The sequence below is a fragment of the Thalassospiraceae bacterium LMO-JJ14 genome, from assembly GCA_021555105.2.
Lineage (GTDB): Bacteria > Pseudomonadota > Alphaproteobacteria > Rhodospirillales > Casp-alpha2 > UBA4479.
Genome location: CP134604.1, coordinates 3,124,996 through 3,238,541 on the forward strand (window position 1 = coordinate 3,124,996; position 113,546 = coordinate 3,238,541).

Genomic DNA, 113,546 nt, shown 5'->3' on the forward strand with positions numbered 1-113,546 from the left:
ATGGACTTGTGGTTTGTACTTCCGAACGCACAATCGACGATCCGATCACCGAAGTTGCGGAGAGGATGAAAGCAGGCCTGTTTCGCGGCGCCGCCGAGGATGTACTGGGCCGTGCCCTGAGCGCCACGCAAGCCCTGAACGCCGATGCGGTGGTTCGGATATCCGGAGACAGCCCTTTCATGGACGCGCACTTAGTCGACGCCGTGGTTCGCCGTTTTCGCGATTGCACACCCGACATCGCCACCAATGTGCATCCGCGCACATATCCCTCGGGGATGAGTGTCGAGGTCATCGCCACGGCGGCGCTTGAAAAGCTCGATCTCGCCGTCAGCGATCCAGCCGACCGCGAACACGTGACGACACATCTGTATCGCCATGACGATGATTTCCGGATCGAGAACGTCGCGGCACCCGTATCGTTACGCGACGTCGATCTGGCCCTCGACACCGAAGAGGATTTCATCTTTCAATCGTGGCTCGCCGGCGAGGTTGCCGCCGATGCCGGGCTCGATACAATCGTAGAAGCCGCCAGACGATATGGCGCGCGTGAGAAAGTGACCGTGACATGAGCCGATCGGAAAGACTGGCATTGCTGGGCGGCAGCCCCGTGATCGACACCCCCTTCGCAGATTATCAGTCCATGGGCGCGGCGGAAGAGGGCGCCGTCAAACGTGTCGTGCAATCCGGCTGCCTGTCCGGTTTCTTCGGCAGTCCCGGACCAGAATTCGGCGGCGGACCGGAAGTGCGTGGTTTCGAGGACGACTGGTGCGCGCGTTTCGGCATCAAGCACACGATCAGCGTCAACTCCGCGACCAGCGGGCTTGTCGCGGCGATGGGCGCCGTCGGCGTATCACCCGGAGACGAGGTCATCGTGCCGCCATGGACCATGTCGGCCACCGTCGCAGCGCCGATCTTTTATGGCGGCATTCCGGTGTTCGCCGACATCGAGGACGAGACCTTCTGCATCGACCCGGACGAAGTCGCCAAACAGATTACGGACAAGACCAGGGCCATTGTCTGCGTCAATTTGTTCGGTCATCCGGCACACTTGGCCAAGCTGCGCACCCTCGCTGATGCCAACGGAATTTACCTGATCGAAGATAACGCCCAGTCGCCGTTGGGCTCTGAACACGGCAAGCCCGCCGGATGCATAGGCCACATCGGAATCTACAGCCTGAATTTTCACAAGCACATCCACACCGGTGAAGGCGGCATGTGCGTCACCGACGATGACGACCTGGCGACACGCCTCAAATTGATTCGCAATCACGGTGAAAACTGTACCGATATGCTTGGGGACGGACCGATTGCCAACATGGTCGGCTTGAACCTGCGCATGACGGAGATGAGCGCCGCCGTCGGACGCGTGCAGCTTGCCAACGCGGATGCCCACGTCGAGGCCCGCGAACGGATCGCCAAACGCCTGACCGACGGCCTGCAGGGACTTGAAGGATTGACGCCGCCCGTTACCCGCGATGGATGCCGGCATAATTTCTATGTCTGGATGATGAAGGTCGACGAGAATGCCCTGGGGCTGAGCCGGGCATTGTTCAGCGAGGCCTTAAGCGCCGAAGGCTTCCCCCACGCCACCGGTTATGTCGCGCCCCTGTACCGGTTGCCGATGTTCAGGGAGCGTATCGCCATAGGCCGTGACGGCTGGCCGTTCACGCTAACCGACCGTACTTATGACGATTTGCACTGTCCCGTCACCGAAGACATGCACAATCGCCGCGCCTTGCTGTTCGAACCCTGTGCCTATGATCTCAGCGACGCGGATGTCGACAAGATGATCGCCGCCGTCAGAAAAGTTCACGCCGGGCGCGACCAGCTAAATGCGCACATAGCCGCCGAGGTCAGCACATGACCCGCACCGTTGCCAGTATCGAAGCCCGCATGAATTCTTCCCGCCTGCCGGGCAAAATGATGATGATGCTTGGCGGCCAGCCTGTGCTGGCACATCTGGTCGGGCGCATGCGCCAGTGCCGACATCTGGACGACCTGATCATCGCCACGTCCGACAATCCTGCCGACGACGCAATAGCCGGCTGGGCAGCAGCCAACGGCGTCGACTGCTTCCGCGGCAGCGAAGATGACGTACTGGCCCGCGTTCTCGGCGCGCAAGAAAGCATGAAGGCGGATGTGGTGGTGGAACTGTGCGGTGATACGCCGTTTCTCGACCCGGCGATCGTCAACCTTGCCGTCAGTGCCTTTCATGCGGCAGGACCGGATCTGGTCACAACTGCGCGCGAGCGCATGCTTCCGGACGGACAGGATGTCGAGGTCTTTTCCATCGATACACTCCGTGATTTCGAAACTCGCTGTAAAGATGCCGCTGCACGGGAACATGTATCGGCGCCGTTCTACACCGAGCCGCAATGGCAAATCCACGATCTGCGTCCACCCGGCAAATGGAAGCGCCCGGAACTCAGGCTTGTTCTCGATACCGCCACCGATGCGCAATTTCTGGGCGCGCTGGCTTCTGCCGTGATGGTTCGCGCAGAACCGATGTTCGGGCTGGACGATATCCTGGCAACCTTCGATGCCTCGCCCGAGTTGCAGGCACTTCATAGTGAATGCCTTGAGGCCGTGGCGTGAGCGCGCTGAGGACCCTGCTCGTCGGCTTCGGCGGGATCGCGCGTGGTCTGGCAACGGATGCGCGCATGGCGGCTTACTTTCCCATCGCCACGCATGCACAGGCCTTGAAGGCCGATAGTAATTTCAACTGGGTCGGCGTCGTCGACCCGGACCCGAATGCACGGCATGCAGCGGAAGCGGACTGGCAAGTGCCGGGTTTCCAGACACTCGCCGAAGCGAGCATCCTTGCCCCGGACCTGCTGGTACTTGCGACACCGCCGGGCGGGCGGGCGGATGCCTTGACGATGCTGCCGTCCGTCAAGGCGGTGTTCGCGGAAAAGCCTCTCGGCAATGCGGATGGGGAGGCCCTGATCGCAGCCGCCGCAGCCCGCGGCATCCCGTTGCAGGTCAATTACTGGCGGCGCGGCGACGAAACCCTCGGTGCACTGGCGGCAGGTGAACTGGCGCATCGTATCGGGACACTGCAGGCCGGCACCGGAGTTTACGGCAATGGCCTTAATAACAACGGCTCGCATCTGATCGATATGATCCGGATGCTGATCGGCGACCCTGCATGGGTGCAGGCCATAAGCGACACGACCGAGCATACAGACGGACCGGTGACGGACGATATGCACATTGCATTCGCGCTCGGCTTTGCCGGCGGCGCGGTGATCAGCGTGCATGCGGTGGACTTCAAACATTACCGCGAAGTGGCGCTGGATCTCTGGGGCACGGCAGGCCGGCTTGTCCTGCAACAGGAAACCCTCGATATCCGGCATTTGCCACATGCGCCCAACCGGGGACTGGACGATGAGCACGAAATCGCCGCCGATCAGGGACAAGTCCTCGCCTGTACCGTTGGCGATGCCCTGCCCCGCCTGTACTGCAACCTGTACGATGCAACCACGACCGGTTGCGCCCTGTTGAGCCCGGGAACAAGCGCCCGGGCGACCGAGCGGATCATCGACCTGATCCGACGTTCTGCAGAACATGGCAACGTCCGGCTTGCAATTTCGGACAGCGCCTGAATATGCGGGTCATCTGCGCCATCGAAGATCCGGGGGCTGCCAACGGCATGGTTGGTCTAGCTGACGCGTTGTCGGCGAAAGGAGTTCAACTTGCAATCTATGCAACCGGCCCAGCAACAGCCTACGCCGCCAGTATCGGCCTAGCAGTTCAGGAACTGGATAAACTGAGCATGCCTTTTTCTGCCGATGCCGTACTCGCCGGCACGTCGGAAAATCCGGACAGCCCCGTCTTTTCACTGACACGGGCCGCAAAGGAAGCCGGTATTCCCACCTTCGGCTTCGTCGACGGCCCGGCGAATGCCGCGTATCGCTTTCGCGGCATTAGCTCCGATCCCCTTACTCATGTGCCGGATTTCCTGCTGGTCAGCGATGCTGCCGCCCATGATGCCTTTATATCCCTCGGCGTGACATCCGAGAACATCGATGTCGTCGGTCATGCCAGCATGGACAGGGTGCGCGCGCGGACCGCTGAACTGGACGCCGAAGGCCGAATGGCGGTACGCGCCCGGTTGTTCGCGGAGATTGATGCCGCACGCCCGCTGGTGGTGTTTCTGGCTGAAACCTCGGACGGCCTTGATCCCGCAGAATTCAGGCGCAATGACGCCTATACCCTTTTCGGTCGCGGCGACAGCGATGGCCGGACGGAAATCTGTCTGGAGGAGACCCTGGATGCGCTGATCTCTGTAGCGCCCGAGGCGGCTGTGGTCCTGCGCCTGCACCCCAAAAACGACAGCGCCATGTTCACGCCCTATACCGGCGAGATTTCCGCGCTCAGCAGCGGCGGTGATCCGCTGGAAGTCATTTATGCCGCTGATCTGGTCATCGGCATGACCTCGGTGCTGTTATTCGAAGCCGCCGTTATGGGCCGCCCGAGCATTGCCGTTACGCCACGCCAGAGTGAAGCCGCCTGGCTCAGCAGCATCGCTCTTGGCCTGACCAGCCACGTTTGCACCACCGAGGCGCTTCGAGATAGCATCAAAGAAAAGCTCCAGTCGGGACAGGCGGCGATGAAGAACCTCGACAATCTGGTCCCACCCGGTGCCGCAATGCGCATGGCGGATGCCATCTGCCGCCGCATCGAATGCTGAGAGGTAAACATGACGGCCCCCGCAACCCTGAGCACCGACCGCCTGACGCTTCGTCCTTTTGAGACGGCGAAACACCTTACACCGGCTTACGTGGCGTGGCTGAACGATGCCGAGGTCGTCCGCTACTCCGAACAGCGCCATCACACGCAAACTCTGGAAAGCTGCCGCTCGTTTGTCGAAAGTTTTACTGCTGGCCCCGGTCACCTTTGGGCCATTGAGCAGGCCTCGGACGGACAGCACATCGGCAACATTCACGCCGACATCGATACAGCCAACGCCCTTGCCGACGTTGCCATACTGATCGGCGCACGTTCGGTCTGGGGTCAGGGTTACGGGTTGGAAGCCTGGAACGCCGTGCTGAACTGGCTTTTCGACAAGGCGGCCGTCCGCAAAGTCGTCGCCGGGTGCATGCAATCGAATGCCCCCATGCTGCGGATCATGGAACAAAGCGGCATGGCCGCGGACGGTACGCGCAAAGCGCACTACCTTCTCGACGGCCAACCCGAGGATGTCATCTTCTACGCCCGATTTGCCCGCACCTAGCCCTCTATCAACCGCGGATATCCGCAGCTTTCATCGGAAAATCCGCCAGACGGGTCGTTTCTGCCCCCGCAACCCGGCAAGTTCTGCCCAAAGAGCCGCTTTTACCCACTGAAATTGTCTGTTGTCGATTAATTTATATTGTTATTTCAATGGCTTAGATTGACGCCTAAAAACTGGCCCGCCGTTTGCTTCTACTCCGTCAACGAAATTTCGTTCATGGAGAAGATAAATGACGAGTTTGGCGATCGAGCAGAAGCTTCAGGAACACGGTTACCAGAGCGGCGGCACCCAGCAAGCTGCCCCGAACCAGATTCATCTGGGCGGGTTTGCCGTCTCCTTCGAAGACCTTCTGCAACGTGTCGGCGCCCGCCTCGACAACGCTTTCAGCGCTGCCGACAAATCCGGCGGTATTGCTGCCTCCAACGAGAACGCCAATGTGAACAACGAGCCTCGCGAATATCCCGAAGCACGCGACAGCGCCGGCGATCATGGCCACCAGCGCAATAATGACGACGCATCGGATCATGGGCGTACGACTGCAGCGGATGCCCGTGATAACGGCGCGGACCGTGGCGCGGATGCGCCGCGCAGCGATCACGCCGCGGACAATGCTTCGAGCCGTGCCGACAACGCAGATCGTGATGCTCACGGTGCACACGAAGGCAAGGACACCGCTGATCAAGGTCCGTCCGATGACACGGCCAACGGTGACAACGCCACAGAAGCCGCCGCAAATGACAGCAATGACGGCAACGACAGTGACAAGCCCGCCGAAAAACCGGCTGAAGCCGCCAACACCGATGGCGGCGCCAATCAGAATGCCAGCCAACAGGGGCATAATGCATCCATGGCCAGCGCCGTATACGCAGCAGGTCTTGTTGGCAACAAGGGCGGCGAGACCGCCAATAGCGCCCAGAGTGACACCCTGACGCAAGCGCAGAAGGGTGCCGATGTCAGCGATAACCCCGTTGTTCAGGCGGCTGCCGCCAAGGCCGGCAAGAACGCTCAGGGCAATCACAGCAACGCCGAGCGGGGCCAGAAAGACCAGAACAAGGCTGCCAATGCCGGCGAGCAAAAAACTGCGGGCAACGAGCAGAAATCCACTGCGACGAACACACAGAATCAAGCTCAGCAGTTGTCGCGCGTGATCGGAAACGACACCCGCGCCAACATCAACGTCAATATAACCAATGAGCAAAACCAGCTGACCTCGAAGCCGGCCTTCACGATTGCCAACGGTTCGGTCCTGACGCAGGCCGCCGGTAACGGCAAGGGTAACGCATCGAATGCGCAGAACGCTCAGCAGCAGGGTCAGAACCAGGGCCAGTCCCAACAGGCGCAGCTTGCCGCCCAACAGCAGGCACAGACGGCTCAGCAGACAAATATGCAGAACGCGCAGCAAGGTGCACAGACAGGTGCGGGTAAGGCGGCAGCAACCGCCGCAACGTCGATCCAGACCGCTTCCGGCGGCGCCCAGCAAGCCGGCGGCAACGAAGCCATGAACAATCCCACGCAAGGCGCAAATGCCGCTCAGCAGACGCAGCAAACCCAACAGGCGCGCGAAGCCGCACCGCATCAGCAGGCACAGCATGCCCAGCGCGGCAACCTGCCGGGCAGCGCCGTCACTGAACAGATATCCGTCAAGATCACCAAGGCGCTTCAGACCGGAACCGACAAGATTTCGATTCAGCTCAAGCCAGCCGAACTGGGCCGCGTCGACGTGAAGATGGAAATGACCCACGACGGACGCGTCATGACCGTCGTCACGGCGGAAAAACAGGACACCCTGGACCTTTTGCGCCGGGATTCCTCGGAACTTCAGAAAGCCTTGGCTGACGCCGGGCTTAACAGTGGCGACATGGAATTCAACCTGAAAGGCCAAGAGCAGCAATCGGCCGAAGCCGAAGACAACGCCAAGAACAATCCGGCAAACATGGAAGCCGAAGCAGAGGCAGATGCCGATGCCGGCGACGGTGTCATGTCGGCCTGGGAAAGCGGCATCTTCGCCAACGGCCGGTTTGACCTGCGCGCCTAAGCGATACGGAAAGTATAAGGCCAGGAAAGCATAAGGAACGGGAACGATGTTAATCAGCAGCAGTACAAACACCTCGGTCGCGGAAGGATCTAAATCCGCGGATGCCGAAGCCAAGCTGGAAGAGGATCTTAACCGGTTCCTCAATCTTCTCGTCACGCAGTTGAAGAACCAGGATCCGCTGGACCCGATGGACAGTAACGAGTTCACCTCGCAGCTCGTACAGTTCGCCAGCGTCGAACAGCAGATTTTCGCGAACTCCAATCTGGAAACCCTGGTTGGACTGCAACAGAACAATCAGGTCGCTTCGATGGTCGACTTCATCGACAAAACCGTCGAAGTCGCAGGCACCAAATTCCCGCTGGAAAACGGCCAGGCGAAATTCACCTACACCATGCCGGCGGGCGCCAAATCGGCAAGCATTATCATCCGCGACGCCAACGGTCTTACCGTTTACGAGCAGGATGCCGACCTGGATCAGGGTCAGCATGCGTTCGACTGGGACGGCCGCGACCGCAACGGCGGCACCGCGGTCGACGGGTCCTATTCCGTACTTGTCACCGGCCTCGATCAGCAGAACGAACTTCTGGATATCAGCCACACTGTCTTCGGACGTGTCACCGGTATCGGCATCGATGGCAGCGAAACGACACTCTACATGGGCGATGTTGAAGTCCCGCAAACACAGGTGCTGTCCGTCAAGGAGCCACCGAAAGTTGAAGCAGCGAACTGATAACAGAACGAAATTCCCGCGGCCTTAGGGGCCGATGATCGAAGGAGAAGACAAATGTCACTTTTTGGCGCACTGACCTCAGGCGTTTCCGGCCTTACCGCGCAATCGAGCGCGATCGGGGCAATTTCGGATAACATCACCAACGTCAACACGATCGGCTACAAGGGCACCCAGGTCGACTTCCAGACACTGGTCACGGTGCAGACATCGGGGACCTTCTACTCCGCCGGTGGTGTGCAGTCGAAACCGCGCCAGGATACCGGCGTACAGGGCCTGTTGCAGTCTTCGACCTCGCAAACCGATATCGCGATTTCCGGAAACGGCTTCTTCGTCGTTAACGAATCCAATTCGCCGACACTGTCGAACGAGTTCCTGTTCACCCGTGCCGGTTCGTTCTATCAGGACGATCAGGGCTTCCTGCGCAACACCTCGGGCTACTACTTGCAGGCCTGGCCGACAACCGCCGCCGGTGTCGTCACCACCAACAACACGGCCCTGACGATCCCGAACCAGAACGTCATTTCGACCGACTTCCTGGCAACGGTGAACCTGAACCGGGTCGGTGGCACGGCGACGGCGACCTCGAACATCGGCATCGGCGCCAACCTACCGTCGACCGATACGCAAGGCACGACGCATAAAACCGACGTGCAGTTCTTCGACACGCTGGGCAACGCCAACACCACCAGCCTGACCTATGCCAAGGGCAACCGCGACAATCAGTGGGATGTCGCGATCACGCCTCCGTCAGGGGTCAACGTGGTCACGTTGTATTCCGACACCGCCGGCGCAACCGTTTACGAAAGCCGCGGCCAGCTTGAATTTACCGGCCTTCCCGCTAACGACGCGACAATGACCATCACCCAGAACGGCACGACGATCACGTACCAATTCGATACAACAGGTGCCGGCGTCGATACGGCGACTGTCAAACAGGTTGATATCTCCGCGGCGACAACGGTGGCTCAGGCAGTCGCCGCACTGGTCGCCAAGGTCAAGGAAGCGGACACCAACTTCGCTGATTACGGCGGCTTCACGAACAACCGCATTCAGGTCAACCCGGGTTCATCGACGGGGATCTATTTCACTGAAGACGGTTCCGGGGCGATCACGGTCGATCCAACCGGCCTGCTGACCTCGACCGGCGCGCGGGCGACTTTACAAGAGTCCAGCTATACGGTTAAGGAAACGGCGACTGCAAACCGGGATTATCACCAATTTACTTTTGGTGGTCTGCCCGCCGATGGCGATACCGTGACGATTAACGGCACCACCTACACATTCTCCACGGCAGAAGGCGCGGTCAGCGATAACGACACGACAATTCGCCGCGATAGCGTCGCTAACATGCTGGCCGATTTGGAGGCTTCGATCGAGGCTAACGACGCCAGTTTCGCATCCGGTGCATCTTCAGTCCGCACTCGCGTCAATGCCAGCCAAGCGGAACCCCCTAGCACGACCGCGGACACTCTGGTCCTCAGTACACTTTCGGCCGGGTCTTATGATGTTTTGTTCAGTGCAGCCTTTGCTAACATCCCAACCGAACCGGACGGCACCGCCACTTATGTTGCCAACACAGCGCACGCGGTCAACAAAAACCAAGCCATCCAGTTCAACTCCGACGGTCTGCCGACATCCTTCGCCATCGCCGAGATGGAAATCATCGGCTTCGCCAACGGCGCGGCGAACATGGATGACGATGCTTCGAACTCTTCGCGCATCACCCTCGATCTGGGCCGCGTCGGCGAAGCCAACGGGTTCACCCAGTTCGGCGCGGAATTCACCCCGGGCTTCATTACCCAGAACGGGTCGCAGTTCGGTACCCTTGCCGGCGTCACCATCGACGAAAGCGGCCTGATGACGGCGCTCTTCGATAACGGTGAAACCCGGCCGATCTTCAAAATCCCGATCGCCACGTTCGTCAACGTCAACGGCCTCAATGCGCGGACCGGTAACGTCTGGAACCAGACCCAGGCATCGGGCGACAACACGCTTCGCGAAGCCAACAACGGCACCGCCGGATCGGTAACACAGGCCGCCCTGGAATCCTCAACCGTCGATATCGGTGCGGAATTCACCAAGATGATCGTCGTACAGCGCGCCTATTCGGCAGCAACCAAGATCATCTCGACGGCTGACCAAATGCTCGAAGAACTGGTGCGTATCAAACGATAGCACCTGATTTAACACGCTGATCCCGGGACCACGGGAACCTGTTCCACAACCCACCGTCCCAACCCAAGGCCCCGCTAACGGACTGAAAATCCGCCAGCGGGGCCGTCCCATTCCGGGGCGGATTGATCGCCGCTGAAATCGGGGTCATGCTCGGTGCATGGCGGACGCAGAAAAAACCCTCGAACAGGCCGGCGCGGATTTTGCCTCCGGCAACTTCGCCGAAGCCGCGCGAAATTTCCGGGCCGTCATCCGAATGCACCCCGAAGTTGGCGAACTGTATATCAATCTGGGCGCCGCGCTCAGGGCCAGCGGCGACATCGCCAGCGCAGAAAAAGCCTACCGGGAAGCTATCTCCAAACTTCCGAAAAGCCCGCTGGCTTGGTTCAACCTCGCCAATCTCCTGCGTGAAATGAACCGTGGCCCCGAAGCCCTGGCCGCATACCGCAAAGCCGACAGCCTGCAGCCCGCAACGGCGGAAATCCTGAATAACCTCGGCGTTCAGCTTTATGACATGGGGGCAATTGAAGACGCGCTCAAACAATATGACGCGGCACTGGCAGTGCGGCCTGGTTATGGCGACGCCCTCACCAACCGGGGCAATGCCCTGCAGCGCCTCGGCCGCACCGACGAAGCTGAAACGGCGATCGAGCAGGCACTGACGCTGGCGCCGGCTAATCCCGTCTTTCTTCTCAACAAGTCATCCCTGCTGGCTGCCTGCGGCCGGCATGCGGACGCTATCGTCTGGGCCGACAAGGCCATTGCCGCCGATCCCGGCTACACCGAGGCGCGCCTGAAACGGGCCGGGCTCTTGATACAAACAGGCGAGTTGGAGGCAGGCTTCCGGGAATACGAAGCCCGCTTTCAAATTCCTAACTGGCACAGACTGCCGGCGATGATGCCGATGCCGGCGTGGCGGGGCGAGGATATAGCCGGAAAGTCCCTGTTGTTGTGGAACGAACAGGGCTTTGGCGATGCATTGATGTATGCCCGCTATATCCCGATATTGCTGGCCATGGGCGTGCGCGTCTCGGTGATGGTGGAAAGCGCGCTCAAGGAACTCTTTAAAGTAAGCTTCAACGATGTCGCGGTTTTTGACCTGAAAGCCCCCCCCGGCAAAGCCGACCTGCATGCCTCGCTGATGAGCCTGCCGCATCTGATGCGAACCACGATGCAGACCATCCCCGCCGATGTGCCTTATCTGGCACCCGCCGCGGAAGATGTCAGGATCTGGCACGACGACGTGATTGCGCTATGCAAAGGGAAACCTGCTGTGGGTCTGATCTGGGCCGGCAATCCCGGTCAATCTCACGATTACACCCGCTCCATGGCATCGGACAGGGTGCAGTCCCTGCTGGCACGTGAAGATATTTGCCTGTTCAACCTGCTGATCGGCCCACGCGGCGACGAAATCCGTGACGCACGACTGATCGATGTTCGTGACCGATTGGACGATTTTGCCGCCACGGCGGCCCTGATGCAGACACTTGATTTGGTGATCAGCGTCGACAGTGCGCCCGCACATCTGGCCGGCGCACTGGCCAAGCCCTTATGGATGGCGTTGTCGTACGATCCGGACATCCGGTATTTCCTGGGGACGGACGAAACCCCCTGGTATCCGTCCGCCACATTATACCGCCAGACAGCCCCCGGGGACTGGGATGGCGTGATGACGCGTATAAATGCCGATTTAAATGTCTTTGTTAGAACAAAAGCAAAGAGTTAACGCGTATTTACCTTAGGGTTTAGCTCTTTTTTAAGGCCCTTCTGCTTTTCTATACATCCCAAGATTCTCAGGGACAGAAACAACGAAGCAAGCATCGGAAAGCAGAACGCAATGACCGAATTAAAACATTATCGCGAGGGAAACCGGCCGTACCGCTCTGAAGCGCTGAGCCCGAGCGGCCTGCCGATGACGATGAGCGACCTGCCGCCGACGGACACCACCCGCTGGGTGCCGAGGCGTAAGGCGGATGTCGTCGCCGGCGTACGGTGCGGACTGATTACACTCGAAGAAGCCTGCAGGATGTATCAATTGTCGATCGACGAGTTCCGCTCCTGGGAGCGGCTGCTTGAACGGCATGGCGTCCGGGGTCTTCGCACCACCCGCATCAAGGCATACCGCGCCTGATCCGCAAAAATCACCTGTTTTCGGACCTGCGCCCGGATATTTAAACTTCCCGGGCAACGCCGGAGATAGGCAATTTTTGCCGGTCATTAACTTCTTATTCACTAAACCGCCCCTAGCATCCAATCAGGGTTAACGGTGGATCGCGCATTCGCGCAGAAATCCGCCAGGGATGAAGTGGGGACGCACGTGGATACCTTTGTTCAGGCTTTAAGAAATCTTGGGCCAATGCGCCTTGCCATCATGGGCGGCGTTATTCTCGGCCTGATCGGCTTTCTGGTTTTCTTCGCCACCAAGCTGTCGACGCCGAGCATGACGACCCTGTACGGTGAGCTTGGCCAAAGCGATGCCGCCGGCATCGTCAAAGAGCTTGAAACACGCAATATCCCCTTCGAAATAAAGCAGAACGGCACGCAAATCCTGGTCCCGCAGGACCGGGTCATGCAGTTGCGGCTGGAACTTGCCCAACAGGGCCTGCCGTCCGGCGGTTCGATCGGTTACGAGCTTTTCGATCACGCAGATTCCCTCGGTTCCACGAACTTCATGCAGAACGTTAACCTTGTGCGTGCCCTGGAAGGCGAATTGGCGCGGACCATCGGCTCCATTAGCACGGTCAAAAGCGCGCGCGTACACCTCGTCATGCCGAGACGTGAGCTTTTCAGCCGCGAAAAACAGGAACCCAGCGCTTCCGTCATCCTGCAGATGCGCGGTCCCATACGCCTGACCAACGAGCAGGTAGCCGCCGTGCAACACCTGGTTGCCTCGGCCGTCCCGCAGTTGACGCCCAACCGTATTTCCATGATCGACAACAAGGGCTCCTTGCTGGCATCCGGTTTTGAAGGCACCGATCCGATGACCGGCATTGCCGCCAAAGCCGATGAACGCCGTCACCGCATAGAGTCCGAAATGGCCCGCACCATCGAGGCCTTGCTCGAAAAAACCATTGGTTACGGCCGTGTCCGGGCCGAGGTCAGCGTCGCCATGAATTTCGACCGGATATCGACACAGACCGAGGAATACAACCCGGACGGTCAGGTCGTGCGTTCCACCAATGCGGTCGAGGAAAATCAGAATTCCAAGGATTCCGAGGGAGAGCCGCCGATCAGTGTCGGCACGAACCTGCCTGATGCCAATCTCGGAACCGGCGACACCGCCAGCCGCACGGAAAACCAGACCCGCACCGAAGAAACAACCAATTTCGAAATTTCGAAAACCGTCACCAATCACATCCGCGAGGGCGGGCAGATCGAAAAACTGTCCGTTGCCGTGCTTATCGACGAAAAGCAGGGCGTGAATGAAAACGGCGACAAGATCTCCGACAAGCGTTCCGAAGAAGAAATGAACCTCCTGTCGACGCTGGTACGTGGCGCAATCGGCTTTGATGAAGACCGTGGCGACAAGGTCGAGATCATTCAGATGAAGTTCGCCTCATTCGAAGCGCCGGAAGAGGAATTGGAACTGTTTTTCGGCATGGGTAAAAATGATATCCTGCGGGTCGTTGAGATTCTCGTCCTCAGCATCGTCGCGATCCTCGTGATCCTGCTGGTGGTCCGGCCGCTTCTGTCGCGTGCCTTCGAGGCTCTGCCGTCGGCTCAGGAAGCCGCCGAGCGTCTGCTCGCCGATCAGGGCCGCGCGCCGGCGCTGACCGGACCGGGCGGCGGTCGGGTTCCGGTGGAAAGCGAGGAAGACGAAGAACAGTTCGAGGAACTCATCGACATCGACCGGGTCGAAGGCCGCGTTAAGGCATCTTCGGTCAAGAAGGTCGGTGAGATTGTCGAGAAACACCCGGAAGAGGCCTTGTCGATCCTGCGCTCCTGGATGTATCAGGAAAGCTGAGGCGGAAACCGGGGGGAGAATTAGGAAATGGCGAAAGCAGTCGATTACAGGACGCTAACCGGACCGCAAAAAGCGGCGGCATTCATGCTTGCCGTCGGTCGCGAACATTCGTCACGCATCTTCGAGCGGATGGACGACGAGGAAATCCGCGAACTTTCGCATGCCATGTCGACACTGGGGTCGATCAACGCCAACGTCGTCGAGCGACTTTTCGTCGAGTTCGCCGATCAGCTCTCCACCGCCGGCGGCCTGGTCGGGTCTTACGATTCCACCGAACGCCTTCTGATGAGCTCGCTGCCCGAAGATCGGGTCAAGCAGATCATGGAGGAAATGCGGGGCCCGGCGGGCCGCACCATGTGGGACAAGCTCGGGAACGTGAACGAAGCCGTACTCGCCAACTACCTGAAAAACGAATACCCGCAGACTGTTGCCGTCGTGCTGTCCAAGATCAAAACAGACCACGCCGCACGGGTTCTTGCGCTTTTGCCGGAGAACTTCTCGATGGAAGTCATCATGCGAATGCTGCGCATGGAAGCCGTACAGAAGGAAATTCTCGATCACGTCGAGCGCACGCTCCGGACCGAGTTCATGACCAACCTGGCGCGCACCGCACGCCGTGACAGCCACGAATTGATGGCCGACATCTTCAACAACCTGGACCGCAACACTGAAAATCGCTTCATGACCGCTCTTGAAGAGCGCAACCGTGAATCGGCCGAGCGCATCAAGCAGCTCATGTTCACCTTCGACGATCTGGTACGCGTCGACGCCAGCGGCATCCAGCTTCTGCTGCGCCAGGTCGAGAAAGATCAGCTGGCGGTTGCCCTCAAGGGGTCCTCGGAAGAAGTCAAGGAACTGTTCTTCGCCAACATGTCGGAACGTGCCGGCAAGATGATGAAGGAAGACATGGACGCCATGGGCGCCGTACGACTGAAAGACGTCGACGAAGCACAGTCTGGTATCGTGCAGACAGCCAAAGCACTGTCCGATGCCGGAGAAATCGTCATTGCCGGTTCCGACGAGGAAAGCGAGCTGGTCTATTGATCACGCCGGTTTCCCAGTTACTTACCCGGTGTTATGACTTTCCAGCACATATGCGGACAGGCTTGCTATGAGCACGGTCACGAAATTCACTTTCGATCTTGATTTCGATGCCCCCGAAGAGCCGACGGTTCCCGAAGCCGTGGAAGAAGAGGAAGAACCGGAAGAGATCATTCCGACTTTCTCGGAAGAGGAAGTCGAGCAGGCACGTGCCGAGGGCTTCGAGGCCGGCAAGGAAGAGGGCCGCCGCGAAGCCGCCGACGCCACCGAGCAGAAGTTGCTTGAGGCCATTGAGAATGCCTGCACGCAGATCGGCGAGATTTATAGCAATCAGACCGATGCCAATCGCGACATCGCCCGCGAGATGGTTTCCGTTTCAACCGCAATCGCCAAGAAAATGTTTCCCGATCTCAATGCCCGCAATGCCCTGGGCGAGGTCGAGCGCGTCGTTCAGGAAACCCTCAAGGCGGTCACCGAGGAGCCACGCATTCAGATTATGGTCCATTCGGAGCTGCGCGAACCGCTCAGCGAACGGCTCGGGACCATGACGCACCGTGCCGGTTTCGAAGGCAAGGTCTTCGTCAATCCGGACCCGTCGATGGCGCTCGGCGATTGCCGTATCGAATGGTCGAACGGAGCTGCGGTTCGTGACGGCGAGGAACTGTGGGAGATGATCGACGAAATCATCGAACACAATCTTCACGGCCCCGTGGATCTTAACGAAGAAGGCGCTGACGAAGCCGAAGCCGCGCAGGAACCTCTGCAGAGCGACCCGGATCACCAGGCAAATGAAGATACAGTGCCAGAAGATGCACCATTAGAAGTTGCCGCAACTGACGACATGACGCCCGAAGATACGCCGGCACAAGCAGCTGGCGATGAGACCGCCGATACCGACACTGCGGCGATTACAGAAGACAATGAAAAAGTGCCTGCCGAAAGTGAAACTGCTAAAACTGCTATGGATGAAACCGCAGCGGTTGAAACGGCGGAATCCGCCGAAACAGAAGAATTGACGGCTGACGAAACGCCGAGCTGGCAGGCGGCGATGGGCGAATCGACGGACGCCGAAACGGCACCCATGCCCGAGCCGGTAGCGGAAATGACGGAAGAAGTGTCGCAAACCGAGGATGAAGCGGATTCCGTATTGCCGCAGGTTGAACACGATGAACACTCCTTCACCCCCAGTTTCGGCACCGATGACGACGTATCGGCTGAGGATAATAATAAGGAAGAACAAGTGGTTAGCGGCCCTGAACGACCCGCGCCGGTCCCGCATATCGATGATTTGGGCGAGGTTGAAAATGGCGCTGGCGAAGATGCCGGGGACGAACAGGCCAGCCTGACGCCTGTCACGGATCCCGATCCGGTGTCGCCCGAGACCCAAGCCGCTATACTCGACGCGCAAAGTGCGTTGGCCGATGACGATGATAACGACGACAACCGAAATCCCGCTGGCGGATAAACCGGTAAAGGAGAACAAACATGGCTGAAGAAGAAGAAGGCGGTCTCGACCTCGCCGATCTGGGTGAAGCCGACGATTCGCCGGCCCCCGAACCGAAGCAGGCTGATGAAGAGGATTCCATCGGTTCGGCCATGACCGAAATGGGCGACCTGCCCCGGAGCGCGAAGGACCTGGAAGCCGTTTACGACATTCCAGTGCAGGTCTCTGCCGTTCTCGGCAAAACCACAATGCCTGTCAGCAACCTTCTGAAACTGGGCCGTGGCGCCGTTGTCGAACTGGACCGTAAAGTCGGCGAAGCTATCGACATCTACGTGAACAACCGGCTCGTCGCCCGCGGCGAAGTGGTTGTGGTTGAAGACCGCCTCGGCGTCACGATGACGGAAATCATCAAGACCGAGCGCGCAAGCTAGGACCGGCAAGGACAGTCATGGCGGACGAGCATATTCATAGCGCCGGCGGCACATCGCTCGATCTTGCGACCGTGATCGGCCTGCTATCAGGCTTCGCCATGATCATTACTGCGATCATGCTCGGCGGCACGCCCGAAAGTTTCATCAATCCGCCGTCAATCCTGATCGTCATTGGCGGCACGCTCGCCATCACCACTGTCTGCTTCAGTTTCTCGGACATGGCCAAAATGCTGTCCGTCGCCGGGCGCGCCATGGTCCGCAGTACACAAGAACCATACGATGCCGCCTATAAAGCCCTGCAGGTGGCCGAGATTGCCCGCAAACAAGGTGTTCTGGCACTGCAGAACGTCGTCGAGAATATCCGTGACGAGCCTTTCTTTCACAAAGGCATCAGCATGGTGATCGACGGTACACCCGGCGAAGAGGTAGAGCAGATCATGCGACGCGATCTGATGTCGATGGCCCAGCGCCACCGCCAAAGCGCCAGCATCCTGCGTAAGATGGCGGAATTCTCACCGGCCATGGGCCTGATCGGCACGCTGATCGGTCTCGTGCAGATGCTCGGCAATCTGCAGGACCCGACGACCATCGGTCCTGCCATGGCCGTCGCCCTGTTGACCACTTTTTACGGCGCTGTGCTGGCCAACATGGTGTTTCTGCCGCTGGCCTCGAAACTGGAGCGGAACTCGAACGAGGAAGCCATGATCCATCAGGTGTTTTTACTGACGTCGGCCTCGATCGGCCGCCAGGAGAACCCGCGGCGTCTGGAAATGTTGTTGAACAGCATCCTGCCGCCGTCACAACGCGTCAAATATTTCGATTAACGCCAAGACCTGGGAATACAAGCTCGTCATGCAACTCATCATTGTCGGAATTCTGGACGGACAAATCGGCGCGGCCAGCCAAATAGCCATCAAGCGTGGCGCCAAGGTCGCGCAGGCAGACACGGTTGAAGACGGCCTTGATCTGTTGCGGCGCACCGGCGCCGATCTGGTGATGATCGACGTCGTGCTCGACGTCGCCGTGTTTATGAACGCACTCGAAGCCGAGCGCATCAACGTGCCGGTCGTCGCCTGCGGCGTATCGAACGACACACAAGCGGCCGTTCGTGCCGTCCGTGCCGGGGCCAAGGAATATGTTCCCCTGCCCCCGGACCCGGAACTGATTGCCGCCGTTCTTGAAGCGGTCACCGAGGATCAGCACGCGCTAATCTATAAGGACCCGAAGATGGCGGAAACCGTCAAGATGGCGTCACAGATCGCACCGTCTGAAGCGAGTGTATTGATCACCGGGCCGTCGGGTACCGGCAAGGAAGTCCTGGCGCACTATCTGCACTCGAAATCCAAGCGCAAGGATCGACGCTTCGTTGCCGTCAACTGCGCTGCAATCCCGGAAAATCTTCTGGAATCCGAGCTTTTCGGGCATGAACGAGGCGCTTTCACCGGCGCCGTGGCACGCCGCATCGGCAAGTTCGAGGAAGCTGACGGCGGCACCCTCCTGCTTGATGAAATCAGCGAAATGGACGTGCGCCTGCAATCCAAGCTGTTGCGTGTCCTACAGGAACGCGAACTGGACCGGATCGGTTCCAACAAGTCGATCCAGGTCAATGTCCGTATTATCGCCACGTCAAACCGCAATATGGAACAGGCGGTCAAGGACGGTCAGTTCCGCGAAGACCTGTATTTCCGTCTCAATGTCGTTAATCTGCGCCTGCCTTCGCTGGCAGAAAGGCCGGGGGACATAATGCCGCTGGCGAAACACTTCGCCGCCAAATACGCCGATGCAAACGACGTTCCCAACCGGCCGATTTCCGACGCCGCAGCCGACAAACTTGCCGGCTATCACTGGCCGGGCAACGTGCGAGAACTGGAAAACACCATGCACCGTGCCGTGCTGCTGGCCGTCGGCGATGAAATCAACGAAGCCGCCATTCACCTGACGTCCGGCGACAGCGGCGCCGGAGCGACTGCAGGCGGCGGTGACGATGCCGCACAGGCACTTGTCGGTCGTACCGTCGCCGAGGTCGAACGCGAACTGATCATTGACACGCTGCAGCATTGCCTCGGCAACCGGACCCACGCCGCGAACATTCTCGGCATTTCGATCCGTACGCTCCGGAACAAACTCAAGCAGTACGGCAGCGAAGGCTTCAATATCCCATCACCCGGCGATGCCTCTCAGGCCGGCTTGTAAGTTGGATTTAAAGAAAGAAATCATGAAGTTGACCATGTCAGACACCTCAAGGGGAACCTGCTAAATGGCCGAGGCCGGCGGCGGCGAAGTCACGACATTCAATACCGGGGATTTTGTCCGCGACCGGTTGATATCCGCCTCCAAACGAGGCGATATCATGCTGGCGCTTGGCGTCGTCGCGATCCTTGTCGTGCTCATTCTGCCGATGCCGCGCTGGATGCTGGACTTTGCGCTGGCCTTTTCGATCACGTTTTCCGTATTGATCCTGATGACCGCGCTGTTCGTCGAACGCCCGCTGGACTTCAACTCCTTCCCGACGATCCTGCTGCTCGCAACGATGATAAGGCTGTCGCTGAACCTCGCTTCGACACGACTCATCCTTTCCGACGGTCATGAGGGAACGCAAGCTGCCGGACAGGTGATCGAAGCCTTCGGGGGCTTCGTCATGGGCGGGAACTTCGTTATCGGCATTATCGTTTTCGCCATTCTCGTCATCGTCAACTTCATCGTCATTACCAAGGGTTCCGGCCGAATTGCCGAGGTTTCGGCACGGTTCTCACTGGACGCCATGCCTGGCAAACAGATGGCCATCGATGCCGATCTGTCGTCGGGCCTGATCGATGAAGAATCCGCCAAGCTTCGCCGCAAGGAACTGGAAGAGGAAAGCTCGTTCTTCGGCGCCATGGACGGCGCGGCAAAGTTCGTTCGCGGCGACGCCATTGCCGGCTTGCTGATCACGTTTATCAACGTCATCGCCGGGATGATCATCGGCGTCGCGCAACAGGGCATGTCGTTTGGCGATGCCGCCGACACTTACACGCGCCTGACCGTCGGTGACGGCCTTGTCTCGCAGATTCCGGCGCTGATCGTTTCCACCGCAGCCGGTCTGGTTGTCACCAAGGCCGGCGTCGCGGGCACGGCCGAGGTTGCGATCTTCAAACAGATGGGCGGCCAGCCAAAGGCGCTCAGTCTGGTCTGTTTCCTGTTGCTGGCTCTGGCGATGATGCCAGGCATTCCGGCGTTGCCGTTCCTGACCCTGGCCCTGATCTGCGGCGGCGGCGCTTACTTCGTGAACTGGCGCAACAAAACCGCCGAAGAAGAAGCCGTCCGGCAGATCGAGGAAGAGAAAGTCGATCCCAAGTCCATCGCCGAAGAACCGATTTCGGCTACCCTAAAGATCGATCACATCCGCCTTGAGCTTGGCTACGGCCTGCTGACCCTGATCAATGCCCCCAAGGACGGCCAGAAACTGACCGACCAGATCAAGGCGCTGCGCCGCCAACTCGCCGCAGAAGTCGGTTTCGTGATGCCGTCCGTGCGTATTCAGGACAACATGCAGTTGCCGGCCAATGTGTATGTCATCCGCATCAAGGAAATCGAGGCCGGGCGTGGTGAGCTTCGTCCCAACATGCTTATGGTGATGGACCCGCGCGGCGAGGAGATCTCGATCCCCGGCGAAAAAACCACCGAGCCGACGTTCGGCCTGCCGGCCATGTGGATCGAGGAAGCCAACCGCGAAGAAGCCCTGTTCAGAGGCTATACCGTGGTCGATCCGGCCACCGTGGTGACCACCAACATCACCGAGCTGATCAAGGACAACATGTCGGAACTGCTGTCGTATGCTGAAACGCAGAAACTGCTGGACGAAATCGACAAAGACCACCAGAGGCTTGTCGCCGACATCATCCCGGCGCAGATTTCACTCGGCGGCATTCAACGCGTGCTGCAAAACCTGCTGGCTGAGCGTATCTCGATCCGCGATCTGCCGACGATTCTCGAAGGGGTATACGAGGCCTGCGGCAACACCCGCAACGTGATGATGATCACCGAACACGTTCGCGCCCGCCTGGCACGGCAAATTTCCAATATGAACACCAGCGAACAGGGTTTCATCCCGCTGGTGACGCTGTCACCTGGATGGGAGCAGACCTTCGCCGAGAGCCTTGTCGGACAGGGTGAAGACCGCCAGCTTTCGATGCCGCCGACCAAGTTGCAGGAATTTATTACCCAGCTCCGCAACACCTTCGAACGTCAGGCGATGATGGGCGAACAGCCGGTATTACTGACCAGCCCGACGATCCGCCCATTCGTACGCTCCATCGTCGACCGCTTCCGCCCGATGACGGTGGTCATGTCACAGAACGAGATATACCCTAAGGCGAAGATCAAGACTGTCGGCCAAATATAAACGGCGGCCTTGAAGAAACGATTCAGTCTGGTGAAAGCGGCCCATGCGCCTCAGAAACTATACCGCTCCGACGATGCCCGAAGCCATGGCGCTTGTCCGCGCCGACATGGGCGACGACGCCATCATCGTATCCACGGAAGTGGGTGTCGGCGATCAGGCTTGCTGCATCACCGCCGCGATTGAGGACGAGCTTGAAATTCCCGGCGACAGCGCCGTCCGGATCACCGAAAGCACCGATAGCGTCCAAATGGATCCGGAACCCCGGCGCCAGTATCTGCGCCAGGTGCTGACCGCGCACGGGCTGCCAGCGCATCTTTGCGAACAGATGCTGCGCGATTGCGATCTGGTTGAAGACACCGATCCGGCTTTAGCCCTGGCCGCCGCCATCGATATGGGCGCACGTTTCCAGCCGATCGATTTCGATACCCAAGACCGCCCGTTGATGCTGGCCGGCATGCCCGGTGCTGGCAAGACGATCACCGCCGCCAAACTGGCTGCCCACGCGCGCTTCGCCGGTAAAAGCGTGTTTATCGCCACCGCAGACACCAAACGCGCCGGTGGGGTCGAACAGTTGCAGGCGTTCACGCGGATTCTCGAGCTGGACCTGACGACCGCACCTGATGCGGAAGCCCTGGCCGGACACATGGAAGCCATCCGCGCCGCCGACGCGCAGATCATCGACACTGCCGGTATCAATCCGTTCGACGAAGACGAGATGCAATCGTTGCGCGCCCTGGCTGCTGCCGTTGATGCCGAACTTGTTCTGGTGCTGGCTGCCGGTGCCGACGCCATGGAATCCGCCGATACCGCCCGGGCATTTGCCGCCATCGGCGCCACGCGTATGGTGATCAGCCGCCTCGACATGACACGCAGGCTCGGCGGCATTCTCGCCGCTGCGCTGGCCGGGCGTGTCGCCATCGCCAATGTCAGCATCAATCCGCAGGTCGCAGACGGCCTCAGCCGGATCAATCCCGTTTCACTGGCTCAACTGATCATCCCCGACGACGAGCCAAGAGAACCGATACAGAAAAAGGCCGCGCAATGAGCGAAGAGACACCGCAAACACCCCAGTCCCCTGCCCGCACAAAAGGCAACATCATTGCCGTGGCTTCAGGTAAGGGCGGCGTCGGCAAGACATGGTTTTCGATCACGCTGGCCCACGCGCTGGCCATGGTCGACCGCCGCGTTCTGCTGTTCGACGGCGATCTGGGGCTGGCCAACCTGGATATTCAATTGGGCCTGATGAACAAGAATGATCTTGGCGGCGTCCTCGCCGGGCGGATCAGTCTGGCGCAGGCTGTTGGTTACTGCGAAGACGGCGGCTTCGATGTGATTGCCGGACGGTCCGGGTCTGGTGCGCTCTCCAATCTGGCTGGAAACCGTCTGCAAACATTACTCGACGAGTTGGCGTTGCTGGCGGCGAATTACGATTACGTGATCCTCGATCTCGGTGCCGGGGTCGAGAGCACGGTGCGCCGCCTCGCCTATGCCGCCGATCAGATCATTGTCGTCGTGACCGACGAGCCGACGTCGCTGACGGACGGATACGCGTTTATCAAAATCGCGCACAACGAACGACCCGAGACCGAAATCAAGGTCGTCACCAATATGGTCAATTCGACGACTGAAGGCGAGCGCACCTATAATACGCTGAACAAGGCCTGTCAGGGCTTTCTTAAATACTCCCCGGATCACCTCGGTATCATCCGCCGCGACGACAAGGTGCGGGGTGCCATTCGCGCCCAGCAATCGCTGTTGAACCGCTCTCCCGACAGCGTCGCCGCCGAAGATATCAAGCAGATCGCGCGCATCATCCGGCGTGGACACGCCGGCGCAGCCTGAGCGGGCAATGAGCGAAGTCACACCCCCGTCAGCCGCGCCACCGCCGCCCGCATTGGCGACTTTGCAACGCATCATCATTATAACGGCCCCCCCAGCACTGGCCGAACTTCCCGCTGGCACGAAGCTCGATGTCCTAGTCGCGGATATTGTCGATGCCGCGCAAATCAGGCTTTCGACCCGGTTGGGCGACATCAGCCTCAAGGCACCGCAGCCGTTACCGGTCAAGACCGGCGATGCGCTGATCCTGCAACTTGTGAGCGGCGGCAATAATCCGCGTGTGCAACTGGCGACGACGGACGGGCGCACCCTCCCCTTGTTGGCAAGGGGAGCGGCCACTACGTCGCCTCAGGCCAGCTCTACGCCCCTGCAGGGACCGGGTACGGCGGCGGCACAAATTATCCCGGGCGCCTTCGTCACGGCGAACCTGCTCCGCCCCGTCAGCGTCAACGCGGCGCTTATCCTACAAGCGAAGCCTTCCCCCGGCGGTTCATTGCAAGCCACACAACAGGGCCCCGGCCTCAGCGGCCCGAAACCAGGGGTTCAAGCTGGACAGGCACAACCTGCACATGGGCAGACAACTCAGACTCTGGCCGGCACTACGGGCACGCCGTCCTCGGCTGCTTCACAGTCTAATCAGGGTCAAGTAAGTAAAGGTCCGGCGGCTCAAGGTCAGGCGGGTCAGGGCAATACCACCATCCCCGCCACTAGCAGGCTTGAGATAAAGATCACTACCGTCAACATCGCCACTTCCCCACCGGGTCGTTTAACCCCAGGACCAGCACAAGGACAGATATCCCTTGCTCCGGGAGCAACCCTCACCGGCATCGTCAGCGGCCGCCAAGGGATTGGCCAGACGGTCGTGCAGACACACGCCGGGCCGATATCCCTGCCGACCCTGCAGGCATTTCCGCCGGGAAGTGAAATCCGCTTTGAAATCGTCTCGTTGAAACCACCCGTGGCGGGGACGGCCCAGCATGGCCCACTACACGGCGGCGTTGCCCCTATCCTGGACGGCTCTTGGGGAACTTTCAGCGAAGCGTTGGATATTCTCCGTGACGTGGCCCCAGGCGCACACCAGCACGTGATGCAAGCTGCCTTGCCCCGCGCCGACGCACAGATGGCGACGAACGTTCTGTTCTTCCTGTCGGCCCTTCGCGGCGGCGATATTAAGAACTGGCTCGGCGACGGGCCGGTCCGTATTCTGGAAAAAATGCGCCCCGATCTCGCCGGACGCCTCAGAAGCGACATGACACAGATGACACGCAGCATCGATGACCCGCAGAGCGGTGAATGGCGCCTGCACGGCGTACCGTTCCTGTTTGGCGCCGACATTGACCGGATTCAGTTCCTTGTCCGAGATCAGGAAAACGATGAAGACGGCGATGAGGAAAGCAAAGGCGGCACACGTTTCGTGGTCGATCTCGAGTTGAGCCGTCTCGGCCACCTGCAGATCGACGGGCTGGTCGGTGAAAAAAACAAGCGGCTCGATCTCGTCCTGCGCACGGATGAGCCGTTGCAGCCCCATGTCCGCGATGACATCCGAAGAATTTACAACGACGCCCTGGAACTGACCGGGCTCGAAGGATCCGTCGGATTTCAGGCCCAGCCCGGCAACTTCGTCAACATCCCTAAACGTATGCCCACCACTGGAAACAACGGTGTCATAGCATGAATTTGATGGACACTCCCGACAGCCTGCGTATACGGCGCGACCTACTGCTCACAACCCCGGCGCCGCAACCGCGCCACGATGCGGTGGTCATTCTGGAGAACAGCTTAAAGGATGCACACCTGCGACTTCGATACGTGCCGGACAGGGATGTCTTGCAACCCGAAAGTCTGGGCCGTTATGTGGATGCGATCCGTGCCATGACCTTCGCCAGTTTCGAAGAAACGGCACAAACGATCCTTGAGGACATCAACGATCAGGTGATCCCGTGCTGGCTTGAAGTGACACTAAGCCGTGGCGGCACGGACATGCATCACGAAGTACGCATCGAAGATCGCCAACCGAACTGGAAAGACCGCGGCCTTTTGGATCGCCTCGCACCGTAGGGCTTTCCGCCCCGGAGTCTCAGGTGTGTCCGCGCTTTTTCCGATTGAACCCGGTGATGCCGATCTCGTCGAGTTCGAGTTGTTCTTCGCGGTTGGCTTCGGCCTCCATACGCGCGACACGACGCTCCTCGGAGATTTCGAATTTCTTGAATTCAAGGAATGCCAGCCTGAGCTGTTCGCGAGCCGCCGAAACCTGTTGCTCCTGTTCGGCGATGCGGCGCTGGTAATCCTCGCGCCTGAGGATCGCCTGCGCGGCATAAGCACCGTAAAATATCCCGCCTTCGGTCGGCGCTGACGCAGCATGCGCCTGTTCGCGCTTCAGTTCCGCTTCAAGGTTCTCCAGAAGCCCGATAAGGTTATCGAGCTGGCGAAGCTGTTCCGCGAGGTAGCGGCGCTTCTGATCCACTTCCCAGTCATTCAGCCGCACCAGTGCCTTGAAGTCACGTGCCATCTAGCGCATTACCCACCGCATATTATCCACCGGCTGCCTGCTCCGTCGCTGGCGCATCGCCCTGCATGCCTAGGATTTCGTAGAGCTGATTATAGCCTTCCTCGAGCGAGGCATTCTCGCCGATCGACTGTGCAAGATAAGCTTCAAGCTGGGGATAATAACTGATCGCCTCGTCGACGGCGGCATCGGACCCTTTGCGGTAGGCGCCCAGGCGGATCAGTTCAGCCATGTCCTCGTATGTCGAAAGCAGTTTGCGCGCCCGCACGATGGCGGCGTTCTGGGCATCCGTGTTGCAGGCCGGCATGGTCCGGGAAATGCTTCGCAAAACGTTGATCGCCGGGTAACGGTTGCGCTCGGCGATTTCCCGGTCGAGCACGACGTGGCCGTCAAGGATACCACGCACCGCATCGGCGACCGGCTCGTTGTGATCGTCCCCTTCGACCAGAACCGTAAACAGGGCGGTGATATCGCCCTGCGATCCGTATCCAGGCCCGGCGCGTTCCAACAGCTTCGGCAGTTCCGAGAACACCGACGGTGTATAGCCCTTGGAAGCCGGCGGCTCACCCGCCGACAGACTGATTTCCCGTTGCGCCATGGCAAAACGCGTCACACTGTCCATCATGCACAGCACATTCTTGCCCTGATCGCGGAAATATTCGGCAACGGCCAGCGTCACGTAGGCGGCCTGGCGGCGCACCAGCGGCGGCTCGTCCGAGGTCGCGAGGATAACAACCGTACGCTTCATCCCTTCCTCGCCCAAATAGTCCTCGATGAATTCCTTAGCTTCACGGCCGCGTTCGCCGATCAATCCGACGACACTGATTTCCGCATCCGTATTTCTGGCCATCATCGACAATAACGTCGACTTACCGACGCCGGAGCCGGCAAAGATACCCATGCGCTGGCCGCGGCATGTGGTCAGGAACGTGTTCATGATACGCACCCCGAGATCAACCTTGCCGGCGACGCGGCGGCGCTTGTGCGCGGGCGGGGGCGAGGCGTGGATCTGATAACTCTTGGTGCCGGATTCGATGGATCCGCCCTCATCCAGCGGATTGCCGAACGCATCAATCACCCGTCCAAGCCATGACTGATCCGGATAAATAGAGGGTTCGGTCGATGCCAGCTCAGCCTGGCAGCCGAGACCAATACCGTCGAGCGAACCGAACGGCATCACCAACGCACGGCCACCACGAAAGCCGATGACCTCACAAATGACGTGACGGCCCTTGCGTCCGTCGACGCGCACATGATCACCGATCGACAACGTGCCCTGCAAACCGCCTATTTCGACCATCAAACCAACGATATCGGCAACCCGGCCAAAGACCTGATGGTCCGGAAGCCGCGCCACTTCGTTGGCAATATTGTTGGCAAACACCCGCAAAGGCTTTTCCCCGTCCCGTTCCCGCACGCCCGATGACGTGACAACCCATAGCTACAATGACGGCTCAATCCTAAAAATATGTAAAGGATTGACCATTGATTAACCATACCTACCGACATGCCAGGATAAAGAAACCCGGGCACAAGGCCCGGGTTTTTAAGATAATAACAGGCTCGTATCAGCAGCCGGACACGCACTTCCCCATGCCGTCGAAAGACATGGTCTTACCGCTGAGCGGCACGTGCACAGGCACCGTGACAGCCTTGATGAAGGTCTCCGTCCGGGTCCCGGCTCTTACCTTGCCGCCTTCGGTCGCCGGTTCGTTGGCATGCGATGCAATCACCGATGCCGGTTTGATCAGCTCGTTAATGACGAATGCCGCCTCTTTCGGGCCGGTTGTATAGGTATCGCCGATGTTCATCACCACCAGCTTGGCCTTGTACTGATCGCCAACAACGATCTTTTGTTCTGCCGTGACCCCGGTGTCGCCCGAAAGATAGACGACGAGACCGTTGGAAAACGTCAGCACATACCCCGTCGGCGGACCGGCATAAGCGGTCAGGCCGGCCGCATCCATATCATGGCCGAGATCGCCCCCGATCATGGCCCCGGCAATCCCGTTGGAATGCACGGCCGGTACCGTGGTTATGACAACCCCACCGAGCTTGCGATTGGCACCGAAGCGCACCAGTTGCGAGTTCTTGGGGTCGCCGCCGAGTGCTTTCAGCTTGGCAGCGAAGAACTTCGGCATTTCACTGCCGGTGATGATCTTGGCGCCCTTCGCCAACGCGATATCGACGGTATTGGTGTTCGGCACCGTCGAGACGGAAACATCAGGCTTGCCGCACTCACCGGCATTCGGCGCCGGAATACGGCGATCACCCGCATGGTCGCCATGCATGTGACTGACCAGCAGAGCGTCGATCTTGCCGAGTCTGGGATCGTCAGGGCCGGCCACGGTTCGTCCGGCGTCATAAAGAATACGCGTGCCGTCCGGATCCTCGAAGATCATGGCCCGGTCGAAGGGGCAAAACTCGCCATCGATGGCGCCCAAAGGCGTCACCTTGACGTCGGCGGCCTGTGCCGCAGGCGCAGCGGTCACGGCCAAAACAGCCAGCGATACCGCCGGCAGGATATTCAATGCCTTAAACATGTTACCTCCCAATTTTCATGGCCAGATTGCGTGGCCTTTTTCATAGACTGCACGTCTGTTTGATACAGCTTCCGCTCCGGTCTTTTCATTGCCGGGCTTACATATTTATAAGGGGATTCTGTTGCCCGACAGCAATCAAATATTCGTTAGCTGATTTTTACGGAACCGATCGGATCGGGCACCTTGATCAGGATGCGGCCGCTTTGATCTTTGCCGGTCTATTGCCGCAATGCACATCGACATCGGCGCGGCGGTTGTTCTCATTTCGGACGCCGTCATACGTGTGAACCTTGAGGCGCCGTTCGCCCCATGCCTCGACACTGTAAACCTCCAGCTTGGCGCGGCGCAGTTGCATCGCGACATAATCGGCACGGTCACGGGACAGCTTGAGATTATTGAGATCATTGCCGAGCGTATCGGCGAACCCGGTAACGTCGATTTCACAGGGTCCGACACCCAGATGCTTCTTGATCTCAGGAACGATCTTGGCAACCTGCTTGTCGACAGAAGCGCCATCCGCCTTGCCGATGGCGAAATACACGGACTCGCTGAAAGTTGCCTCTTTTTCGGGCTGCTGAGCAACGGTCTGTTGCTTGGCGGCACCTTCCACAAGCAGCTTGCTGAGCCCGGCAGTGATCGTTTTCTGTTCGGCGAGGATTTCCTCGGTGGCGCGTTTAAGCGCGCTCACATCCTCGGCCAGCGCGGTGCTCTCACCCGGATTAATCTGTTTCAGGGCATCTGCCGTTTTTGCGGCATTGGCGCGGATCTCCTCGACCGTCTGTGTTTGCAATTCCATCACCACAGACCGGGTTTCCGCCTGATGACCGCTCAATTCCTTACGTAGAAAATCGAACGCCACATAACCTGCCGGGACAATGCCGGCGAGAATGATGACAGCGGCAAGAACGAATTTCCCGGTCGAATTGCTATTTTCAGACATGCCCAAGCCCAGTTCGTTTCAGATCCGGGCAGTATTAACATATTGCCGGGCGTTTGGACACACATCCTGTATACAGAAGCGTGTGTGCTGACACTACGCAAACAGTATCTTTTCCCTGCCTGGCGACAAGAACCGTTCGAAAAGGATTGGTTGCGGAAAAGTCAGTCGACGGCGAGCATCACGTCGGATGCCTTGATAATGGCCGTGACTTCCTTGCCGACGGCGAGACCAAGACGTTCGGCGGAATCCCGTGTAATTGAGGACACTACCGTCCTGCCACCACCGATATCGATGCTGATCACATCGGTAACGACACCTTGTTTGATTTCGCTAACGGTTCCTTTGAGGGCATTGCGGGCACTGATTTCCATGTGGTCTCTCCTGTTTCCAAGAACATGCAGGTTACGAACTTAACCTCAGAATGTGAACTTACAACGTTAACGCATACAGTTTACACGCCACTTTAATTCTGCAATTTCCTGCTTTTTAATGCGGACCACCGCAACAGGACTCTCACCTCCCACATCCCCAATTTCTCGATTCGCAGTAAAAACGGCAGATTTCTGGGCATCTCGGCTGCTGATTCATAAAGGTTAACAAAAAACCCCGTAAAGGGTTTGGCGCAGACTCCGCAAATGGTAATATGGTTAACGGAAAGCGATTCGCGGCGTTTTAGCGGGCCGGAGGGGACAAATGCGCGTACTTTTAGTGGAAGACGATCCGACGACCCAGGCAACGGTCAAGCTGATGCTGGAAACGGCAGGCATGGTTGTCGATGCGACGGATCTCGGCGAAGACGGTCTGGAGATCGGCAAGCTTTACGAATACGACATCATCATTCTCGATCTGATGCTCCCGGACATGGATGGGCTGGAAGTGCTCAGACGGCTTCGCGATTCACGCGTCCAGACGCCAGTATTGATCCTGTCTGGGCTTACGGAATCGGAAATGAAGGTCAAGGGGCTCGGCATCGGTGCCGACGACTATCTGACCAAGCCTTTCGACAAATCAGAATTGATGGCCCGCGTGCAGGCGATCGTGCGCCGTTCCGCTGGGCACGCCCATTCGATCATCCATACCGGGCAGATGTCGGTAAATCTCGACACCCACATGGTCGAAGTCGATGGCCAGCCGGTGCATCTGACAGGCAAGGAATACGGCATTCTTGAGCTATTGAGCCTGCGCAAGGGAACGACCCTGACCAAGGAAATGTTCCTTAACCACCTGTACGGCGGCATGGACGAGCCTGAACTGAAGATCATCGACGTCTTCATCTGCAAACTCAGAAAGAAACTGGCCGATGCCACTGGTGGGGAACACTACATCGAAACGGTGTGGGGCCGGGGATACGTGCTGCGTGATCCGGAAACCATGCCGGCCGCACAAACCGCGACGGCATAACAACGCAATTCCCAAACGATATTCGTTAACGGGGGCCGGTTCGACCGGCCCTTTTCTTTACCCTAATCGACCAGCCCCAGTTGCAGGAACTTCGCGCGGATGCTCTCGCTGTCGAACGGTTTCAAGATGTAGTCGCTGGCCCCGGCAGCCAGTGCTTCGTTGATGTGATCCGTATCGTCTTCCGTGGTGCTGAAGATAATAACGGGAGTTTCACCACCCGGCTTACCGCGTAGCGCACGGAGCAGCTCAATACCGGTCATCCCCGGCAAACGCCAATCCAGGAGGATCGCGTCTGGTATGGTTTTGTCACAGGATTCCAGTGCTTCGTGACCATCCGAGGCTTCTTCGGTATCGAGGCCGATTTCCTGTATGATCTTCCTCGCCACCATGCGGATGACCTTGGAATCGTCGACAATAAGACAACGCTTCATGTTTTTGTCCGGTCCCGTTTGATGGCTCAATCCGCGATGGCGAGAGCGGCGAAACGGACCTCGTCATGGTCTGCCGCGACTTCAAGCTCGCATCCAGCTTCGAGAACAAGAAGCTGGGTCAGATAACTGTGGATGGAACGACTGTCGAGCGACGTCATCGACTTGCCCGGAGTCAGCCCCTGCGCCAGATCCTCACGCAATCCGGCATCACTACCGGTGGCGGATACGGCGAGCCCGATGCCGCCTTCGACCTCGGCGATCTGGACACTGACGGTCCCGCCCCTCGGCAGGCATTCGGACCCGATAAGGATCAGATTCAGCAAAAGCTTGCCCATCACGGGATCGATTTCACGGACACCATCGCCGTAGTCGGGCCATTCGAGCCGGGAATTGGAACCCTCAAGGAAGTCTTGCGCCAAGGCACGCAGCGCCGTGACCTCTGCCCCGCCCTTGCCGGCGCCGCCCGCACCGAAGGCAACGCGGAAGAAACCCAGGCGCCGGGTCAGTTCCTGGCCGCTTTTCGTCGCCAGTTCCATGGCGCTGTCATCCAGCCCCCCCATCTCGGCGAGAATTTCAAGACCGGCATTGACCGCGCCGGCCGCCCCTACGAGATCGTGACACAATCTGGAGCATACGAGCTGGCTGAGCCTCAATTGTTCACTCATGGATTCTTACTCCCGCCTCTGCAAAACGAGCACTTTCTTAGAACTGCGCGCCAACGATAGCATGGATATGAGACTCGCCAAGTCAGCAATAACCACCAATAGGCACCTAATCGTCAGCTCTCCGGACGATGTCCTCGGCCAACGATGTCACCAGATTCCGGTTACCGCTTTCCACATTGCCTGCGTTGCGTGCACGGCGTTCGGCTTCACGGCGGACATCGGCGATGTTGACGGGGATCTGTTGAAGTATCACGGTGAGAACCGATTCGATGGCAAGTATATGTGCCGCTAGATTTTCCGTGTCCCGACCCTGGCGTTGTGCACTGCTGCCCAATACTTCGATCCCGTCCGCAACTTTGCCCAGGCTATCCTGAAGATCCCCCATCTGGCGCAAGAAACCATCCAGCCCGAGCGTATCTATCATCTCGTGGGCGGCATCCGCTTGCGGGCCATTTTCGCTCATCACGTTTCCTTTCCAGTTTCCTGCTTGGCAGACAGCCTCCAGACTAACGCGCGTTAATATCGCATACCATCCTCAGCAAACCGCAAACATCTGCTAAAATCCAGCAACTCCTTGAAATCGTGGCTATTTCAGTTACATTTATCTGACACGGCATGGGGAGTGCCGTAAACAGGATATGGTGATTTCCATGAAGTCAGTACTTATCGGCAGTATTGCCGCCCTTGTTATCGCAATCGCGGCCGGTGCCGTGCTTAACAACATGAACCCGACGTCGGGGCAGGCTTTTTCGACGTCCAACACACGCCTCAACTAAAGATACGAAGGCCTTTAACACAGGCCGAAACGAGAAAAAGGGCGGTGCCGCGGCACCGCCCTTTAGCGTTTCTGAAAACCGGGTTATTCAGCAGGCTGCTGTTGCCCTGAGCCTTTGTGCATTTCTTCCTCGACCCAAAGCGAATGGTGCTCTTTGGCCCAGTTCAGGTCGACCTGACCGGTACCGACGGCATCGAAAGCACCTTCCATACCGACCGAACCGATGTAGATGTGTGCGATGACGATGACAATCATGATCAGCGCCACGACGGAATGCCAAAGCACTGAGATCTGCGCTTCCTGCAACGGCGTGAAACTCGTCGGCAGATCGGCACCGAAGTTGTTGATGAAGGCGAAAGTCCCGGCCCAGGGCTGGATTTCAAACGGCCACATCATCGCCACGCCTGACAGCGACAGCGAGAAACCGCCCAACACAACTGCCCAGAAGATGATCTTCTGTCCGGCATTAAAGCGTCCTGCTTCAGGGTGAACGCCTTTGGAAAACAGTCCTCCACCGATCGCCAGCCATTTCAGATCACGACCTTTCGGAATGTTGTAGCGAACCCAAAGAACGAACATCAAAGCGATGCCGACCATGAAGGCAAAGGCAATATAATTGTGCGCAAGCTTGCCGTAATAGGTCAGCGTGCCAAAAGCTTCCGGTCCGATGACCGGTTTAAGGAAATACCGGCCATAAAGAATGTTCAGCCCGGTAAACGCCAGCACGATAAAACTGGTGGCGGTCAGCCAGTGCACGGCGCGCTCAAGCGCGTTGAAACGTTCAATTGTGCGACCCTGAGGATCGAACCCGTGATCGATCTTGATGCGTCCACGCACAGCGAAGAACACCACCAGCAGGATAAGGATAGCCAGAAGGCTCCATGCGCCATAGATGCTGAGCGGGCCGTTCTTGAAAGCCCGCCAAGCATCGCCGTCGGCCTGCACCATCTGCGCAGCTTTCTTATCGGGAATGGATACGGTGCCACTTACACCACCCTTGATCGCGCGCCACATTTGGGCATCGGAAATGTTCCCGAGCGTATTGCCCGGCACATCGCCATTTTGCTGCGCCTGCGCCGAATGATCTGTGACCAGCGCCAGCCCGGCGTTCATGGTCATGGATCCAAGCCCGACCAACGCGGTCACGAATACCGCAAAAGCGCCGGTCCGGATAATTTGCATCAGCTTCGTCATTTACTTAACTCCGATTGCCGCCCGTGCCTTGGCCCGGGTCAGTTACCACCTTGGAATTTGCCGCGCTCCTGCAGCGCCTTGTCGGCATCGCTTTCGACCAGCGGCGCACGCACATCGCTGCCCCGGGTCGGACCACCGCCGCCGAGAGCCGCCTGCTGACCGCCTTGTAATATCGAGCGCTGACGCAATTGCGCGAGGTCGTCCTCGTTCAGTGAAGAAGTCGGCATCTTACCGGGATAGACGCCCGGTTTGTATTGCAACGGCCGTCCCTGTTCTTCCGGGCGGCACCCGGCGAGGACGACGAGCGAGAAACAAACGACCCCAAAGATTTTCAGAATTCGTAAATCGAACATGGTAATTCCTTGTTCTTACATTTCCGGCAGACCGCGCCGGAATTTTCGGATGTTAAAGGAGGGGCGGCATCCCGCTCAAGAGATGCCGCCACCTTAACCTTTAGACAGACCGAGAGGTCAGGAGCCGGCCTTCAACTGATAAGCCGTACCCCAACCCCACGCACCGGAGCCGAAGCCACGCGATACGATACGCTCGCGGTAGATGTTGGAGATCATGTTGCCATCCCCGCCGAGCAATGCCTTCGTCGAGCACATTTCGGCGCAGATCGGCAGCTTGCCTTCCGCGAGACGGTTACGGCCGTACTTCTGGAATTCGGCCGTCGAGTTGTCGTCTTCCGGACCACCGTTGCAGAAGGTACATTTGTCCATCTTGCCACGCGATCCGAAGTTACCGGCCTGCGGATACTGCGGCGCGCCGAACGGGCACGCGTAGAAGCAATAACCACAGCCGATGCACAGGTCCTTGGAGTGGAGAACCACGCCTTCCTCGGTCTGGTAGATGCAATCCACCGGACATACCGCGATACACGGCGCATCCGAGCAATGCATGCACGCCACCGAGATGGAGCGCTCACCGGGTTTGCCGTCGTTAATCGTGACGACCCGGCGACGGTTGATGCCCCAGGGAACCTCGTGCTCGTTTTTGCACGCGGTGACACAGGCGTTGCACTCGATGCAGCGTTCTGCGTCACACAGGAACTTCATTCTAGCCATTTCTGTGTCTCCCTATTTCACGCTGTTTTGACACGGCAGAGCGTGACTTTGGTTTCCTGCATTTGGGTCACCGAGTCATACCCGTACGTCCCGCACATGTTGGAAGCTTCACCCAACACATATGGATCGGCGCCTTCCGGATATTTCTTCCGAAGGGATTCACCCATCCAATGCCCGCCGAAGTGGAACGGCATGAACACAACCCCCGGCGCAACACGCTCGGTTACGAGCGCCTTGACTTTGACACGACCACCTTCGGGGCTTTCGACCCACATGTCGGTACCGTCCTTGATGCCGGCATTGTTGGCATCGATCGGGTTGATTTCACAGAACATGTCCTGCTGCAGTTCGGCAAGCCATGGGTTGGAGCGTGACTCGTCACCACCACCTTCGTATTCCACGAGACGGCCCGACGTCAGAATGATCGGGAAGTCACCGGAGAAATCCTGCTTCTGGATCGAGGCATACTTGGTCGGCAGGCGATAGGCCTGACGGTCCGTATAGGTCTCGTACTTCGGCAGAAGGTCACGCCGCGGCGTGTACAACGGCTCGCGGTGCAACGGCACCGGATCCGGGAACGTCCACACCACGGTACGCGCCTTGGCGTTACCGAACGGTGCGCAGCCGTGCTTAATGGCGACACGCTGGATACCGCCCGAAAGGTCGGTCTTCCAGTTGGTCTTGTCGCCGGCGACCTTTTCGATGGCCGCTTTTTCCGCATCGGTCAGGTCCGAATCCCAGCCAAGCTTCTTGAGCATGGCCATGGTGAATTCGGGGTGGCCGTCCTTGAGCTCGTTCCCAACCGGATACGAGCCTTCGGCAAGCAGGTTGGAACCGTTCCGTTCCACACCGAAACGGGCGCGGAAGTTGAGGCCGCCTTCGGCAACCGGCTTGGACGGATCATAAAGAACCGGCGTACCCGGGTGCTTGATGTCAGCAGTCCCCCAGCACGGCCAAGGCAGACCGTAGTAGTCACCGCTGACCGGGCCACCCTTCGCAAGAAGCGTGGTGCGATCGAACGTTGCCTGGTTCGCCATGTGCGCTTTCAGGCGCTCCGGCGACTGGCCGGTGTAGCCGATCGTCCACATACCCTTGTTGAACTCGCGGGTGGTGTCTTCGATGTTCGGCTCCTGGCGGCCATTGCCGAGGTCGTCCATTTTGATGTTCTTGAAGAACTTGTCGGCCCAGCCGAACTTCTTCGCGAACATCGCCATGATTTCATGGTCGGTACGCGCTTCGAATACCGGGTCCACAACCTTGTCGCGCCACTGCAGAGAGCGGTTTGACGCGGTCACAGAGCCGCGGGTTTCGAATTGCGTCGCGGCCGGCAACACGTAGATGCCGTCCTGACGATCCGGAATAACGGAAGCGAACGTCGGCACCGGATCGATGACAACCATCAGATCCAGCTTTTCCATCGCTTTCTTCATTTCCGGCAGTCGGGTCTGCGAGTTGACCGCGTGCCCCCAGTAGACCATGGCACGAAGGTTGTCGGTCTGGTCGATCTTGTCCTTGTCTTCGAGGACGCCATCAACCCAGCGCGACACCGGGATACCCTTCGAGTTCATCATCTTCTCGGTCTCGAACTGACCGGCAAGGAACTCGTAGTCGACATCCCAAACACGTGCCCAGTGCTTCCACGACCCCTTGGCGAGACCGTAGTAACCCGGCAGCGAATGCGACAGGATGCAGAAATCGGTCGCACCCTGAACGTTGTCGTGACCGCGGAAGATGTTGGCGCCGCCACCCTGGGTACCAATGTTGCCCAGCGCCAGCATCAGGATGCAGTAAGCGCGGGTGTTATTGTTCCCGTTGGTGTGCTGCGTGCCGCCCATGCACCAGACGATGGTACCCGGACGGTTGTTGGCCAGCGTCCGCGCGACCCGGCGAAGCTGTGCTCCCGGAACCCCGGTCACACGCTCGGTCTCTTCGGGCGTCCACTTCTTCACTTCGGCGCGGATCTGCTCCATGCCCCAGACACGCTGCTTGATGTATTCCTTGTCTTCCCATCCGTTTTCAAAGATGTGATGCAGGATACCCCAGATCAGCGCGACATCCGTGCCCGGACGGAACCGGACGTATTCGTCAGCATGAGCGGCCGTCCGCGAGAAACGCGGATCGCACACGATGAGGGCGGCATTGTTCTGCTCTTTCGCCTTCAGAATGTGTTGTACGGCAACCGGGTGCGCCTCGGCCGGGTTGGACCCGATGAGGAACATGGCTTTCGAGTTGTGCATGTCGTTGTAGCTGTTCGTCATCGCACCGTAGCCCCAGGTGTTGGCAACACCGGCGACCGTGGTCGAGTGACAGATACGTGCCTGGTGATCCCCATTATTGGAGCCCCAGAACGCATAGAATTTACGGAACAGATACGACTGCTCGTTATTGAACTTGGCGGAGCCGAGCCAGTAAACCGAGTCAGGACCGGAGGTCTTGCGGATCTCCATCATCTTGTCGCCGATCTCGTTGATGGCATCGTCCCAGCTGATCTTCTGCCATTTGCCGCCCGACAGTTTCATCGGATATTTCAAACGGCGATCCGCATGGGCATGGTGACGCACCGATGCACCCTTGGCGCAATGCGCACCCAGGTTGAACGGGCTGTCGAAACCAGGCTCCTGGCCGATCCACGCACCGTTGGATACCTCAGCAATAACCGTGCAGCCGACGGAGCAGTGCGTGCAGACAGATTTGATCTGTTGGATTTCACCGGCGGCAGAGGCCGCTTCGGCTTTTTTGACCATTCCTGCCGGCAGGGCCGATGCCAACGCGATACCGCCAGCTGTCACCCCTGAACGCTTCAGGAAGGTCCGGCGATCCATTGAACCGCCAACGACTCCGGCTAGTGCCTTCGTCAAACGGGGGCGTCCCGCAACCCCGTTGCTCTTTTTGGTGAGCATTTAATTATCTCCCAATGTTGACCATTTAAACATTAGTACCCGTACAGGCCTAGAAGCGGCTCAGCTCGTAGTACTTCATGACATGTTCGGTTTCCCGGTAACCGCTCGTCTTGCGATCCTCGGGCAATGCTGCTTCCGCTTTGGTTCCGGAAAGAGCGGCTGTTGCGATACCGGCAGCACCGGCAACACTTGCCCCTTTCAGAAAATCACGGCGGGCCAGCGTGTCCGATTTTTCGGTCCTTTTCATAGCTGTCTCCCAATAGTTGACACGTACGTGATGGCCACCATGGCCATTCTTTCCTTGTCTTGTGGACCCGGATTACACCCCCAGATGGCGAATGCTTCTCCGTTCCGTCTCTTTATCAGCGGCTCAACCGCCCTTAACTCCAGGCAGCTCAAGCCGCCATTTCATAAGCCTCGCGCTCGATCTCCATGAACAAGCGACCGATGGTCCCTACCGGCATGTAAAGCACAGCTGCCTGCGCCCCCTCGAGGTCCTTGAACATTTTTCCGGCCCATGGCGCCAGGTGTTTGTCGAAAAACGCTTTCGCTTCAGCCGACCCCACCTCGCCCCCAAGTGCACCGGTCAGCAGACCGTGCATCATCTCGCACAGGCTGGCGATGTGGTCTTCGGGTTCAGAATTATCCTCGGACGAAGCGATCCCAAGGCGTGCCATGTCGGCGCGCAACTCGGCCAATGGCTTGTCGTAAACAAGACCGGTTAAATACAAGGAAGCATATGGTGAAATTTCACCACCGGCACCGACACCGTAAAACAGCTCGGTGAACTCCTCTTCGGCTTTCACGCGCGGTGTACGGAGGCAAAGCTTTCCGAATGCGGCAATCGCCACGCCCAGTGCACTATCATCCTCATGACCGGCGAGAGAACGCATCATCTCGAGCGTTTCGTCATCCATCGGTGCGGACAGGACCCGCGCAAGTAAACCGTAAAAATTGGCACGCATAAGATTGTCCTCGGACACGCTCGGCGCGCCAGGGGCAAAATTGGAATCAGACGATGAATTGATAGCTGTGGACTTTGCCACTTTTTCTCCCTTGGTGCTTCCCAGCTACAGCGACTTTTCTAGTTCTTAAAAGAATATTTTTGACGCTTTGTTATGCATTGGCGGTGAGCTCAAAACCGAACAATTACCCACACTTCGCCCACTAAGCCTGAATGTTAATATTATCAGGTGGCATCCCAGTTGGTGTCAAATGGATTCTCCCCGAATTCGATTGTGCACCTGCGAAAAAAATTATTACTTTCAGTCGCTTAAGGCCATAAATTTACTATGGATATATGCTCAGTTTTCAGTATCGTCCTCGCTGCCGCCAATTTCGTCATCTTCAATTTCCACAGGCGTTTCATCATTTTGCGGAGTTTTTTGGTTTAAAACCCCATCGTTTTCAGCCCCTTCTGCGGCATCCTCTTCAGCGTCGTCGTCATCGAACGCCTTCCGTGCCTGTTCCGGCATCATGTCGCGAAGTTCTTTTTCGCTCAGATGCCCCCGCCCAACCTGATAATTCCCGGTCAGGCCGTCGATGATCCTGTCGATGATATTGAAATCCTCATCGTAGTCGTTCAGCCCGTCACGGACGTTGAAGAACGGATTGATTCGCCACATAACCCTGAGCGCCCGGCGCTTCATGAATTCCGGCACCCCTTTACGCAGGAACGGGGTAAAGTCCGAATCCTTATCGAGAGAATCCAATGGCGCCAACGCAGCGACGGTCTCGCGTTCCTCGTCGCTCATGTCCTCTTCGTCTATGCCGGCAAACAGTGTGTCGTCTTCCATCGCCGCGGCAACGGCATCCTGGTCTGCTTCTCCGTCCGTGTCTTCGTCCGCCGGCAGGTATCCGACCCCACGCGTCAGGCGGTCATCGCCGTCCTCAGGATCAGGGGCCAGAGGCACCATAGCCGGCACGAAATGTCGTGACCGCGCACCGCCCGGAAGCGTGGCAAACGGATCAGCGGGTTCGGCCGCCGCAGTTTTGCTGCGGGCTTTTTCCGACTGCACCTGCGTTTCTTCGATGGCATCGGCACCACCCTTGGCCTTGAGGCGCGACCAGCGGCTCAAACGTCCTTCAGCCACTGCCACCCCCATTGCGACGTCCTTGCTGGAAGTCACCCTTGCGCGGATCGTAGGGTTTGCGCTTACGTTTCTTGAACGGCACATCCTTGTGATGCGTGTCGCAGAAGGTCTTCACCCAGGCCGCGATTTCAGGCGGCATCACAACCCCTTCGACCATCTGATCGGTGTCTTCGGTATAGCTTTCCGCCTCGTAGGGGCAAGCCGTCACCAAGTGCACCAGCATTTCCGGATCGTCTGCTTCCTCGGCAGGGTTGAGGACGATGTATATATGCGGCGGATCGTTCGAGAGATTGACCCGATAGCCCTCCGTCTCGCCCCGAAACAGCTCCAACGGCATGGTCGCGGCGTGAAAGTGCACCCAGCCGTCCCCCTCGCGGAGCTGCACCCATTCGTCGTGCGGGTCCTTCGCCGGCGCACCGGGAAAGACGGCGACCGGCTGGTAGGTGTAATCCTGCCAGCGGCTATCGCTGTCACGGCGCTCGATGACCACGCCAAGCGGAATGATTTCGTGCTTTTCCGGGGCCGCCGCTTCCTCGACGGCGAGAAGACGTTCCGCTTCTTCCAGATTCTCCGGACGGTTGACGTTGAAGAACGGATCGACGGGCTCGGTCTCGAACGGGACATGCGTGATGCCGATGCGGTCGGTCCACAGATCGATCTTGCGCATCTCTTCGTCGATCATGGCGCGGCGCAGTTCGTCTCTCAGCGCGACCGGCCAGACGGCGAAAACCGGATGCGTGCGATCCCCGCTAATGGCACAGGACAAAGGCGTCTGCCCCGCGCTCACCGGGGCCATCAGCCGGGCCACCAGATCGTGCGGCAGGAACGGCGCATCGGTTGCGAAGCTGACCACGTAGTCGGCCTCGGGGACGTTTTCCGCCGCCCAGTCGAGCGCCGTCAGGATGCCCGCCAGCGGTCCCTGATGGCCTTCGATGACGTCGGCGACAACCGGCAGGCCGTATTGCTGGAACCGCGCCGGATCGCCGTTGGCGTTGAGGATCAGGTGATGTACCTGCGGCTTCACACGGTCGATGACGCGGTCCAGGATCGGCTTGCCGCCAAGTGCCCGCATCGGCTTGTCGCCGCCGCCCATGCGCCGGGCCAGGCCGCCTGCAAGCAGCACGCCGACGATCGGCTTCGCGGTGGCTTCAGGCGCGTTCATTCCGCAGCCGCTCCCTTGCGGTTCATGTCTTTCGGTTCGTCCTCGATGGCCGACGCATCGATATCGAATTCGATGCGGCCCTCGCCGGCCAGCGCAATGAAGCGTTTGCCGCGCGCGCGGCCGATCAGGGTCAGCCCGACCTGACGCGCCAGCTCGACGCCCCATGCTGTAAAGCCCGAGCGCGAACACAGGATCGGCATGCCCATCTGCACGGTCTTGATGACCATCTCCGACGTCAGCCGCCCGGTCGTGTAGAAGATCTTGTCCTCGCCCGAAATGCCGTTCAGAAACATGTAGCCGGCGATCTTGTCGACGGCGTTGTGGCGGCCGACATCTTCCATATAAATCAATGGCTTGTCTTCATGGCAGAGAACACATCCGTGGATCGCCCCGGCCTCCAGATAGAGGCTCGGCGTGGTGTTGATTTTCTTCGTCAGGGCATACAACCAGGAGGTTTTCAAAATCGCGTCGGGGTTCAGTTTCGCGGTCTCGAACTTCTCCATGACGTCGCCGAAAACCGTGCCCTGCGCACAGCCCGACGTCAGGGTTTTCTTCTTCAGTTTCTCTTCGTAGTCGGTTTCACGCGCGGTCCGCACGACGACGGTTTCGATCTCTTCGTCATAGTCGATGGCGGTCACTTCATCGTCGGCGCGCAGCATGTTCTGGTTCAAAAGATAGCCGACGGCGAGGTAGTCGGGATGATCGCAGATGGTCATCATGGTGACGATCTCGCGGCCGTTGAGGAACAGCGTCAGCGGGCGTTCCACCGTCACCGATGTTGCAACCGTCTTGCCGTCCTGATCGATCCCCTGCACGCGTTCGGTTAGTTTCGGATCGGCCGGATCTGGGCGGATCAGGAATTCATCCATGCCGGAAATATCGTCGCCTGGACGTGCCACCGAAATCTCTCCTCCCTAATCGCGCCGGTTTGGCATGCCACATACCATGCTCAGCGTCTTATTTGGTAACGCGATCATCTTGGGCAAGTGGGCCAAGATCAAGCCACGATAATAAAAACCACGCCCCGGCACCTTCAATCCTGCATATTTATGCATTGATATGCATATTTTCCCGAGTTAGGCTCCGCCGTTAACGAAATTAGGCGCAAAAGACGCATTTTTGGGAATTTGACGGAAAGCCGGTCCGGGAAGCATGAACGACATCTCCGCAGCCTTTGCGACAGCGCTTCAACTGCTGCTCGCGTTTGACGACAAACTGATCGAAATCGTCGCTCTGTCGATGCAGGTCAGCCTGTCGGCGGTTGCCCTGTCCGTCGTCATCGGTCTGCCGCTCGGCGCCGCTCTGGCGCTGTTCAAATTTCCCGGCCGTAACGGCTTCGTGGTTTTCCTGAATGCCCTGATGGGTCTGCCGCCGGTCGTCGTCGGTCTTGTCGTCTATCTTCTGCTGTCGCGCTCGGGGCCGCTCGGCGTGCTCGGGCTTTTATTCACACCGGCAGCAATGGTCGCGGCGCAGGCGATCCTGGTGACGCCGATCGTCGCCGCGCTCACCCGCCAGGTCGTCGCCGATCTGTGGGTCGAATATTCCGAGCAGCTTCGCTCACTCGGCGCCAGTCCCGCCGGTGCCATTCCGGCGCTGCTGTACGACGCCCGGTTCACACTTGTCACCGCCGTCCTCGCCGGGTTCGGCCGCGCCTCGGCGGAAGTCGGTGCGGTGATGATCGTCGGCGGCAACATCGATCACGTAACGCGAACCATGACGACGGCCATCGCGCTCGAGGTCTCGAAGGGCGATCTGGCGCTGGCGCTCGGCCTCGGCATCGTGCTGATTTCACTGTCGCTGGCGATCAACGCCGCGACCTATGCCGTCAAGCAGCGCGCCGAAGCGGCCTGGGCATGAGCACGGCCATGAACAACGCCCTTCCAGACACCATCGACAGGTCAACGGACGCGATCTCCCCGGCAAACGGCGCCAACATTCTGCCGCTTCACGTCGAAGCGCTGTGCTTCAATGCCGGCGGACGGCGGCTGATCGACGACATCTCGTTCTTCCTCGAAGCCGGTCCCCGGACCGCCATCCTCGGCCCCAACGGCGCCGGCAAGTCGTTGCTGCTCAGACTCTGCCACGGACTTCTCCAGCCGGCTTCCGGAAAAATCACCTGGCTCGGCGCCGCTCATGAAAATCCGGCCCGCAAACAGGCGATGGTTTTCCAGCGCCCGGTCCTGCTGCGCCGCACCGTGACCCAGAACATCGACTATGCGCTCAAACTGCACGGTGTCGCCCGGTCCGACCGTGCGCCGATCATCGAAAACGTACTGAGCCGCACCGGCCTCGGCCAATTCGCGCAAAGCCCGGCCCGGCATCTGTCCGGCGGCGAGCAACAGAAACTGGCGCTGGCCCGTGCCTGGGCGACGAAGCCGGAAGTGCTGTTCCTCGACGAGCCGACGGCCAGCCTTGACCCCGCCGCGACGCACGCCATCGAGAACATCATCGACACCATGCACGACGAAGGCACGCGCATCGTCCTGACCACCCATGACCTCGGTCAGGCGCGCCGCCATGCCGATGAGGTGCTGTTTATCTACAAGGGGCGTCTGCTCGAAAAGACCCCCGCCGAGGCATTCTTCAAGTCACCCGAAAGCGGCGAGGCCGCCGCGTTCCTCAAAGGTGAGTTGAGATGGTAACTGCAGAAAACAAACGCATGAACAGTTTAGGGAGATAACAATGTTCAAACTGAAGACACTGCTGGCCGCAGCGCTGATGGCGCTGAGCTTCGCGACCGCCCCGACCTCACAGGCCGTGGCCGCCGACAAGTACATCACGGTCGCATCCACGACCTCGACCGCCAATTCCGGCCTGTTCGATTTCCTGTTGCCGAAATTCACCGAGAAAACCGGCATTGAAGTCCGCGTCGTCGCGGTCGGCACCGGCAAGGCGATCAAGCTGGCGATGAACGGCGACGCCGATGTGCTGTTCGTGCACCACAAGCCGTCGGAACTTAAATTCGTCAAGAAAGGCTTCGGCGTGAAGCGCACCGACGTGATGTACAACGACTTCGTCATGGTCGGTCCGAAGTCCGACCCGGCCGGCGTCAAGGGTACGAAGACGGCCGCCGACGGACTCAAGAAAATCGCCGCCGCCAAGTCTCCGTTCGCATCGCGCGGCGACAACTCGGGCACCAACAAGAAAGAGCTGGAGCTGTGGAAAGGCGCCGGCATCGATCCGACGGGTGCGGGAAACAAATGGTACAGCGCCACCGGTTCCGGCATGGGCGCGACGCTGAACGTGGCGTCCGGCATGAACGCCTATTCGCTGACCGACCGCGCGACGTGGCTCAAGTTCAAGAACAAGGGCGACCTTACGATCGTGCTCGAAGGCGACCCGGTGCTGTTCAACCAGTACGGCATCATTCTGGTCAACCCGAAGAAACACCCGCACGTCAAAACCGAACTCGGCCAGACGTTCATCGACTGGGTCATCGGCAAGGAAGGCCAGGGCCTGATCAACGAATACAAGATTCTCGGCAACCAGGCGTTCTTCGCCAACGCCCAGCCTGGCGCATAAATCAGAATCTTAAACGATCCCTTGAAGGGGCTTCCCCTTCATTCAACTGCCTCCCCCACTTCGGTGGGGGAGGTTTTTTTTACGCCCCTCTCCTTGCCCCTCTCCCGGCGCTGCGCGCCACCCTCTCCCAAGGGAGAGGGGAAGGGCACATATCTCCCTCTCCCTGGGGAGAGGGGTCAGCTTTCGCCGGACGGACTGTAAGCCAGATAGCCGCGCTGGATGGAAATGTGATCGGCGATGTGCTTGGCGTCGTGCCACACGCCCCAGATGAACGACGAGCCGCGCTGGCTGAGCCACGGCAGGCCGAGGAAATAGACGCCGGGCTCCGATGACACGCCACGCTGATGTTGCGGCCGGCCTTCGGCATCGAAGGCATCGACCTTGAGCCAACTGAAATCGCTGCTGAAGCCGGTCGCCCAGACAATCGACGCGACACCCGCCCCGGCCAGATCGAGGGTAAGGATGGGATCGCTGACGCACGCCGGGTCCGGGCCGATCAGCCGCGCTTCGGGCTCTTCGGGCAGGTCGAGATCGTTGCGCGCGATATAGGCGTCGGCTTCGTCGAGCACCGACAAATAGTTGGCGTCGCCGGCATTGATGTTGCGGGCCAGGTCGGCGGCGAAGCTCAACACGCCATCGTTGAAGGACTCCGTCCGCCCGACCAGCGTCATCCCCGCCTCGGCCAGCCGCCGGAAATCGATGGTTTCGCCGCCATGCGCACCGCTGACCGCAATCGTCACATGTTCCGTACCGGCCTTCGGGGTTTCCATGTCCCACTTGCCGAGCACACCAAGCCACCAAACGAAATCGCGGCCCCGGTAGCTGCGCGGCGGCCGGTCGTGCGGCCCGACCGAAAGATAGACCCGCCGGCCCGCGCGCAAAAGCTCGTCGGCGATCTGTGTCCCCGATGATCCCGCGCCGATCACCATGACGGCCCCGTCGGGTAATTGCGCGGGGTTGCGGTACGCGCTGGAATGGATCTGCACGACACCCGCATCTTCCGGAACAACCGCCGGGATCACCGGATTCTGAAACGGGCCGGTGGCGGCAACCACATAGGTGGCGTCGATCGCGCCCGCAGACGTTTCGACGTGAAAGCCGGGCCGCCCCTCGTGCCGGCGGACTTCCCCGACCTCGACACCGCAGCGGATCGGGGCCGCGATCTTTTCTGCATAACGGACGAAATAATCCGCGACTTCTTCCTTGGGCGGAAATCCGTCGGGGCCGGTTTCGGCGAATTCCATGCCCGGAAAACGGTCGTGCCAGGCCGGCCCGTTGGCGACCAGCGAATCCCAGCGTTCCGAGCGCCAGCGCTCGGCGATCCGGCCCCTTTCCAGCACCAGATGCGGAATCCCCAGGCTGCCCAGATGCTCGCTCATGGCGACCCCGGCCTGACCGCCGCCGACGACGAGAACTTCCGTTTTTTCAACGCTCATGTATCGGTCCTTCTCCTTGTCCCCCGCCTGGCCCTCTCCCGGCGCTTGGTTCAAGACGTGAACGAAATCGAAATCTGTCCGCACGGGCCGAAATCGCACAGCACCTCGTCGCCCGGCTTGACGGGGGTAACCCCGGTCATGGTGCCGGTGGTGATGATATCCCCCTTGCGGAACGGCAGTCCGATCGATTGCGCTTCCGTCGCTGCCCATTGCAAAGCCAGCAAAGGATTCCCGAGCACCGCGGCGCCGGTCCCGGCATTGCCGGGTTCACCGTTGAGCGTGATCGCCGCGCCGACGCCGGCCATATCCATATCGCGCCAGCCGTCGATTTCCGGGCCGCAAACAAGCGCCGCATTGAACGAGAAATCGCTGATGCAGACGGAAATGCCGGCGCCCTTGAAGCCGCCCTCGAAACGGCAGCCGACCACTTCGACGGCAATCAGGGCACGCTTCGTTGCGTCCAGCAGGTCGTTGATCGAGGTGATCCGCGCATCGTCCAGATCCTCGGCCATCTCGAAAGCGATCTCGCATTCGATGGCGGCGCCGTGCTCGGGCCGGGCCACCAGCGTGTCACCGGATTTGTAGAGGTGTTCGGCGAAAACCGGACCGATCGACGGACCGTCCATGCCCAGCAGGTCCTGCGCCATGTCGCTGGTCGCGGCGACCTTCCATCCGGCGCGGGTCAGCCCCGATGCGTCGGCGGCGGCGGCCTGCACCTGATAGGAAACGTTCCGTTCAGCCGTGCCGGCAACGGCGCTGCGCGGCAACAGGGTGCCGGATTTGCGGGCCTGCCATATGTCGCGGCCGAGTTTGACGATATCAGGCATCGTAACCCTCCACCCCGATCAGCACACTGTCGGCGGATGCCTGACGCAGGGCCAGCGGTCCGGCGTATTCTTCGGACGCATGCCAGCGGCGGATGGCGTCCAGGTCCGGAAATTCGATAACCACGATGCGCGGAAACGGCATCTCGCCTTCCAGCACCGCCGTCTCGCCGCCGCGCACGATGTACTTGCCGCCGTACTTTTTCAGCGTGTCCGGTACCAGCGCGCGATAGGCCTCGAATTTTTCCGGGTCACTCACATCGACCTGAGCGATCATGTAGGCAGGCATAAACGTCTCCTCGCTTTTCGTTATTGTCGGCATAAACATTTGCGCTCGGACCCGGAATGGCAAGGGAATGTTGGCTGTCCGGGCCCGCCGTTCCGGCCCCGGGCGGGACTTTCCGGCATGGTGTGCTAGGGTTCGGGTGACATCCGAAACTGAAAGAGAGACAAATGCCCGAAGACAAACCCGGAAAAGAGACCGCAAAACTTCACAAGGCCTACGCCGCCACGAATACCGACGAACTCGCCGATGCCTATGACGACTGGTCGGAAGAGTACGAAGATCACATGAAAAGCATCGGCTACACGCACCCGGCGATGGTCACCTCGCTGGCCAGCCGGTATATCCCCGGCGATGCGACGCCGATCCTCGACGCCGGGTGCGGCACCGGGATCATGAGCGAAATCATGCAGGCGCTCGGCCATGACGACATCATCGGCCTCGATGCGTCGCCCGGCATGCTGAAAATCGCCGGGCAGAAAGGTCATTACCGCAACCTGCATCACATGTATCTGGGCGAGCCGCTGGATTTCGGCGACGACACCTTCGGCGGCGTTGTCAGTTCCGGCGTGTTCACGCAGGGCCACGCCCCGCTGGACGGTCTCGACGAGCTGATCCGTGCGTCCAAACCCGGTGCGCGGATCGTTTTTTCCGTGGCCCGGACCTATCTTGACGGCCTGTTCGATCCCAAGCGCAAGGCGCTGGAGGACGCGGGCCTGTGGCGATATGTCGATGAAACCGGGATCTACAATTCGGCGCCGCTCGGCGATCATCTGCCGAGCCGGGTTTACTGCTTCGAGGTTTGTTGAGTTTGGGCGTCAGCCCAGCATATTGCGAATGGTGCTGTCGTTTTCGGCCCAGCTGATCCAGTTGCGCGGCCCAAGGCCGTACTTGTTCTTGTGATCGGCGCTGGCGCCGGCTTCAAGGAGGGTCTTGCAGACCCCTGACTGGGCGCGCGCGCAGGCCATCATCAGCGCGGTGTTGCCGTACTGGTCCGTGGTGTCTGCCTTGAGGCCCTGTTCCAGCCCGGCGCGGACGGCTTCGTCGTCGCCCCTGGCGGCGGCGTCCATGAATTCTTGCTCGGTCATTTTCGCGGTCATCTTCGTCGACGTCATTGCGCCCTCCATGCCGCAACAGTTCGGGTGCGGGCGGGGAATCGTCAAGCGCTATTCGTGACGCGGGGCCGGATATCAGGGCGCGTTGTAGTGAACGGTGCCCATACCGGAAATATCGTACCCCGCCATTTCTTCGGCGCGGGCCTTGAATTCCGCGGTTTCGCAGAACGCCCGCAGGCGCTGCAGGGGGGCCTGGAAATAATCACGGCGGCGGATCATCAGATCGTAGCGTTCGCGGTGCAGGGGGATGAAATCGAGACCGTACTGATGCGCCGCTGCGCGAATCCCGAGCCCCGCGTCGGCGCGGCCTTCGACGATCGCCAGCCCGACATCGGTTTCGGAGTGCGCTTCGACATCGGCGATATCCAGCACATCGAAATCGAGCCCGGCTTCCGAGACCAGATACTGGAACAGCACGCGCGAGCCGGCGCCGATTTCGCGGATCACGAATCTGGCGTTGGCGGCCGCAGCCTCGGCCAGTCCGCGCACCCGCATCGGATTACCGGCGGCGACGATCAGGCCCTGCTCGCGCCAGGCCCATTCGACCAACACGCAATCCAACCCGACGGTGGCTTCGCTGGCCGGGCCGACGTTATAGCCGCCGTCGCTCAGGTCGAGCACATGCATGCCGCAGGCCACCGCCTCGCCCCTGGAAAAGCGCTGCACGCCATCGAGGCTGCCGCCCGCCATCAGCGCCAGCTCGCACCCCGACGTGCGCACCGCCCATTCGAGCAGCGGATCGTGCGAGCCGACGATCACCGGCGGCGGCGGCGTCGCGTGGGAAGCGGCGATCTTCGGGAACGTCGACGAGCGCGCCAGCCAGATATCGATCAAGTGCTTCGGGAACAGCCATTTGCCGGTCACGCGGGTGCACGGGATTTCCCCGGCGCCGACAAGATCGTAGACCTTGCGCTCCTTGAGCCGCAGGTAGTCGGCGACTTCCTTCGTCGTCATCAGGTCTTTCATGCCGGTTCCACCCCGCGTTCCGCTGGCATCGCTTAAACCCTTAAAATTGATATGTCTTTATTTACAGACAATATGCGTTATGTAATGCCGAAACGACAGCCCCGGTATCGATAACGCCTGAAATTGAAAACAAGCAGGCGGATCGTCATATACAGGACCGGACGCTTTTCGGCGAGCCTGGGAGGGAATGTATTACCATGAAGCTCAACGGCAAGGACGTCTTCGTCTGTTCGTGCGAAGATACGATGACCATCGATGCCGACGCCCTGGCCAAGGGTCTGGGCGGTGACGGCGCGTTGCGCCCGGCGCGCCACCTGTGCCGGGTCGAGCTGAACCGCTTTACCGACGACGCCAGAAACGCCGACAAGATCCTCGTCGCCTGTACCCAGGAAGCGCCGCTGTTTCTCGACGCCCTCGAAGAACTGGGCGACGACGCGCCGGAAGCCGACTTCCTCAACATCCGCGAAATGGCCGGCTGGTCCGAAGCCGGGCGCGCCAAAAAGGCCGACAGGAACGTCACAGCGAAAATGGTGGCGCTGATCAAGGAAGCCGCCCTGGACCTCAAGGAAGCGCGGTCCGTCAGCATGATTTCGACGGGCATCGTTCTGGTGCTGGGCCGTGACGACATCGCCATCGAGGCGGCACGCAAGCTGAGCACACGCATGGATGTGACCGTGATCCTGGCCGGCGGCGCCGTCGCCAGCCCGCCCGACGTCATGGACATGCCGGTTTTCATCGGCACCGTCACCAGCGCCAAAGGGCATCTCGGCGCGTTCGAGATCGGCGTCGAGAATTTCCGCGCCACCGCGCCGTCATCCCGTGAAAAGCTGGAATTCACCGGCGTCGGCGAAGCCGGCAGTTCGACCTGCGATCTGATCCTCGATCTCAGGGGCGATGCGCCGCTGTTCAGTGCCGCCGACAAACGCGACGGCTATTTCCACGTCGATCCGAAAAGCCCGGCCGCCGTGATGGAAGCGCTGTTCACGCTGAGCGACATGGTCGGCGAGTTCGAAAAGCCGCGTTACGTCGATTACGACGCCGGCATCTGCGCGCATTCCAGAAGCCGCATCACCGGCTGCTCTAAATGCCTCGACATCTGCCCGACCGGCGCCATCGAGCCGAACGGCGACACCGTCAAGTACGACCCCTACATCTGCGCCGGCTGCGGGTTGTGCGCCGTGGTCTGCCCGACCGGTGCGGCGAAGTACAGCCTGCCCGCCGGTGACGGCGTTTCGGAGCGCCTGCGCGCGCTGATCGGCACCTATACCAAAGCCGGCGGCGCCAAGCCGGTGCTCTTGATCCACGACGCCGCGTTCGGGCGCGACGTCATCGCGCTTTCCGCCCGCCACGGCCGCGGCCTGCCCGGCAACGTTCTGCCGTTCGCCGTCAATCAGGTGACGCAGATCGGCCTTGAAAGCATCACCCTGGCACTGGCGCTCGGCTGTTCTGAGGTCTGTTATCTTTTACCGCCGAAAAAGCGCGAAGACCGCGACACGCTGTTAGAGACCATCACCATCGCCGATGCGGTGACGGAAGGTCTCGGCTACGGCGCAGGCCGCGTGCGTCTGCTCGAACCGGACGATCCGGACCAGCTCGACGCCGCGCTTTACGGAACCGAGATACCGGACGCGATCCCCGCCGGCGATGTCGCCGGTGTCGGGCGCAAGCGCTCGGTACTCAGGCTGTCGCTGGATGCGCTGCACAGAAAAGCGCCGAACAAGGTCGACGAGATCGCGCTGCCCGCCGGCGCGCCCTTTGGTGCCGTCAAGGTGGATGTGGACGGCTGCACGCTGTGTCTTTCGTGCGTCGGCGCATGTCCGACCGGCGCGCTCAAGGACAACGAAAACCTGCCGCAGCTTAACTTCGCCGAGGACGCCTGCGTGCAGTGCGGGCTATGCAAGAACACGTGTCCGGAAAACGTCATCACGCTTGAGCCGCGCCTCAGCTTCCGTGAAGAAGCGCGCAGCCCGCAGGTGGTCAAGGAAGAGCAGCCGTTCCTGTGTATCCGCTGCGGCAAGCCGTTCGCGACGCACGCCTCCATGCAGCGCACCATCGACAAGCTCAAGGATCACGCCATGTTCCAGGGGCCGGGCAAACTGGAGCGGCTGAAGATGTGCGAGGACTGCCGCGTCGTGCAGATGACGACGGAAGACGGCAACCCGCTGGCGCACGGCACCGTGCCGATCCCGCGCACCACCGACGACTACCTGCGCGAACGCGACGACCTGCGCGAAAAGGCAAAACAGGATATGATCAAGAAGGGCCTGACGGAGGGCGAAGCCTGAGGTAAACAAATATGACCGAAGGCGAAGCCTGAGATGGATTTCGTCATTCCGGCGCAGGCCGGAATCCAGGACATCAACTGCACTGGACCCCGGCCTTCGCCGGGGTGACGGCGCACCAGAAGCGGCAAGTTCAGGACGGCAAATCAGGGTTTAAGCCCCCGGGGATGACGTAAGCCCACAACAGGCTTATATTCGAGATGTAACGAAGAGGACGAGAAACTCTTGGACGGTACCGCGACCACGAAAAGCATCGAAACGCCGATGATCGACCCGTTCGGGCGTCACGTCAGCTATCTGCGCGTGTCGGTCACGGACCGTTGCGATTTCCGCTGCGTCTATTGCATGGCCGAGGACATGACGTTCCTGCCGAAAAAGGACGTGCTCTCGCTCGAGGAACTGGAGCGCCTGTGCGGTGCCTTCATCCGCAAGGGCGTGCGCAAACTGCGCCTGACCGGCGGCGAACCGCTAGTGCGGCGCGGCATCATGACGCTGATCGACAATCTCGGGAAACACATCCATACCGGTGCGCTGGACGAACTGACCCTGACCACCAACGGCAGCCAGCTGGCCCGCTATGCCGACGACCTGATGGCCGCAGGCGTGCGGCGCATCAACGTTTCCGTCGACACGCTGGACCCGGCGAAGTTCCGCGAAGCAACCCGCTGGGGCGATCTGGAAAAGGTCATGGGCGGTCTGGCGGCGGCCAAGAAAGCCGGTCTTCAGGTCAAGATCAACGCCGTCGCGCTGAAGCATCTGAACGCCGACGAGTTCGACGACATGATCCGCTGGTGCGGCGAAAACGCCTTCGATCTGACGTTGATCGAAACCATGCCGCTGGGCGAGATCGGCGAGGACCGTGTCGATCAATATCTGCCGCTGTCCGAAGTCCGCCGCGATCTGGAAAAGCGCTGGACGCTGACGGACATCCCCTACCGCACCGGCGGTCCGGCGCGCTACACCGAAATCAAGGAAACCGGCAGCAAGCTCGGCTTCATCACGCCGCTGACGCATAACTTCTGCGAAAGCTGCAACCGGGTACGCCTGACCTGCACCGGCACGCTGTACATGTGCCTGGGACAGGACGACGCGGCGGACTTAAGGAAGCCGCTCCGCGCCAGCGACGACGACGCTTTGCTGGATGCCGCGATTGACGAGGCCATCGGCCGCAAGCCCAAGGGCCACGATTTCATCATCGACCGCCGCGACGCCAAACCCGCCGTCGGCCGTCACATGTCGATGACGGGTGGCTGATTCCAGTTAACACATGCTTCGAGACGCCCCGGATCAAGTCCGGGCCTCCTCAGCATGAGGTGTTTCCTAAAGGTCCTCATCCTTCGAGACGGCCTGTTACTGCCCCGTCGACGGACGGCGTTGCAGTTCCTGCGTGCGCGAGCGCTGTTCGGCCAGCAATTGCTGCGTCAGGGCCTGCTGTTTCTGTTCCAGCTCGCGCGCCAGCTGCACCTGCGCCTGCGTCACCTGGCGCTGTTCGGAAGCCAGCTCCTGGGTGCGGGTGCGTTGCGCCTGCGCCAGTTCCCGGCCTTTCTGCTGCACCTCGCGGGTGCGGTCTCGGGCCTCATTGAGCAGCGCCCGCACGCGTTGCTCCACGGACTGGGTCAGGTCCTCGCCCTTCAGAAGCTGCTCGGCCTGATTGACGATGCCTTGCAGGCTGCGCAGGCTGCGTTGCAGGTCCTGGGCGATGGACGATGCCGAGGCGCCGCGCTGCTGGCGTTTCCGCTTGCCGCCGACACAGGTCATCTGCTTCGTCACGGCATTCAATTTCAGGAAAAACCGGCCGCAGTCGGCCAGCGTGTCGGCCTGCGCCGCGCGTGGCGTTAAGGCCGCTGCAAGGGCGAGCGGCAAAATCAGGGTCGCGGTCACGGCAAAGGATCTCATGCGGTTAGTTTAACGTGATCCGCGCAGAATTTGAATTGACGATTGGCGTTGCGTCAGCTTCCCTGTGGCGCATGAAAAACAAGCACATCAAACAGCCGCCCGTGCGGTCCCTGCTTTCGGCCGCCGGCCTTGCTTTCATTCTCGTCTGCGTCGGCGCACCGCCGGCCCTGGCGAAGATCACACCGGCCGAATGCGAAGCCGATTACGCCGCCATGCTGGCGGAGATCGAAAGCAACCGGCAGCGCTCCCTCGACGAGTTGAACCGCGAGTTGCGCTACACCACCGACGACGACGTAGCGGCCAGCATCAACGCCATGATCGATCAGACGTGGGAGATCGAGGAAACCCACCTCGGGCATGCCGCAAATGCGTATCGCGACTGCATGAAATACGCCAAGCAGTAAGCCTGAGGCGGCGGCTGCACTGGCGCGGCTTCTTTCGCACCTGCGAACAATTGCTTTTCCTTCCGGCCCCGGTGTGCCAAAACCGGGGGGCTGCGCGTCTGCGCCCGCGCGCCCCGAATTTTTCCGATATTGAGGAGTTTCCCATGGATTACCAAAACATCATCGCCGAAACCAAGGACGGCGGCGTCGCGCTGATTACGCTGAACCGCCCGGATGCGCTGAACGCGCTGAACGATGCCCTGATCAACGAACTGGGCCACGCCATCGACGGTTTCGAAGCCGACGACGCCATCGGCTGCATCGTCATCACCGGTTCCGAGAAGGCCTTCGCCGCCGGTGCCGACATCAAGGAAATGCAGTCCAAATCGTATATGGATGCCTACAAGTCGAACTTCATCTCGACGTGGGAACGCGTCGCCAAATGCCGCAAGCCGGTAATCGCCGCGGTCAACGGCTTCGCGCTCGGCGGCGGCTGCGAACTGGCGATGATGTGCGACTTCATCCTCGCCGGCGACAATGCCAAATTCGGCCAGCCGGAAGTCAAGCTCGGCATCCTGCCGGGTGCCGGCGGCTCACAGCGCCTGACCCGCTTCGTCGGCAAGTCGAAAGCCATGGAGATGTGCCTGACCGGGCGCATGATGGACGCCGACGAAGCCGAACGTTCGGGCCTCGCCAGCCGTGTCGTAGCGGCCGCCGAACTGCTCGACGATGCCCTCAAGACCGCCGCCGCCATCGCCGGCATGTCGAAGACGACCTGCATGATGGTCAAGGAATCGGTCAACCGCTCGTATGAAACGACGCTGGCCGAGGGCATCCTGTTCGAACGCCGCGTGTTCCATGCCGCTTTCGCCACCGAGGACCAGTCCGAAGGCATGGCCGCCTTCGCCGAAAAGCGCAAGGCCACCTGGCAGGACAAGTAAGTAAAAGCCCCCTCACCTGTCCTCTCCCCCGCTTCGCAGGGGAGAGGGACCCTGTCGAAACGCACTGCATTCCCATCCCTCTCCCCCTCATAGGGGGAGAGGTTAGGTGAGGGGGTGCTTGAACATCTAAACTTTCCGGGCCAGCGTCAGGCCGTCGCCGATCGGCACCATCGAAATCTCGACGCGGGCATCGTCCTTGAGCGCCGCGTTGAAGCCCCGCATGGCGATGGCGTTTTCCGACGACGTTTCCGGGTCGGCCGCATTGCCGCCCATGAAGACGTTGTCGACGGCGATCACGCCACCCGGCCTGAGCAGCGTCAGGCAGCGCTCGAAATAATCCGGATAGCCGGGCTTGTCGGCATCGATGAAGGCGAAGTCGTAAGCCCCGCCCTCGCCCGCATCAATCATCGCATCCAGACTTTCCGCCGCCGGTGCAATGCGCAGGTCGATCTTGTCCGCAACCCCTGCCTTCTCCCAGAACGGCACGCCGATGTCGGTAAACTCGGTCGAAATGTCACAGGCGACCAGTTTGCCGTCGCCCGGCAACGCCAGCGCCACGGCGAGCGCCGAATAGCCGGTAAAGGTGCCGATCTCGATACAGTTTTTCGCGCCCAGCATGCGCACCAGCATCTGCATGAGCTGCCCCTGCTCGGGCGAGATCTGCATGATCGCCCATTCGTGACCGGCGGTCTCGGCGCGCAGTTCGGCCAAAATCGCCGCCTCGCGAATGCCGACATCGAGCATATAGCGGTAAAGTTTTTCATCGATATCGAGGCTGCGTGCGCTCATTTTCTCTCCCCGGCACAGTGTATCCGTATTTTACTGCATACGGATGATGGGCTACTTTGCCCGCCATGAGCGACGATGTCATCTACCACATGTGCCGGGCCGATGAATGGGTTCAGGCGCTGGAAAGCGGCAGCTATCCCGGCTCCAGCCAGGACAGGGCCGACGGCTTCATTCATTTCTCGAGCAAGGATCAGGTGTGGACCTCGGCGGCGAAACACCGCCGCGGCCAGGACGGCATTCTGCTGCTGGCCGTCGACGCCAAATCCCTCGGCGCGGCGCTGAAGTGGGAACCGTCCCGGGGCGGGCAGTTGTTCCCGCACCTTTACGGTCCGCTCGATATCGATGCCGTGATCGAGACCACGCCGCTGCCGCTCGACGCGGAAGGCATTCACGTCTTCCCGGAAGGGTTTCCGCCGCCCGAGATGGACGGGGACGCCTGAGCGTGGACGCGTACAGCCTGAGCTGGCCGCTGGTCCGTCACCTGAGCCCGGAAAGCGCGCACAATCTGGCGCTGTGGGCTCTCTCGAAGCGGCTGGTGTCGGGTGCGCCCTATGCCGACCCGGTGCTGGAAACCGAGCTTTGGGGCCGCACGTTCAGAAACCCGCTCGGCCTCGCCGCCGGTTTCGACAAGGACGCCGCCGTCCCCATGCAGGCGTTGGCGCTCGGCTTCGGCTTTGTCGAGATCGGCTCCGTCACGCCGCGCCCGCAACCCGGCAACCCGAAACCCAGACTGTTCCGCCTCGATGAAGACGCCGCCGTGATCAACCGCATGGGCTTCAATTCCAAAGGCGCTGAGCACGCGGCGGAGATGCTGTCGCGGCTGCCGGCGTCGCGCGCGCTCGGCGTGATCGGCGTCAATCTCGGCAAGAACAAGGAAACCGAGGACGCGGCGGCGGATTACGTGAGCGGCATCGAAAAGCTTTCCGGCTTCGCCGATTACATCGTCGTCAATGTCTCGAGCCCGAACACGCCCGGGCTGCGCGCCCTGCAGGACCGGGCCGAGCTGGAAGGACTGATCGCACGGGTCCGAAGCGCCCTCGATGCGGCGGTCCCGGACAACCCGCCGCCGCTTCTGGTCAAGGTCGCGCCCGATCTGACCGACGCCGATATCGCCGACATCGCCGCCGTCGCCATGGGTGACGCCGTCGACGGCCTGATCGCGACCAACACCACGATCACCCGGCCGATGGGTCTTAAGAATATACACCGCGACGAAACCGGCGGGCTCAGCGGCAGACCGCTGGCGCCGATCTCGACCAGGGTCATATCCGACTTTTACAAAGCCACCAACGGCCGCGTGCCGCTGATCGGCGTCGGCGGCATCGCGTCCGGTGCCGATGCTTATGCCAAGATCAGGGCCGGGGCTTCGCTGGTGCAGCTCTATTCCGGCATGGTGTTCGAAGGCCCGTCATTGCCGGGCCGTGTCTGCCGGGCGCTGGCCGGGCTTTTGAAACGCGACGGCTTCGAACACGTCGCCGACGCCGTCGGCGCCGATCACCGCTAATCCCCTCTCCTTGGGGAGAGGGATTCAGTTGACGTCGTGCTTCGGCTTGCCGAACAGCACCCGCGTCACCACCGAGATCGACATCACGATAAACAGGATGCGGACGATGTGGTGCGTTGAGACGAACGCCGTGTCGATGTGCATGGCGAGGCTGATCAGCGTCATCTCGGCCAGCCCGCCGGGCGCGAAGGAAATCCACAAAGCGTGATAATCGAGCTGCGTGATCTGGTGCAGGATCGACGCCGCGCCCATGGCCAGGCCCAGCGTCGTCGCCGCGCCGATGATGCCGACACCGACCGGGTTGATGAGCTGGCGGCGCTCGACGCCGACGAAGCGGCAGCCGACATTGGTGCCGATGACGATCTGCGCCAGGTTCACCAGTTCGCCCGGCGGCTTGGCCGTGGTCAGCCCGAGAAAATGCACGATGGCGCTGATCAGCATAGGCCCGAGCAGCGCCGCCGCCGGAATGCCCAGCCGCTTCGCCCCCAGATAGCCGACCAGGGCGCACGTCACCAGCACCGACGCATCGGCCATACCGAGATCGTTGATAGTCCCCATCGGTGACACCGCGGGCGGGGAGTAGCCCTCGAAGATGCGGAAATAGAACGGGATCAGCAAAACCGTGAACATCACCCGCGTGGCATGGATCAGCGAGATCGAACGGACATCGATGCCGTAGCTTTCGGCGATCAGGATCATCTCGCCGAAGCCGCCCGGCGTCGCCGCCAGCAGCGCTTCGGGTCTTTTCATCCCGGCAAAACGCTGGAAGCCCCACATCAGGATCGCCGTGACCACGACGACGAAGACCAGCAAAACCACGATACTGATGATCCAGCTCGATGCGTGTTCGAGGATTTCCGGCGTGAAGGCGCTGCCCAGCATGACGCCCAACACGGTAATCATGACCGAACGGCTTTTACCCGGCCCCTTCAGGCGGACCCCGAAAATGGCCAGGCCGGCGGTGAACATCATGGCGCCGATCATCCACGCCAGCGGGAAGCCGATCAGCGAGAAAATCCAGCCGCCGAACGCGCCCCACAGCAGGGTCGCGACGATAATCGGCGCCTGCTGTTTCCAGCCGCGCTTGTCGGGCTTGTCCGGTCTGTCTTCGGCTTCTTCGTAGGCACTCACGCGCTGAACTGCTCCCGGAGTACCCGTTCCTCGAGGTTGTGTTCGGGATCGAACAGAAGCTTCGGCGCATGATTCGCGACCTGCGAGATATTCACGCTGACGACGTTGCGGACCTCGTTGAAGTCGGCGGTCGCACTGACCCTGCGGTCGGCGGCATCCAGCACCTCGAAGGTGATCTTGGCCTTTGACGGCAACAGCGCACCGCGCCAGCGCCGGGGCCGGAAGGCGCTGATCGGCGTCAGCGCCAGCAGGTCGTTGCCGAGCGGAATGATCGGCCCGCTTGCGGACAGGTTGTAGGCGGTCGATCCCGCCGGGGTCGATACCAGCACGCCGTCGCACATCATTTCGTCGAGCCGGGCGACGCCGTCGACGATGATGCGGATCTTCGCCGCCTGACGGGTTTCGCGGATCAGCGAGACCTCGTTCACGGCGAGCGACGCATGCGCCTTGCCGTCGATGTCGATGGCTTCCATTTTCAGGGGATGCAGTTCGATCAGCTCGGCCTTTTCGAGCCGTTCGACCAACCCCGCCTCGGCGTATTCGTTCATCAGGAACCCGACCGAACCCCGGTTCATGCCGTAAATCGGTATTTCGCGGTCCATCAGATCGTGGATGGTGTGCAGCATCATGCCGTCACCGCCCAGCGCGACGATCACATCGGCGCTGTCGACGGACTCGTTTCCGTATATCCGCGCAAGCCGCACCCGGGCTTCGGCGGCTTCCGGGGTCGGCGCCACGACAAAGGCAATCCGTTCATACTTCATAATGACTGTAAGTTAGCGACTGGCGCGGCATTGGGAAAGACCCGTCGAGTTTCAAGTTCCGGCCTCGGCAAATCTGGATTCCGGCCTGCGCCGGAATGACGATTTTTATGTTTATTCGTCACCCCGGCGAAGGCCGGGGTCCAGTCATCGGTTGCGCTGGATTCCGGCCTGCGCCGGAATGACATTTTTTATGTTTATTCGTCACCCCGGCGAAGGCCGGGGTCCAGAAGCACCGGTAGTATCTAAGGCCGGCAAATATCATCCCATAAATCGCGCCACGTCGGATTCATCTCTTCGATCAGCCGCAGTTTCCACGCACGCTTCCACTCTTTGAGCGCTTTTTCGCGCTGGATCGCGTTTGCAATATCGTCAAACGTCTCGAAGTAAACGAGTGTTTTGCAGCCATACCTTTTCGAAAAACCGTCAACGACGCCTGCACGGTGTTCCCACACACGCCGAACGAGGTCTGACGTGACCCCAATATAAAGCGTCCCGTTTCGGCGGCTCGCGAGGATGTATAGATAGCCTTGCCTGTTCATGCTTCGTGTTATGGAAGACCCAGACGGATTTCTGGATTCCGGCCTGCGCCGGAATGACAATTTTTATGTTTAGTCGTCACCCCGGCGAAAGCCGGGGTCCAGAAGCACCGGGGTATTAGGGCTTTTCCAGTTCCGGGATCAGGGCGCGGCGCTCGACGAAGCGGAATACCGTGGTGTCGGTGCCCTGCAAAATCACCAGTTCGATATTCGCGACCACGGTTTCCACAAGGCCGGTATCGATGTCGATCAGCGCATAGCCGTCGATCAGGGCGCGCATCGGCGGTGCCATCTCGGCGCGGTCCAGCTTGACCGTCAGAAAGCGGCGCGCGTCGATTTCCGACAGCCCGACCACCATGCCCTCGACCCGCAGCGGGATCGGTCCCGCGTCGCGGAACAGATCGCCGAGATCGCGCCGGAGAACGGTCATCCGCGAGCCCGTATGAAGCCCGCCCGCCCCCATATCCAGCACCAGCCCAAGCATCGGCTGCAACGCTTCCAGCAGGTCGATGCGGGCGTCCTTTTCGCGCTTCATCTGCGTCCTGCCGTCACTGTCGTCGGGACCGGCACGGGTCTGCAGGCGCTTGAACGGCGGCACCCGCCCGGTATCGATCAGCCCGGTGCCGAGCAGCGCGAACTGGGCGCGGTGCGCCTTCGTGTCGAGGCCCGGCAGATGCAGGGCGATCCGGCGAAAACGGCCGTCGGGCGTGATATCTGCAACGATTTTGCCGGCGTCTTTACGCGCGACGGTTTTCGGGCCGAAGGTAAAGCTGGTGGCGTCACGCGTCAGCGTCATCACCGGGCCGTCCTTGCCCGCCGTCACCTCGACGCTGCCCTGCGCATTGAGCCGGTATAGACCCGGCGCCTTTTCCGGCCCCCAGACGATGTCGGTGACGAAGCGGCGCACGGGCGACGGCTTGTAACGGATGGCGACGTTGACTGGCGGCTTCAGGGCTTCGATGCGGTCCGGGTAATTCAGCAAGATGATCTCGTCGGGCAGCGATTGCGCTTGCCCTGCGAGCGGCAGCATCAACCCCGCCACAAGCAATATCGGAGTGAGCCGGCGGCGCACCGGGCTAGGGCCTCGGTTGCGGCGGCTGAGCACCGGAAGACGGCGTGTCCGGCGGCCCCTTGAAGCTTGCCGCGAGGCCGCTGCCCGGTTCCTTGCCTGGCGCGCGGAAGCCCTGGATACGCTGCCAGATGGCCCTGAGACCGCGCAACAACTTCGGCAGAAGCCAGATCAGCAGCAGCGCGAACAACGCCATCCAGATCAGGAATACCACCGGCTTGAACAGCGCCAGCAGCAGGCCGACGATGACGATGACATCCTCGAAGATCGACGCGAACCAGTTCGAGAACGGCTCCGGCGAGGTATTGATCAGCGCCCGGCTGCCGGTCTTGGCGGCGTGCGAACCGGCGCTGACGACACCGCCCAGCACCAACGCCGCAGCCGCCTGCCACGGCTCGGCGACGCCCGATACGCTGCCCATCGCCAAAAGCGCGCCGGCGGGAATGCGGATGAAGGTATGCAGCGCATCGTTGAGGCTGTCGATGCCGGGGATCTTGTCGGCGAAGAATTCCAGCCCGTACAGCAGCGCCGCCGTGGCGATTACCGGCGGGCTCGCCAGCACTTCAAGATCGGGCGGCAGATCGACGGCGCCGGTCATGCCCAGCCCGCCGATCATCAGCGCCGCCAGATAAAGATTGATGCCGCTGGCCCATGCCGCACCCAGCGCCAAGGCCAGCGCGCCCATCACGTCCGGGCCCAACCCGTCCATGCTAAAAGACACCGCCCGAGGTCGCCGTCAGGGCATTGGCGGCGATATAGAAACCGAGCACCAGAAGCGCGAAAAAGAACACCCGGCGGAACAGGTCTTCGGGTATGTGCTTGCGGATCTGCTGGCCGACAACCATGCCGATCACCGCCGGCAGCACACCCGACGCCGACATCAGGCCGAAATCCGTCGACAGCAGATCGTTGGCGCCGAGCGCCACCCCCAGCGCCAGTGTCGAGGCGGTAAACAGCATGCCCATCGCCTGCACCAGCATGTCGCGCGGCAAGCCGATGGCCTGCAGGAACATCACGCCGGGGACCACGAACGAGCCGGTCATCCCGGTCAGCACGCCGTTGACGGCGCCGAGCACGGTGCCGGTCAGGATTTCCTGCGACGGGCGGACCGTCAGCTGGATGCCGCCGAGGCCGAGGCTGGCATAGGCGATGATCAGCAGCCCCAGCAGTGCCGACAGCATGTTCAGATCGACCCGCGTCAGGAACGCCGCGCCGACGCCGACACTCGCCGTCGCCAGAAACAGGAACGGCCACAGGCGGCGGACGATGACCCCGGCATTGCCGCCGACACCGGCCTGCCACAGATTGGTGACGAACGACGGGATCAGCAACAGCGCCATCGCCGTCGTGAGATCGAAGGCAACGGTCAGCAGCGCCAGACTTATGGTCGGCAGCCCGAGGCCGATGACCCCCTTGATCGTACCGGCGAGCATGAACGTCGCGAAAATGATGGCGAGTGTAATCGGATCAAGCATGAATGGATGCTAAAACACTTACGCCGGGGATGAAACCAATCTGACGTCTTTGCACCCTTCCCTCTCCCCGGGGAGAGGGAAGGGTGCATGCGCGCCGGGAGAGGGACCTTGCAGGCTTAGTGAATCAGTTTTTCGAGGATCGGGCGCCAGTGTTCGAGCGGACGTGTTTCCAGACCGGCCACCTTGGCCTTGTCGTCCCAGCGGCGGATCTGCACCGCGTCTTCGCTGTAGGGCGTGGCACGGAATTCGGCCATTTCCGCGTCGCTCATCAGACCGCCCTGCAACTTCATGGTCGTGACGGAGCCTTCGGACAACGTCCCGTAATAGTCGGGATCGACGCTGCAGAGATAACGCTTGGCGGCAACGTGCAGCCGGATACCGGCCAGAACGCGTTCGGAAAAATGGTCCTGCAGCATTTCCGCCCCGGCGTCGTGATGACCGCGCCCGCCACTGACCTTACCCATGTGATCGGGCACCAGGGTGTCGGAAATCTCGTCCTGGCGCACCGCGACGCGGCCGATGTCGTGCAACAGCGCGGCGCAGATCAGTTCCGGGTCGCCGCTCATCGCGTCGGCCAGCTCGGCGATCTGCAACGCATGCTCCAGCTCGGTGATCGGTTCCGCGCCGTACTGCACGGCACCCGCGCCCTCGAGCGCATCGAACAGGGTATCGACGGTAACTTTGCTCATTTTCAGTTCTCCAGTATCAGCGGCACGCGCAGATAGGCGCCGAACTCGCCCGGAAAATCGACGCTGACGCGGGCATGCACCCGGCCCTGGCGGTCGAAGAACGTGGTCCGTTTCAGCGACGGCAGCATGGTTTCGTGCCAGACGTCGGGATGGATATACAGCCCCTGCGTGCCGTCGAACCAGAACGCGGTGAAGCTCTCTGGTTTGACGTCGTCGCCCGGCGGCGCCAACGGCACGACGAACGGCGCCTTGTCCTGGGGGAAAAACAGTTGCCCGCCGTCGGGATGATAATTGGCATGAAACAGCAGCGCCGCTTCGCGCCCGTCGTCGTCTTCGGCGATCGTCCTGGCGACGTCGGGATCGAAGGCTTCCGGGAAACGCGCATCGCAGGCCAGAATATACTCGTCGTTGACGGCATTGTTGCGGCCCCGAAGCAGATTGTTTTCCCACCAGAACTCGAACAGGCCTTCGGTGGTGCCTGCCTCGTCGCCGGTGTCGCTGTCGACCGGACGCCAGCCCTGGGCCGGCCAGCGGACGATCTCGACCGCAACCTCGTCGGGGTGCGAAATCAGCACACCCAGCCCCTCAAGGCTTTGCGGCGTGGCGCGCACCAGTGGAATGCCGACCTGCGCCAGATCCTTGCTGCCGGTGGCTTTCTTTACGCTCGCATCCATGCCGTTTCCTTTGCCTGCAGTGTTTCAACTGGCGGCATTGTCGGGGCATTCGCATTTTCAATCAAATTAATATTATTAGTCATAACTTGTAATAAAACTTATATCTTGGTAAACCCCGGTATGCGCCACATCCAGCTCCGCGCCTTTCACACCGTCGCCCGCGAACACAGCTTCAGCCGGGCCGCCGAGGCATTGAGCGTGACCCAGCCCGCCGTCACCCTGCATGTGCAGGCGCTTGAGGAAACCTATGGCCTGAGCCTGTTCAACCGCACCCGGGGCGGCGTCACCCTGACCGGCGAGGGCGCGCACCTGTTCGAACTGACGACGCGGATGTTCGCCGAGGAAGCGGACATCGCCGAGTATCTGGGCGGTATGTCGGCACTGCGTCACGGGCATCTGAACATCGCCGCCGACGGGCCGCACGTGGCGCTCGATCTGGTCGCCGAATACCGTACCCGCCATCCCGGGATCGATGTCCGCATGACGCTCGGCAATGCCAACGAAACCCTCGACGACGTCATGAATCAGCGCGTCGATGCCGGGGTCCTCGCCAACCCGCCCGACGACGCGCGGCTGCACGTCATCAATGTCCTGCGCCAGAGCATGGTCTGCATCGTCGCCGCCACGCATCCATGGGCGGCGCGCGACGACATCGCGCTTGCCGATCTCGCCGGTGAACCGGTGATCCTGCGCGAACGCGGATCCAACACCCGCAGCATTCTCGAAGCGGCCCTGAAGAAACGTAAAATAGACATCGTCCCGGTGATGGAACTGGGCAGCCGCGAAGCGGTGCGCGAAGCGGCGGCGCACGGTCTCGGTTTCGGCTTCATGCAGGAACGCGAAGCCGCCGGGGATGCCCGCGTCGTCGCCCTGCCGATCCGCGATCTGCAAGGCACCAACCTTGTCACGCTGGTGTGCCTGAAACGTCATGCCAAACGGCGCACCATCGAGGCCCTGATCGCCGTCGCCCGATCCCTGTCGAAACTCGGCTGACGGTTTCAGCACTTAAATCAGGTCGACACGCCGTCCTTCGGCATCGGAACGATAGACCGCCTCGACAATCCTGAGATTGGCCAGATACGCCGAAGCCGTATTCACCGGCATTTCGCCAGTTTCGAGCGCACCCAGCACATGACGGTTCAGCCGGTAAACGCAGTCCCCGGCGTAGCCGTTGTCGGTCCAGTCATATGTCATGCGCTGCTCGTCATTCTCGCCGAATGCGCGGCGGAACAGATCGCCGTCGCCATCGAGGCGCAGCACCCCGTCGGACCCTTCGATCAGCATCTCGCCCATCACCAGCCGGCGGTTTGTCGCCGCATGATCGACGAGCCGGTTGCCGTCGATCAGGGCGCGCCGACCGTCTTCGAAGTGAAGCACGATAATGCCCGCATCCTCGCCCTTGATGGCCGGATTGAGCTTCCGGAGATCGGCGCTGACGCTGCGCACCTCGCCGAACAGAAAGCGAAACACATCGATCAGGTGGACCAGCGTTTCGTGTACCAGAAGCCTTGGCATGTCCTGAAAATACGGCTGGCGCGCCAGATACGCATCCGCCCCCTGACCGTCGCCGGGTCGCAGCCGGAACGTGCCCTGATAGACATCCCCCAGCGCCCCCGCACCGAGCAGGCGGGCGGTCTCGCCATACCATGGCTGAAAGCGGAAATTCTCGTGCACGATCACCTGAACGCCGCTGTCCGCCGCCAGGGTGGCGGCCTTTGCCGCGACTTCGAGGCCGCCGCAGAACGGCTTCTGGCAGATCGCCGGGATACCACGTTCGACGCATGCCGTGACGAATGCCAGATGCGTCGGCGGTGGCGTGACGATATCCACCAGATCGGGGCGCACGTCATCGAGCATGGCGGCAAAATCGTCATACACGCGGCAGTCCGGAAAACGTCCGGCGATTTCCTGCGCCGCGTCCAGGTCCAGCGAACAGATGCCCGCCACCTCGACCTCCAGACGCGACCACGCCTCGTAATGGAACTGGCTGAAAAAACCGCTGCCGGCGACACACAGGCGCAGGGTCATAACGCGCCCGCCCTCGCCAGTTGCCGGTCCTGCCAGCGCTGCAAAAGAAGCTGCGCGGCGACGGCGCCGATCAGCGCCATGAACATGTCCGATTGCGTGTCCCAGGGATCGCCCTGCGTGCCGAGGAACGCTTCCGCATCCTGATCCATGATCACTGCCGCCCACCACTCGATCATCTCGTAGAACGCACTGAAGGCGAGCGGCACGGAGCACGCCAGCACGAACAGCATCTTGCCGGGCCGCAGCGGCGTCTTGCGCAGCAGGATTTCGCGGGTCAGCAGCGCCGGCACGAAGCCCTGCGCCAGATGACCGATGCGGTCGTAGGGATTGCGCGCGAAACCGAACACGTCCTGCAGCCAGAACCCGGCCGGCACGTGGGCATAGGTGTAATGCCCGCCCATGATCAGAATCAGCCCGTGCGCGAAGGCGCACCACAGCAAAAGCCGGCTCAGCGGAAAGCGCGTCCGCGCGGCCCAGATCAGCGGCGCCGCGATCAGCACCGGCAGGACCTCCATGAACCAGGTCAGCGGGTCCTTGGGGTTGATCGCGGAAAGCACCAGTGCCGCCGCCCACAGCGCCATGATGACGGTTTCGTCTGCTCTTGCCCGCATCAACATTCTTTCTCCGGCCTTATTCAAAGCCGCCACTATAACCGTTTGCCGGCCTGTTCACAGCATCGCGATATCCATCCGCGCCGCGCCCGTCCGTGGAAACTACGTATTCATAAAAAGGCAATTTTCATTGACGCTTGAGGCCGAAACCTCCTATGTGACCCGTCCCGCCGGGCATTCCGGCGGCACTGCAAGAGGCAAGGCCATGAACGATATGGCGAGTGATGCGAAATCGAAGTCGGTCGTCGACACATTGCGCACCCGGTTTATCTCGACCGCGCTGGGCAAGCTCGACGCCATCGATAGCGCCATCGACGGCCTGAGCAGCGGCGATGCCAAAGCGCATACCACCGAGATGAAGCTGAGCGCCCACGCCCTGAAAGGCATGGCCGGCAGCTTCGGCTTCATGTCCGTGACACGGGTTTCCGAAGCCCTCGAGGATTACCTGAGCGCATCCGCAAACAGCATTGCACAGGCACAGGCCGATACCCGGCACTATAACAACGCCATGCGCGCGATCATCGAAAGCGGCATCGAGCCCAGCGAAACCGAGACCGATGAAATCATCGCCCGCCTGCCGACGGCGTCGTCAATCGCCGCCGACTAGGGTTTGCGGCGTTCATGCCGCCAGCCGCCACTCACCCGACGCGTCAGCATGCTGACAGAAAGCCGCAAAGTCGCGCGGCGGCCGCCCAAGGGCGCGCTGTACCCCATCCGACACATACGCATTCCGGCCATCCAGTGTTTCCCGGCAGATTTCGGTGATCACCTCGGCGATAAACGCGCCACCGATATCCGTCATCGCCGCGTGAAACTGCTCAAGTGTAATCGGCATGTAACGGACCTGATGGCCGATCGCCTTTGAAAGCGTGTCGGCGGCTTCGGCGAACGTGATTGCCTGCGGTCCCGTCACCTCGTAAAGCTGGCCGGAATGGCGGTCTTCCGTCAGCGCGGCGACGGCGACATCGGCAATGTCATCGACGTCGACAATGGGTTCACGCACGTCCCCGGCCGGCAGGGCGATCATGCCTTGCATCGCGGGTTCGCGCAGATACCCCTCGCTGAAGTTCTGCGCAAACCACGCAGCACGGACAAGCGTGAAATCCAGGCCGCTGTTCCTGACGATCCCCTCGCAGTGCCGGGCATGCGGCTCGCCGCGGCCGGATAACAGAACCAGCCGCTGAACGTCCGCGCGTGCAGCAGCCGTGCACAAAGCCTCGATCTTGTCCGCCGCGCCGGGGATCGCGAGGTCCGGGAAATACGAAATATATACCGCCCGCACACCGCGCAATGCAGCCTGCCAGGTGTCGGGATCGTCCCAGTCAAAAGGGGTGGCGGAACCACGCGATCCGTGGCGGACATTGTATCCCAGGGCCTGGAGACGGCTTGCGATACGCCGGCCGGTCTTGCCGGTGGATCCGATAACGAGAATAGGTGCGGTCTTCATGATGTGATCCTTTCAGATTGTCCGTGTTGTTATTTACTTTACATCGTGTAAAGTCATCGTGCGTCTGAATATATGGAGCTTTACACAGTGTCAAGTGGCAATCCCGAAACACGCATGAAAATCCTCAAGGCGGCATGGAAGCTGCTGGAATCGCCCAATCCGAAAGGCGCGCGTATGAGCGACATCGCCAAGCTGGCGGGCGTCAGCCGCCAGGCGCTGTATCTTCATTTCCCGACCAGAACCGAAATGCTGATCGCCACCACGCATTACATCGACTCGGTCAAGGATGTGGACGGCCGTCTGGAAAAAAGCCGCAAGGCCCGCTCCGGGACCGAGCGTCTGGACGCGTTCATCGAGGCATGGGGCAACTACATCCCCGAGATTTCAGGCGTTGCGCGCGTCTTGATCGCGATGAGCACAGATGATCCGGATGCAAAGGCCGCATGGAACGACCGCATGCAGGCGGTCAGGCACGGATGCGCCGCCGCCGTGAGCGCGCTCGACGACGAGGGCAGACTGACCCGGCACTATTCAAGCAGCGAGGCCACGGACATTCTCTGGACCATGCTGTCGCTCGAAAACTGGATCCATTTCCGTGAAAACTGCAACTGGTCACAGCGTAAATATCTGGACCGGATGACGTCGATGGCGAGGGGCCTGCTGCTACGCGGCAATGGCTGATCCACGGGCCGTGCGCACCGCCCTGAAGACTATTTTTTCGGGAACGTGACGGCTTCGATCTTGTTGCCGTCCGCATCGCGGATGAAGGCCCCGAAATAGACCGTCATCGCCGCCGGACGATCCCCCGGCGGACCGTCGCAACGCCCCCCCAGCGCCAGCGCGCGCTCGTAAAACACCGTCACCGCGTCGCGGTCGGGGGCGCGCAGGCAGACATGGATGCCGGTATCGTCGCCGACGGGCGCCATGTCCGCCCGCGCGTTGAGCCAGAATTCCGGATAACGCTTGCCGAACCCTATAGCGTGATCGCGCGTCACCAGCCGTGTGAGGCCGAGCGGCGCCAGAACCTGTTCATAAAAACCGGCGCTCGCCGCCAGATCGGCGACGCCAACCGACACATGATCTATCATTTCCCCATCCCTTCGGTGATGCGCAGGCTTTCAGGCAGCCTATCACGAAACAAGCGCAGGGATCAGGACATGGTGCCGGTTACCGCCAATCCGTATCGGACGGCGAGCCATAAGCACACTCACCCCCTGTTGACGGGAATGCTCTTCGCCGACGTTTCGGCCGGTTTCACTTTCGCCACCTTGATCGTCAGCACGCCGTCCTTGTGCGTCGCCGAAATCCGGTCTTCATCCGCGTCCGGCGGCAGGCGGAACGACCGCTGGAAGCGGCCATAGGTGATTTCGGAAAAGAAATAACTCTTTCCCTCCTCCTCGCGTTTCGACTGCTTCTCGCCACTGACCGTCAGGCGGCCGTCATGCACCTCGACCTTGACGTCCTCATCCGGCACACCCGGCAGCTCGACCGAGATTTCATAGTAATCTGTCGCCGAGGCAGCTTCGGCATTCGGCGCAAAAAAGGCCGCAAGCTTGTCGCCGAAGCGTTGCACGGGGCCATACATCTGTGAAAACCAGTTGGGGATCGTCGTGGAAAAATCCGATTTCTCGACCATTCGAATGTCTCCTTTGTATATCCGAAATCAGCTTCAAAGCCGGACAGGATTTTAAAACGGCCGGAATTTGCAGACCTTGATACAGATCAAAAGGCTTGTGCCCGAATAACGGCTGCGCCCGCGGCGCTGGAGGATTAATCTATATCAATGACGGCCCTGCCGGGTGCCCATAGATTGAGCGCCTGATATGTAAGGGAGCATGAGAATATGACGGTTTTTCTCGCCCACGACGGCTCGTTGAACGGCGAATGGATCGGCCGCTACGCAGTGCATTATGCCGCCGGCACCGTCGAGCGGCGGCTTGTCGTCGTTCACGTCGAGGACGCCAATATTTCCGGCGAGCCCCTGCATGAGCGGCTTGAGCGCCTGTCCGGGCTGGGCGAGCGCATGAACGTCAATATAGAATCCCGCATCCTGGCGATGCAGCACGGCGTGTTCGGTGGTCTCGATACGCATCTGAAGGCGGAACCGGGTGCGCTGGTCATCTGCGGCGCACGCGCGGCGGGCGGGCGGCGCGGCCGGCTGTCTGGAACCATTTCCGAACAGTTGTTGCGCCAGAACAATTACGACGTGCTGTCGATCCATGTTCTGCAGCCCGGTCTGCTGGGCGACCCGAAGCGGATTTTACTGGCACTCTCCGGTCAGGGCCGGGCCCATCCGGCGGTGCCCTTCGTCAAGCCGCTGGCGGCGGATATTGAACGGCTCGACGTGCTTTACGTCGAAACCGTTTCGCATCTGCACTTTGCCAACCTGACCGACGCCGAAGCCAGCCGCCTGAAACATAATGCGCAGTCGATCGTCACCCGCGCCGAGGACACTCTGATCGCCGAAACAGGCCTCGACCATGCGCACCTCGACAGCCATGTCCGTGTCAGTGACGACTGGCCGAAACAGATTGCCGTCGAAGCCGGGCGATACCGCTCGGGCCTCGCCATGCTTGCAATGCCGCCGCCGCAGGCGGGTAAACTCAACTATGCACACCCAATCGAGGAACTGATGCGCAACGCCCCCAGCGATGTCGCCGTTTACCGCAGGGCCGGCACGTCATGACGGAACAGCACGGCGAAGTAACCGAACAGCACCCTGCTTTCGGACAGATCCAGAATCTCGGCGCCGACGACGTGTTCAGCGCGCTCGGCAGCAATCCCGCAGGTCTCGACAGCACGGAAGCCGCCTCGCGCATCGCCACGTTGGGCCGCAACTCGATCGAGGTCGCCGACAATATGTGGTGGCTGCGCAGTCTGGCGCGCCAGTTCACCAATTTCTTCACGATCCTGCTGGATATCTCGGCGGCGATCTGTTTTTTCGCCGAATACATCCAGCCCGGCGAAGGCATGGCGCTGCTCGGCTGGGCGCTGCTTGGCGTCTCCATCCTCAATGCGCTGTTCAGTTTCTTTCAGGAATACCGCGCCGAGCGGGCGATGGAGGAACTCAGGAAATACCTGCCGCACCGTATCAGCGTGCACCGCGACGGCCGCGAACAGGAACTCGACGCCGCCGACCTTGTCCCCGGCGATGTCATCCAGGTCCGTGAAGGCGACCGCATCCCGGCCGACGCGCGGGTTGTCGAATGCCGCGATCTGACGGTCAGCAACGCGCCGTTGACCGGGGAATCGAACCCGCTGTCGCTGAGCGCCGAGCCGTCCGAGAAGGCCCTGACCGATGCCCGAAACCTGCTGTTCGCGGGCTGCACGGTACTCAGGGGATCGGGGCTGGCGGTCGTTTTCGCGACCGGTTTCCGCAGCCAGTTCGGGCGCATCGCCATGCTGTCGCAGGAAATCCGCCGTACCGCCTCGCCGCTGGAGCGCGCGACCGGGCAAATGGTGCGCATCCTGACCGTGATCGCCGTCGCCATGGGCCTGACCTTCTTCGCCTATGGCGTCGTCACCGACAAGTCGCTGTGGGTCAATCTGGTGTTCATGATGGGGATCATCGTCGCCAACGTCCCCGAAGGGCTGTTGCCGACCTTCACCCTGTCGCTGGCGATGGGCAGCCTGCGCATGGCCAAGCGCAACGTTCTGGTGAAAAGCCTGAACGCCGTCGAGACGCTGGGCTCGGTTCATGTCATCTGTACCGACAAGACCGGCACGCTGACGCTGAACCGCCTCGAAGTGGTCCGCGTCACGGCGCCGATGGCAACCGATGAGGCCACGGATGACATGCAGCGCGGCATTCTCGATGCCGCCGTCGGCGCCAGCGACCTGACGGTGACGGACAACGGTTATAACGGCGATCCGCTGGATGTCGCGATTGCCGCCAGGATCAAGGCCGTCGGCGGCGATCCGGCGGATGTGCTGGACTGTCAGGTCCGGCATTTTGCCTTCGACGTCGCCAAGCGCCGCGCCGCCGGCGTGCTGGCCAAGGGCAATCAGGCGCGGCTGACCGTCAAGGGGGCGTGGGAATCCCTGAAGCCGCTGGTGACGGCAATCGCCACCGGTGCGCCCGAAGGCGCGCGCCCGGTCGACGCCAAGGCCATTACCGCGTGCGAAGACACCGTGTCGGAACTGGCGCGCCAGGGCTACCGGGTCATCGCCGTCGCCGCGAATACCCTCGAGAACGCACCGGACGCCGACGCCGAACTGAAGGACATCGAAAGCGGACTGACGCTGCTCGGTTTCATCTGTCTCGAAGATCCGCTCCGCGCCGAGGTGCCGGACGCCGTCGACAAATGCCACAGCGCCGGGATCCGCACCGTCATGATCACCGGCGATCATCCTGAGACCGCCGAAGCTATCGCCCGGCGCGCCGGCATGGTCGCCGCCGATGTTGCCCCCGGGGCCAGCGTCGTCACCGGCGACGAACTGGAACAGATGCGCGAGGAAGACCTCGTCGAACGCTTCGAGAGCGGCACTGCGGTGTTCGCCCGCACCACGCCGGAACAGAAGATGAAGATCGTCAGCGCGCTGCACCGCCGCAATCTGGTGGTCGCCATGACCGGCGACGGCGTCAACGACGCCCCGGCGCTGAAATCCGCCGACGTCGGCGTCGCCATGGGCAAGGACGGGACCGATGTCGCGCGCGAAGCGGCGCAGGTGATCCTGCTCGACGACAACTTCGCGTCCATCGTCGCCGGGATCGAGGAAGGCCGCACCATCTTCGCCAACATCCGCAAATTCACCAACTACGTGCTGGTGTCGAACGGGCCGGAGATCATCCCCTATCTGCTGTACATGCTGTTCCCGGTGCCCCTTGCGCTGACGGTGATCCAGATCCTCTCGATCGATCTCGGCACCGACATCGTGCCGTCGATGGCGCTGGGCCAGGAAAAACCCGACGGCCAGACCATGAAGGAGCCGCCCCGTTCTGCCAAACAGGGGCTGCTGACGCTGCCGGTGATTGCGCACAGTTATCTGTTTTTGGGTCTCATCGAAGCCGCATTCTCGATGTCGCTGTTCTTCTGGGTGCTGTTCGACGGTGGCTGGACGTGGGGTGCCGAGCTGGCCACGAACGACCCGCTGTATCACTCGGCGACCGGGATCGCGCTGTCGTCGATCCTGTTGATGCAGATCGGCAACCTGTTCGGGCGGCGCTCGCGCTTCGGTTCGGGGCTCGATATGGATGCGTTCCGGAACCGCCTGATCGTATTCGGGGTCACGTTCGAGATCGTCTTTTCCTGGGCTATCCTGTATGCGCCGTGGGTCGGCCGCATCCTCGGCACCGGTCCGGTCGCCACCGAGGTCTATCTGACGGCGTGGCTCGGCGTGCCGCTGATCTTCGGGCTCGATTACCTCAGGAAGCGGGTGGCGTGGCGGCTCGCAGGCCGCCCGGAATAACAAGCGGCTCGCAGGCCGCCCGGAATAACAAGCGGCTCGCAGGCCGCCCGGACTGACAAGCGGTTCGCAGGCCTCGCCATTCCCTCACAGATGAAGCGCGCTCTTGCGGTGCGCCGGGATATCGAGAAACCCCCGCGCCGCTTCACGCCGGGCCGCGTCCCGGCTGATCCCGAGATCGGCCAGCCGTGTGTCGTCCAGTTCCGCCAGCCGTGCGCGTTCGTGGCGGATCCGCAATGCCAGAATCAACAGCCGCGCCAGACGCGACAATACGCCGGGCCGGTGTTCGAAGAAACGCGCGGACGCGTTCAGGGCATGTACATAGTGTGTCATCGTCTCATCTCCGGTTTCGATGCCCTCAGAAAACGACACTTGCGTGCAGCATCCCACCCGATACAGGGGTTTTTCGTCAGGCTGTTGGGTTGACCATGGCGGAAACTATTGCATTAGGGAATGAAATTTGTTTTATATGACACATTATGAAACCTAATGAATTACCACAGCCACTCAGGAACATCGACGTCGCCCTGGCGCGCACCTTCGTGGCAACCGCCGAGACCGGCGGCATGACCGCCGCCGCACGGCTACTCAACCTGACGCAGGGCGCGGTCAGCCAGCAGATCAAGCGGCTCGAGGAGCTTCTGCAGAAGGACCTGTTCGACCGCGAACACCGGCAGTTGTCGCTGACCGCCGAAGGTGAACGGCTGCTGTTGCACGCGCGCCGCCTGATTGCGCTGAACGACGAGATATGGGGCCTGATGAGCGCACCGGGGTTCGAAGGTACGGTGCGGCTCGGCGTCCCGGGTGACGTCATCCGCCCGTTCCTGCCGCCGATCCTTAAAAGTTTCAAGAACGCCTGGCCCAAGGTCAGGATCGAGCTGAACTGCGAGTCTTCGATCGCCCTGAAGAAAGCGCTGGCGGCGGGCGACATCGACCTGACGCTGACCACGGAATCGGACACACCAAGCGGTGCCGAGCGCCTGCTGAGCGAGGACCTCGTCTGGGTCGGCTGCCCCGGCGGCCGGGTCTGGCACGAAGACCCGCTGCCCGTCGGCAATGCCAACCCCACCTGCACCTTCCGCGCCGCGATGCTGCAAGGGCTGGAAAAACAAGGCCGCGACTGGCGCGTCGTCGGCCCGTCCGGTCACGAGGTGATGCTGGCGAAGATCGAGGCCGATATCGCCGTCACCGCGCTGCTGCAAAGCTCGGTGCCGCCGCATCTGGAGATTCTCGGGCCCGATTCCGGGCTGCCGGTGCTGACGCCGTTTCACGTCAATCTTTACGTGCGCACCAGCCAGACCAACGAGATCGTGCAGGAATTTGCACAACAGATCCGCGAACAGGTCACGCGCCGCTTCGCCACCCCCCAACGCAAAGCCGGTTAAGCCGTGCCGCTTGAAGTCCGTGCCCTGACGCCCGGACAGGGCCTTGCCGATCATGTCGACGATATCGCCCGGCTGCGCATCCGGGTGTTCCGCGACTGGCCGTATCTGTACGACGGCGAGCTGGATTACGAGCGACGCTATCTGGCAGATTTTGCCGCCTCACCGGGCGCGGTCTGCATCGCCGCTTTTGACGGCGCGCGGATGGTGGGTGCCTCGACCGGCCTGCCGCTGGCCGACGAACACGACGAGATCAAAAAGCCCTTCATCGACGCCGACATTCCCATTGCGCCTATATTCTATGGGGCGGAATCGGTGTTGCTGCCCGGATACCGGGGCCAGGGTCTGTACCGGCGGTTCTTCGACGGCCGCGAGGCGCATGCGCGCCGGCTGGGCGGGTTCACGACCATGGCCTTCTGCGGCGTGATGCGCCCCGACGATCACCCGCTGAAGCCCGAGGGCGCGAAGCCGCTCGACGAAGTGTGGCGGCATTTCGGCTATCGGCCGGACGGGAATCTGCTCTGCCATTTTACGTGGAAGGACGTCGGTCAGGATTTTGAGACGGAAAAACCGCTGAAATTCTGGCTGAAATCGTTGTAGCTCCCCTCTCCACGGTGCGACTTGAGATATTTCTCAATTCGTCATCCCGGGCACGGCGGCCTTGCCGCCACGACCCGGGACCCATGGCGACGCAGGCTCCAACCCTGCAATGGGTCCCGGCTCTCCGTCGAACCATGTTCGCCGTTCGGCCGGGATGACGGGTAAATATTCACCTCCCACTCCCCCATTGTATTGCACCTGCGAACGGACTATGAAACCCGGCATCGGCCCAACCGGAGCAGAGATATCCCATGAGCGAAATCCAGAACCCCTCCCTTTCCAAAGACAAGATCAAGGTATTGCTTTTGGAAGGCATCAGCGACACCGCCATCGAGTCCCTGAACAAGGCCGGCTACGAAAACGTCGAACGCCTGACAACGGCGCTGGACGGTGACGCGTTGATAGACGCGCTGCAGGATACCCGCATCCTCGGCATCCGTTCGCGCACGCAGATCACCAAAGAGGTTCTGGCGTCGACGACGCGCCTGGTCGCGGTCGGCTGCTTTTCCGTCGGCACCAACCAGATCGACCTTTCCGCCGCGCAACGCCGCGGCGTGCCGGTCTTCAACGCGCCGTTTTCCAACACCCGCTCGGTCGCCGAACTGACCATCGCCGAGATCGTCATGCTGTTCCGCCGCACCTTCCCCCGCTCCGTCGCCGCGCACGGGGGCGGCTGGGAGAAGTCCGCCACAGGATCGCGCGAAGTGCGCGGCAAGACGCTGGGCATCGTCGGCTACGGCAACATCGGCACCCAGCTTTCCATGCTCGCCGAAGCCATGGGCATGAACGTGATCTATTACGACCACACCGACAAACTGCGCCACGGCAACGTTCAGCCGACGGTATCGCTGGTAGAGCTTCTCAAGGAAGCCGATGTCGTCTCGTTACACGTGCCGGACACCGCCGAGACGCGCGGCATGATCGGCGCCGCCGAGATCGCCGCCATGAAAAAAGGCGCGTACCTGATCAACAACGCGCGCGGCAAGGTGGTCGATATCGATGCCCTGGCCGAAGCGCTGAAATCGGGCAATCTGGCGGGCGCCGCCATCGACGTGTTCCCGGCCGAGCCCGGATCGAACAAGGAAAAGTTCACCTCCCCCCTGCAGGGCCTCGACAACGTCATCCTGACGCCGCACGTCGGCGGCTCGACCGAGGAAGCGCAGGAACGCATCGGCGAGGAAGTGGCGCGCAAGCTGGCCGATTATTCCGATATCGGCACGACCATCGGCGCGGTGAATTTCCCGCAGGTTCTGCTGCCGCCGCGCCCGGCCGGGACGCGCTTCCTGCAGGTGCAGAAGAACCTGCCCGGTGAGCTGACACGCCTCAACGAAGTGTTTGCCAAGCACGGCACCAACATCGCCGGTCAGTATTACCAGACCGAGGGCGATATCGGTTACGTGGTGCTCGACGCCGACGGCGCGGTCACCGAAGCCGAAGAGATCCTCGCCGACATCCGCGCACTCGACGGCACCATCCGCGCGCGGCTCGTGCACCGGATCGAGTAGACAGCCGACTTCATGCTTCGAGACGCTTCGCGCCTCACCATCAGGGCTGCTTCTGCCGCATCCCGAGGAAGCCCCAGAAAATAACTCTGGGGCCGTCTCGAAGGACGATCTGTCCCTGCTTGCGTGCGCTTTTGACCTAGATCAAAGACGCGGCGGGCAATCCCGGATTGACTGTCTTGTGAACAAATCAACGATCGGAGGAAAACCAATGACGTCGATTATTGTAGCAACGGACGGCTCGTCATCAGGCGAGAACGCCGTTCAGGTCGCCGCCGACATCGCCAAATCACGTGGCATGGACGTGGTGGTGCTGTCGGTCATCGATAACAAGCCTGTGCCTGACTCGGTCCGGGCGATGGCGAAGGCGGAACACCTTGTCGGCGGTGAAAAGCTCGGCACCGAATCAAGCCTGTTGAACGTGCCGACATGGATGATGAAGGACCTGCACGCCGCCGCGCAGGCCGATGAAAACGTCAGGCTGCGCACCGTGGTGGCTGATCTTGCCGTCAAGAAGGCGCACAAGATTCTTAAAGATGCCGGCGTCACGGCGGTCACCGAGGTCGAGGAGAACGGCAACGCGGCGGACGCCATCGTCACCGTAGCCGATCGCCTCGGCGCCGACATGATCGTCATGGGATCGCGCGGTCTCGGCAGTCTGAAAAGCCTCGTTTACGGCAGCACATCAAGGGATGTCGCGAAGCGGGCGAAGTGTTCCTGCATCGCGGTGACGTGATCCGCAACCGGTGGCGGCGATAGAGCCGCCATCCGCGCGCGCCTTGTGCATCGGGTCGGGTAGACACCCGGCTTCATGCTTCGAGACGCTTCGCGCCTCAGCATGAGGTTTCTTATTTCCTTATCCTGAAGAGGGCCGGGCCGACGTAATAATCCTTTCGTCATTCCGGCCGGGGTCCAGTCTGTCATCTGCCTGGATTCCGGCCTGCGCCGGAATGACGACCTTGGTTGAAGCAAGCAACTGTCGTCGTCCTGAACTTGGTTCAGAACCCATACCTTCCGAAGCATCATCTCGCCGAGCAGACCATGCCCCCCCAAACAAGTTGGGGCTTATCCCCTTGCCATACGTTGCCATAGACGGCGGTTTTATTTGGTTGTAGCCTTCTCGCTAAAGGGGAGGCGACCATGCAGGAACATGTATTCAAGCCCACAATTGTCACCTATCGCGGTCATTATGCAGATGACCACCTTGTTGATGGGCGGGAATTGGGGAGCTCTCTTTCGGGCTTCACAAGATCAGCCAATATTATTACCAATTTTTATTTAGATGGGAAAATAAATCTTCATTCAAATAGTCAAAAGGTTAGGTATTATGTTGGAGTACCAAAAGAAAATGGTGTATTATATGAACTAATAGCATTGATGCAGACTGGTCATTTGCCAGTTTATACTCCGGCTCTTATTGAATTAGCTTCGGAGTTCTTGCCCGTCATTTGGCGGGCAATAGTAGAGAAGTCACTAGGCCGACGGAGTGAATCAGAAGCGATGCTGGAGATAATAAAGGAAATGGCAGAGCGCAAAGACGAGTTTGCAAGCAAAGTTCATGATGGTCATATGCGGGACAAGGCGTGGCTTCAAGACCATATTGATCAGCTTTCTGGCAAAATGCGTACTTCACTTGAGGACGCCGCCACACCGGTTGGACGATCCGTAAAGTCAGAAAAACTATGGCCAGGACAAGAGTTTGAAACGGAAATTGATGAACAGGCGGCGGACGTACTTCGATCACGCGGTGCGGATCAGGTTGGCGACCAAGTGGATATGATTCTGCGCCTACGGGCAGTTAACCTTGATACCGGATCAGGACAAGCAGAGATTGTTGGGGAAGAGGGAAGCAAGTTGTTTGTGAAAATAACAGACCCAGCGCTTCAAACGCCGGAAAATATATATTCACATTCTCTTGACCAGCAGACCGCTATTCACGCTACGGTTAAGCCGACGTTACGTGATGGTGAAATAGCAAAGATTTTTATTAGTGATGCCAAAGAAGCCAGCTAAGGATCAAGACAAACCCATCTCACTGTCTGCGGCCCGTAAGTCCGGAGAGATTGATCTTTTTATTAAAGAGCGAGAAGCGGAGGTCGGGGATATGGATAAGTTAGACGCGACCATCAAGAAGTCGGCTCAAACGTCGTCAAAAGCTCCGAAAGCATCTTCTCGGGACGGGTCCGACGATTGAAGCGGTATTCAAATTCCTTGGCATACTTCGGAAGGTGTTTGCCGGAAACGTGAATGTGCGTTCCGTTGATGCCGCGCTTTAACTGCGCCCAGTAACTTTCAATACCGTTGACGCCAGCACCATCCTCGCGGGCGTATTCGCCGCGATTGTGGTTTACTTTGACGTGGCGGAAACCTGATTTGTCGATGTCCTTGTAGCCGCCAAATTCGTCGGTCTGGAGCGTCGTTCCCGGCAGAACGTGAGTGAGGATGACGCCTTTCATAGACACCTTGTCACGACCCTTAACGACCTGAGTAACGATCTCTCCGTCACGTTCAAGCATACCGACGACACACGTTTTGTTGCCCTTGTAGCCTTGGCCCTTGCCGGAGACAGAGCCGCCGATAAGCGTTTCATCAACTTCAACGTTGATGCCGACGCCGCCAAGCGGATCGTCGCCGTCAACTTCCGCCATATGTTCGCGGATTTGATGGCCCATACGCCAAGCGCATTTGTACGTGACGCCAAGCTGGCGCTGTAATTCCTTGGCGCTGACACCGTGTCGCGTCGTCGTAAACAAGAAGATCGCATAAAACCACAATTGCAACGGTGTCCGGGACTTCTCAAACAGCGTCCCGACCATCGGATGGATATGGTGTCCGCACCACTGGCACGAAAAGGCACGTTCCGCCTTGATCGGATACCACTTAGCTTCCCGCTGACATTTCGGACATTCGTGGCCTTGGCCAAAACGAACGTCGAACAGGTGCTTTAAACAGGTATCGTCATCCGGGAATTTCTGGAAAAACTGACGAAGGGTGGTTGGTTTGGTCATCTCGCTATCTCCTATGCGAGTAATATACCAAATTCTATCACCGTATGGCAAGGGGATAATCCCCAAACAAGTTCAGGGTGACGCCGGATATTCGAAGCGCACGTTCCCTCTTCGCGCCGTCCTCATCCTCTTTACCCTCAGCGATCGTCGTCCTCGTAGTCGGCGGGGCGTTTATGGGCGATGAATTTATGACATTCGATGCAGGTCTTCCCTTCTTCGAAGGCGACGCGCATCTTTTCGGCGGAACGGGGGCGTTGTTTTTCGAAATGCATGGCATCGTAGCTGTGACAGTTCCGGCATTCGCGTGAATCGTTGGACTTCATCTCAGCCCAGACGTTCTCGGCCAATTCAAGCCGTTTGGCCTCGAACTTTTCAGGCGTATCGATTGTCCCGGCGATCTTGTGGTACAGCTCGTTCGAGGCTTTGATCTTGCGAACCAGCTTTGCCGTCCAGTCCTTCGGCACATGGCAGTCGGCGCATATGGCACGCACGCCCGACGGGTTCTGATAATGCACGGACTGTTTGTATTCCTGGTACACCGTGTCGCGCATCTCATGGCACGATATGCAGAAACCCAGCGTATTCGTGTGCTCCATGAACGTATTGAAGCCGCCCCAGAAAATGATGCCGGCGACGCCGCCGACAGCAAATATCGCACCCCACCCGTAACGCATGCTCGGAGACATAAACCACGACCAAGCCGCCCTGAGCCATTTCATGTCAGCGCCCTTTCATATTTCAAGGAAACATGCCCCACCGCCGGAAATGCGACGGCGGGGCATGTGTAACGGGTGTTATTCTTTGGGGAGCGTTTGCAGGTAAGATAAAACGTCGGCGGAAACCTGCATCGGCAAGGCGCGCAAGGCCGGCATCGCTTCACCGGGTTGACCGTTGAGAATTTTGTGCAGGATTTCCCACGGATTCTTGTTCGCCAAGCCACCCAGGGCCGGCATGTCTTTCGGCAGTCTGCCGTCCGCGCCGTGGCAATTCACGCAGAGCGTGCCGTAATAGTTCTTGCCCTTGGCCGCATCGCCCTTCGCCTTTTTCGACGCGCGGTCGATCGTTGCGTCCATATCGACCTGCCCCTTGGTCACGAACATTGCGATCGCGTCCATTGTCGCGGCATCCATCTTGCCGGAATAACCGTGCACGCTGTCGTTCAGCACGGCGACGACCTTGGCGGCATCGCCACCGTCGTATTTCCTGAGACCGGTAATGCCGGTCTTATAGGAGCCGGATGCGTAAGCGCCGTCCTTCCCCATGTAGTCCCAACCATGACAGGATTTGCAGCGGTGGGTGGCATTGCCCTTTTTCTTGGTATTGGACGCCGGCCAGGACATATGCGTGTCCTTCGGCTTCGGTGCTTTGATTACCTTGAACCATTTGTCGTAGAGCTTGCCGCCGTGGGCGATCATGCCGTCGTCCGCAAACGCAGCATTCTGAACCGGCATCAGCATTAGTGCCGACGCGACGGCTATAGCAGCAGTGAGACTTGAAAGATGACTCCCATATTTTCTCCGCATCCTGTCCTCCTGACGTCTGAAAAAACTTGGAACTTGGTCTGACGAAGCGATCAACAGCGGGACACTCGCATGAAGTGCATTTCATACGATACACATTCAAAAAACTGCCCCCTCCACTCGCACCCGGCGAACGGGCGTCAATCCCGAGCAGTTGGCCATCTTGCGGCTTGTTTTGCGGATCAGACAATAAACCATGGTTATACTTTGCCTGAATCCGCGGAATAATAATCGCGCGGCATGCACCCTGACGTACATCAATGCACGATTGGCGAGGGTTTGCGAGAATATCCTGTCAGCCGCTTTCCGGCTGTGGAGGATAGGAGGTTCACATGGCGGAAATCAGATTGCCGAATTTGACCAGTCACAAACGCGTTATCTTGGTTGCTCTTTCGTTCATTTTTCTTGCCATGATAGAATTGTTATTGATCGTCGACGTCGTACACGAGACGTTTGGCGTGGAGATTCACTTCTACTCTGCAAATCATACCCTTCTTGAATGGATCGCGGTTCAGGGGCTCGGGTTTATCCTGATTTTCGTCGGTTTGACCTTATGGCGGACGTTGCAGGAAAACCGGAAGCTGCGGGCCGTATCGGGGCGGGCCAGCGGCGAGTTCCTGCACATCATGGTACAGCAGATGCGCGAATGGGGGCTGACGGAATCCGAGCTCGAAATTGCAACGATGCTGATCAAGGGCCTGACGATTCAGGAAATAGCCAGCATTCGAATGACCAAAGCGGGCACCATCAAGAGCCAATGTAACGCTGTCTATCGCAAAGCGAACGTCAGCAGCCGAAGCGAACTTGCAGCTTATTTTCTCGAAGACCTGATGAACGGCCTCAACCTGAGTGCGCCCGGCGGCGCGACCATCATTCGCGTGTAACGTGGCGGGTTTCCCGGCTCAACCGGGCAGGGTGTCGGTAAGACTCATCCCTTCTCATCCCCCTCCGGCTCGTCGTTGAGCGCATCTTCGGCGAAGATTTCCTCCAGCTCGTTGGCCCACACCCTGGCCGCCTCGGCGAACGCTTTCTCGTCCGTGTGGTTGCCGAACTGGTTCTTCAGACGGCGCTCGTCGTGATCGCGGAACATCTCCGCGATATGGCGCGCGTCCTTGCTGGCGAAGCCGATACTTTGCAGCGTCAGGCGCCCGGCCTCGATCCCGGAATGAAAGGTCTCGCGGATAACATGGTCGACGCCCTGCTCCATCAGCCGGTAGGCATGCTGGCGGTCCTTGGCGCGCGCGATCACGGTCAGGTTCGGAAAGCGCCTGCGCACCAGTTCCGCCGTCTTCACCGACTGGTCCGCATCGTCGACGGCCAGCAAAAGCACCTTGGCCTTGTGCGCGCCCGCCGCGTACATGACGTCGTAGCGCGTGGAATCGCCGTAATAGATCTTGTTGCCGTAGTTGGCGACGAAGTTGATCTGGTTGGGGTCCAGCTCCAGCGCCGTGAAGCCGATGTGCTTGGCGCGCAGGATGCGGCCGATGATCTGCCCGAACCGCCCGAACCCGGCGATGATCACCGGATGCTCCAGTTCCATGGGCATTTCCTCGGCGGGAACATCCGCCTGCGGGACCTTGAGCAGACGACCGGACAGCAGATACAGCAACGGTGTCACGGCCATCGACAGGGTCACCACAAGGATCGCCAGATCCGCATGGCCGCGCGCCAGCGCACCGGCGCCGACGGCAAGCCCGAGGATGACGAAGGCGAACTCGCCGCCCTGTGAAATCGCGATCGCCAGATTGCGCCGGGCCTCGGCGTTCAGACCGTTGGCGTAGCCAAGCCCCCACAGCACCGCCGCCTTGGTGCCGACCAGGCCGACGACGAGGCCGATGACAACCAGGAATTCCGTCACCAGCAGGCCGAAATTGACCGACATGCCGACGGCGATGAAGAACAGCCCCAGCAACAATCCCTTGAACGGTTCGATATCGGCTTCCAGCGCGTGGCGGTATTCGCTGTCGGCCAGCAGCACCCCGGCGAGGAACGCGCCCAGCGCCATCGACAGGCCGACCGACTGCATCAAAAGCGCGGTGCCGAGTACGGTCAGCAGACCGCAGGCGGTGAAGATTTCCCTGAGCCCGGTTTCGGCGATGTTCGACAGCACGAATTTCAACAAATACCGCCCGACGACGATCACCGCGGCGATGACCCCGGCGATGGTCAGGCCGTCGATCCACACATCGGCGGCCCGCATCTCCGCTCCGCCGCCCAGCAAAGGCACCAGCGCGATCAGCGGGATCGCCGCGATGTCCTGAAACAACAGCACTGAAAACGCGGCACGGCCGTAGCGGCTCGTCAGGTGCCCCTTCTCGGCCATGATCTGCAGGGCGAACGCCGTCGATGACAGCGATGCTGCCAGACCGATGGCCAACGCGCCTTGCCATGGCACCCCCAGCGTAAAGACGACACCCGCCAGGATCGCCGCACTGACGACAACCTGCGCGCCGCCGAGACCGAACACCGGCCGGCGCATGGTCCACAGACGCGACGGCTGCAACTCGAGGCCGATCAGAAACAGCAGCAGCACGACGCCGAACTCGCCGAAATGCAGTATGCTCTCGACATCGCTGACAAGACGCAGCCCCCAGGGGCCGATGGCCGCACCGGCGATCAGATAACCCAATACCGATCCCAGCCCGAGCCGTTTGGCGAACGGGACTGCAACCACGGCGGCCCCCAGGAATATGGCCGTTTCGGTGATCAAGGACATATACGTATATCCGCCGGTTTCCGCTTCGGGTTTAATTCAGGAACAATAATTAGAATTATTCCAAGTGTGAGCATGAAGTGTAACAGACTCACAAAAGAATCACGAAGCCACGTTAAAGGGGAGACCGGTATTTACAAAATAGCCGTCACTGTTTCTGGCATTTTTCCGAAAATTTTACTAAAAGTGTTGAAAATCAGGAATCGACACTTTGAGGGGTCATAATGTCGGTATTGAGAACCAGCCGTGCCTGGGTAATGTGCCTTGCCCTATGCCTGACAGTTGTTTCGGTTCAAGCCGACGATGAAGCCAATGTAACGCCAGAAGGAGTGGCCATTCATGGATACGATCCGGTCGCCTATTTCGATCCCGGCGTACCGGTTCGGGGCAATGCTTCCCATAGCGCCCGACATTTCGGTATCACCTACTGGTTTTCGTCATCCGAGAATCTTTCAAAGTTCACACAGAACCCGGAAAAATACACCCCGTCATACGGCGGTTGGTGTTCCTACGGGGTCCGGGTCGGCAAGAAGTTCGATGTCGACCCCAACGCCTTCAGGGTCGTCGACGGCCGGCTGTTCCTGCAACTCGATTTCGGCACCCAGAAGCTCTGGAAACAGGATCTCGCCAAGAATATTGATATCGCCGACCGTCTGTGGCCGAAAATCCAGTCGGCATCTGCAAAAGCGCTCGGCGAATGAAGCCCCCTCCGGCACGGCTTGATCCGGTGAATATTCCGGCCTGCATCGGGAGCATCGGGCAATTATGAACAGATCCCTGAGCACGAAATTCATTACCACCATTACGCCGATTTTTATCGCCGTTTTCGTGACCTGTATCATCGTCGAGACTTTCCACACTTATGAAAAGTCGCGCGCTGAAATCGCCCAAAGGCTGGACACGCTGGCGGCCAGTCAGTCGATCATTCTTGCCGAAACGATTGCCAACAAAAATATCAACCAACTGAGCCTGATGCTGGCCAGCATCATCAGCGAACCCAATCTGGTCGGCATCGCCATCCACGACACCGACGGCAATGTCATGGATAGCTTCGGCGAGTTGGACAGCGATGACGCGGCACTCGTCAAAACCATCACCGTCAATTTCACCGATGGCGCCGAGGTTCGGCGCGTCGGCACGATGAAGCTGGTAATGACCGATCGATATGCCCTGCAGAAAATAAAAACCCAGCTTTTCTTTCATATTCTCCTTGGTCTGGCATTGCTGGCGGCGGCCCTGTTCGCTTCGATCTTCGCTTACCGGCGCACCGTCGGCCGCCCGCTCGACAAGCTGATGTCGTCGATCAACGAAACCAAGGGCGGGACCCTTGGCCGCGTCGATTGGGAATCGAACGATGAAATCGGCCGGCTGATCAACTCTTACAACGACATGCAAAGCCGCCTCGACAGCTATGCAAATGAACTGAAGGCGATACACGATCAGCTGGAGCAGCGGGTCAAGGAGCGCACCCACGCACTGGTGCTGGCGCGCGAGAACGCCGAAGACGCTAGCCGCGTCAAATCGAAGTTCCTGTCGTCCATGAGTCACGAGTTCAGAACCCCGATGAATGCCATCCTCGGTTTTACGCAGATTCTGCAGATGTCGGCGGAAGTGCGGAACAGCCCGAATTTGCAGGACCGTCTGGGAAAAATAGAGGACAGCGCCAGAAACCTGATGACGCTGCTCGATGACATCATGGTTTTCGCGCAACTGGAAACCGCCACCGGCGACATGAATATTGAAGAAATCTCGCCGCACCTGGCGATTATGGATGCCGTGGCGCTGATTCAACCGCTGGCCGAATCGCGCCGGGTGACCCTGGATACCGGGGGTGTGAATAGCGAAGCCGGGACGGTCAAGGCAGACCGGAATCAGCTCGGCAAGGCGCTGTTCAACCTGTTGTCGAACGCGGTCAAGTACAACCGCGCCGGCGGCAGCGTCACCGTCGACGTCACCCCCGACGGCAACGATTTGCGAATTTCCATCAGCGATACCGGCTACGGGATCCCCTCCGACCGGCTGCAGAATATCTTCGAGCCGTTCAACCGGGTCGGCCGCGAAGCCGGCACCATTGAGGGATCGGGCATCGGCCTGACCATCACGCAGTACATCGTCGAACGTATGAGCGGCAGAATCGAGTTCGAAAGCGTCGAAGACCAGGGGTCGACCTTCCACGTGACTTTCCCGCTGGCCGCCTGAACCCCGGCGGGGATGCGCAGAATTCCCGTTTCTGGCTGAAAACGGCCCTTTTTGTAAGGGTCCGGTCAGGTTCGCCGCCTACTTTCCCAGAACTGAATCAACAACATCGACGAAACCGGCGCGTTCTGCGCCGTTTACTTTGTTAATCAAGAGGCTCCCCCTGTTATGACGGATACGGTTTACGGCGTTAACCTGGTTGAGAACGGCAGCTTTGAGGATGTGGATTACAGCCACGACCACGGTCACGGCCATCACTTCGGTCACGGCCGTTTTGGCGGCCGCCATGATCACCGGCATGACAACCGCCATCACCAGAGTGCCGAACTGAGCGGCTGGCACACGTCATCCGGGCCGGGGCCGGATATCGAAACGTCTACCCGCTGGACACCCGCCGCCGAAGGCCGCCGCTATATCGAACTTGACGGCAGCGGTGCGCGCGACACCAACAGCTCTATCTATCAGGACATTCCGACCGGCGGCAGTGGCACTTTCCAGTTGTCGTTCAGCTACGCAGCGCCGCCGTTCAGCCGCGGCTCGTCAAACGGCATCGAAGTGATCTGGAACGGCGAGGTCATCGACACCATCACCGCCGACGGCGGCTGGGGCACCGACTGGCAGAGCTTCACCTATGAACTTGAGGGCGCGGGCGATGCCACACGGCTCGAATTCCGCGCCGTCGGCCGGGATGACGGCCGTGGCGGCCTGCTCGACGACATTTCCGTGATCGGCATCGAGCCGCCGGAACTGTTCACCGACGATGCCGACACCGTGGTGCTTGCCGACGACGACCCGGATTACGGGTCCGGCGAACAATATGACGCGCTGGCGGGCGACGATATCGTCAGCGGCGGCGACCTCGATGACGACATCAACGGCAACACCGGCAACGACACGCTTTCCGGCGGCGCCGGCGACGACACCCTGATCGGCGGGGCGGAAACCGAGACCCTGGTCGAAAAGGAACGCGTCGTCGAACACGACCTGTCGAGCCTGAATGACACCCCGGCTCTCGGCGTCGATCCGTCGCACTTCACGCTCGCCAACGATCACCAGGTGACGATGACCTTCGTCGGCGAGGAAGCGGGCTACCGCAACACCGTCGGCATCTACAAGATCGCCGACGACGGCAGCATGTACGACGTCGAAATCGTCTTTCAGGATGCCTCCGACAGCCGCTGGTACGGCACCGAAACCGGCACCGCTGTCGATCTCGACCTGTCCGGCGGCGACAGCTTCGGCGTCTTCATCATCGCCGATGGCGCCCGCCGCAATAACTTCCGTCACATGGACGACGGCCACTTCGAGTTCCGCAATGCCGACGGCAGCCCGGCAACCGTCGACAGCGACGCCCCGGAACTGGTGTTCGTCAACAACTGGGGCCGCGCCAGGGAACTGAGGGGCGAGATTTATCATTCCGCCGTCGATAGCGGCAACCTGCAGCTCAACGCCGACGACACACTGCATGTGCAGTCGTCCGCAAACGGCGACGGCGGCCTGCGCCTCAACTTCGAGGACCTGCCGGCATCGTGGAGCGACAACGACTTCGACGACGTCGTCATCGATCTTTCCTTCGCCCCCGTCACCGAGACTTATCTTGCCGCCGCCGACGACAACGATGTGCTGTTCGGCGAAGACGGCGACGACACGCTGATCGGCGGGTATGGCGACGACACCCTTGATGGCGGCACCGGCAACGATGTGCTCGACGGCGGTGCCGGTAACGACACTCTTCTGGGCGGCGCCGGTGACGACACACTCGACGGCGGCGGCGGACGCGACAAGCTGGACGGCGGCGACGGCGACGACCTGATCTTCGGGCGCGGCGGCAAGGACACCCTGATCGGCGGCAGCGGCAATGACGACCTGCGCGCCAATGGCGGCAACGATATCCTCAGGGGCGGCGGCGGCGACGACCGCCTGGCCGGCGGTAACGGCGACGACGTGCTCAAGGGCGGCGGCGGCGACGATCTTTTGATCGGCGGCAACGGCGCGGACAGCATCGACGCAGGCAACGGCGACGACACCGTGCGCGTCGATTTCGACCAGGCCCAGGGCGATGTCGCCGACGGCGGGCGCGGCACCGACACTCTCGACATAACCGTCGAGACCGACGATCTCGCCGATCCGGCCGTGCTCCAGGCGCTGCTCGATCTTCACAGCTTCATCACCGACAATGCCGACGCCAACTCCGACAGCGGCCCAAGCCAGGCCTTCGCCGCGCTCGGTCTCGAAGTCAGCAACTTCGAAGCCATCGACATCACCGTCATCGACTCCGCAACCGGCGAGGAAGTGCCGGGGTTCCTGGCGCCGGTGATCGCGCTTTCGGCGGCGGACAGCGCCGGTGACGAGGACACGGCCATCGCGCTCGATATCTCGGCCGCCGTCACCAATGCGCCGGGGCTGTTCGACCTCAGCGTCACCGTTTCCGGCGTGCCTTCGGGGGCAAGACTGTCCGCCGGGACCGACAATCTGGACGGCTCATGGACCCTGGCGCCGGGCGACCTGGCCGGGCTGACCGTCACACCGCCCGCCGACAGCGACGCCGACTTCGCCCTCACCGTCACGGCGACCGCGACGAACCAGATCACCGGGGTCGAAACGACCAGCGACGCCCTCATACAGGCGGTCGTCGTCGATGCCGTCGCCGACGCGCCGACGCTGTCCGTCGACGATGTTGTGCTGGCCGATCCCAATGCCGGCGATCAGCTGATCGAAGGCAGCGACGCCAAGGATACCCTGCAGGGCTTCGGCGGCAACGACACCATCAACGGCGGCGCCAAGGGCGACACCATCATCGGTGACGGTCCCTCGGCGGCAACCTTTACCGGCGCGCTGGCGATTGCCGCCGCGCTCGGCGATATCGACGGCTCGGAAACTCTTGAGATCGTCGTCGACGGCCTGCCCGCGGGCGCAACCCTTTCGGCCGGCACCGATAACGGTTCCGGCACGGTCGTGCTGACAACCGCCGATCTTGCCGGCCTGACCATCACCGTGCCATCCGGTGCGGCTGATTTCTCGCTGAACGTCAGCGCCATTGCCACCGACACGGACGCGGACAGCGGCCAGCAATCCACCGCCAGCGCCGCCGTAATCGCCAGCGCGACGCTCACCGTCTCGGTTGACGGCGACGACATCCTGAACGGCGGCACCGGCAAAGACACCATTCAGGGCAACGGCGGCAACGACACCATTAACGGCGAAGGCGGCGCGGACGATATCGACGGCGGCGACGGCGACGACATCATCAACGGCGGCGGCGGCGCGGACCTGATCTTCGGCGGCCTCGGCAATGACGTCATCGACGGCAACGCAGGCAACGACAGCATCTTCGGTGGCGACGGCAACGACGACATCAACGGTGGCGGCGGTCTGGACATCATCGACGGCGGCAACGGCGACGATACGATCAAGGGGGCGGCAGACGCCGACACGCTGATCGGCGGCGCCGGCAACGATACCCTGAACGGCACGGCGGGCGACGACAGCCTCGACGGCGGCGACGGCGATGATGTGCTGAACGGCGGCAGCGAGAACGATATCCTCAATGGCGGTGCCGGCAACGACACCCTGAACGGCGGCACCGGCGACGACGTGCTCGACGGCGGCGCGGGCGATGACGTGCTGAAAGGCGGCGGCGGGGTCGACACCTTGTCCGGCGGCGGCGGCAAGGACCAGATTTTCGGCGGTGCGCAGGCCGACACGCTTTACGGAGATGCCGGCAGCGATACCATCTCAGGCGACGGCGGCGCCGACGTGATCTTCGGCGGTAGCGGCAAGGACGTGATTTCCGGCGGTGCCGGTGCGGACAGCATCGACGGTGGTAACGGCAACGACGAGATCAACGGCGACGACGGCAACGACAGCATCGACGGCGGCGCCAATGACGATCTGATCTGGGGCGGTCTCGGCAAGGACGAACTGTTCGGCGGCAGTGGCAACGATGTCCTATACGGCGGCGACGACAACGACACCCTGCACGGCGGCGATGACAACGACACACTCCGCGGCGAACTGGGCAACGACGTGATCTTCGGTGACGCCGGTAACGACATCGTCATCGGCGGTGACGGCAAGGACGAACTGCACGGCGGCACAGGCGACGACCTGCTGTTCGGCCAGGCAGGCGGCGACACCCTTTTCGGCGACGAAGGCAACGATACGCTGTGGGGTGACACCGGTGCGGACACGCTCAACGGCGGCAGCGGCAATGACCGCATCGAAGCGCACGGCGGTGCGGATATCGTCAACGGCGGCACCGGGGTCGACTTCATGATCGGCGGCAAGGGCAACGACACATTTGTCTTCAATCTCGGCGCCGGTGACAGCGGCATCGGTGCGGGCAACCGCGACATTATCACCGACTTCGACGCCGACACGGCGGACACACTCTCGTTCGGCGGCATCTCGGCGTTCAGCTTCATGGGTGACGAAACCCAGGCGTTCGCCGGTGCAGGCACCGCATCGGGGCGTTTCAACGACAGCCTCAAGGTCCTCGAAATCGATGCCGACGGCGATCAGATCGCCGATCTGGAAATCGAACTGCAAGGTGTCGACGGCGCCGATCTGGACGATACCGACTTCATCGTCAGCTAGCGCTCAGCGTTCCTGAAAAGCCCCGCCCATGCGGTGCAGCAGCGGATCGAGGATATAGCCCATCACCGTCCGCTCGCCGGTCAGGATGCTGGTCGCGACCTGCATCCCCGGGAACAGGGCATAGCGCTCGCCGGCCTTCTCGAAGTAGTCGCGCGGCAATTCGATCCTGACCCGGTAGAACGGCATCCCGTCGTCGCTGATCAGCGTATCGGGGCTGACCTCGGTCACCGTCCCGTCGAGCTGACCGAAGCGGACCGCATCCGATGAAGCGAGTTTGATAACGGCGCGCTGGCCGACGGCGACGTAGCCGATGTCCTGGGTTTTCAGCTTCGCCTCGACGATCAGCTTGTCGCCCAGCGGCACGATATCGGCAACGCTTTGGCCCGGCTTCAAGACCCCGCCGAGCGTCACCACGTTCAGCGTCTTGACCACGCCGTCGACCGGCGAGCGGACAACGGTGCGCTCCAGGCTGTCTTCGAACTTGCGCACCCGTTCGCGCAGTTCGCGGGACTTGAGCCGCGCTTCCTCAAGGCTCTGCTGCACCTCGTCGGCAAAGGTTGCGCGGATACGCTGCAGTTCGGCCTCGGCCTCATCAAGGGCCGAGCGGGCGCGGACAAGCTGCGCACGGTCGCCTTCGACCTGATTTCTGAGCGCGCGGCCTTCCTTCAACAGATCGAGGTGCTTGAAGCGGTTGATCAGGCTCTTTTTCAAAAGCTGTTCGCTCATCGCGATCTGCTCGTCGACCAGCGCCAGCCCCTTTTCGCCGCCGGCGATGCGGCCTTCGATCTCGGCGATCTGCTGGCGGCGCTGCACCACGGACTGTTGCTGTTTGGCGAGGTCGTTGTTGTGCTTGGCGAGGCGGGTGTCGAAGCGGTCCCGGGCCTGGCGGGCAAGTTCGGGATGCGTGCTCTGCAGGGCATCGGAAAACACCGGTTGCTGTGCGCCTGCGGCCAGCGCCTCGAATTGCGCGATATCGGTTTCCAGGGCGCGGAGGCGGATGCGCAGCTCGGCCACTTCGGCGCCGCTGACCGTCGGCTCCAGTTCCACCAGCGGCTGCCCGGCACTGACCTTCTGGCCTTCGACGACCTTGATCTCGCGCACGATGCCGCCTTCCAGATGCTGCACGGTCTTGACCTGCGACGAGGGAATGACCTCGCCGGCGGCATGGCTGACGATGTCCAGCGTGCTGAAATGCGCCCACAGGCCGAACGCGACGACCGCCAGCGCACTGATCCAGAACGTCGCGTGCGTCAGGGCGGGAACACCGCCGCCCGGCCGGGACGTCTGCATGTCGGCCCCGATACTCATGCCCCGGCTTCCTTGGTGCTGCCGGGTGAGCCTTTCGGGCCTTCGATCCGTTCCAGCGGTTTCGGCAATTGCTTCTGGCCCAGCCGTTCGATCCCCGGCACCGGTTTCATGTTCAAATCGAGCCGCGTGTGCGGCCCTTTGACGATGTCCGGATCATGCGACATGACGACGATGGTGCGTTTCTGCTCCGCCATCGACGCCAGCACCCGGTAAACCGCGCGGCAGCCTTCTTCATCCAGGCTTTCCGTCGGTTCGTCGATGACCACCAGCGCGCCGTCCGTCGCCAGCGCACGGGCCAGCGCGATGCGGCGGCGGATCCCCTCGGCCAGCCGCCAGCCGTTATCGGAAATGCGCGTGTCCAGGCCGTCGGCGCTTTCGTCGATGAATTTCCGCAATCCCGCGCGATCGACGCATGCCGCCAGCGCCGCGTCGTCCATGTCCGGGGTGTTGACGGTGATGTTGTCGCGGAGCGTGGCATTCAGCAGCGCCGGTTCCTGTGGCAGATAAACGACCTGACGGCGCCACCAGGCCGGGTCGAGCTGCTTGAGATCGACACCGTCGACGAGAATCTGCCCGCGCACCGGCTCGATCAGCCCCATCAGCAACCGGGCCATGGTCGACTTGCCGGTGCCGTTGTTGCCGATGACACTGAGCACGTCGCCCGGACCGATGCTGAGGTTCAGGCCCTCGAAGATCGAAAGCCGGCTTTCCGGGTACATGAACGCCGCTTCGCGGAATTCTATTTTTCCCTGTAGCGCGGAAATGCGTGTGCCGCCGTCGGCCTCAAGATCCGTTGCGGCGAGCTTATCGAAAACGTCCAGCGACTGCTGCGCACGGGCGAACGCCGCGCCGAGCCCGGCCAACCTGGTGACCGGCTGCAGCGCGCGGGCGGCAAGAATGTTGGCGCCGATCATCGCGCCGACGTCGAGTTTTCCGGCCACCACCAGCGCCGCACCGGTGCCGATGATGGCGACACTCATCAACGCCATGGCGCTGCCGGTAACCGTCTGCACCAGTCCCTGCTGGGCGTTCATGTCGCGGCGAAGCTGCTGGGCCGTCCCTATATTGGCCTGCCAGTCGCGGCGTACGTGCGTCCCGGCATTGAAGCTCCGGATCATATCGCCTTCGCGGACCGCAGTACCGAGAAGCGCGCTGCCCTCGGCGGTGACGGATTGCAGCCGGGCGGTGAGCGATTGCAGTTTCTTGTGGCCATACGCGCCGATGCCGTAAACGCCGAGCACGAACACTGCGCAGATCCCCGCCAGCACCGGCTGCACCAGGTAGAGTACGAAAATGAACAGCACGGCGAACGGCGCATCCAGCACCGTGGTGATGTTGGTCGCGTTGTAGGCGGTTTCGATGGCCTGTGTGCCGCTGACGATCTCGCGGCGCGCCTCGGGGGCGGTCTTGTCGAGCGCCTGCACCCGGGCACGGGTCAGGGTATCGAAGGCACGCGCGGCGATCTCCGCGTCCGGCGCGGCGCTGATGCCGCGGGCCAATGCCATGCGCGACTGCCTGAGCGCGAACTCGAAGACGATGGCCAGCAGGACCCCCGCCGTCAGCGTGAACAGCGTCGCATCGACGCCCTGGCCGACGTAGCGGTTCAGCACCTGCATCACGAACAGCGGCGAAGCCAGCGCCATGACGTTGACAAGCAAAGAGCCGAACGCCATTTCACCGGCAATCAGCGGCTTCGCACTCATACGGCGCAACAGTTCCTTCATCGCGGTCCCGTCTCTCCCTGGACGCGTGCTGACAAGCTCCCGGTGCAGGACCGGAAAAGGGGCCAGCGCAGATTCCGCGTGGCCCGGTCTAAGCCAAGGATTTTAAAGGATATCCGCCGCTTTCGCCATGCCCGTTTGCAGCTTTAGGGCTTCTTCGCATCGAAGCTGTAATAAGTATCCGGTCCGGCCGGGACGTTGAAGGTGATATCGCCGTTCTCGATATTCTCAAAGCCTGTCCGGTGCAGAAGGTGCGTCCAGTTGGTGCGGGTCAGGACGCTGTAGTGATTGGGGTTCGCCTCGTGCTGGCAGACGGTATCGGGGGCCGGTACTTCCATATAAAAGACGCCGCCGGGCTTCAGGATACGGAACATCTCGGCCAGCGTGAAAAACGGAAACACGCTGTGTTCGATGACGTGGCGGCACCATGCGAGGTCGTAACTGGCGTCGGCGACGTCGAGGAACGACATGTCCTGCTCGATGATTTCGAAACCTTCGGCGCGGGCTTTTTCCGCTTCCTCGCCGAAGCCGACCCCGGTGACGTCCATGCCGTGCTCGCGAAAGGTATTCAGCGCCAGCCCGTGCCCGCAGCCGACATCGAGCACCTTCGCGCCCTTGGGGATCGCGTGCTTGTCGATGATCTTCGGGATCATCTGCGTGATGATGGCAATGTGCGGCTCACCGAACGGTTCCGGGTAGATATCCTTCAGTCGCTCGTCCAGAAAGGCGTCAAGCCGGGCATAATCGCGCATCGTCACTCCCCCACAGGTTCTACGCCATGCTAGGCGCATACAGACAACATGGCCATAAGCGAAAGCGACTTGACGGATTAGGACAATTGTCCTAATTCTTACGAAGATACGCATCCATCCCCGAGAGGCCCCGGCCGTGAACAGGAAATCCACACGCGAACAGATTGTCGATGCCGCCGATCTGCTTTTCTACCGCCACGGGTTCGAGCATACCTCGTTCGCCGACATTGCCGGGGACGTACATATTTCGCGCGGCAACTTTTATCACCACTTCAAGACCAAGGACGACATCCTCGACAGCGTCATCGGGCGGCGCCTGGAAAACACCCTCAAAATGCTCAAAGCGTGGGAGAACGAAAGCGACGACCCGGCCGAGCGGATCCGCAGCTTCATCAACATCCTGATCGTGAACCGGGCGAAAATTAAGCGCTACGGCTGTCCCGTCGGCACGCTCAGCAGCGAACTGGCGAAGCTCAACCACGCAGCGAGGGGCGATGCCGGCAAGCTGTTCACGCTGTTCAGGACCTGGCTTTCGGAACAGTTCAGGGCGCTCGGCCGCAGCCATGACGCCGATGCCTTGGCGATGCGTCTGCTGGCCCGCTCGCAGGGGGTGGCGACGCTGGCGAATGCCTTTCACGACGACAAATTCATCCGTGCCGAGGTGCGAAACATGTGCGACTGGCTCGACGGCGTCATCGGAAACACCACCGCGCTGGCACGGCAAAGCTGAGGGAGAGCATTAAAATGTTTATCGTTTTGCTGAAATTTTCCGCCAACAAAAGCCAGGCGCCCGCGTTCATGGACGCGCATAAGGACTGGATCCGGCGCGGTTTCGAAGACGGCGTGTTTCTGTTGCTGGGCAACCTTCAGCCGGGCCTCGGCGGCGGCATCGTGGCGCATAACACCTCACGTGAGGATCTTATGCATCGCGTCGACGAAGACCCGTTCGTCGCCGAGGATATCGTCAGTGCGGAAATTCTCGAGATCGAGCCGTCCCGCGCCGACGACCGGCTGGCATTCCTGCTCGACTGAACAACCATCAAACGAGGACCCGCGACATGAGCAACACCTTCGAAGCCCCCGACGGCAAGCTGCGCTGCGGCTGGGCCGGTGCGACACCTGATTTCCTGCCCTACCACGACACCGAGTGGGGCTTTCCGGTGAGCGACGACCGCCGCCTGTTCGAGAAAATCTGTCTCGAGGGGTTTCAGTCGGGCCTGAGCTGGCGCACCATCCTCGCCAAGCGTGAGAACTTCCGCGCCGCGTTTGCGAATTTCGAGTATGAAAAAGTCGCCCGCTTCGGCGAACGCGATGTCGAACGGATGCTCAAGGACGCGGGGATCATCCGTCACCGCGGCAAGATCGAAGCGACCATCAACAACGCCAAGCGGGCCTGCGAGATGGTCGCGCAGGAAGGCTCGCTGGCGGGCTATTTCTGGAGCTTCGAGCCGGCCCCGGCTGAGCTGGACGCCCCGCAGACGGTCTCGACCTCCGCCGCCTCGGTTGCGCTGTCGAAGGATTTGAAAAAACGCGGCTGGAAATTCGTCGGCCCGACGACGATGTTCGCCTTCATGCAGGCGATGGGGCTGATCAACGACCATGTCACGGACTGCGTGATCTGCGCCAAGGTTGAAAAGGCCAGAAAAAGCTTCAAGCGTCCTGGTTGAGACCCAGTTCCTTTTGCAGCTTTTTGGTCAGGCCGAGCGATACGATGCGATAGGATTCGGCAAGAAATTCCTTGAGCTGTTTGTCGTCGAGACCGGGTTCGTCGTAATTCTGAATCCACTTCATACCGCGTGACGCCAGATACGGCGCCGGCCTGAGCCCAGGTGCATCGCGCAGCATTTCATAGCCGATGTCGGACACCTTGAAGGTGATCGCGGGCAAGGCATCGTCCGCGAACCAAGCGATGGCAAAGACCTTGCCGCCGATCTTCCATACATCCGCCCCGCCCCACTGGTTGACGTGCGTCGTGTGCGGCAACGAAGCGCAGAACTTGTTGTATGCGGCGGCGTTCATGGGGGAAGTTTAGCGGCAACTTGGATCGTTTGGCACGGCTAAAACCTGCCGTCACCCCGGCGAAGGCCGGGGCCCAGAGAACAGCTGAGTTTTCCCGGTTAGTGCTGCAACGTGTGAACTGGATTCCGGCTTGCGCCGGAATGACGACAAAAATTATAAAAGCGCCATCACCACCCTGAATCAAGTTCAGGACGACGCGGGATTAAATCTCAAAGTTGCCCCCTCACCGCTCGACGATGACCAGCCCTTTGTCGGGGAATACCTTTACGTGTTCGCCGGTTTTGATCAGCCCCGTGACGTCGCCGTCTTCGAAGCGGTCGCACATGGCGAGATCGGCGAGCGCCGCGCCCTGGGCGAGGATCGTATTCGCGGTGTTGAACAGGATCGCCTTGGGTGTAATGCCGCGCGATTTCATCTCGTGCAGCATCCACGCAGACGCGACGCCGCCCTTCGATGTGTTCAGCACCAGTATCTTGCCGTCATAGGATTCCCCGTACAGCTTGTGCTGCGGGCGGGAAAAGACGCCCTTGATCCGGTCCAGGTCGTAACGCGCCGAGAAGTTGTCGGCGGCGACCAGCGCCTCGCCTTCGACGTCGGGGCCGATGCCGACATGGCATTTCAATTCGATGCTCATACGATTTCTCCTGCCACGGCGGAGGCGATACAGGCCTCCATGTCGGCCAGCGCCGGTTCATACCCGTAACCGCCGAGGATATTGACGATCTTGGCGGAATTGCTGAGCAGCCGTTTCCAGCCGTTGGCCTCGCCGATTTCGCGCGCATACTGGTTATAGAAACAGGTCCCTTCGAGCACCTTGGCGCCCGACGCCTCGATCCGGCCGATCAGGCCCATACGTGTCGCATCGGCATAAACCGTCGGCGACGTGCAGACGATCATGGCGCTGTCCTTGTGGATTTTCTGGCTACCCACCAGATCGGCGACCTGCTGCATTTCGACGATGGAAAGCTGCGGCGCGGCGAACACCACCACGTCGACCTTGTCACCACGGCCGCCGAACGAGGAGCGCAGTTGGTCGAGATCGGCCTTCGTCACCTCTTCCGCCGTCAGCTTGTCGGCACCGACGGCCGCCAGTGTCGGGGCTTCCGGGGTGATCCCGACCAGGTGGAACAGCGGCGTCGAGCCGTAACTCGCCATCGCCGCGCCCATGTGCTTCATCTGATCCGATGTCGGCACGGCTTCCAGACCCTCGATCGCCGGAACCTCCCAGTACGATCCGGCCATCCGCCCGACGACGGCGCCGAGCACGCCCCAATCGGTGAGGCCCTTAGGCTGTTGGCGCACGACATAGCGCTTCGTGGCACGGCGGTTTTCATCCAGATGCAGCCCGTAGCGCGGCGTCCGTCCACTCAACCCCGCCGCCAAGGCAGACGGCCCGCCCTCGAAGTTGGACCGCGCACCGCAGGCGCTGTTGCTGTAAATCACGACGCCGGTGTCGCCGAACGCCACGTGATCGCCCAGTATCGGTGCCATCACGGTCTGATAATTGACGCAGGTATTGGTCATCAGAATGCCGAGCTTCTCGCTCGCGGCGATGAAACGGCGTTCGATGTTCGCCATGTCCTCGGTCTGGCCGAGCGGGCTGTAGTAATTCAGGTCGACGCCTCGGGGGTCGGTGATCATCGGCACGGCGACGCGGCGGTCCTTTTCCGGGTGCTTCGCCATGGCTTCCATGAACGAGGTTCCGGCATCGCCGACGGATTCCGGATCGGCCATCATGTGCACCTGGGAAACCGGCACCAGATCGGCGGCATCGAACATGCGCCCGACCTTCATCATGTGATCGATGGCCCAGCGCCGGGGCTCGCCCATCTCACCGGCCAGCATGGCCTGTTCTTCGTCGTTAAGTTTCATCTTTGCTGTTTCCTTACCGGCTCAGTCGAAGTGCGGGTCGACGCCGGGCGGCATGCTGAAGCCGAGATCGCCGCGCGCGATCACCGCCTCGGCGCCGCCGTTCGCCGCCAGCAGCGCCGCCTGCTGTTCCTTGGCATGCTTGTCGGTCGCCACCGGGTCGACGATTTTTTCTAGCGCGGCGCGCAGCTCGGCGATCAGCGGCTGCATCGCCGGATCGGCGGCCAGATCGTTCAGCTCTTCCGGATCGTCTTCAAGATTGAACAACTGCGGTTCGTACGCCACGTAGTGCACCAGTTTCCACGGCCCCCGGCGGACAAGGAACGCCGCCGTCTTCGAGCCCATGCCATGGTATTCGGAAAACGCGACCTTGGTCTCGTCGTCGCCGTTCAGGTATTCCGTGATGTTGGTGCCGGGGTGGTCCGCCGACACGGTTTTGTCGTCACGTGCGCCAACGCAATCGATGATGAACGGATACATGTCGACGAAGCTGACCGGTGTTTTCACCACCTTGCCGGCGGGAATGTCCGGCCCGCTCAGGATCAGCGGCACGGCGGCGGCTTCCTCGTACATGGTCGACTTGCCCCACAGCCCGCGCGCGCCGTTGTTGTCGCCGTGATCGGACGTGTACATGACCCGCGTGTTGTCCGTGAGCCCGGCATCGTCGAGCGCCGAGAGGATGTTGCCGACGTTGAAATCGAGAAAACTGCACAGCCCCAGATATCCGGCCTGTGCGCGCTTCACTTCGTCCAGATTGTGGAAGTGCTCGTCGTAGGCAAACGCGCCCCGGTAATCCTCGATGTACGGGTGCTGTTTTTTGTGGCGCTCCTCGTACAGCTTCGGCAGCGGCAGGTCGCCGTCGTAATAATCATAGAACATCTCCGGCGGTGCGGTCAGCGGGAAGTGCGGACACACCAGCGAAACGAACAGCACCCACGGCTTGTCGGTGTGCTTTTGCGCTTCTTCACGCAGCCAGACCTGGGCGCGCGCCGCGATCTCGCGGTCATAGGTGGTGTAGACCGATTCCCCCGGCCCGGCCATGCGCGCCATTTTATAGGCCCCGCCCCGCTTCGGCATGCTGTCGTCGCGGATCCAGCCCATCATGTCGCCCTTGCCGTCGATGATGTGCATGCCGATCTGCTCGTCGGAAAAACCGTTGTCGTCGTCACCCGAGCGGAAATGCAGCTTGCCGATGGACACCGTATGGTGGCCGCGTTCGCGCAGCAAAGAGTGCCAGCTCGGGATCGTCCCGTCGAAGGCAATCGCGTTATCCCAGTGTTCGGTCTGGTGCACGTACTTGCCGGTCGCGAACGACGCGCGGGCCGGCACGCAGACCGGACAGGTGGTATATGCCGAATCATAACGCGCACCGCCGGCCGCGAGTTTGTCGAGGTTCGGCGTCTTGACGATGTCATGCCCGTAGCATCCTGCGACACTGCGGGTATGCTCATCGGACATGATGATAAGAAGATTTGTCGGTTTCACGGTGTTTTCTCTCCCGGGGTCGTGGTTTTTTTATACTTCGGCGAGGTTATCCAGCGCCGTGTCGATGACGATTTCCGGCACATCCGACGGAATCCAGTAATCCTGATAATACAGCGGGCCTTCCATGGAGTAGACGTATACCCGCTGACGAATCAGCGGCGTCCCGGCATCGATGTTGAGTGCCGCGGCGATTTCCGTGGTCGCCTGATAAATGCTCATGTGGTTGCTAACGCGCGTGATTACGAGACCGAATTCCTCGGCCATCTTGCGTTTCAGGTTGACCCCGTTGAGATCGCGTTTTGAGGCCGTCTGAAACACCGGGAACTTCGACGCGTCAAAATAGAAATGATTGTAGTAACAGAAATCCCCGCCATCTTCCTTGGGCCGTTCGATGATCAGGCGGCGCTTGATGACCAGCGTGTTCGGATCAGAGTCCAGAAAATCCTGCCATGGTCCGGGGCCGCTGACACGGCGGCGGGACAGCACTTCGGTATATACAGGCAACACGTTGCCGTTCTTGTCCAAAAAGCGGGTATGCAGCGGATTTTCAAGCTCACGCCGCCACGGCGCGACAATAGTCCCGACACCGGCCTTGCGCACGATCAAGCCGGCAGACACCAGATTTTTCAGCGCACGCTGCACGGTGCCCAGACTAAACGGGGTGATCTTTGTCAGGTCATTTTCAGTCGGCAGCAATTCATTATCGCCGATAACCCCGGTGCGGATCGCATCGACCAGACCGTCCTGCAACACCTTGTATTTGGGATCTCCAAGATCGGCGGCCTGCTTGATCCTGCGGTCGAGAAAACGGCTAAGCTTGTTCCATTGGGGCTTTTGCTTGGCACGCGCATCAACCCATATCGGCGCATTGTTCTTTGCTGGCCCGCTTACGTTCATGAATGTCTTCCCAACATTTGGCGTCGATATTTTTTCGAGTTGACAGAAATATCTAAAGTCATAACTATATAGAAAGTCAACTACATAGTTTTGACTATTCGCACACAAAAAACGAACACGACATCAAGATCGTGCAATCGGGTGGGAACATCACAGGGTGGACACAGACAAGCGCAAACACGCCATCAATGAATTGATGACCGTGAAGGCAGCCCGGACCAAGGATATCATCCTGGCCCTGGTTCTGATCGCGGTCGGCCTCTATGGCGGCATATCCGTTCTTTCAACAAAAGCAACCGGGTTCGTCGACGACCAGACGATGGACCACACGACACTGCCCAGTCTTTGGGGCTTCTTCCTCGCCGGACTAACGGCGCTTTGGCTGGTTCAGCTGGTGATTGAGTTGCGCACCGTCAACACATCGCTCGGCGTTCTCGATCACCGTGCGAACGTGTTTTCGATCGATCGCATGTTCCCCGAACTTTCGAAGACCCTGATCGGGCGCATGATTGCCGCCGTTATCTCAATCGCCGTTTATGCGGTGTTGTTCGAGGAAATGCCGTTCGCCCTGATTACCGGCGTTTTCCTGTTTGTCATGCTGCTTGTCTTCGGGCGTCCGCTGCACTGGAAAACCGGCGTATTGGCGCTCGGCGGATGTCTGGTTTTTCACCTGATGTTCGTCACGTTTCTGCAACTGCCGCTTTAGGGATTGAGGATCGAAAATGTTTGAAGGACTTATCGGCGGTTTCGGTCATCTGGCGGACCCCACGAATCTGATGCTGATCTTTGCCGGCACCGCGCTCGGCATTCTCGTCGGCGCCCTGCCCGGCCTCTCCTCGCCGATGGCGATCACGGTCCTGCTGCCGCTGACGTACGCGTTTCAACCCATTCCGGCGCTGGTGCTGTTGATGGGCGTGTATGTCGGCACCAAGCTCGGCGGCTCATTCTCCGCGATTCTGCTCCGAACACCGGGGACACCAGCGGCGGCGTGTACCGCGCTCGACGGCTTTCCCATGGCCGAGCAGGGCAAGGCGGCAGAAGCGCTCGGGTACGCCACCGTCGGCTCGACACTCGGCGGTCTGATTTCATGGTGCATCGCCGTCACGTCCATTCCACTTCTGGCGGCCGTCGCCATCGAAGCCAAGAACGCCGACATTGCGTTGATCGGCATCCTTGGCCTGGTGCTGGTTTCCGCGTTCGCGCGCGGCTCCATGCTCAAGGGTCTGATCGGTGTCATGCTCGGCCTGCTGATCGCTACCATCGGCCTCGATCCGATCGACGCCACCGACCGTTTCACCTTCGGTGTCCCGCAAATGATGGAAGGCATCCCGTTTACCGCCGCCCTGATCGGGTTCTTCGGCATTGCCGTGGTGCTGACCGATCTGCAACTGGTTGGCCGCAAAAGCGAACTGATCACGGACCGCGTAAGCATGAAAATGCCCGGCTTCAAGGAACTGAAGCAGCGCTGGCAGTCGATTTTCATCGGCGGTACGTATGGCGTGTTTATCGGCGCCGTCCCCGGTGTCGGTGCCGAAAGCGCGACGTGGCTTGCTTATGCGACCGCCAAGAACCGCTCCAAAACGCCCGAAAAATTCGGCAAGGGCGAACCCGACGGGGTGCTGACGCCGGAAGCCTGCAACAATGCCACGACCGGCGGCACCATGATCCCGATGCTGACACTGGGCCTGCCCGGCGACGGCTCGACGGCGGTGATGCTGGGCGCGCTGGTACTGCACGGCGTTGAGCCGGGCGTGCTGCTGATGAGCCAGTCCGGCGATCTGGTCTATGCCATCCTCGCCAGTCTTCTGGTCGCCACGGTGTTCATGTTCCTGCTGGCGATGGGGGCGATGAAGTACTTCGTGCTTGTGCTGCGCCAGGACCGTTCGTTCCTGTTCCCGTTCGTGCTCGTGCTGGCCAGCGTCGGCGCTTACGCCATTTCCAACACCCTGTTCCCGGTCGTCGTCGCGATCTGCCTCGGCATCATCGGCTACGTAATGGAAACACGCAGGTTTCCGCTGGTGACGGTGGTGCTGGGGATCATCCTCGGCCCGATCATCGAATACAACGCACGCGTTGCCATGGTCATCGCCGGCAACGACTGGGCGGTATTCGTCGGCACCTGGCCGCGCATCATACTTGTCACGATTACGGTGCTGCTTGTGCTTCGCGAAATCCAGAAAAGCCTGAGCGAACAAAAACAGCGCCGCGAGGAGATTTTGACGACCGCGTCTTACGACTAACCACACATACAAAACCAAGGGAGGCAAAGATGAAGAATATTAAACGTCAATTGACTGCGACCGCGGGGGCATTCGCCTTCGCCGCTGCGATGATGATCGGGGGCACGGCAAGCGCTGAATTCCCCGACAGCACAATCCATCTGGTCGTGCCGTGGAAAGCCGGGGGCGGCACCGATACCATCGTCCGCGGTTACCAGAAAGCCTTCGAAAAGGCCGCCGGCGTCACTGTCGTCATCGACAATATCAACGGCGCGAAAAGCGTTACCGGTACGCTCAAGGTCGCCAAAGCCAAGGGTGACGGCTACACGATCCTGTTCAACGGCTCGCTCGACGTGACGTCGAACCTGGCGATGAAGCCGCTGCCGTATGACGTTTCCAGCTTCAAGGCCGTCGGTGGCGTTTACACCACGCCAACGTGGTTCATCACCAACGTCAAACGCCCGTACAAGGATTTCCAGGATTTCCTCGATGCCGCCAAGGCCAACCCCGGCAAGCTGTCGATGGGGACCGCCGGCTCCACGCACACACTGGTCGCGCACGCGGTCAAAGGTGCGACGGGTCTGAACTTCAAGATCGTGCCGTTTTCCGGCGGTGCTGACCTGAAGAAAGCCCTGATCGGCGACGAGGTCGACATCGGGCAGTTCCATTCCCCGGTGATGATCAACGAAATCAAGGCCGGCATCATCCGTCCACTGGTCGCCACGGCACCGATGGGCGGCATCAACTACGCGCCGGCACAGAACCTGAAAACCCTCAAGGACTATGGCATCGATCTCAATCTGGCCGCGACACGCGGCTTGATGGTGCCGAAGTCGACGCCGGATGCCATCGTCGCCAAGCTGGAGGCCATCGCCAAGGAAGCCTCCATGGACCCCTCGTTCGCCGAGTTCGGCAAAACGTTCGGTTTCGCGCCGGTGTGGGTGTCGGCCGCCGATTACGGCAAGCAGCATGAAGACGAAGTAAAGCTGCTGAAGGAAATCAAGAGCAAGTACATCGACTAACACCACCAGAAGTACACCCGCCTACATAGACTAAGGGGCGTGACGGTCCGAACGCCGTCGCGCCCTTTCTTTTTTCGAAGACGTCTGGACAAAGGAGCTCGCGGATGACCGCCGCCACCGACACCACGCAAGCCCATACCCGACAAGGGCCGCTCAGGAACCTCCGTGTGCTCGATATCGCGACGATTATCGCCGGACCGCTGGCGGGCAGCCTGCTTGCAGATTTCGGCGCCGACGTGCTGAAGGTTGAACTGCCGGAGCGCGGCGACGCGATCCGCGCCCTGCCGCCGCACAAGGACGGTGTCGCGCTGTGGTCGAAAGTCGTCAACCGCGGCAAGCGCGGCGTCACGCTCGACCTGCGCACCGACGACGGGGCGGCGCTGTTCAAGAAGATGATCGCCGAGCGCGATGTGCTGATCGAGAACTTCCGTCCCGGCACGCTGGAACGCTGGGGCCTGGCGCCGGACGTGTTGTGGAAAATCAATCCGAAGCTGACGATCCTGCGCGTCAGTGCCTTCGGCCGCGCCGGACCGTATGCCGAGAAACCCGGCTTTGCGCGCGTCGCCGACGCCATGTCGGGATTCCTCAACCTGTGCGGCCCGGCCGACGGCGCGCCGGTGCACCCGGGCTATCCCGTCGCCGATTCCGTGACCGGCCTGTTCGGCGCCTTCGGGCTTCTGGCAGCGCTGATGGAGCTTCGCGAGAATCCGGACGCGCCGGGCCAGGTGGTCAGCGTCTCACTGTTCGAGAGCATGTTCCGCATGCTCGATTTCCTGGCCGTCGAATACGACCAGTTGGGCAAGGTCAGGGGCCGTTACGGCAACCGCAATCCCTATGCCGCACCCGGCAACGTGTTCAGATCGAAGGACGGCAAGTGGATCACGCTTGCGGCCAGCGCGCAGTCGATCTTCGAGCGGCTGTGCCATGCCATGGCCCGGCCCGAGCTGATCGACGATGTCCGCTTCACCGACAATGTGCAGCGCCTGGCGCACACCGACGAGCTGGACGCCATCGTCGCCCAATGGTTCGCCGAGCGCGACGCCGACGACGCGTGCCGGCACATGGAAAGCTTCGACGTCAGCGCCGTGCGCGTGCGCAGCATCGACGAGCTGTTCGAGGAAGAACAGGTCCTCGCCAACGACATGCTGGTCAGCGTCGACGATCCGGAACTGGGCGCACTGCGCATGCAGGGCGTGACCCCGGGTATGTCGCGGACGCCGGGCGCCGTGCACAAAACCGGCCCGGCACTGGGCGAAGCCAACGACGATGTCTATGCGGACCTCGGCCTAAGCACGGAGCAGATCGCGGCACTGAAGGCGCGGGGGGTGATCTGAGGCATGCATCGAGACGGCCCTTCGGGCCTCCTCAGCATGAGGATTGTTCTGCGACATGAAGAATGTATTCAGTCCTCATTGATGACGATATCGACGACCAGCGCGTTGGCGCTGTCCTCGAGCGCGTCGCGGAAATCCTCTTCCGACAGGCCGGCCGGCAGGCGCACCCGCGTGTCGGCGTGAAACAGCGTGCCGCCGCCGTGCGGCGCGCCTTCGATACGGGTTTCCATTTCCTCGACGCTGGCGCCCTGGGCGGCGATGGTGCGCGTCAGTTCGTGCACGATGCCGGGGTGGTCGGGACCGACGATTTCGAACGCGATCACCGCGCCTGCGGCTTCGCTGGCCGTGTCGCCGGCTTCGCGCACCATGACCTGAAAGCCGTCCCGGTCCAGCGCCGTCAGCGCCGCCGTCAGGGATCCGGCCTTGGCCTTGGGCACGGAAACACGGGCCACGCCGGCAAAGGTTTCGGCCAGATGCGCCATCCGGCTTTCCAGCCAGTTGCCGCCTTCGGCCTCGACGATTTCCGCCAGTTGCTCGACCACGCCGGGACGGTCGCGGGCGATGAAGGTGATGATCAGTGTATCGGCCATGTTGCTTCTCCCCTGCCCGGTGCGGGCATGCTCAGGTTAAGTCCTCGAGCAGTTTTTCGGCGCTGGTTTCGCCGAAGCCACCGTCTTCGAAATGCAGCGTCTTGACGACACCGTCGACGACCAGCGCCGAGAACCGCTTGCAGCGCGGCCCGTAGCACTTGTCCGAAAGATCGACCTCAAGCCCCGCCGCGCGCGTGAAGTTGAGCGCCCCGTCACCGATCATGGTGACGCGGCCTTCGGTATTCTGGCTCTGCCCCCAGGCGTCCATAACCCACGGATCGTTGACGGAGATACAGACGATCTCGTCGACACCCTTGGCCTTGAGTGCGTCGGCATGGCCGACGAAGCCCGGCAGGTGCTGCGACGAGCAGGTCTTGGTGAAAGCGCCGGGCAGCCCGAACACGGCGACGGTCCTGCCGGTAAAGATCGCATCGGTGCCGGTGACACCCGGTCCGTCGGGCGTCATGATGCCGACGTTGACGCTGGGCACGCGATCGCCCACCTGGATGGTCATGTGATCCTCCGCTGGTGTTTTATTATTCGTTAGCCGAAACGATGGGCGATCAGCGGGCGGAAATCAATGGCGGGAAGGCCGGAGCATACCCGGGCACGCATCGTTCTTGAAAAAATGCCGCTCGGCCTCTCATTTCGGGGCGCAAATTTAGCCCTGATACGGGGCCGTCTCGCGCTCCAGGCGCCAGACGTCATAGGCGAACCACAGGGACAGTCCCAACGCGATGACGGCGCCGAGAATGCCGGCGGCCAAGGTAACGCCCTCCGGCGCGCCCAGCATGCGGCACACGACCACCAGCACCAGATCGAAAACGACCCCGAACGAACTGCACATCAGCACCGTCACGGCGAAGATCGGCAGAACCGCACTGGAATCGAATTTAGGCCGCGCGCCAAGATGAGGCGGCGGGGCGGCAAGACTTAAGTCAGCGGCCATGTTCATCTCTCATGAGAAGGTTAAGAGCCGCCCGCAGGCCACCCTGTCGTACGCATTATCCTGCCGAACACCGGACGCAACCAACCGAATGAACGCGTGGTAGCCATGCAAAAATAACGTGACGCCGCATCCGGGGATAACCGCCGCGGTTAGTCGAACGGCTGCGGTATCGCAGCGACGCCCAGTTCACCGAGCAGGACATCCCACGCATCGGCGTAGTGGTCGATGCTGAGCACCCAGTCCACGTTTTCGCCGTCCGTGCTGAACGGCAGCCGCAAGCAGGCCTCGAATTTGTATCGTTCTAACGGATCGTTCAGCCTGATCTGCGTTGCATAGGCACGCGGGGTTCGGGTTTCGATGACCTGTCCGTATTGCTCAATGAAATCTTCCTGCATTTCCGGGGTTTCCTGCGTATCGACCCGGTCATTGGTCTGGTCCTGCCCGTCATAGGTCTTGATGCCCGTGCCCCAGAACCGGTAAACGCCGATCCCCGGCCGGCCATCGACCTGCACCAGCATCATCCGCGGGATCAGGCGCAGATCGAAGTCGAGGAAATGGATGTCGCGGTTCCACGCCGGTGCGAAACGGCCGCCGCACACCTTTTCCCACACTTCAAGGGCGGGCCCGAACGCCGAACCACGGATGTCGCCAATATCGAAGGTTACATACCGTGGCATTTACTTCTCGGTCCTCACTCCTGCGCATAATGACGGTGAGCGCCGCCACAGTTTTCACATACTACTCCTTCCGGCTCATCGATGTCATGAGCGCCCTCCCCCGGCACCGCTCCGGTTGGCGGCGGCAGCGCGATATCCTATGGTGTCCGGGTGGTGTTCGGGTCGAACACACGCCCGCAGCCGCTGACAATGGGAACGACCGATGCATGAAACCGAAGAAATCTGGCGCTGGCCGGCGCACGTTATCGCTGACGCCGTCAGAACGGGAAAGACCAGCGCGCGTGCCGCAACCGAAAGCGCGCTCGGGCGCATGTCGCAGGTCAACCCGGCCCTCAACGCCGTTGTCGACAGTGATCCCGATGCGTCCCTGCAAGCGGCTGAGGCCGTCGACCGGACCGTCGCCGAGGGCAACGAGCCGGGAATCCTCGCCGGCGTTCCCGTCACCATCAAGACCAACGTCGATCAGGAAGGTCACGCGACCACGAACGGGCTGCGCATCCAGAAAGACCTGATCGCCAGGACCGACAGCCCGTTTGTCGCCAGCCTGCGCAAGCAAGGTGCCGTGATCGTCGGGCGCACCAACACACCGGCCTTTTCATTGCGCTGGTTCACCCGCAACAGCCTTTACGGAACGACGCGCAATCCCCGCGATCCGGCCCTGACGCCGGGCGGCTCGTCGGGCGGGGCGGCGTCGGCCACGGCGGCGGGGATCTGCGCCATCGGGCACGGCACCGATATCGCCGGATCGATCCGCTATCCCGCTTACGCCTGCGGTATCCATGGGCTGCGGCCGACCTTCGGGCGTGTCCCGGCGGTGAATTTTACGGCGCCGGACCGCAACATCGGCGCGCAACTGATGGCCGTCTCCGGCCCCATCGCCAGAACCGTCGAAGATCTGCGCCTCGGCTTCGCCGCCATGAGCGCGCCGGATATCCGCGACAGCTGGTACGTCCCCGCCCCCGCCGAGTGCCCGCCGCTGGAAAAGCGCTGCGCGCTGTGCACGCATCCCGACGGCATGAAAACCGATACCGCGGTGGTCGATGCCTTGCAGGCGGCGGCGGAAATTCTCCGCGCCGACGGCTGGACCGTGGACGCCGCCCCCTGCCCGCCGCTGCGCCCGGCCGTCGCCGTGCAACTGGCGCTGTGGGTTGCGGATTTTCTCTCAGGCGGGATGAAAGCGATCGAGGACGAGGCCGACCCCGATGCCCTGTTCGTCTTCGAACAGTTGCAGCGCCACGCCGCCATCGGCCGGGACAACGCACTCGAAACCGTGATGGCCGCCCTGCAGCAGCGTGCGACACTGATCCGCGCATGGCAGATGTTTCTGGCCGATTATCCGGTGGTTCTCCTGCCGGTGTCGGCCGAGCCGCCGTTCCCCGATCAGCTGGACGTGCAGTCGGAAGCCGCCTTCGACCGGGTCATCGAAGCGCAGATGACCCAGGTCGCGCTGCCGGTCATGGGCGTGCCGTCACTGACCGTCACGCTGGACATGGGCGAGGCCGCGCCGCTCGGCGTGCAGTTGGTCGGGCCGCGCTACCGCGAGGACGTTATACTCGATGCCGGTGCGGTGCTCGAACGCGCCCGCCCGCTCACAACCCCTGTCGATCCGGCGGACTGACGCCGCCCAGCCGCCGTCAGCTTTCGTCCTGATCCCTGAGGGTCAGGCCGCGTATGTGGCAGGCGAAAGAAATCATGAACTGCAGCGCCTGCTGGGTTTCGGGCTTCGACAGCATCGATAACGTTGCCATCATCCCGCCCGATGCCTTGCGGCCGGACGCCTCGCTCGAGGCGAATTCCATGGACTGCTGCGCATGCGTCGCCAGTTCGGCGATTTCTTCGGTGGCGAGGTTGTTGACCATGTGCTCGAGGAACGCGAACAAGCGCTCGACCATGCCGTCGGTCAGGGCTTCCCTGGCGCCGTGCACCAGGGTCACCATTTCGAACAGCGTTTCCAGCGCCCCGGTGCGGTGCAATTCCGTCACCCGGTCGATGATATGGACAACGGCGTCCTTGGTGTCCTCGTCATTGAGCCGATCGACGATATCGAGCGCGCTTGCGGCCGTTTCCGTCAGCCGCTCGACCATGCCGTCGGTCAGCGCCTCTTGCGCCGCCTGCGTCAGCCTGCCGATATCGGACATCGGATCGTTATTCAAATGTGCGGTCATGTGTTCGATCCCTTACAGCAAACCCTTGGCGCTGAGCCAATAGAGGCGGTTATAGGCCAGCTTGAACCAGTGAATCATCTGCGTCGGCGGGCCCGGGTTCGGCGGCGTCGCGTAATTGAACCAGACATAGGTGCCGTTGTTCATGCCGGTTTCGATGAAACAGAACACCTTGCCGTCGTAGTCCTTTGCCCAGCGGTCCTCGGTGATCAGCGAGGTCAGGTTTTCGACCACGACGTCGGCTTCGAAGTGCGCCGTGGACCCGGCCTTGGAGATCGGAATATTGGTCGTATCGCCGCACACGAAGATGTCAGTGGACCCCTCGCGCGTCAGCTTGGTCTTGTCCGTCGGCACCCAGCCGCCGGCGCCGAGATCGGAATCGGTGATTACTTCGGCGCCCATATGCGGCGGAATCGTCACAAGCATGTCGTAGGGCAGCGTCACGCCCTCTTCCGACTCGATGGTTTTATCCTCGGGATGCACTTCCTTGGTATTGAAGAAGGTCTCGTACTTGATGCCGACACGGTCCATTTCCGGCTGCGCCCATTGCGCGACTGGCTCGAGCGCGTGCAGGCGGCCGATGGGATAGGTGTAGGTGATCTCGGTCTTGTCCATGAGACCGCGCTCGGTCAGGTAATCGTAAAGCATGAACGTGATCTCGAGCGGCGCCACCGGGCATTTATGCGGCGCGTTGACGTTGACGACGATCTTGCCGCCTTCGAACGCGTCGAGGGCGTCGCGCATCTTGCGCGCGCCGTCCAGGTCGTAAAACCAGTGCGCGCCTTCGGCCATGCCGGGGATGCTCTGCGGGACGATCCGCGACCCGGTCGCAATGACCAGATAATCGTACTTCAGCACTTTTCCCGATTGCGTCGTCACCGATTTCGACTCGGCGTCGATCTTGGTTGCCGGATCGACGAAGTAAGGCACGCGGCGGTCCAGCACCTTGCGCTGATCGCGGAACAATTCGGACTCGCGGAACTTGCCGAACGGCACGTACAGAAGGCCCGGCTGATACATATGCGTGTCGCTGGTGCCGATCATCGTGATCGCCACCTCGCCGCGCCTGAGCTGTTTGCCGAGGCGCCGGCAAAGTCCGTTGGCGATGATGGTGCCGGAAAGCCCGCCACCGACGATAAGGATGTTGGTCGTCATGATTCGCTCCCTTGCTTCTGGCGCGGCATCAGGCCGGCCCTGTTTTGACTGACGTGTTGATCACGAATTTTTTTGTTCTGGAGGCCGTCTATTTGGATTTGCGGATGATCAGGCTCCAGTGGTCGTCGCTGTTCTCGGAAGAAACGAGTTCGTGGCCGACCTTGTCGCACCACACCGGGACATCCTTGGCCGTCCCCTCGTCCGTCGATAACAATTCCACTTCATCGCCGACCTCGATCAGTTTCAACGCGGCGATCAGTTCCATCAGCGGCCCGGGGCAGAATGCGCCCCGCGCATCGACTTTCATTCGTTCACTCAATACTCGTTCCTTTTCAACTGGGTTATGATCGCTTGCATGCTCACAGCGTGATCAACTGGCCGGCTTCGGCATCGGATAAAAACGCGGTCAGCCCCATGGCCTCGTCGAACAGATCCTCGACCATGTCGTCAAGCGTCCAGCCGAGGACATCGAGCGCCATCGAGCACGCCCCCATCGTCATGTCGCCCAGCATCTTGCCCTGGCCGAACAGTTTGATCGGATCCGGCGCCCCCTTGGCCTTCAGGACATCGGACATCGCACCGCCCTTGTAACGCTCGTCACCGGCATCGCGGGCGAAGCAGTACATGGCGTTCATGCTGACGAATACGGTGACCGGCCGGTCCGATACGGCGGCAACGGAGGCCATCATGGCGGCCATCTGCAGCTTCTCGTGCTCGCCCGAGCAAAGAAGCAGGAAAAGAGGCGGTGTGGACATCTGGACATTTCCCAACAGTTGGCAATGGTGCGGTGCAGGCACGCGCGGTCAAAATTACACTATGAAATTGTTTAATATTCAACACAAAAATTGTGTTGGTTTTGCTGATAATTGACCACCCGACAGGGCCGGCAAGGGCGCGGGCGCGTGTGTGACCCCGAGATCAGACCGGGCACGAAAAAACCCCGCAACCCGATCAGGTTGCAGGGCTTAAAAATTGGTCGCGGAGGTGCGATACTGCCGTAAGCCAAAGAAATTTATCGGCCGAATAGCGGTTTAATTCTCAAGTTCACTCTTCTATTTCTTCAAAACTACTAAGGGCTGAAACCAACTCACTCAGACAATCTTCGCATTCGGCAGCGAGCTGACGAAAATGCTCCCGAAAAGTCCCAAATTCGCTTCGCGCCCTGGATTCGGCATCTCTCTTCTTCTCATTTGTTGCATGCCCTCGCACATCGGTTCGAAGTCCATGCACTTGCAACAACGGATGAATAATCTCTGAGGCAACATCTTCATCACAACCGTAACATACGAGGACTTCTCTCAACACTCTCAGAGAGGCCCAATTCCGATCATACTTTCCACCGCGTTTTTCAATTAGCTTTCGTAAGGGCTTAACCAAAAATCCTTCGACGACAAGCTGGTCAAGCGCCAGCAGTTCATCCGCCCATTCCTTTGATGAATCTGTAACGGGATACCGTACCGACTCTATGAGTTTCTTACCTCTTTTATTCCACCAACTCGGCGGGTTCTCATCCAACTTAACTACAATTCGCTTCAACTCCGACAAAGGTTCGTAATCGGTATCCCATTGACCAAATATGTCGGTCTTAAGCGCTCTTCTTGAAATTGGCCCCTTTGGCCACTCATTAAATGACTGCCAATACAACTGTTCTTCATAGGGCAGATCAGCCAAATAACCGATATATGTGTGAACTTGGCCGACTTCATTGATATCATATGTCTTTAGATACCATGCGTTTCGACAGCTTATGCTCCTATCCTCAAGACTGTATTTTTCAGGATCGTTTTTAAAACGTTGCAACACTTCAGGGCGGAAGAACGCTGGTGAAATCTCCCATGGCAGCTCCGACTTTTGAAAATAGTTCGACAGAAACTCAGGGCCGCACGAAGTCTCGACAGCTTTATCATTCTTTCTGTCGTAAATTTTAAATGTCGCATACTGGCGTTTTGAAACGTCGTCTTCTTCTTTCCATTCTTGAATGAGGTCATCGACAGTTACGCTTGGCCGAACCACCATCGTGCCAGCGCAATAGCTACCGTGTCCGTCAACACCACCGTGATAGCTGAGATCGTCGAACTCCCTTTCATATCGATCGATCGTGCCCCATCCTCCAAAATTACCCCAGCGAACACGGGTAAAATCAAAGCGAAAAACAAGGCAGGTGTTAGATAGCGCCATATATTTGTCGAGGTCGCGGCGCCGGATAGTAACAACTCTAAACCAATCCCAGTCACCACCCCCTTTGTGATCCACAACTTTGATTACCTCTTCGATGTCGCCACGGGAATCAAGCCGACAATACGCCTGCCGGTCGGGGAGAAAATGTAAGTCCAAACTGTGGATTAATTTCTGGCTCATCTCGAATGCCGGTTCGACTTCTTCCACATCGTAGAAAACCCGACGAAAAACTAATTGCTCACCTCCCACAAAAACTTTCGATGAGAATTCTAATGGCGCTTCAAGATACATCCGATGTCCCTGACCGCCTCCCCAAGCTTGTTGTATTTTCCAACCGTCATCCAACTGCGGGAACCGTTCATGCTGCGCATTACAAATAGCTTCAGGTGTCAATTGATCAGTCAGGGCCAGAGCCCCATGTATTACCGCGCATTTCGTGCTGGCGAATAAAACGATGTCTTCGTTTTCGGCATTCGCTCGAAGAAAATCAATTGAGCCCTCTGCATCAACCAGCCAATTGGCCTCATCGTCGCGAGGGGCGGAGGAGATAGCCTGAAGGTTTGTGAGCTTAAACGTAGGCATTAATCCAACCTGAATAAGTCGGTTCTACTTCTGTTAGAAGTTTACTTATCATGAGTTCTTCATCGTCGAAAATACAGCACACTCCGAGTGGATGTACGGATTAAAAAAAATAAATTCAGGGCAATATTGCCCTATAAATAAGCCGTTGAATCTAGACGGTATTTTAGAAGGGATCGTAGCGGAAGTGGGCCTTGAACCCCCAACACGGGGATTAGCACCGGCCCTTTTAACAGGCCGCCAATCTGAGAATTACACCGCGGACTTAACCCGGATTTTGTTCTTTTTCACCTTGGTGCCATGTAATTTTTCAATAGCAATTCTCGCGTCGTCCTCGCTTGTCATCTCGACAAATCCAAAACCTTTTGACGCACCGCTCTTGTCATCGAGCA

The 113,546-nt window shown here is 60.5% G+C and carries 116 protein-coding genes (2 of these 116 only partly in view); 56 read left to right on the forward strand and 60 right to left on the reverse strand.

Annotated features, from left to right (window positions below):
• From L2D14_14785 to L2D14_14890, 22 genes are all read left to right on the forward strand, one after another.
• Positions 1-569, forward strand: partial view of an NTP transferase domain-containing protein gene (locus L2D14_14785; GenBank protein ID WNJ99125.1) — the 3' portion only. It extends 130 nt beyond the left edge of the window; the window shows 569 of its 699 coding nt (coding positions 131-699); its start codon lies off the left edge, out of view; it ends in the stop codon at positions 567-569.
• On the forward strand, positions 566-1,864 hold the full coding sequence (locus tag L2D14_14790) for a DegT/DnrJ/EryC1/StrS family aminotransferase (protein ID WNJ99126.1): 1,299 nt from the start codon (positions 566-568) through the stop codon (positions 1,862-1,864). Before L2D14_14785 ends, L2D14_14790 begins: the two co-directional genes overlap by 4 nt.
• On the forward strand, positions 1,861-2,595 hold the full coding sequence (locus L2D14_14795) for an NTP transferase domain-containing protein (protein ID WNJ99127.1): 735 nt from the start codon (positions 1,861-1,863) through the stop codon (positions 2,593-2,595). Before L2D14_14790 ends, L2D14_14795 begins: the two co-directional genes overlap by 4 nt.
• A complete protein-coding gene (locus L2D14_14800; GenBank protein ID WNJ99128.1) occupies positions 2,592-3,605 on the forward strand; it encodes a Gfo/Idh/MocA family oxidoreductase in 1,014 nt (337 codons plus the stop codon). The genes L2D14_14795 and L2D14_14800 overlap by 4 nt, the downstream gene beginning before the upstream one ends.
• A gap of 2 nt (positions 3,606-3,607) precedes the next feature.
• Complete coding sequence (locus tag L2D14_14805) at positions 3,608-4,693, forward strand: hypothetical protein (protein WNJ99129.1); 1,086 nt, start codon at positions 3,608-3,610, stop codon at positions 4,691-4,693.
• A gap of 9 nt (positions 4,694-4,702) precedes the next feature.
• Entirely contained in the window at positions 4,703-5,236 is a 534-nt protein-coding gene (locus L2D14_14810) for a GNAT family N-acetyltransferase (GenBank protein ID WNJ99130.1), read from the forward strand.
• Positions 5,237-5,465: 229 nt separating this feature from the next.
• Positions 5,466-7,271: a flagellar hook-length control protein FliK gene (locus L2D14_14815; GenBank protein ID WNJ99131.1), complete on the forward strand. Its 1,806-nt coding sequence runs from the start codon at positions 5,466-5,468 to the stop codon at positions 7,269-7,271.
• Between the two features lie 46 nt (positions 7,272-7,317).
• Positions 7,318-8,001, forward strand: a complete 684-nt coding sequence (locus L2D14_14820; GenBank protein ID WNJ99132.1) for a flagellar hook assembly protein FlgD — start codon at positions 7,318-7,320, stop codon at positions 7,999-8,001.
• A 54-nt stretch (positions 8,002-8,055) separates the two neighbouring features.
• Positions 8,056-10,176, forward strand: a complete 2,121-nt coding sequence (locus L2D14_14825) for a flagellar hook-basal body complex protein (protein WNJ99133.1) — start codon at positions 8,056-8,058, stop codon at positions 10,174-10,176.
• 157 nt (positions 10,177-10,333) lie between these two features.
• Positions 10,334-11,899 (forward strand): tetratricopeptide repeat protein, encoded by a 1,566-nt coding sequence (locus L2D14_14830; protein WNJ99134.1) that lies wholly within the window; start codon positions 10,334-10,336, stop codon positions 11,897-11,899.
• A 111-nt stretch (positions 11,900-12,010) separates the two neighbouring features.
• Entirely contained in the window at positions 12,011-12,304 is a 294-nt protein-coding gene (locus L2D14_14835) for a DUF1153 domain-containing protein (protein ID WNJ99135.1), read from the forward strand.
• Positions 12,305-12,490: 186 nt separating this feature from the next.
• Positions 12,491-14,137, forward strand: coding sequence for a flagellar basal-body MS-ring/collar protein FliF (gene fliF / locus L2D14_14840; protein ID WNJ99136.1), 1,647 nt, complete (start codon positions 12,491-12,493; stop codon positions 14,135-14,137).
• A 27-nt stretch (positions 14,138-14,164) separates the two neighbouring features.
• Complete coding sequence (gene fliG / locus L2D14_14845; protein WNJ99137.1) at positions 14,165-15,181, forward strand: flagellar motor switch protein FliG; 1,017 nt, start codon at positions 14,165-14,167, stop codon at positions 15,179-15,181.
• 67 nt (positions 15,182-15,248) lie between these two features.
• A complete protein-coding gene (locus L2D14_14850) occupies positions 15,249-16,643 on the forward strand; it encodes a FliH/SctL family protein (protein ID WNJ99138.1) in 1,395 nt (464 codons plus the stop codon).
• A gap of 131 nt (positions 16,644-16,774) precedes the next feature.
• Positions 16,775-17,053, forward strand: coding sequence for a flagellar motor switch protein FliN (gene fliN / locus L2D14_14855; protein ID WNK01693.1), 279 nt, complete (start codon positions 16,775-16,777; stop codon positions 17,051-17,053).
• A gap of 17 nt (positions 17,054-17,070) precedes the next feature.
• Positions 17,071-17,877, forward strand: a complete 807-nt coding sequence (locus L2D14_14860) for a MotA/TolQ/ExbB proton channel family protein (GenBank protein WNJ99139.1) — start codon at positions 17,071-17,073, stop codon at positions 17,875-17,877.
• A 28-nt stretch (positions 17,878-17,905) separates the two neighbouring features.
• Positions 17,906-19,246 carry a sigma-54 dependent transcriptional regulator gene (locus L2D14_14865; protein ID WNJ99140.1) on the forward strand — a complete coding sequence of 447 codons (1,341 nt, stop codon included), beginning with the start codon at positions 17,906-17,908 and terminating at the stop codon, positions 19,244-19,246.
• 64 nt (positions 19,247-19,310) lie between these two features.
• Complete coding sequence (flhA, locus tag L2D14_14870; protein WNJ99141.1) at positions 19,311-21,434, forward strand: flagellar biosynthesis protein FlhA; 2,124 nt, start codon at positions 19,311-19,313, stop codon at positions 21,432-21,434.
• 43 nt (positions 21,435-21,477) lie between these two features.
• On the forward strand, positions 21,478-22,479 hold the full coding sequence (locus tag L2D14_14875) for a hypothetical protein (protein WNJ99142.1): 1,002 nt from the start codon (positions 21,478-21,480) through the stop codon (positions 22,477-22,479).
• Positions 22,476-23,276, forward strand: a complete 801-nt coding sequence (locus L2D14_14880) for a MinD/ParA family protein (GenBank protein ID WNJ99143.1) — start codon at positions 22,476-22,478, stop codon at positions 23,274-23,276. Before L2D14_14875 ends, L2D14_14880 begins: the two co-directional genes overlap by 4 nt.
• 7 nt (positions 23,277-23,283) lie before the next feature.
• A complete protein-coding gene (locus tag L2D14_14885; protein WNJ99144.1) occupies positions 23,284-24,948 on the forward strand; it encodes a hypothetical protein in 1,665 nt (554 codons plus the stop codon).
• Positions 24,945-25,331 (forward strand): hypothetical protein, encoded by a 387-nt coding sequence (locus L2D14_14890; protein WNJ99145.1) that lies wholly within the window; start codon positions 24,945-24,947, stop codon positions 25,329-25,331. The genes L2D14_14885 and L2D14_14890 overlap by 4 nt, the downstream gene beginning before the upstream one ends.
• 19 nt (positions 25,332-25,350) lie before the next feature.
• Here the strand turns inward: L2D14_14890 and L2D14_14895 are convergent, their stop codons facing one another.
• The 5 genes from L2D14_14895 to L2D14_14915 all read right to left on the reverse strand — a co-directional run bounded on the left by L2D14_14895 (position 25,351) and on the right by L2D14_14915 (position 29,633).
• Positions 25,351-25,782, reverse strand: a complete 432-nt coding sequence (locus L2D14_14895) for a flagellar FliJ family protein (protein WNJ99146.1) — start codon at positions 25,780-25,782, stop codon at positions 25,351-25,353.
• 22 nt (positions 25,783-25,804) lie between these two features.
• Positions 25,805-27,163, reverse strand: coding sequence for a flagellar protein export ATPase FliI (fliI, locus tag L2D14_14900; GenBank protein ID WNJ99147.1), 1,359 nt, complete (start codon positions 27,161-27,163; stop codon positions 25,805-25,807).
• A gap of 184 nt (positions 27,164-27,347) precedes the next feature.
• Positions 27,348-28,322, reverse strand: a complete 975-nt coding sequence (locus L2D14_14905) for an MBL fold metallo-hydrolase (GenBank protein WNJ99148.1) — start codon at positions 28,320-28,322, stop codon at positions 27,348-27,350.
• A gap of 187 nt (positions 28,323-28,509) precedes the next feature.
• The gene (locus tag L2D14_14910; GenBank protein ID WNJ99149.1) at positions 28,510-29,262 is read right to left on the reverse strand and encodes an OmpA family protein; all 753 of its coding nucleotides are present in this window, start codon (positions 29,260-29,262) and stop codon (positions 28,510-28,512) included.
• 161 nt (positions 29,263-29,423) lie between these two features.
• Positions 29,424-29,633, reverse strand: coding sequence for a TOBE domain-containing protein (locus L2D14_14915; protein WNJ99150.1), 210 nt, complete (start codon positions 29,631-29,633; stop codon positions 29,424-29,426).
• Between the two features lie 322 nt (positions 29,634-29,955).
• Here L2D14_14915 and L2D14_14920 point away from each other — a divergent pair, with 322 nt between their 5' ends.
• A complete protein-coding gene (locus L2D14_14920) occupies positions 29,956-30,663 on the forward strand; it encodes a response regulator transcription factor (protein WNJ99151.1) in 708 nt (235 codons plus the stop codon).
• 62 nt (positions 30,664-30,725) lie between these two features.
• Here the strand turns inward: L2D14_14920 and L2D14_14925 are convergent, their stop codons facing one another.
• The 3 genes from L2D14_14925 to L2D14_14935 form a co-directional block, all read right to left on the reverse strand.
• Positions 30,726-31,094, reverse strand: coding sequence for a response regulator (locus tag L2D14_14925; GenBank protein ID WNJ99152.1), 369 nt, complete (start codon positions 31,092-31,094; stop codon positions 30,726-30,728).
• A 26-nt stretch (positions 31,095-31,120) separates the two neighbouring features.
• Positions 31,121-31,759 (reverse strand): histidine phosphotransferase family protein, encoded by a 639-nt coding sequence (locus L2D14_14930; protein WNJ99153.1) that lies wholly within the window; start codon positions 31,757-31,759, stop codon positions 31,121-31,123.
• A 106-nt stretch (positions 31,760-31,865) separates the two neighbouring features.
• Positions 31,866-32,222: a hypothetical protein gene (locus L2D14_14935; GenBank protein ID WNJ99154.1), complete on the reverse strand. Its 357-nt coding sequence runs from the start codon at positions 32,220-32,222 to the stop codon at positions 31,866-31,868.
• A gap of 187 nt (positions 32,223-32,409) precedes the next feature.
• Here L2D14_14935 and L2D14_14940 point away from each other — a divergent pair, with 187 nt between their 5' ends.
• Complete coding sequence (locus L2D14_14940; GenBank protein ID WNJ99155.1) at positions 32,410-32,535, forward strand: hypothetical protein; 126 nt, start codon at positions 32,410-32,412, stop codon at positions 32,533-32,535.
• Between the two features lie 83 nt (positions 32,536-32,618).
• Here L2D14_14940 and L2D14_14945 read toward each other — a convergent pair whose 3' ends face one another.
• The 9 genes from L2D14_14945 to fdhD all read right to left on the reverse strand — a co-directional run bounded on the left by L2D14_14945 (position 32,619) and on the right by fdhD (position 41,819).
• Positions 32,619-33,728 (reverse strand): formate dehydrogenase subunit gamma, encoded by a 1,110-nt coding sequence (locus L2D14_14945; GenBank protein ID WNJ99156.1) that lies wholly within the window; start codon positions 33,726-33,728, stop codon positions 32,619-32,621.
• Positions 33,729-33,766: 38 nt separating this feature from the next.
• Complete coding sequence (locus tag L2D14_14950) at positions 33,767-34,081, reverse strand: hypothetical protein (protein ID WNJ99157.1); 315 nt, start codon at positions 34,079-34,081, stop codon at positions 33,767-33,769.
• A gap of 117 nt (positions 34,082-34,198) precedes the next feature.
• Entirely contained in the window at positions 34,199-34,795 is a 597-nt protein-coding gene (fdh3B, locus tag L2D14_14955) for a formate dehydrogenase FDH3 subunit beta (GenBank protein ID WNJ99158.1), read from the reverse strand.
• A gap of 17 nt (positions 34,796-34,812) precedes the next feature.
• A complete protein-coding gene (locus L2D14_14960) occupies positions 34,813-37,695 on the reverse strand; it encodes a molybdopterin-dependent oxidoreductase (protein ID WNJ99159.1) in 2,883 nt (960 codons plus the stop codon).
• 49 nt (positions 37,696-37,744) lie between these two features.
• Positions 37,745-37,942, reverse strand: coding sequence for a twin-arginine translocation signal domain-containing protein (locus tag L2D14_14965; protein WNJ99160.1), 198 nt, complete (start codon positions 37,940-37,942; stop codon positions 37,745-37,747).
• A 148-nt stretch (positions 37,943-38,090) separates the two neighbouring features.
• Positions 38,091-38,660: a molecular chaperone TorD family protein gene (locus L2D14_14970; protein WNJ99161.1), complete on the reverse strand. Its 570-nt coding sequence runs from the start codon at positions 38,658-38,660 to the stop codon at positions 38,091-38,093.
• A 339-nt stretch (positions 38,661-38,999) separates the two neighbouring features.
• The gene (locus tag L2D14_14975; GenBank protein WNJ99162.1) at positions 39,000-39,788 is read right to left on the reverse strand and encodes a DUF3306 domain-containing protein; all 789 of its coding nucleotides are present in this window, start codon (positions 39,786-39,788) and stop codon (positions 39,000-39,002) included.
• Complete coding sequence (gene mobA / locus L2D14_14980) at positions 39,781-40,950, reverse strand: molybdenum cofactor guanylyltransferase MobA (GenBank protein WNJ99163.1); 1,170 nt, start codon at positions 40,948-40,950, stop codon at positions 39,781-39,783. Before mobA ends, L2D14_14975 begins: the two co-directional genes overlap by 8 nt.
• Positions 40,947-41,819, reverse strand: coding sequence for a formate dehydrogenase accessory sulfurtransferase FdhD (gene fdhD, locus L2D14_14985; GenBank protein ID WNK01694.1), 873 nt, complete (start codon positions 41,817-41,819; stop codon positions 40,947-40,949). The genes mobA and fdhD overlap by 4 nt, the downstream gene beginning before the upstream one ends.
• 283 nt (positions 41,820-42,102) lie before the next feature.
• On the opposite strand from fdhD, the gene L2D14_14990 reads away from it, so the two are divergent.
• Genes L2D14_14990 through L2D14_15000 form a run of 3 tightly spaced genes read left to right on the forward strand, consistent with a single transcriptional unit; the run spans position 42,103 to position 44,472 of the window.
• Complete coding sequence (locus tag L2D14_14990) at positions 42,103-42,807, forward strand: ABC transporter permease (GenBank protein ID WNJ99164.1); 705 nt, start codon at positions 42,103-42,105, stop codon at positions 42,805-42,807.
• An 8-nt stretch (positions 42,808-42,815) separates the two neighbouring features.
• Positions 42,816-43,592 (forward strand): ATP-binding cassette domain-containing protein, encoded by a 777-nt coding sequence (locus tag L2D14_14995; GenBank protein ID WNJ99165.1) that lies wholly within the window; start codon positions 42,816-42,818, stop codon positions 43,590-43,592.
• A gap of 40 nt (positions 43,593-43,632) precedes the next feature.
• Positions 43,633-44,472 (forward strand): substrate-binding domain-containing protein, encoded by an 840-nt coding sequence (locus tag L2D14_15000; protein WNJ99166.1) that lies wholly within the window; start codon positions 43,633-43,635, stop codon positions 44,470-44,472.
• 176 nt (positions 44,473-44,648) lie between these two features.
• On the opposite strand, the gene L2D14_15005 is transcribed toward L2D14_15000, so the two are convergent.
• The 3 genes from L2D14_15005 to L2D14_15015 are packed head-to-tail and all read right to left on the reverse strand — an operon-like array spanning position 44,649 to position 47,021.
• Complete coding sequence (locus tag L2D14_15005; GenBank protein ID WNJ99167.1) at positions 44,649-45,908, reverse strand: NAD(P)/FAD-dependent oxidoreductase; 1,260 nt, start codon at positions 45,906-45,908, stop codon at positions 44,649-44,651.
• Positions 45,909-45,958: 50 nt separating this feature from the next.
• Positions 45,959-46,735, reverse strand: coding sequence for a fumarylacetoacetate hydrolase family protein (locus L2D14_15010; protein WNJ99168.1), 777 nt, complete (start codon positions 46,733-46,735; stop codon positions 45,959-45,961).
• Positions 46,728-47,021 (reverse strand): DUF1330 domain-containing protein, encoded by a 294-nt coding sequence (locus L2D14_15015; GenBank protein ID WNJ99169.1) that lies wholly within the window; start codon positions 47,019-47,021, stop codon positions 46,728-46,730. The genes L2D14_15010 and L2D14_15015 overlap by 8 nt, the downstream gene beginning before the upstream one ends.
• Positions 47,022-47,185: 164 nt before the next feature.
• Here L2D14_15015 and L2D14_15020 point away from each other — a divergent pair, with 164 nt between their 5' ends.
• Positions 47,186-47,824: a class I SAM-dependent methyltransferase gene (locus L2D14_15020; GenBank protein ID WNJ99170.1), complete on the forward strand. Its 639-nt coding sequence runs from the start codon at positions 47,186-47,188 to the stop codon at positions 47,822-47,824.
• 9 nt (positions 47,825-47,833) lie between these two features.
• On the opposite strand, the gene L2D14_15025 is transcribed toward L2D14_15020, so the two are convergent.
• Together L2D14_15025 and L2D14_15030 are read right to left on the reverse strand one after the other, a co-directional pair.
• Complete coding sequence (locus tag L2D14_15025) at positions 47,834-48,130, reverse strand: ankyrin repeat domain-containing protein (GenBank protein WNJ99171.1); 297 nt, start codon at positions 48,128-48,130, stop codon at positions 47,834-47,836.
• A gap of 75 nt (positions 48,131-48,205) precedes the next feature.
• Positions 48,206-49,084, reverse strand: coding sequence for a helix-turn-helix transcriptional regulator (locus tag L2D14_15030; protein WNJ99172.1), 879 nt, complete (start codon positions 49,082-49,084; stop codon positions 48,206-48,208).
• A gap of 209 nt (positions 49,085-49,293) precedes the next feature.
• Between L2D14_15030 and L2D14_15035 the strand changes: the two genes are divergently transcribed.
• Both L2D14_15035 and moaA read left to right on the forward strand, forming a co-directional pair.
• On the forward strand, positions 49,294-51,381 hold the full coding sequence (locus L2D14_15035; GenBank protein WNJ99173.1) for a 4Fe-4S dicluster domain-containing protein: 2,088 nt from the start codon (positions 49,294-49,296) through the stop codon (positions 51,379-51,381).
• 261 nt (positions 51,382-51,642) lie between these two features.
• Positions 51,643-52,632 (forward strand): GTP 3',8-cyclase MoaA, encoded by a 990-nt coding sequence (gene moaA, locus L2D14_15040; protein WNK01695.1) that lies wholly within the window; start codon positions 51,643-51,645, stop codon positions 52,630-52,632.
• 96 nt (positions 52,633-52,728) lie between these two features.
• Here moaA and L2D14_15045 read toward each other — a convergent pair whose 3' ends face one another.
• Entirely contained in the window at positions 52,729-53,259 is a 531-nt protein-coding gene (locus L2D14_15045; protein ID WNJ99174.1) for a hypothetical protein, read from the reverse strand.
• Between the two features lie 29 nt (positions 53,260-53,288).
• On the opposite strand from L2D14_15045, the gene L2D14_15050 reads away from it, so the two are divergent.
• Together L2D14_15050 and L2D14_15055 are read left to right on the forward strand one after the other, a co-directional pair.
• Positions 53,289-53,678 (forward strand): hypothetical protein, encoded by a 390-nt coding sequence (locus L2D14_15050; protein ID WNJ99175.1) that lies wholly within the window; start codon positions 53,289-53,291, stop codon positions 53,676-53,678.
• Positions 53,679-53,821: 143 nt separating this feature from the next.
• The gene (locus L2D14_15055) at positions 53,822-54,598 is read left to right on the forward strand and encodes an enoyl-CoA hydratase (protein WNJ99176.1); all 777 of its coding nucleotides are present in this window, start codon (positions 53,822-53,824) and stop codon (positions 54,596-54,598) included.
• A 126-nt stretch (positions 54,599-54,724) separates the two neighbouring features.
• Here the strand turns inward: L2D14_15055 and L2D14_15060 are convergent, their stop codons facing one another.
• Positions 54,725-55,387, reverse strand: a complete 663-nt coding sequence (locus L2D14_15060; GenBank protein ID WNJ99177.1) for a class I SAM-dependent methyltransferase — start codon at positions 55,385-55,387, stop codon at positions 54,725-54,727.
• Positions 55,388-55,452: 65 nt separating this feature from the next.
• On the opposite strand from L2D14_15060, the gene L2D14_15065 reads away from it, so the two are divergent.
• Positions 55,453-55,827 carry a DUF952 domain-containing protein gene (locus tag L2D14_15065; protein ID WNJ99178.1) on the forward strand — a complete coding sequence of 125 codons (375 nt, stop codon included), beginning with the start codon at positions 55,453-55,455 and terminating at the stop codon, positions 55,825-55,827.
• Positions 55,828-55,829: 2 nt separating this feature from the next.
• Positions 55,830-56,891 carry a quinone-dependent dihydroorotate dehydrogenase gene (locus tag L2D14_15070; protein ID WNJ99179.1) on the forward strand — a complete coding sequence of 354 codons (1,062 nt, stop codon included), beginning with the start codon at positions 55,830-55,832 and terminating at the stop codon, positions 56,889-56,891.
• Between the two features lie 24 nt (positions 56,892-56,915).
• Here L2D14_15070 and L2D14_15075 read toward each other — a convergent pair whose 3' ends face one another.
• The 8 genes from L2D14_15075 to L2D14_15110 all read right to left on the reverse strand — a co-directional run bounded on the left by L2D14_15075 (position 56,916) and on the right by L2D14_15110 (position 63,229).
• Positions 56,916-58,022, reverse strand: coding sequence for an AbrB family transcriptional regulator (locus L2D14_15075; GenBank protein WNJ99180.1), 1,107 nt, complete (start codon positions 58,020-58,022; stop codon positions 56,916-56,918).
• Positions 58,019-58,786, reverse strand: a complete 768-nt coding sequence (locus L2D14_15080) for an NAD kinase (GenBank protein WNJ99181.1) — start codon at positions 58,784-58,786, stop codon at positions 58,019-58,021. Before L2D14_15080 ends, L2D14_15075 begins: the two co-directional genes overlap by 4 nt.
• Before the next feature lie 242 nt (positions 58,787-59,028).
• Entirely contained in the window at positions 59,029-59,325 is a 297-nt protein-coding gene (locus tag L2D14_15085; protein WNJ99182.1) for a GIY-YIG nuclease family protein, read from the reverse strand.
• A 115-nt stretch (positions 59,326-59,440) separates the two neighbouring features.
• A complete protein-coding gene (locus tag L2D14_15090; protein WNJ99183.1) occupies positions 59,441-60,352 on the reverse strand; it encodes a hypothetical protein in 912 nt (303 codons plus the stop codon).
• Between the two features lie 46 nt (positions 60,353-60,398).
• Positions 60,399-61,100 (reverse strand): DUF4126 domain-containing protein, encoded by a 702-nt coding sequence (locus tag L2D14_15095; GenBank protein WNJ99184.1) that lies wholly within the window; start codon positions 61,098-61,100, stop codon positions 60,399-60,401.
• A 1-nt stretch (position 61,101) separates the two neighbouring features.
• On the reverse strand, positions 61,102-61,866 hold the full coding sequence (locus tag L2D14_15100; protein WNJ99185.1) for a sulfite exporter TauE/SafE family protein: 765 nt from the start codon (positions 61,864-61,866) through the stop codon (positions 61,102-61,104).
• A 116-nt stretch (positions 61,867-61,982) separates the two neighbouring features.
• A complete protein-coding gene (locus L2D14_15105; GenBank protein WNJ99186.1) occupies positions 61,983-62,555 on the reverse strand; it encodes an HD domain-containing protein in 573 nt (190 codons plus the stop codon).
• A 2-nt stretch (positions 62,556-62,557) separates the two neighbouring features.
• On the reverse strand, positions 62,558-63,229 hold the full coding sequence (locus tag L2D14_15110; GenBank protein ID WNJ99187.1) for an ureidoglycolate lyase: 672 nt from the start codon (positions 63,227-63,229) through the stop codon (positions 62,558-62,560).
• 120 nt (positions 63,230-63,349) lie between these two features.
• On the opposite strand from L2D14_15110, the gene L2D14_15115 reads away from it, so the two are divergent.
• Positions 63,350-64,222, forward strand: coding sequence for a LysR substrate-binding domain-containing protein (locus L2D14_15115; protein WNJ99188.1), 873 nt, complete (start codon positions 63,350-63,352; stop codon positions 64,220-64,222).
• A 12-nt stretch (positions 64,223-64,234) separates the two neighbouring features.
• On the opposite strand, the gene L2D14_15120 is transcribed toward L2D14_15115, so the two are convergent.
• Complete coding sequence (locus L2D14_15120) at positions 64,235-65,257, reverse strand: Gfo/Idh/MocA family oxidoreductase (protein WNJ99189.1); 1,023 nt, start codon at positions 65,255-65,257, stop codon at positions 64,235-64,237.
• Positions 65,254-65,868, reverse strand: coding sequence for a DUF2238 domain-containing protein (locus L2D14_15125; GenBank protein ID WNJ99190.1), 615 nt, complete (start codon positions 65,866-65,868; stop codon positions 65,254-65,256). The genes L2D14_15120 and L2D14_15125 overlap by 4 nt, the downstream gene beginning before the upstream one ends.
• Positions 65,869-65,998: 130 nt before the next feature.
• Between L2D14_15125 and L2D14_15130 the strand changes: the two genes are divergently transcribed.
• The gene (locus tag L2D14_15130) at positions 65,999-66,475 is read left to right on the forward strand and encodes an Hpt domain-containing protein (protein WNJ99191.1); all 477 of its coding nucleotides are present in this window, start codon (positions 65,999-66,001) and stop codon (positions 66,473-66,475) included.
• 12 nt (positions 66,476-66,487) lie between these two features.
• Here L2D14_15130 and L2D14_15135 read toward each other — a convergent pair whose 3' ends face one another.
• Positions 66,488-67,315: an NmrA family NAD(P)-binding protein gene (locus L2D14_15135; GenBank protein ID WNJ99192.1), complete on the reverse strand. Its 828-nt coding sequence runs from the start codon at positions 67,313-67,315 to the stop codon at positions 66,488-66,490.
• A 114-nt stretch (positions 67,316-67,429) separates the two neighbouring features.
• Here L2D14_15135 and L2D14_15140 point away from each other — a divergent pair, with 114 nt between their 5' ends.
• Entirely contained in the window at positions 67,430-67,996 is a 567-nt protein-coding gene (locus L2D14_15140) for a TetR/AcrR family transcriptional regulator (protein ID WNJ99193.1), read from the forward strand.
• A gap of 29 nt (positions 67,997-68,025) precedes the next feature.
• Here the strand turns inward: L2D14_15140 and L2D14_15145 are convergent, their stop codons facing one another.
• Positions 68,026-68,403, reverse strand: a complete 378-nt coding sequence (locus L2D14_15145) for a VOC family protein (GenBank protein ID WNJ99194.1) — start codon at positions 68,401-68,403, stop codon at positions 68,026-68,028.
• A 119-nt stretch (positions 68,404-68,522) separates the two neighbouring features.
• Positions 68,523-68,951, reverse strand: coding sequence for an Hsp20/alpha crystallin family protein (locus tag L2D14_15150; GenBank protein ID WNJ99195.1), 429 nt, complete (start codon positions 68,949-68,951; stop codon positions 68,523-68,525).
• A gap of 207 nt (positions 68,952-69,158) precedes the next feature.
• Here L2D14_15150 and L2D14_15155 point away from each other — a divergent pair, with 207 nt between their 5' ends.
• Both L2D14_15155 and L2D14_15160 read left to right on the forward strand, forming a co-directional pair.
• Positions 69,159-70,001 (forward strand): hypothetical protein, encoded by an 843-nt coding sequence (locus tag L2D14_15155; GenBank protein ID WNJ99196.1) that lies wholly within the window; start codon positions 69,159-69,161, stop codon positions 69,999-70,001.
• Complete coding sequence (locus tag L2D14_15160; protein ID WNJ99197.1) at positions 69,998-72,724, forward strand: cation-transporting P-type ATPase; 2,727 nt, start codon at positions 69,998-70,000, stop codon at positions 72,722-72,724. Before L2D14_15155 ends, L2D14_15160 begins: the two co-directional genes overlap by 4 nt.
• A gap of 84 nt (positions 72,725-72,808) precedes the next feature.
• Here L2D14_15160 and L2D14_15165 read toward each other — a convergent pair whose 3' ends face one another.
• On the reverse strand, positions 72,809-73,054 hold the full coding sequence (locus tag L2D14_15165) for a hypothetical protein (GenBank protein ID WNJ99198.1): 246 nt from the start codon (positions 73,052-73,054) through the stop codon (positions 72,809-72,811).
• Between the two features lie 146 nt (positions 73,055-73,200).
• On the opposite strand from L2D14_15165, the gene L2D14_15170 reads away from it, so the two are divergent.
• From L2D14_15170 to L2D14_15190, 5 genes are all read left to right on the forward strand, one after another.
• Entirely contained in the window at positions 73,201-74,106 is a 906-nt protein-coding gene (locus tag L2D14_15170; GenBank protein ID WNJ99199.1) for a LysR family transcriptional regulator, read from the forward strand.
• Between the two features lie 3 nt (positions 74,107-74,109).
• The gene (locus L2D14_15175) at positions 74,110-74,703 is read left to right on the forward strand and encodes a GNAT family N-acetyltransferase (GenBank protein WNJ99200.1); all 594 of its coding nucleotides are present in this window, start codon (positions 74,110-74,112) and stop codon (positions 74,701-74,703) included.
• A gap of 251 nt (positions 74,704-74,954) precedes the next feature.
• Entirely contained in the window at positions 74,955-76,208 is a 1,254-nt protein-coding gene (gene serA / locus L2D14_15180) for a phosphoglycerate dehydrogenase (protein WNJ99201.1), read from the forward strand.
• 208 nt (positions 76,209-76,416) lie between these two features.
• Entirely contained in the window at positions 76,417-76,941 is a 525-nt protein-coding gene (locus tag L2D14_15185; protein ID WNJ99202.1) for a universal stress protein, read from the forward strand.
• Between the two features lie 404 nt (positions 76,942-77,345).
• Positions 77,346-78,218, forward strand: coding sequence for a hypothetical protein (locus L2D14_15190; protein WNJ99203.1), 873 nt, complete (start codon positions 77,346-77,348; stop codon positions 78,216-78,218).
• Positions 78,219-78,331: 113 nt separating this feature from the next.
• Here L2D14_15190 and L2D14_15195 read toward each other — a convergent pair whose 3' ends face one another.
• The 3 genes from L2D14_15195 to L2D14_15205 form a co-directional block, all read right to left on the reverse strand.
• Entirely contained in the window at positions 78,332-79,213 is an 882-nt protein-coding gene (locus tag L2D14_15195) for an IS1595 family transposase (protein ID WNK01696.1), read from the reverse strand.
• 137 nt (positions 79,214-79,350) lie between these two features.
• Positions 79,351-79,899, reverse strand: coding sequence for a NapC/NirT family cytochrome c (locus L2D14_15200; GenBank protein WNJ99204.1), 549 nt, complete (start codon positions 79,897-79,899; stop codon positions 79,351-79,353).
• Between the two features lie 108 nt (positions 79,900-80,007).
• Positions 80,008-80,664: a c-type cytochrome gene (locus tag L2D14_15205; protein ID WNJ99205.1), complete on the reverse strand. Its 657-nt coding sequence runs from the start codon at positions 80,662-80,664 to the stop codon at positions 80,008-80,010.
• Positions 80,665-81,065: 401 nt separating this feature from the next.
• Here L2D14_15205 and L2D14_15210 point away from each other — a divergent pair, with 401 nt between their 5' ends.
• Positions 81,066-81,617 (forward strand): LuxR C-terminal-related transcriptional regulator, encoded by a 552-nt coding sequence (locus tag L2D14_15210; protein WNJ99206.1) that lies wholly within the window; start codon positions 81,066-81,068, stop codon positions 81,615-81,617.
• A gap of 44 nt (positions 81,618-81,661) precedes the next feature.
• On the opposite strand, the gene L2D14_15215 is transcribed toward L2D14_15210, so the two are convergent.
• The gene (locus L2D14_15215; GenBank protein WNJ99207.1) at positions 81,662-83,449 is read right to left on the reverse strand and encodes a monovalent cation:proton antiporter-2 (CPA2) family protein; all 1,788 of its coding nucleotides are present in this window, start codon (positions 83,447-83,449) and stop codon (positions 81,662-81,664) included.
• Positions 83,450-83,670: 221 nt separating this feature from the next.
• Here L2D14_15215 and L2D14_15220 point away from each other — a divergent pair, with 221 nt between their 5' ends.
• From L2D14_15220 to L2D14_15230, 3 genes are all read left to right on the forward strand, one after another.
• Complete coding sequence (locus L2D14_15220) at positions 83,671-84,147, forward strand: YHS domain-containing (seleno)protein (protein WNJ99208.1); 477 nt, start codon at positions 83,671-83,673, stop codon at positions 84,145-84,147.
• A 64-nt stretch (positions 84,148-84,211) separates the two neighbouring features.
• Positions 84,212-85,645, forward strand: coding sequence for an ATP-binding protein (locus tag L2D14_15225; protein ID WNJ99209.1), 1,434 nt, complete (start codon positions 84,212-84,214; stop codon positions 85,643-85,645).
• Between the two features lie 165 nt (positions 85,646-85,810).
• The gene (locus tag L2D14_15230) at positions 85,811-90,238 is read left to right on the forward strand and encodes a DUF4114 domain-containing protein (GenBank protein WNJ99210.1); all 4,428 of its coding nucleotides are present in this window, start codon (positions 85,811-85,813) and stop codon (positions 90,236-90,238) included.
• A 3-nt stretch (positions 90,239-90,241) separates the two neighbouring features.
• On the opposite strand, the gene L2D14_15235 is transcribed toward L2D14_15230, so the two are convergent.
• From L2D14_15235 to L2D14_15245, 3 genes are all read right to left on the reverse strand, one after another.
• Positions 90,242-91,546, reverse strand: a complete 1,305-nt coding sequence (locus L2D14_15235) for an HlyD family type I secretion periplasmic adaptor subunit (GenBank protein ID WNJ99211.1) — start codon at positions 91,544-91,546, stop codon at positions 90,242-90,244.
• Complete coding sequence (locus tag L2D14_15240) at positions 91,543-93,249, reverse strand: ATP-binding cassette domain-containing protein (GenBank protein WNJ99212.1); 1,707 nt, start codon at positions 93,247-93,249, stop codon at positions 91,543-91,545. The genes L2D14_15235 and L2D14_15240 overlap by 4 nt, the downstream gene beginning before the upstream one ends.
• A 164-nt stretch (positions 93,250-93,413) precedes the next feature.
• Positions 93,414-94,019: a methyltransferase domain-containing protein gene (locus L2D14_15245; GenBank protein ID WNJ99213.1), complete on the reverse strand. Its 606-nt coding sequence runs from the start codon at positions 94,017-94,019 to the stop codon at positions 93,414-93,416.
• 136 nt (positions 94,020-94,155) lie between these two features.
• On the opposite strand from L2D14_15245, the gene L2D14_15250 reads away from it, so the two are divergent.
• From L2D14_15250 to L2D14_15260, 3 genes are read left to right on the forward strand one after another with little or no spacing between them, the layout of a single operon-like run.
• Positions 94,156-94,749, forward strand: coding sequence for a TetR/AcrR family transcriptional regulator (locus L2D14_15250; protein ID WNJ99214.1), 594 nt, complete (start codon positions 94,156-94,158; stop codon positions 94,747-94,749).
• Positions 94,750-94,763: 14 nt separating this feature from the next.
• Positions 94,764-95,051, forward strand: coding sequence for a hypothetical protein (locus L2D14_15255; GenBank protein WNJ99215.1), 288 nt, complete (start codon positions 94,764-94,766; stop codon positions 95,049-95,051).
• A gap of 26 nt (positions 95,052-95,077) precedes the next feature.
• Positions 95,078-95,686: a DNA-3-methyladenine glycosylase I gene (locus tag L2D14_15260; protein WNJ99216.1), complete on the forward strand. Its 609-nt coding sequence runs from the start codon at positions 95,078-95,080 to the stop codon at positions 95,684-95,686.
• Here the strand turns inward: L2D14_15260 and L2D14_15265 are convergent.
• The 5 genes from L2D14_15265 to L2D14_15285 all read right to left on the reverse strand — a co-directional run bounded on the left by L2D14_15265 (position 95,670) and on the right by L2D14_15285 (position 100,289).
• On the reverse strand, positions 95,670-96,038 hold the full coding sequence (locus L2D14_15265; GenBank protein ID WNJ99217.1) for an MmcQ/YjbR family DNA-binding protein: 369 nt from the start codon (positions 96,036-96,038) through the stop codon (positions 95,670-95,672). The genes L2D14_15260 and L2D14_15265 overlap by 17 nt on opposite strands.
• A 223-nt stretch (positions 96,039-96,261) precedes the next feature.
• Entirely contained in the window at positions 96,262-96,672 is a 411-nt protein-coding gene (locus L2D14_15270; protein WNJ99218.1) for a DUF126 domain-containing protein, read from the reverse strand.
• Entirely contained in the window at positions 96,669-97,910 is a 1,242-nt protein-coding gene (locus L2D14_15275; protein WNJ99219.1) for an aconitase X catalytic domain-containing protein, read from the reverse strand. Before L2D14_15275 ends, L2D14_15270 begins: the two co-directional genes overlap by 4 nt.
• 21 nt (positions 97,911-97,931) lie before the next feature.
• Positions 97,932-99,392, reverse strand: a complete 1,461-nt coding sequence (locus L2D14_15280) for a sulfatase-like hydrolase/transferase (protein ID WNJ99220.1) — start codon at positions 99,390-99,392, stop codon at positions 97,932-97,934.
• 30 nt (positions 99,393-99,422) lie between these two features.
• The gene (locus tag L2D14_15285) at positions 99,423-100,289 is read right to left on the reverse strand and encodes a GntR family transcriptional regulator (GenBank protein ID WNJ99221.1); all 867 of its coding nucleotides are present in this window, start codon (positions 100,287-100,289) and stop codon (positions 99,423-99,425) included.
• 157 nt (positions 100,290-100,446) lie between these two features.
• On the opposite strand from L2D14_15285, the gene L2D14_15290 reads away from it, so the two are divergent.
• The 4 genes from L2D14_15290 to L2D14_15305 all read left to right on the forward strand — a co-directional run bounded on the left by L2D14_15290 (position 100,447) and on the right by L2D14_15305 (position 104,864).
• Positions 100,447-100,995, forward strand: a complete 549-nt coding sequence (locus L2D14_15290) for a tripartite tricarboxylate transporter TctB family protein (protein WNJ99222.1) — start codon at positions 100,447-100,449, stop codon at positions 100,993-100,995.
• 16 nt (positions 100,996-101,011) lie between these two features.
• On the forward strand, positions 101,012-102,529 hold the full coding sequence (locus L2D14_15295) for a tripartite tricarboxylate transporter permease (protein ID WNJ99223.1): 1,518 nt from the start codon (positions 101,012-101,014) through the stop codon (positions 102,527-102,529).
• 29 nt (positions 102,530-102,558) lie between these two features.
• Positions 102,559-103,530, forward strand: coding sequence for a tripartite tricarboxylate transporter substrate binding protein (locus tag L2D14_15300; GenBank protein WNJ99224.1), 972 nt, complete (start codon positions 102,559-102,561; stop codon positions 103,528-103,530).
• Between the two features lie 104 nt (positions 103,531-103,634).
• Complete coding sequence (locus tag L2D14_15305; protein WNJ99225.1) at positions 103,635-104,864, forward strand: CoA transferase; 1,230 nt, start codon at positions 103,635-103,637, stop codon at positions 104,862-104,864.
• A 68-nt stretch (positions 104,865-104,932) separates the two neighbouring features.
• Here the strand turns inward: L2D14_15305 and L2D14_15310 are convergent, their stop codons facing one another.
• The 4 genes from L2D14_15310 to L2D14_15325 all read right to left on the reverse strand — a co-directional run bounded on the left by L2D14_15310 (position 104,933) and on the right by L2D14_15325 (position 107,080).
• Positions 104,933-105,454: an ACT domain-containing protein gene (locus L2D14_15310; protein ID WNJ99226.1), complete on the reverse strand. Its 522-nt coding sequence runs from the start codon at positions 105,452-105,454 to the stop codon at positions 104,933-104,935.
• Positions 105,455-105,485: 31 nt separating this feature from the next.
• Entirely contained in the window at positions 105,486-105,968 is a 483-nt protein-coding gene (locus L2D14_15315; GenBank protein WNJ99227.1) for a redoxin family protein, read from the reverse strand.
• Between the two features lie 147 nt (positions 105,969-106,115).
• Positions 106,116-106,403 (reverse strand): hypothetical protein, encoded by a 288-nt coding sequence (locus L2D14_15320; protein ID WNJ99228.1) that lies wholly within the window; start codon positions 106,401-106,403, stop codon positions 106,116-106,118.
• Between the two features lie 149 nt (positions 106,404-106,552).
• Complete coding sequence (locus L2D14_15325; GenBank protein WNJ99229.1) at positions 106,553-107,080, reverse strand: hypothetical protein; 528 nt, start codon at positions 107,078-107,080, stop codon at positions 106,553-106,555.
• A 202-nt stretch (positions 107,081-107,282) separates the two neighbouring features.
• Between L2D14_15325 and L2D14_15330 the strand changes: the two genes are divergently transcribed.
• Entirely contained in the window at positions 107,283-108,698 is a 1,416-nt protein-coding gene (locus tag L2D14_15330) for an amidase family protein (protein ID WNJ99230.1), read from the forward strand.
• A 16-nt stretch (positions 108,699-108,714) separates the two neighbouring features.
• Here the strand turns inward: L2D14_15330 and L2D14_15335 are convergent, their stop codons facing one another.
• The 6 genes from L2D14_15335 to L2D14_15360 all read right to left on the reverse strand — a co-directional run.
• On the reverse strand, positions 108,715-109,245 hold the full coding sequence (locus tag L2D14_15335; protein ID WNJ99231.1) for a hypothetical protein: 531 nt from the start codon (positions 109,243-109,245) through the stop codon (positions 108,715-108,717).
• A 12-nt stretch (positions 109,246-109,257) separates the two neighbouring features.
• Positions 109,258-110,397: an FAD/NAD(P)-binding oxidoreductase gene (locus L2D14_15340; GenBank protein ID WNJ99232.1), complete on the reverse strand. Its 1,140-nt coding sequence runs from the start codon at positions 110,395-110,397 to the stop codon at positions 109,258-109,260.
• Between the two features lie 88 nt (positions 110,398-110,485).
• Complete coding sequence (locus L2D14_15345) at positions 110,486-110,716, reverse strand: sulfurtransferase TusA family protein (protein WNJ99233.1); 231 nt, start codon at positions 110,714-110,716, stop codon at positions 110,486-110,488.
• A 40-nt stretch (positions 110,717-110,756) separates the two neighbouring features.
• The gene (locus tag L2D14_15350) at positions 110,757-111,152 is read right to left on the reverse strand and encodes a hypothetical protein (protein WNJ99234.1); all 396 of its coding nucleotides are present in this window, start codon (positions 111,150-111,152) and stop codon (positions 110,757-110,759) included.
• 289 nt (positions 111,153-111,441) lie between these two features.
• Complete coding sequence (locus L2D14_15355; GenBank protein WNJ99235.1) at positions 111,442-113,157, reverse strand: hypothetical protein; 1,716 nt, start codon at positions 113,155-113,157, stop codon at positions 111,442-111,444.
• A 249-nt stretch (positions 113,158-113,406) separates the two neighbouring features.
• On the reverse strand, positions 113,407-113,546 hold the 3' portion of the coding sequence (locus L2D14_15360; GenBank protein WNJ99236.1) for an RNA-binding protein. Its footprint extends 97 nt past the window's final position; only the last 140 of its 237 coding nucleotides appear in the window; the start codon falls outside the window, past its right edge; it ends in the stop codon at positions 113,407-113,409.

Coding starts and splice junctions, on each gene's coding strand:
- L2D14_14805 (WNJ99129.1), top strand. CDS start 3,608: ATGCGGGTCATCTGCGCCATCGAAGATCCGGGGGCTGCCAACGGCATG.
- L2D14_14830 (WNJ99134.1), top strand. CDS start 10,334: ATGGCGGACGCAGAAAAAACCCTCGAACAGGCCGGCGCGGATTTTGCC.
- L2D14_15265 (WNJ99217.1), bottom strand. CDS start 96,038: ATGAACGCCGCCGCATACAACAAGTTCTGCGCTTCGTTGCCGCACACG.
- L2D14_15090 (WNJ99183.1), bottom strand. CDS start 60,352: ATGCTGCCGCTCGCAGGGCAAGCGCAATCGCTGCCCGACGAGATCATC.
- L2D14_14960 (WNJ99159.1), bottom strand. CDS start 37,695: ATGCTCACCAAAAAGAGCAACGGGGTTGCGGGACGCCCCCGTTTGACG.
- L2D14_15060 (WNJ99177.1), bottom strand. CDS start 55,387: ATGAGCGCACGCAGCCTCGATATCGATGAAAAACTTTACCGCTATATG.
- L2D14_15245 (WNJ99213.1), bottom strand. CDS start 94,019: ATGCGCGATTATGCCCGGCTTGACGCCTTTCTGGACGAGCGACTGAAG.
- L2D14_15310 (WNJ99226.1), bottom strand. CDS start 105,454: ATGGCCGATACACTGATCATCACCTTCATCGCCCGCGACCGTCCCGGC.
- L2D14_15025 (WNJ99171.1), bottom strand. CDS start 48,130: ATGACGTCGACGAAGATGACCGCGAAAATGACCGAGCAAGAATTCATG.
- L2D14_14990 (WNJ99164.1), top strand. CDS start 42,103: ATGAACGACATCTCCGCAGCCTTTGCGACAGCGCTTCAACTGCTGCTC.
- flhA (WNJ99141.1), top strand. CDS start 19,311: ATGGCCGAGGCCGGCGGCGGCGAAGTCACGACATTCAATACCGGGGAT.
- L2D14_15275 (WNJ99219.1), bottom strand. CDS start 97,910: ATGAAACTTAACGACGAAGAACAGGCCATGCTGGCCGGTGAGATGGGC.
- L2D14_15170 (WNJ99199.1), top strand. CDS start 73,201: ATGAAACCTAATGAATTACCACAGCCACTCAGGAACATCGACGTCGCC.
- L2D14_14885 (WNJ99144.1), top strand. CDS start 23,284: ATGAGCGAAGTCACACCCCCGTCAGCCGCGCCACCGCCGCCCGCATTG.
- L2D14_15315 (WNJ99227.1), bottom strand. CDS start 105,968: ATGACCATCCAGGTGGGCGATCGCGTGCCCAGCGTCAACGTCGGCATC.
- L2D14_15010 (WNJ99168.1), bottom strand. CDS start 46,735: ATGCCTGATATCGTCAAACTCGGCCGCGACATATGGCAGGCCCGCAAA.
- L2D14_15125 (WNJ99190.1), bottom strand. CDS start 65,868: ATGCGGGCAAGAGCAGACGAAACCGTCATCATGGCGCTGTGGGCGGCG.
- L2D14_15270 (WNJ99218.1), bottom strand. CDS start 96,672: ATGAGCATCGAATTGAAATGCCATGTCGGCATCGGCCCCGACGTCGAA.
- L2D14_15295 (WNJ99223.1), top strand. CDS start 101,012: ATGTTTGAAGGACTTATCGGCGGTTTCGGTCATCTGGCGGACCCCACG.
- L2D14_15095 (WNJ99184.1), bottom strand. CDS start 61,100: ATGGACGGGTTGGGCCCGGACGTGATGGGCGCGCTGGCCTTGGCGCTG.
- L2D14_14925 (WNJ99152.1), bottom strand. CDS start 31,094: ATGAAGCGTTGTCTTATTGTCGACGATTCCAAGGTCATCCGCATGGTG.
- L2D14_15300 (WNJ99224.1), top strand. CDS start 102,559: ATGAAGAATATTAAACGTCAATTGACTGCGACCGCGGGGGCATTCGCC.
- L2D14_14825 (WNJ99133.1), top strand. CDS start 8,056: ATGTCACTTTTTGGCGCACTGACCTCAGGCGTTTCCGGCCTTACCGCG.
- fdhD (WNK01694.1), bottom strand. CDS start 41,819: ATGGATGAATTCCTGATCCGCCCAGATCCGGCCGATCCGAAACTAACC.
- L2D14_14865 (WNJ99140.1), top strand. CDS start 17,906: ATGCAACTCATCATTGTCGGAATTCTGGACGGACAAATCGGCGCGGCC.
- L2D14_15220 (WNJ99208.1), top strand. CDS start 83,671: ATGTCGGTATTGAGAACCAGCCGTGCCTGGGTAATGTGCCTTGCCCTA.
- fliG (WNJ99137.1), top strand. CDS start 14,165: ATGGCGAAAGCAGTCGATTACAGGACGCTAACCGGACCGCAAAAAGCG.
- L2D14_15150 (WNJ99195.1), bottom strand. CDS start 68,951: ATGGTCGAGAAATCGGATTTTTCCACGACGATCCCCAACTGGTTTTCA.
- fliN (WNK01693.1), top strand. CDS start 16,775: ATGACCGAAATGGGCGACCTGCCCCGGAGCGCGAAGGACCTGGAAGCC.
- L2D14_15120 (WNJ99189.1), bottom strand. CDS start 65,257: ATGACCCTGCGCCTGTGTGTCGCCGGCAGCGGTTTTTTCAGCCAGTTC.
- L2D14_14890 (WNJ99145.1), top strand. CDS start 24,945: ATGAATTTGATGGACACTCCCGACAGCCTGCGTATACGGCGCGACCTA.
- L2D14_15235 (WNJ99211.1), bottom strand. CDS start 91,546: ATGAGTATCGGGGCCGACATGCAGACGTCCCGGCCGGGCGGCGGTGTT.
- L2D14_15200 (WNJ99204.1), bottom strand. CDS start 79,899: ATGTCTCCGAGCATGCGTTACGGGTGGGGTGCGATATTTGCTGTCGGC.
- serA (WNJ99201.1), top strand. CDS start 74,955: ATGAGCGAAATCCAGAACCCCTCCCTTTCCAAAGACAAGATCAAGGTA.
- L2D14_15165 (WNJ99198.1), bottom strand. CDS start 73,054: ATGACACACTATGTACATGCCCTGAACGCGTCCGCGCGTTTCTTCGAA.
- L2D14_14790 (WNJ99126.1), top strand. CDS start 566: ATGAGCCGATCGGAAAGACTGGCATTGCTGGGCGGCAGCCCCGTGATC.
- L2D14_15110 (WNJ99187.1), bottom strand. CDS start 63,229: ATGGATGCGAGCGTAAAGAAAGCCACCGGCAGCAAGGATCTGGCGCAG.
- L2D14_15155 (WNJ99196.1), top strand. CDS start 69,159: ATGACGGTTTTTCTCGCCCACGACGGCTCGTTGAACGGCGAATGGATC.
- L2D14_14860 (WNJ99139.1), top strand. CDS start 17,071: ATGGCGGACGAGCATATTCATAGCGCCGGCGGCACATCGCTCGATCTT.
- L2D14_15335 (WNJ99231.1), bottom strand. CDS start 109,245: ATGACCGCACATTTGAATAACGATCCGATGTCCGATATCGGCAGGCTG.
- L2D14_15325 (WNJ99229.1), bottom strand. CDS start 107,080: ATGCCACGGTATGTAACCTTCGATATTGGCGACATCCGTGGTTCGGCG.
- L2D14_14810 (WNJ99130.1), top strand. CDS start 4,703: ATGACGGCCCCCGCAACCCTGAGCACCGACCGCCTGACGCTTCGTCCT.
- L2D14_15030 (WNJ99172.1), bottom strand. CDS start 49,084: ATGACGACGAAGGAAGTCGCCGACTACCTGCGGCTCAAGGAGCGCAAG.
- L2D14_15205 (WNJ99205.1), bottom strand. CDS start 80,664: ATGCCGGTTCAGAATGCTGCGTTTGCGGACGACGGCATGATCGCCCAC.
- L2D14_15330 (WNJ99230.1), top strand. CDS start 107,283: ATGCATGAAACCGAAGAAATCTGGCGCTGGCCGGCGCACGTTATCGCT.
- L2D14_15210 (WNJ99206.1), top strand. CDS start 81,066: ATGGCGGAAATCAGATTGCCGAATTTGACCAGTCACAAACGCGTTATC.
- L2D14_15285 (WNJ99221.1), bottom strand. CDS start 100,289: ATGAACGTAAGCGGGCCAGCAAAGAACAATGCGCCGATATGGGTTGAT.
- L2D14_14910 (WNJ99149.1), bottom strand. CDS start 29,262: ATGTCTGAAAATAGCAATTCGACCGGGAAATTCGTTCTTGCCGCTGTC.
- L2D14_15260 (WNJ99216.1), top strand. CDS start 95,078: ATGAGCAACACCTTCGAAGCCCCCGACGGCAAGCTGCGCTGCGGCTGG.
- L2D14_14895 (WNJ99146.1), bottom strand. CDS start 25,782: ATGGCACGTGACTTCAAGGCACTGGTGCGGCTGAATGACTGGGAAGTG.
- L2D14_15065 (WNJ99178.1), top strand. CDS start 55,453: ATGAGCGACGATGTCATCTACCACATGTGCCGGGCCGATGAATGGGTT.
- L2D14_15255 (WNJ99215.1), top strand. CDS start 94,764: ATGTTTATCGTTTTGCTGAAATTTTCCGCCAACAAAAGCCAGGCGCCC.
- L2D14_14915 (WNJ99150.1), bottom strand. CDS start 29,633: ATGGAAATCAGTGCCCGCAATGCCCTCAAAGGAACCGTTAGCGAAATC.
- L2D14_14940 (WNJ99155.1), top strand. CDS start 32,410: ATGAAGTCAGTACTTATCGGCAGTATTGCCGCCCTTGTTATCGCAATC.
- L2D14_14935 (WNJ99154.1), bottom strand. CDS start 32,222: ATGAGCGAAAATGGCCCGCAAGCGGATGCCGCCCACGAGATGATAGAT.
- L2D14_15240 (WNJ99212.1), bottom strand. CDS start 93,249: ATGAGTGCGAAGCCGCTGATTGCCGGTGAAATGGCGTTCGGCTCTTTG.
- L2D14_14905 (WNJ99148.1), bottom strand. CDS start 28,322: ATGTTTAAGGCATTGAATATCCTGCCGGCGGTATCGCTGGCTGTTTTG.
- L2D14_15215 (WNJ99207.1), bottom strand. CDS start 83,449: ATGTCCTTGATCACCGAAACGGCCATATTCCTGGGGGCCGCCGTGGTT.
- L2D14_14945 (WNJ99156.1), bottom strand. CDS start 33,728: ATGACGAAGCTGATGCAAATTATCCGGACCGGCGCTTTTGCGGTATTC.
- L2D14_14970 (WNJ99161.1), bottom strand. CDS start 38,660: ATGCGTGCCAATTTTTACGGTTTACTTGCGCGGGTCCTGTCCGCACCG.
- L2D14_15000 (WNJ99166.1), top strand. CDS start 43,633: ATGTTCAAACTGAAGACACTGCTGGCCGCAGCGCTGATGGCGCTGAGC.
- L2D14_15035 (WNJ99173.1), top strand. CDS start 49,294: ATGAAGCTCAACGGCAAGGACGTCTTCGTCTGTTCGTGCGAAGATACG.
- L2D14_15305 (WNJ99225.1), top strand. CDS start 103,635: ATGACCGCCGCCACCGACACCACGCAAGCCCATACCCGACAAGGGCCG.
- L2D14_15160 (WNJ99197.1), top strand. CDS start 69,998: ATGACGGAACAGCACGGCGAAGTAACCGAACAGCACCCTGCTTTCGGA.
- L2D14_15015 (WNJ99169.1), bottom strand. CDS start 47,021: ATGCCTGCCTACATGATCGCTCAGGTCGATGTGAGTGACCCGGAAAAA.
- L2D14_15350 (WNJ99234.1), bottom strand. CDS start 111,152: ATGTCCACACCGCCTCTTTTCCTGCTTCTTTGCTCGGGCGAGCACGAG.
- L2D14_14930 (WNJ99153.1), bottom strand. CDS start 31,759: ATGAGTGAACAATTGAGGCTCAGCCAGCTCGTATGCTCCAGATTGTGT.
- L2D14_14815 (WNJ99131.1), top strand. CDS start 5,466: ATGACGAGTTTGGCGATCGAGCAGAAGCTTCAGGAACACGGTTACCAG.
- L2D14_15140 (WNJ99193.1), top strand. CDS start 67,430: ATGAAAATCCTCAAGGCGGCATGGAAGCTGCTGGAATCGCCCAATCCG.
- L2D14_14965 (WNJ99160.1), bottom strand. CDS start 37,942: ATGAAAAGGACCGAAAAATCGGACACGCTGGCCCGCCGTGATTTTCTG.
- mobA (WNJ99163.1), bottom strand. CDS start 40,950: ATGAACGCGCCTGAAGCCACCGCGAAGCCGATCGTCGGCGTGCTGCTT.
- L2D14_15055 (WNJ99176.1), top strand. CDS start 53,822: ATGGATTACCAAAACATCATCGCCGAAACCAAGGACGGCGGCGTCGCG.
- L2D14_15320 (WNJ99228.1), bottom strand. CDS start 106,403: ATGGCCGCTGACTTAAGTCTTGCCGCCCCGCCGCCTCATCTTGGCGCG.
- L2D14_15225 (WNJ99209.1), top strand. CDS start 84,212: ATGAACAGATCCCTGAGCACGAAATTCATTACCACCATTACGCCGATT.
- L2D14_14850 (WNJ99138.1), top strand. CDS start 15,249: ATGAGCACGGTCACGAAATTCACTTTCGATCTTGATTTCGATGCCCCC.
- L2D14_15020 (WNJ99170.1), top strand. CDS start 47,186: ATGCCCGAAGACAAACCCGGAAAAGAGACCGCAAAACTTCACAAGGCC.
- L2D14_14835 (WNJ99135.1), top strand. CDS start 12,011: ATGACCGAATTAAAACATTATCGCGAGGGAAACCGGCCGTACCGCTCT.
- L2D14_14920 (WNJ99151.1), top strand. CDS start 29,956: ATGCGCGTACTTTTAGTGGAAGACGATCCGACGACCCAGGCAACGGTC.
- L2D14_15005 (WNJ99167.1), bottom strand. CDS start 45,908: ATGAGCGTTGAAAAAACGGAAGTTCTCGTCGTCGGCGGCGGTCAGGCC.
- L2D14_14820 (WNJ99132.1), top strand. CDS start 7,318: ATGTTAATCAGCAGCAGTACAAACACCTCGGTCGCGGAAGGATCTAAA.
- L2D14_15340 (WNJ99232.1), bottom strand. CDS start 110,397: ATGACGACCAACATCCTTATCGTCGGTGGCGGGCTTTCCGGCACCATC.
- L2D14_15230 (WNJ99210.1), top strand. CDS start 85,811: ATGACGGATACGGTTTACGGCGTTAACCTGGTTGAGAACGGCAGCTTT.
- L2D14_15190 (WNJ99203.1), top strand. CDS start 77,346: ATGCAGGAACATGTATTCAAGCCCACAATTGTCACCTATCGCGGTCAT.
- L2D14_15145 (WNJ99194.1), bottom strand. CDS start 68,403: ATGATAGATCATGTGTCGGTTGGCGTCGCCGATCTGGCGGCGAGCGCC.
- L2D14_15195 (WNK01696.1), bottom strand. CDS start 79,213: ATGACCAAACCAACCACCCTTCGTCAGTTTTTCCAGAAATTCCCGGAT.
- L2D14_14995 (WNJ99165.1), top strand. CDS start 42,816: ATGAACAACGCCCTTCCAGACACCATCGACAGGTCAACGGACGCGATC.
- L2D14_15355 (WNJ99235.1), bottom strand. CDS start 113,157: ATGCCTACGTTTAAGCTCACAAACCTTCAGGCTATCTCCTCCGCCCCT.
- L2D14_14880 (WNJ99143.1), top strand. CDS start 22,476: ATGAGCGAAGAGACACCGCAAACACCCCAGTCCCCTGCCCGCACAAAA.
- L2D14_15100 (WNJ99185.1), bottom strand. CDS start 61,866: ATGCTTGATCCGATTACACTCGCCATCATTTTCGCGACGTTCATGCTC.
- L2D14_15135 (WNJ99192.1), bottom strand. CDS start 67,315: ATGAAGACCGCACCTATTCTCGTTATCGGATCCACCGGCAAGACCGGC.
- moaA (WNK01695.1), top strand. CDS start 51,643: ATGATCGACCCGTTCGGGCGTCACGTCAGCTATCTGCGCGTGTCGGTC.
- L2D14_14875 (WNJ99142.1), top strand. CDS start 21,478: ATGCGCCTCAGAAACTATACCGCTCCGACGATGCCCGAAGCCATGGCG.
- L2D14_15105 (WNJ99186.1), bottom strand. CDS start 62,555: ATGAGCAAAGTTACCGTCGATACCCTGTTCGATGCGCTCGAGGGCGCG.
- fdh3B (WNJ99158.1), bottom strand. CDS start 34,795: ATGGCTAGAATGAAGTTCCTGTGTGACGCAGAACGCTGCATCGAGTGC.
- L2D14_15115 (WNJ99188.1), top strand. CDS start 63,350: ATGCGCCACATCCAGCTCCGCGCCTTTCACACCGTCGCCCGCGAACAC.
- L2D14_14950 (WNJ99157.1), bottom strand. CDS start 34,081: ATGTTCGATTTACGAATTCTGAAAATCTTTGGGGTCGTTTGTTTCTCG.
- L2D14_15085 (WNJ99182.1), bottom strand. CDS start 59,325: ATGAACAGGCAAGGCTATCTATACATCCTCGCGAGCCGCCGAAACGGG.
- L2D14_15080 (WNJ99181.1), bottom strand. CDS start 58,786: ATGAAGTATGAACGGATTGCCTTTGTCGTGGCGCCGACCCCGGAAGCC.
- L2D14_14795 (WNJ99127.1), top strand. CDS start 1,861: ATGACCCGCACCGTTGCCAGTATCGAAGCCCGCATGAATTCTTCCCGC.
- L2D14_15185 (WNJ99202.1), top strand. CDS start 76,417: ATGACGTCGATTATTGTAGCAACGGACGGCTCGTCATCAGGCGAGAAC.